Origin of the sequence: Vibrio sp. 1731 (genome assembly GCF_033339955.1) — a bacterium.
Lineage (GTDB): Bacteria > Pseudomonadota > Gammaproteobacteria > Enterobacterales > Vibrionaceae > Vibrio > Vibrio alginolyticus.
This window is the reverse complement of sequence record NZ_JAWOVO010000012.1, coordinates 1-115,343: the sequence shown is the minus strand read 5'-3', so window position 1 is coordinate 115,343 and position 115,343 is coordinate 1. Positions and strand designations below refer to the sequence as shown.

Annotated in this window: 97 protein-coding genes, 3 tRNA genes and 1 pseudogene (1 of these 101 running past the window's edge); 64 read left to right on the top strand and 37 right to left on the bottom strand. The window is 43.1% G+C overall.

The features are described 5' to 3' along the window. From R7035_RS15235 to R7035_RS15225, 3 genes are all read right to left on the bottom strand, one after another. On the bottom strand, window positions 1-653 hold the 5' portion of the coding sequence (locus R7035_RS15235; RefSeq protein ID WP_318146183.1) for a polysaccharide lyase family 7 protein. The gene continues 1,099 nt to the left of window position 1, outside the view; only the first 653 of its 1,752 coding nucleotides appear in the window; it begins with the start codon at window positions 651-653; its stop codon lies off the left edge, out of view. A 321-nt stretch (window positions 654-974) separates the two neighbouring features. Continuing rightward, window positions 975-3,140 carry a heparinase II/III family protein gene (locus tag R7035_RS15230; protein WP_318146182.1) on the bottom strand — a complete coding sequence of 722 codons (2,166 nt, stop codon included), beginning with the start codon at window positions 3,138-3,140 and terminating at the stop codon, window positions 975-977. A 2-nt stretch (window positions 3,141-3,142) separates the two neighbouring features. Beyond that, entirely contained in the window at window positions 3,143-5,323 is a 2,181-nt protein-coding gene (locus R7035_RS15225; protein ID WP_318146181.1) for a heparinase II/III family protein, read from the bottom strand. Window positions 5,324-5,743: 420 nt separating this feature from the next. On the opposite strand from R7035_RS15225, the gene R7035_RS15220 reads away from it, so the two are divergent. The 4 genes from R7035_RS15220 (at window position 5,744) to R7035_RS15205 (ending at window position 9,956) form a co-directional block, all read left to right on the top strand. Continuing rightward, entirely contained in the window at window positions 5,744-6,079 is a 336-nt protein-coding gene (locus tag R7035_RS15220) for a cupin domain-containing protein (RefSeq protein WP_005450851.1), read from the top strand. 34 nt (window positions 6,080-6,113) lie between these two features. After that, window positions 6,114-7,046 (top strand): sugar kinase, encoded by a 933-nt coding sequence (locus R7035_RS15215; RefSeq protein ID WP_005437155.1) that lies wholly within the window; start codon window positions 6,114-6,116, stop codon window positions 7,044-7,046. A 78-nt stretch (window positions 7,047-7,124) separates the two neighbouring features. Continuing rightward, window positions 7,125-7,748 (top strand): bifunctional 4-hydroxy-2-oxoglutarate aldolase/2-dehydro-3-deoxy-phosphogluconate aldolase, encoded by a 624-nt coding sequence (locus R7035_RS15210; protein ID WP_005388506.1) that lies wholly within the window; start codon window positions 7,125-7,127, stop codon window positions 7,746-7,748. Window positions 7,749-8,198: 450 nt separating this feature from the next. Further along, window positions 8,199-9,956 carry a sodium:solute symporter family protein gene (locus tag R7035_RS15205; RefSeq protein WP_005388503.1) on the top strand — a complete coding sequence of 586 codons (1,758 nt, stop codon included), beginning with the start codon at window positions 8,199-8,201 and terminating at the stop codon, window positions 9,954-9,956. 485 nt (window positions 9,957-10,441) lie between these two features. Here R7035_RS15205 and R7035_RS15200 read toward each other — a convergent pair whose 3' ends face one another. From R7035_RS15200 to R7035_RS15185, 4 genes are all read right to left on the bottom strand, one after another. Beyond that, window positions 10,442-11,323, bottom strand: coding sequence for an NAD(P)-dependent oxidoreductase (locus R7035_RS15200; RefSeq protein WP_085568980.1), 882 nt, complete (start codon window positions 11,321-11,323; stop codon window positions 10,442-10,444). Between the two features lie 428 nt (window positions 11,324-11,751). Then, window positions 11,752-12,510 (bottom strand): SDR family NAD(P)-dependent oxidoreductase, encoded by a 759-nt coding sequence (locus R7035_RS15195; protein ID WP_318146180.1) that lies wholly within the window; start codon window positions 12,508-12,510, stop codon window positions 11,752-11,754. 606 nt (window positions 12,511-13,116) lie between these two features. After that, a complete protein-coding gene (locus R7035_RS15190; RefSeq protein ID WP_132936399.1) occupies window positions 13,117-13,590 on the bottom strand; it encodes a copper chaperone PCu(A)C in 474 nt (157 codons plus the stop codon). A gap of 93 nt (window positions 13,591-13,683) precedes the next feature. Beyond that, a complete protein-coding gene (locus R7035_RS15185; protein ID WP_005388493.1) occupies window positions 13,684-14,145 on the bottom strand; it encodes a hypothetical protein in 462 nt (153 codons plus the stop codon). Between the two features lie 439 nt (window positions 14,146-14,584). Between R7035_RS15185 and R7035_RS15180 the strand changes: the two genes are divergently transcribed. After that, window positions 14,585-15,634: a Preprotein translocase subunit SecY gene (locus R7035_RS15180; RefSeq protein WP_318146179.1), complete on the top strand. Its 1,050-nt coding sequence runs from the start codon at window positions 14,585-14,587 to the stop codon at window positions 15,632-15,634. A gap of 99 nt (window positions 15,635-15,733) precedes the next feature. On the opposite strand, the gene R7035_RS15175 is transcribed toward R7035_RS15180, so the two are convergent. After that, entirely contained in the window at window positions 15,734-16,030 is a 297-nt protein-coding gene (locus tag R7035_RS15175; protein ID WP_132936401.1) for a hypothetical protein, read from the bottom strand. Window positions 16,031-16,179: 149 nt separating this feature from the next. After that, a complete protein-coding gene (locus R7035_RS15170) occupies window positions 16,180-17,379 on the bottom strand; it encodes a DUF5666 domain-containing protein (protein ID WP_132936402.1) in 1,200 nt (399 codons plus the stop codon). Window positions 17,380-17,468: 89 nt separating this feature from the next. On the opposite strand from R7035_RS15170, the gene R7035_RS15165 reads away from it, so the two are divergent. The 3 genes from R7035_RS15165 to R7035_RS15155 all read left to right on the top strand — a co-directional run bounded on the left by R7035_RS15165 (window position 17,469) and on the right by R7035_RS15155 (window position 20,417). Next, window positions 17,469-18,137: a response regulator transcription factor gene (locus R7035_RS15165; protein ID WP_025767686.1), complete on the top strand. Its 669-nt coding sequence runs from the start codon at window positions 17,469-17,471 to the stop codon at window positions 18,135-18,137. Further along, window positions 18,109-19,350 (top strand): sensor histidine kinase, encoded by a 1,242-nt coding sequence (locus R7035_RS15160; RefSeq protein ID WP_262579369.1) that lies wholly within the window; start codon window positions 18,109-18,111, stop codon window positions 19,348-19,350. The genes R7035_RS15165 and R7035_RS15160 overlap by 29 nt, the downstream gene beginning before the upstream one ends. Window positions 19,351-19,487: 137 nt before the next feature. Then, a complete protein-coding gene (locus R7035_RS15155; RefSeq protein ID WP_136976422.1) occupies window positions 19,488-20,417 on the top strand; it encodes an SRPBCC family protein in 930 nt (309 codons plus the stop codon). Window positions 20,418-20,563: 146 nt separating this feature from the next. On the opposite strand, the gene R7035_RS15150 is transcribed toward R7035_RS15155, so the two are convergent. From R7035_RS15150 to R7035_RS15130, 5 genes are all read right to left on the bottom strand, one after another. Beyond that, window positions 20,564-21,019, bottom strand: coding sequence for a hypothetical protein (locus tag R7035_RS15150; RefSeq protein ID WP_025767689.1), 456 nt, complete (start codon window positions 21,017-21,019; stop codon window positions 20,564-20,566). Window positions 21,020-21,031: 12 nt separating this feature from the next. After that, window positions 21,032-22,810, bottom strand: coding sequence for a S8 family peptidase (locus tag R7035_RS15145; protein WP_256900973.1), 1,779 nt, complete (start codon window positions 22,808-22,810; stop codon window positions 21,032-21,034). A 248-nt stretch (window positions 22,811-23,058) separates the two neighbouring features. After that, a complete protein-coding gene (locus R7035_RS15140; protein WP_136976420.1) occupies window positions 23,059-23,400 on the bottom strand; it encodes a hypothetical protein in 342 nt (113 codons plus the stop codon). A 10-nt stretch (window positions 23,401-23,410) separates the two neighbouring features. Next, window positions 23,411-25,324 carry a tetratricopeptide repeat-containing diguanylate cyclase gene (locus R7035_RS15135; protein ID WP_318146178.1) on the bottom strand — a complete coding sequence of 638 codons (1,914 nt, stop codon included), beginning with the start codon at window positions 25,322-25,324 and terminating at the stop codon, window positions 23,411-23,413. 610 nt (window positions 25,325-25,934) lie between these two features. Next, window positions 25,935-27,191: an aromatic amino acid transport family protein gene (locus R7035_RS15130; protein ID WP_017820237.1), complete on the bottom strand. Its 1,257-nt coding sequence runs from the start codon at window positions 27,189-27,191 to the stop codon at window positions 25,935-25,937. A 379-nt stretch (window positions 27,192-27,570) separates the two neighbouring features. Between R7035_RS15130 and R7035_RS15125 the strand changes: the two genes are divergently transcribed. The 11 genes and pseudogenes from R7035_RS15125 (at window position 27,571) to nirD (ending at window position 41,021) form a co-directional block, all read left to right on the top strand. Beyond that, window positions 27,571-28,005 (top strand): GNAT family N-acetyltransferase, encoded by a 435-nt coding sequence (locus tag R7035_RS15125; RefSeq protein ID WP_017634213.1) that lies wholly within the window; start codon window positions 27,571-27,573, stop codon window positions 28,003-28,005. A 292-nt stretch (window positions 28,006-28,297) separates the two neighbouring features. Beyond that, complete coding sequence (locus tag R7035_RS15120; RefSeq protein ID WP_186585250.1) at window positions 28,298-30,961, top strand: nitrate reductase; 2,664 nt, start codon at window positions 28,298-28,300, stop codon at window positions 30,959-30,961. Between the two features lie 20 nt (window positions 30,962-30,981). Next, the gene (gene cobA / locus R7035_RS15115; protein ID WP_017634211.1) at window positions 30,982-31,887 is read left to right on the top strand and encodes a uroporphyrinogen-III C-methyltransferase; all 906 of its coding nucleotides are present in this window, start codon (window positions 30,982-30,984) and stop codon (window positions 31,885-31,887) included. Beyond that, window positions 31,884-32,837, top strand: a pseudogene (locus R7035_RS15110) (glycosyl transferase family protein). The gene cobA and the pseudogene R7035_RS15110 overlap by 4 nt, the downstream one beginning before the upstream one ends. A gap of 229 nt (window positions 32,838-33,066) precedes the next feature. After that, on the top strand, window positions 33,067-33,984 hold the full coding sequence (locus R7035_RS15105; RefSeq protein ID WP_009704599.1) for a dienelactone hydrolase family protein: 918 nt from the start codon (window positions 33,067-33,069) through the stop codon (window positions 33,982-33,984). Window positions 33,985-34,057: 73 nt separating this feature from the next. Continuing rightward, window positions 34,058-34,639, top strand: coding sequence for an ANTAR domain-containing response regulator (locus tag R7035_RS15100; RefSeq protein ID WP_012842515.1), 582 nt, complete (start codon window positions 34,058-34,060; stop codon window positions 34,637-34,639). 265 nt (window positions 34,640-34,904) lie between these two features. Next, window positions 34,905-36,269, top strand: a complete 1,365-nt coding sequence (locus R7035_RS15095) for a CmpA/NrtA family ABC transporter substrate-binding protein (protein WP_130545592.1) — start codon at window positions 34,905-34,907, stop codon at window positions 36,267-36,269. Window positions 36,270-36,341: 72 nt separating this feature from the next. Then, on the top strand, window positions 36,342-37,307 hold the full coding sequence (locus R7035_RS15090) for an ABC transporter permease (RefSeq protein ID WP_053303689.1): 966 nt from the start codon (window positions 36,342-36,344) through the stop codon (window positions 37,305-37,307). 11 nt (window positions 37,308-37,318) lie between these two features. Next, window positions 37,319-38,155, top strand: a complete 837-nt coding sequence (locus R7035_RS15085) for an ABC transporter ATP-binding protein (RefSeq protein ID WP_005450080.1) — start codon at window positions 37,319-37,321, stop codon at window positions 38,153-38,155. 10 nt (window positions 38,156-38,165) lie between these two features. After that, complete coding sequence (gene nirB / locus R7035_RS15080) at window positions 38,166-40,685, top strand: nitrite reductase large subunit NirB (protein WP_132936411.1); 2,520 nt, start codon at window positions 38,166-38,168, stop codon at window positions 40,683-40,685. Then, window positions 40,686-41,021 carry a nitrite reductase small subunit NirD gene (gene nirD / locus R7035_RS15075; protein WP_047123394.1) on the top strand — a complete coding sequence of 112 codons (336 nt, stop codon included), beginning with the start codon at window positions 40,686-40,688 and terminating at the stop codon, window positions 41,019-41,021. It abuts the gene before it with no gap. A 98-nt stretch (window positions 41,022-41,119) separates the two neighbouring features. Here nirD and R7035_RS15070 read toward each other — a convergent pair whose 3' ends face one another. Together R7035_RS15070 and R7035_RS15065 are read right to left on the bottom strand one after the other, a co-directional pair. Then, on the bottom strand, window positions 41,120-41,524 hold the full coding sequence (locus R7035_RS15070) for a PPC domain-containing DNA-binding protein (RefSeq protein ID WP_318146177.1): 405 nt from the start codon (window positions 41,522-41,524) through the stop codon (window positions 41,120-41,122). Between the two features lies 1 nt (window position 41,525). Then, on the bottom strand, window positions 41,526-42,101 hold the full coding sequence (locus R7035_RS15065; protein ID WP_005375904.1) for a TetR/AcrR family transcriptional regulator: 576 nt from the start codon (window positions 42,099-42,101) through the stop codon (window positions 41,526-41,528). Window positions 42,102-42,385: 284 nt separating this feature from the next. Between R7035_RS15065 and R7035_RS15060 the strand changes: the two genes are divergently transcribed. The 4 genes from R7035_RS15060 to R7035_RS15045 all read left to right on the top strand — a co-directional run bounded on the left by R7035_RS15060 (window position 42,386) and on the right by R7035_RS15045 (window position 45,182). After that, on the top strand, window positions 42,386-43,000 hold the full coding sequence (locus R7035_RS15060) for a glutathione S-transferase family protein (protein ID WP_005375905.1): 615 nt from the start codon (window positions 42,386-42,388) through the stop codon (window positions 42,998-43,000). A 220-nt stretch (window positions 43,001-43,220) separates the two neighbouring features. Next, entirely contained in the window at window positions 43,221-43,481 is a 261-nt protein-coding gene (locus tag R7035_RS15055) for a hypothetical protein (protein WP_132936413.1), read from the top strand. Between the two features lie 29 nt (window positions 43,482-43,510). Next, window positions 43,511-44,740 carry a PP2C family protein-serine/threonine phosphatase gene (locus R7035_RS15050; protein WP_132936414.1) on the top strand — a complete coding sequence of 410 codons (1,230 nt, stop codon included), beginning with the start codon at window positions 43,511-43,513 and terminating at the stop codon, window positions 44,738-44,740. Window positions 44,741-44,804: 64 nt separating this feature from the next. Further along, on the top strand, window positions 44,805-45,182 hold the full coding sequence (locus tag R7035_RS15045; protein ID WP_240694220.1) for an ATP-binding protein: 378 nt from the start codon (window positions 44,805-44,807) through the stop codon (window positions 45,180-45,182). Between the two features lie 70 nt (window positions 45,183-45,252). Here R7035_RS15045 and R7035_RS15040 read toward each other — a convergent pair whose 3' ends face one another. From R7035_RS15040 to R7035_RS15030, 3 genes are all read right to left on the bottom strand, one after another. Further along, window positions 45,253-45,444: a hypothetical protein gene (locus R7035_RS15040; protein WP_025767706.1), complete on the bottom strand. Its 192-nt coding sequence runs from the start codon at window positions 45,442-45,444 to the stop codon at window positions 45,253-45,255. Between the two features lie 34 nt (window positions 45,445-45,478). Continuing rightward, entirely contained in the window at window positions 45,479-45,814 is a 336-nt protein-coding gene (locus R7035_RS15035) for an Hpt domain-containing protein (protein WP_031781126.1), read from the bottom strand. 446 nt (window positions 45,815-46,260) lie between these two features. Beyond that, window positions 46,261-48,411, bottom strand: a complete 2,151-nt coding sequence (locus R7035_RS15030; protein ID WP_165935321.1) for a serine/threonine-protein kinase — start codon at window positions 48,409-48,411, stop codon at window positions 46,261-46,263. A 312-nt stretch (window positions 48,412-48,723) separates the two neighbouring features. On the opposite strand from R7035_RS15030, the gene tagH reads away from it, so the two are divergent. From tagH to R7035_RS14920, 22 genes are all read left to right on the top strand, one after another. Beyond that, window positions 48,724-49,917, top strand: a complete 1,194-nt coding sequence (gene tagH / locus R7035_RS15025; RefSeq protein ID WP_005375931.1) for a type VI secretion system-associated FHA domain protein TagH — start codon at window positions 48,724-48,726, stop codon at window positions 49,915-49,917. Between the two features lie 11 nt (window positions 49,918-49,928). Further along, complete coding sequence (gene tssJ / locus R7035_RS15020) at window positions 49,929-50,384, top strand: type VI secretion system lipoprotein TssJ (RefSeq protein WP_005375933.1); 456 nt, start codon at window positions 49,929-49,931, stop codon at window positions 50,382-50,384. Between the two features lie 21 nt (window positions 50,385-50,405). Continuing rightward, complete coding sequence (gene tssK / locus R7035_RS15015; RefSeq protein WP_080276943.1) at window positions 50,406-51,731, top strand: type VI secretion system baseplate subunit TssK; 1,326 nt, start codon at window positions 50,406-50,408, stop codon at window positions 51,729-51,731. Window positions 51,732-51,742: 11 nt separating this feature from the next. After that, window positions 51,743-53,035 carry a type VI secretion system protein TssL, long form gene (tssL, locus tag R7035_RS15010; protein WP_005375939.1) on the top strand — a complete coding sequence of 431 codons (1,293 nt, stop codon included), beginning with the start codon at window positions 51,743-51,745 and terminating at the stop codon, window positions 53,033-53,035. A 16-nt stretch (window positions 53,036-53,051) separates the two neighbouring features. Further along, on the top strand, window positions 53,052-56,570 hold the full coding sequence (gene tssM, locus R7035_RS15005) for a type VI secretion system membrane subunit TssM (RefSeq protein ID WP_256900968.1): 3,519 nt from the start codon (window positions 53,052-53,054) through the stop codon (window positions 56,568-56,570). Further along, a complete protein-coding gene (tagF, locus tag R7035_RS15000; RefSeq protein WP_005375944.1) occupies window positions 56,552-57,247 on the top strand; it encodes a type VI secretion system-associated protein TagF in 696 nt (231 codons plus the stop codon). Before tssM ends, tagF begins: the two co-directional genes overlap by 19 nt. A 9-nt stretch (window positions 57,248-57,256) precedes the next feature. Continuing rightward, window positions 57,257-58,051, top strand: coding sequence for a PP2C family protein-serine/threonine phosphatase (locus R7035_RS14995; RefSeq protein ID WP_005375947.1), 795 nt, complete (start codon window positions 57,257-57,259; stop codon window positions 58,049-58,051). Then, on the top strand, window positions 58,044-59,159 hold the full coding sequence (gene tssA / locus R7035_RS14990) for a type VI secretion system protein TssA (RefSeq protein WP_132936418.1): 1,116 nt from the start codon (window positions 58,044-58,046) through the stop codon (window positions 59,157-59,159). The genes R7035_RS14995 and tssA overlap by 8 nt, the downstream gene beginning before the upstream one ends. Before the next feature lie 15 nt (window positions 59,160-59,174). Then, entirely contained in the window at window positions 59,175-59,705 is a 531-nt protein-coding gene (gene tssB / locus R7035_RS14985; RefSeq protein ID WP_005375949.1) for a type VI secretion system contractile sheath small subunit, read from the top strand. Next, window positions 59,705-61,198 (top strand): type VI secretion system contractile sheath large subunit, encoded by a 1,494-nt coding sequence (gene tssC / locus R7035_RS14980; RefSeq protein WP_005375950.1) that lies wholly within the window; start codon window positions 59,705-59,707, stop codon window positions 61,196-61,198. The genes tssB and tssC (R7035_RS14980) overlap by 1 nt, the downstream gene beginning before the upstream one ends. Window positions 61,199-61,250: 52 nt before the next feature. After that, on the top strand, window positions 61,251-62,762 hold the full coding sequence (gene tssC / locus R7035_RS14975) for a type VI secretion system contractile sheath large subunit (protein ID WP_132936420.1): 1,512 nt from the start codon (window positions 61,251-61,253) through the stop codon (window positions 62,760-62,762). 10 nt (window positions 62,763-62,772) lie between these two features. Continuing rightward, on the top strand, window positions 62,773-63,567 hold the full coding sequence (locus R7035_RS14970) for a type VI secretion system accessory protein TagJ (RefSeq protein WP_017820215.1): 795 nt from the start codon (window positions 62,773-62,775) through the stop codon (window positions 63,565-63,567). 7 nt (window positions 63,568-63,574) lie between these two features. Then, on the top strand, window positions 63,575-64,039 hold the full coding sequence (gene tssE, locus R7035_RS14965) for a type VI secretion system baseplate subunit TssE (protein WP_017635621.1): 465 nt from the start codon (window positions 63,575-63,577) through the stop codon (window positions 64,037-64,039). Further along, on the top strand, window positions 64,036-65,859 hold the full coding sequence (tssF, locus tag R7035_RS14960) for a type VI secretion system baseplate subunit TssF (RefSeq protein WP_017820213.1): 1,824 nt from the start codon (window positions 64,036-64,038) through the stop codon (window positions 65,857-65,859). Before tssE ends, tssF begins: the two co-directional genes overlap by 4 nt. Further along, on the top strand, window positions 65,856-66,821 hold the full coding sequence (gene tssG / locus R7035_RS14955; protein ID WP_005375963.1) for a type VI secretion system baseplate subunit TssG: 966 nt from the start codon (window positions 65,856-65,858) through the stop codon (window positions 66,819-66,821). Before tssF ends, tssG begins: the two co-directional genes overlap by 4 nt. 10 nt (window positions 66,822-66,831) lie before the next feature. Next, the gene (gene tssH / locus R7035_RS14950; RefSeq protein ID WP_017820212.1) at window positions 66,832-69,399 is read left to right on the top strand and encodes a type VI secretion system ATPase TssH; all 2,568 of its coding nucleotides are present in this window, start codon (window positions 66,832-66,834) and stop codon (window positions 69,397-69,399) included. A gap of 208 nt (window positions 69,400-69,607) precedes the next feature. After that, window positions 69,608-70,087, top strand: coding sequence for an Hcp family type VI secretion system effector (locus tag R7035_RS14945; protein ID WP_005375967.1), 480 nt, complete (start codon window positions 69,608-69,610; stop codon window positions 70,085-70,087). 49 nt (window positions 70,088-70,136) lie between these two features. Next, window positions 70,137-71,972 carry a type VI secretion system tip protein TssI/VgrG gene (gene tssI, locus R7035_RS14940; RefSeq protein ID WP_225491843.1) on the top strand — a complete coding sequence of 612 codons (1,836 nt, stop codon included), beginning with the start codon at window positions 70,137-70,139 and terminating at the stop codon, window positions 71,970-71,972. Between the two features lie 11 nt (window positions 71,973-71,983). Continuing rightward, complete coding sequence (locus R7035_RS14935) at window positions 71,984-72,274, top strand: PAAR domain-containing protein (protein ID WP_005375969.1); 291 nt, start codon at window positions 71,984-71,986, stop codon at window positions 72,272-72,274. After that, window positions 72,275-73,114 carry a hypothetical protein gene (locus R7035_RS14930; RefSeq protein ID WP_025767716.1) on the top strand — a complete coding sequence of 280 codons (840 nt, stop codon included), beginning with the start codon at window positions 72,275-72,277 and terminating at the stop codon, window positions 73,112-73,114. Between the two features lie 361 nt (window positions 73,115-73,475). Next, window positions 73,476-74,609: an exonuclease SbcCD subunit D gene (locus tag R7035_RS14925; protein WP_005375971.1), complete on the top strand. Its 1,134-nt coding sequence runs from the start codon at window positions 73,476-73,478 to the stop codon at window positions 74,607-74,609. Window positions 74,610-74,618: 9 nt separating this feature from the next. Beyond that, window positions 74,619-77,675 (top strand): AAA family ATPase, encoded by a 3,057-nt coding sequence (locus tag R7035_RS14920; protein WP_132936423.1) that lies wholly within the window; start codon window positions 74,619-74,621, stop codon window positions 77,673-77,675. A gap of 58 nt (window positions 77,676-77,733) precedes the next feature. Here the strand turns inward: R7035_RS14920 and R7035_RS14915 are convergent, their stop codons facing one another. After that, complete coding sequence (locus tag R7035_RS14915) at window positions 77,734-78,114, bottom strand: cystatin domain-containing protein (protein WP_017633640.1); 381 nt, start codon at window positions 78,112-78,114, stop codon at window positions 77,734-77,736. A gap of 307 nt (window positions 78,115-78,421) precedes the next feature. Between R7035_RS14915 and R7035_RS14910 the strand changes: the two genes are divergently transcribed. After that, window positions 78,422-78,955 carry a lipocalin family protein gene (locus R7035_RS14910; RefSeq protein WP_005375974.1) on the top strand — a complete coding sequence of 178 codons (534 nt, stop codon included), beginning with the start codon at window positions 78,422-78,424 and terminating at the stop codon, window positions 78,953-78,955. Between the two features lie 207 nt (window positions 78,956-79,162). Here R7035_RS14910 and R7035_RS14905 read toward each other — a convergent pair whose 3' ends face one another. From R7035_RS14905 to R7035_RS14885, 5 genes are all read right to left on the bottom strand, one after another. Further along, window positions 79,163-80,158: a succinylglutamate desuccinylase/aspartoacylase family protein gene (locus R7035_RS14905; RefSeq protein WP_047101032.1), complete on the bottom strand. Its 996-nt coding sequence runs from the start codon at window positions 80,156-80,158 to the stop codon at window positions 79,163-79,165. Between the two features lie 110 nt (window positions 80,159-80,268). Next, window positions 80,269-81,801: a putative basic amino acid antiporter YfcC gene (gene yfcC / locus R7035_RS14900; protein ID WP_005387492.1), complete on the bottom strand. Its 1,533-nt coding sequence runs from the start codon at window positions 81,799-81,801 to the stop codon at window positions 80,269-80,271. Window positions 81,802-82,012: 211 nt separating this feature from the next. Further along, window positions 82,013-82,333 (bottom strand): c-type cytochrome, encoded by a 321-nt coding sequence (locus R7035_RS14895; RefSeq protein ID WP_005375977.1) that lies wholly within the window; start codon window positions 82,331-82,333, stop codon window positions 82,013-82,015. Window positions 82,334-82,411: 78 nt separating this feature from the next. Continuing rightward, window positions 82,412-83,416, bottom strand: coding sequence for a low-specificity L-threonine aldolase (gene ltaE / locus R7035_RS14890; protein WP_005375978.1), 1,005 nt, complete (start codon window positions 83,414-83,416; stop codon window positions 82,412-82,414). A gap of 22 nt (window positions 83,417-83,438) precedes the next feature. Next, complete coding sequence (locus tag R7035_RS14885; protein WP_186585271.1) at window positions 83,439-83,954, bottom strand: NUDIX hydrolase; 516 nt, start codon at window positions 83,952-83,954, stop codon at window positions 83,439-83,441. Window positions 83,955-84,223: 269 nt separating this feature from the next. On the opposite strand from R7035_RS14885, the gene R7035_RS14880 reads away from it, so the two are divergent. From R7035_RS14880 to dld, 6 genes are all read left to right on the top strand, one after another. After that, on the top strand, window positions 84,224-85,885 hold the full coding sequence (locus R7035_RS14880; RefSeq protein ID WP_053303672.1) for an ATPase RavA domain-containing protein: 1,662 nt from the start codon (window positions 84,224-84,226) through the stop codon (window positions 85,883-85,885). A gap of 9 nt (window positions 85,886-85,894) precedes the next feature. Further along, window positions 85,895-87,349, top strand: coding sequence for an ATPase RavA stimulator ViaA (viaA, locus tag R7035_RS14875; protein ID WP_206952898.1), 1,455 nt, complete (start codon window positions 85,895-85,897; stop codon window positions 87,347-87,349). Window positions 87,350-87,553: 204 nt separating this feature from the next. Next, window positions 87,554-87,627 (top strand) — tRNA-Cys (locus R7035_RS14870). Between the two features lie 37 nt (window positions 87,628-87,664). After that, a tRNA-Gly gene (locus R7035_RS14865) sits at window positions 87,665-87,740 on the top strand. A gap of 239 nt (window positions 87,741-87,979) precedes the next feature. Continuing rightward, window positions 87,980-88,882, top strand: coding sequence for a LysR family transcriptional regulator (locus tag R7035_RS14860; RefSeq protein WP_017633645.1), 903 nt, complete (start codon window positions 87,980-87,982; stop codon window positions 88,880-88,882). 382 nt (window positions 88,883-89,264) lie between these two features. Further along, window positions 89,265-90,971 carry a D-lactate dehydrogenase gene (gene dld, locus R7035_RS14855; RefSeq protein WP_053303669.1) on the top strand — a complete coding sequence of 569 codons (1,707 nt, stop codon included), beginning with the start codon at window positions 89,265-89,267 and terminating at the stop codon, window positions 90,969-90,971. 140 nt (window positions 90,972-91,111) lie between these two features. Here dld and R7035_RS14850 read toward each other — a convergent pair whose 3' ends face one another. The 4 genes from R7035_RS14850 to R7035_RS14835 all read right to left on the bottom strand — a co-directional run bounded on the left by R7035_RS14850 (window position 91,112) and on the right by R7035_RS14835 (window position 95,522). After that, window positions 91,112-91,420: an AzlD family protein gene (locus R7035_RS14850; protein ID WP_017820198.1), complete on the bottom strand. Its 309-nt coding sequence runs from the start codon at window positions 91,418-91,420 to the stop codon at window positions 91,112-91,114. Next, entirely contained in the window at window positions 91,417-92,148 is a 732-nt protein-coding gene (locus R7035_RS14845; RefSeq protein ID WP_054865294.1) for an AzlC family ABC transporter permease, read from the bottom strand. Before R7035_RS14845 ends, R7035_RS14850 begins: the two co-directional genes overlap by 4 nt. Window positions 92,149-92,459: 311 nt before the next feature. After that, window positions 92,460-93,689 (bottom strand): alanine racemase, encoded by a 1,230-nt coding sequence (alr, locus tag R7035_RS14840; protein ID WP_158155191.1) that lies wholly within the window; start codon window positions 93,687-93,689, stop codon window positions 92,460-92,462. A gap of 201 nt (window positions 93,690-93,890) precedes the next feature. Beyond that, window positions 93,891-95,522, bottom strand: coding sequence for a methyl-accepting chemotaxis protein (locus R7035_RS14835; protein ID WP_258483480.1), 1,632 nt, complete (start codon window positions 95,520-95,522; stop codon window positions 93,891-93,893). A gap of 553 nt (window positions 95,523-96,075) precedes the next feature. Between R7035_RS14835 and R7035_RS14830 the strand changes: the two genes are divergently transcribed. From R7035_RS14830 to R7035_RS14790, 9 genes are all read left to right on the top strand, one after another. Continuing rightward, window positions 96,076-96,155 (top strand) — tRNA-Leu (locus R7035_RS14830). Window positions 96,156-96,555: 400 nt separating this feature from the next. Further along, window positions 96,556-97,443 (top strand): HTH domain-containing protein, encoded by an 888-nt coding sequence (locus R7035_RS14825; RefSeq protein ID WP_180769564.1) that lies wholly within the window; start codon window positions 96,556-96,558, stop codon window positions 97,441-97,443. Between the two features lie 4 nt (window positions 97,444-97,447). Further along, on the top strand, window positions 97,448-98,305 hold the full coding sequence (locus R7035_RS14820; protein ID WP_193246494.1) for a hypothetical protein: 858 nt from the start codon (window positions 97,448-97,450) through the stop codon (window positions 98,303-98,305). 1 nt (window position 98,306) lies between these two features. Then, on the top strand, window positions 98,307-99,236 hold the full coding sequence (locus R7035_RS14815) for a hypothetical protein (RefSeq protein WP_258662303.1): 930 nt from the start codon (window positions 98,307-98,309) through the stop codon (window positions 99,234-99,236). Between the two features lie 8 nt (window positions 99,237-99,244). Further along, window positions 99,245-99,796 carry an adenylyltransferase/cytidyltransferase family protein gene (locus R7035_RS14810; protein WP_205460998.1) on the top strand — a complete coding sequence of 184 codons (552 nt, stop codon included), beginning with the start codon at window positions 99,245-99,247 and terminating at the stop codon, window positions 99,794-99,796. A gap of 81 nt (window positions 99,797-99,877) precedes the next feature. Then, window positions 99,878-101,068, top strand: a complete 1,191-nt coding sequence (locus R7035_RS14805) for a site-specific integrase (protein ID WP_140139238.1) — start codon at window positions 99,878-99,880, stop codon at window positions 101,066-101,068. A gap of 79 nt (window positions 101,069-101,147) precedes the next feature. Then, window positions 101,148-101,537 carry a hypothetical protein gene (locus tag R7035_RS14800; RefSeq protein ID WP_318146176.1) on the top strand — a complete coding sequence of 130 codons (390 nt, stop codon included), beginning with the start codon at window positions 101,148-101,150 and terminating at the stop codon, window positions 101,535-101,537. A 29-nt stretch (window positions 101,538-101,566) separates the two neighbouring features. Beyond that, window positions 101,567-102,124, top strand: coding sequence for a hypothetical protein (locus R7035_RS14795; protein ID WP_169644539.1), 558 nt, complete (start codon window positions 101,567-101,569; stop codon window positions 102,122-102,124). A gap of 62 nt (window positions 102,125-102,186) precedes the next feature. Then, on the top strand, window positions 102,187-102,609 hold the full coding sequence (locus tag R7035_RS14790) for a DUF2787 family protein (RefSeq protein ID WP_169644537.1): 423 nt from the start codon (window positions 102,187-102,189) through the stop codon (window positions 102,607-102,609). Window positions 102,610-103,410: 801 nt separating this feature from the next. Here the strand turns inward: R7035_RS14790 and R7035_RS14785 are convergent. After that, window positions 103,411-104,292 (bottom strand): helix-turn-helix transcriptional regulator, encoded by an 882-nt coding sequence (locus R7035_RS14785; protein WP_140139243.1) that lies wholly within the window; start codon window positions 104,290-104,292, stop codon window positions 103,411-103,413. Window positions 104,293-104,559: 267 nt separating this feature from the next. Between R7035_RS14785 and R7035_RS14780 the strand changes: the two genes are divergently transcribed. Then, entirely contained in the window at window positions 104,560-104,817 is a 258-nt protein-coding gene (locus R7035_RS14780) for a hypothetical protein (protein ID WP_169644533.1), read from the top strand. A 296-nt stretch (window positions 104,818-105,113) separates the two neighbouring features. Continuing rightward, window positions 105,114-105,290: a hypothetical protein gene (locus R7035_RS14775; protein WP_019280745.1), complete on the top strand. Its 177-nt coding sequence runs from the start codon at window positions 105,114-105,116 to the stop codon at window positions 105,288-105,290. Between the two features lie 345 nt (window positions 105,291-105,635). Here R7035_RS14775 and R7035_RS14770 read toward each other — a convergent pair whose 3' ends face one another. Both R7035_RS14770 and R7035_RS14765 read right to left on the bottom strand, forming a co-directional pair. After that, on the bottom strand, window positions 105,636-106,310 hold the full coding sequence (locus R7035_RS14770; RefSeq protein ID WP_025607861.1) for a hypothetical protein: 675 nt from the start codon (window positions 106,308-106,310) through the stop codon (window positions 105,636-105,638). Window positions 106,311-106,855: 545 nt separating this feature from the next. Continuing rightward, window positions 106,856-107,338: a DNA polymerase gene (locus R7035_RS14765; RefSeq protein WP_310650399.1), complete on the bottom strand. Its 483-nt coding sequence runs from the start codon at window positions 107,336-107,338 to the stop codon at window positions 106,856-106,858. A 353-nt stretch (window positions 107,339-107,691) separates the two neighbouring features. Between R7035_RS14765 and R7035_RS14760 the strand changes: the two genes are divergently transcribed. Beyond that, window positions 107,692-108,717 carry a hypothetical protein gene (locus R7035_RS14760; protein WP_318146175.1) on the top strand — a complete coding sequence of 342 codons (1,026 nt, stop codon included), beginning with the start codon at window positions 107,692-107,694 and terminating at the stop codon, window positions 108,715-108,717. 60 nt (window positions 108,718-108,777) lie between these two features. Here R7035_RS14760 and R7035_RS14755 read toward each other — a convergent pair whose 3' ends face one another. The 5 genes from R7035_RS14755 to R7035_RS14735 all read right to left on the bottom strand — a co-directional run bounded on the left by R7035_RS14755 (window position 108,778) and on the right by R7035_RS14735 (window position 114,826). Further along, window positions 108,778-110,820: a DNA polymerase gene (locus R7035_RS14755; RefSeq protein ID WP_318146174.1), complete on the bottom strand. Its 2,043-nt coding sequence runs from the start codon at window positions 110,818-110,820 to the stop codon at window positions 108,778-108,780. 66 nt (window positions 110,821-110,886) lie between these two features. Beyond that, window positions 110,887-112,710 (bottom strand): helix-turn-helix transcriptional regulator, encoded by a 1,824-nt coding sequence (locus R7035_RS14750; protein ID WP_169643915.1) that lies wholly within the window; start codon window positions 112,708-112,710, stop codon window positions 110,887-110,889. Between the two features lie 2 nt (window positions 112,711-112,712). Continuing rightward, entirely contained in the window at window positions 112,713-113,369 is a 657-nt protein-coding gene (locus R7035_RS14745; RefSeq protein ID WP_169643909.1) for a hypothetical protein, read from the bottom strand. A 129-nt stretch (window positions 113,370-113,498) separates the two neighbouring features. Further along, on the bottom strand, window positions 113,499-114,119 hold the full coding sequence (locus R7035_RS14740) for a hypothetical protein (protein ID WP_169643911.1): 621 nt from the start codon (window positions 114,117-114,119) through the stop codon (window positions 113,499-113,501). 143 nt (window positions 114,120-114,262) lie between these two features. Further along, window positions 114,263-114,826, bottom strand: a complete 564-nt coding sequence (locus tag R7035_RS14735; protein ID WP_169643913.1) for a hypothetical protein — start codon at window positions 114,824-114,826, stop codon at window positions 114,263-114,265. Window positions 114,827-115,343 lie beyond the last annotated feature (517 nt).

Below are 115,343 nucleotides of genomic sequence, written 5' to 3'. Positions count from 1 at the left end.
AAATCATAACGATCGTATGATGTTGCATAACAATCTGATGCGCTAGAAGGTAGACTGCAATCTATGGCATTGTTCTTTACTACCGCCCAGTAATGACCAGTGATACTGTTTCGTTCTTGTTCCCAAACGATTCGTAACAAAGGGTGTGGGATAGCACCTGTACCAGAAGTATCTGTGCCTTTGTTATGAATTTGCAGGAAAGTGACTTCATCATGGTTTGCAGGGGAGCTAGCCATTGCAAGGTTAATCTCTGGTAATCGAACATCTGCATACAAAGTTCTAAAGACGCCTTGTTCTGAAATGTTGAAGTTTTCTCGCTCACGAACTTCTGAGCGCATTTTGTAGTTCGACATTTTAAAGACAAGGTAATTGGAATCCTTTTCTGCGTAAAAGTGGTCACTCTTATAATCCGAGAATGCTCCATTTTTGACGTCACTGGTTTTATTTCCCTCCTTCCCATCGGGATCTGATACTTGTAAATCTGAATTTCTCAATATGTTTTGAAATTTTGCTATTGAGTATGGTGCTACATGCTCTTGGTGTGGAATATTTGGTTTATCATCTTGTCTTGTAGGGGAGGTATTTCCTCCACATCCTATTAATCCAAGCCCAGAGAAGCTTATTAGAAGCAATTTAGTTGATTTTATAAACACAGTAGTAAGCCTCTTACACTATTTAATATTTGTAATACAATATCATTTTGGTGTTGTTGGGGAGTAGTTTAGTCATAAGTTAAATAGTAAAAGTGTTAATTAAATCTCAGAAGAGTTCTATATCTATAAGTGGTGTCTTTGATAAGGCGTAAGGTTAAGTTATGTCTGTTTTTCTAAGAGTTATTAACGGTTTTACTATGATTAAACGCTAATTGATAAGCTCATGTAGAGTCATGTAAACAATCAAAAAAAGCCGAACATGACGTCCGGCTTTGAATTAGTTCCCGATTTTTACATTAATTTTTAGTGACTAACTAAAGATTAAATTTGTGCGAATGCGCCTTCCCAAGTGTAAGTCACACCGTCGAACTCAACGCGATGTGCCGCGTTCTGTTTGTCTTCGTCTAGATTGCAGATAGCGAAGTGGTAAGCGTTGCCTGTGGTAGTTTGCAGACGAATCACGGTACCCACTTCGTTGTTGCCAACGACGGTTACTGACTCTACTAGACCACGAGCGCCAACCGATGCTTCGATAGACTCGTTGAAGTAACCGTGTGTCTCTAGCACAGAAGCAAACACATGGTTCTGACCAGATTGACGTAAGATCAGTGCTGGTTCGCTCTTCAAGTTGAAGTCTGGATCATTTGCGCCAGTGCGAGTGAAGAACACTTTGCCGCCGTTTGTTGCGCTTGTGATTAGCGAGTAGTAGCTGTTGTCGTGCAACCAGCTTACAAGCGAGCTGCCTTGAACTTGGCCTGAACCCACATTCCATAGATGCTGGTAACCGTTGTCTTCGCCCATTGGACGCAGCGTGCTTTCTACATCGTATTCAAAATCCGTACGGATGATTTGACCAGAGTAGTGTACCGGCAGGTCGTATTGGTGCTCTTGATCTGCTTCGATGCGGTAAACATCAATCACAAGTGGTTTTTCGAATTCTGGCAATTCAGCAAGAATGATGCTGCGCTGCATGTCTACACCGTTGTAGTAACCAGAAATACGACCGCTCATGCCTTGCAGTTTTTCATCGTCCGCTTTGAAGAAGTGTTTAGAACCGAACTTGGTTTCTGCTAGCGCTGTGTCGAAGTTGTTTTGCGTCTTTTGATCAACCGTTACTGTGTTGTGCGCGACTGTCTGCTTACAGTAAGACTTGTTCTCTGGGATGTAACGACCGCCAAATTTAGGCTCAACGTTTACCCAGCGACCAAAGCCGTAATCGTGCAGCACTTCATGACCGCGGTTAAACACGCTCAGGTGCAGACCATCGTAGTGACCGTGGTCTAGCGCTGAGTGGTACTGGTGATCGCTGCCGTGTTGACCAAACCAGATAAGCGCCATTGTGTCGTCGTCTTGCTCGTCACGGTGACGAAGAATGCTTACGCCGCCTTTTTCGCCTTCTGGGCCGTCAGTCACGAATAGGCTACCCCAGTTGAATGGCTTGATGTTGTCTGCGGCTGCAACTGCGTCAGACAATGTTTTACCTGAGATATGAACCCAAACGTCTTGCTGGTGGTCTGCCATGCCAAGTAGCGTTTCAGACTGCTCGTAACGGTGGAAACATACTGACGTAGCCATGATTACGCCTTCATCGTTGATCGAAATCGTCTTCGATGAATCGTTCAGTGCAGGCAAAGTACCATCTGGGAATGCGGTCTTAAATACTGCGTAAGACGTGGTCTTGATTACCGAGTCGTTGAACTCGTAAATACCAAGCTCAGGCTGGCGACGTTCAATCGCTTCTGCAAATAGGTAGATTGGACGCAGCGAGAAACGGTGGTAGTAAGGACCTTCCATGTAGTAGCCGTCTGGCGAGAACAGTTGGTCTAACTGAGCTAGGAAGCCGCCGCTAACTTTATCCAGTTTCAAGCCGTAAAGCGCTTTGTCTACTGCATCTTGATCGTTAATTGCGTAACCACAGATACCTACTGCTGCTACTGCCCACAGACCGTGGTTGTGTACGATGTCGAAGTCGTGACCGTAAGTGACTACAAACAGCTCAATCATTTGTTTGAACAGGTCGTTTTCAATCAGTGTTTTTTGCTCTTCTTCCAACCTGTGGTAAATGCAGCTGTACGCACAAGACGCGTATAGCATCCACATGTTCTCGTTCAGAGTTTGGTGGAAGATCTTACCCGGAGGATTAGAGTCACGGCTGGTGTTGCTTTCTAGCGTCGGGTAAACCTTCGCGTAAGCCGTTAGCATGTCCACGATGTAATCGCGGTATTTCTGTGCGCCAGTGATAAGGAATAGGCGACCCGCTAGATCAATGTGGATGTAGTTTTGCTTGTGGCGGTTGTGCTCGTAACCGCCGCCTTCGCCGTGACCTGGAACTTCAATGCCGACCTCGGCCATGTAAGCGTCAGTTTGTTTGATGTCACGTGCTAGTGCATTTCCTAATAGGCTATCCGTGCCAAGTGCTTTGCTTAGTTCTGCCGCTTCTTCAAAGTTCATTAATAGCGGTTGGTAAGACTGGGTTTGGTAGCTCATTATTATTTCTCCTGCCCGAATGCGTTCACTTCTAGAGAGTAGAAGCCATTCCAGCTGTAGGTTTTACCGTTCATTTCTACTTGGTGTGGGGTTTGGTCGTCAGCGCCTAGCACATTGCTGATCATCACAGTAACTAGTGATTTTTCAGTCGTGATTTCTACGATGCTGCCAACGGCGTTGTAACCCACGACGCGGATATCTTTCACCTGACCACGTGCATTCACAGACTGCTCAAACTCTTCGTTGAAGTAGCCGTGTGTTTCTAGCACAGAAGCAAATAGCGTCGATTCGCTCTTGCTGCGTAGAATGAATGCCGGTTCGCTACGTAGGTTAAAGCTTGGGTCATTGGCGCCAGTGCGAGTGAAGATCACTTCATTGTCTCGCGTGTTCTCATCGACAATAGCTTTCGCGCAGCTGCTTGTGCCTAACCAAGTGTAGTAGGTGTTGTTTTGTAGCCAGCTAACCAGCGCCGTATCTTGCACTTTGCCGCTTGCTACTTTCCAAAGGTGTTGGTAACCGAAGTCATCGCCAAGCGTGCTCAGTTCACCAAAGCTTTGGTAATCAAAGTTAGTGCGTACGATTTGACCATCGTATTGATGAGAGTAGTCGTACTGATGCTCGCCTTCACCTTCGATGCGGTAAAGATCTAGCAGTAGTGGTGCTTCAAGCTCGTCTAGGCTAAGCATGAACACACTGCGCTGCATGTCTGTATTCGGGTAATGGTCGTTCGCAAACGCACTCATACCGTTGATTTCAGTGCCTTCTACTTTGAAGAAGTGAGGCAAACCGTGTACTGAATCAGCGCGGTCTACATCGAAACCATTCTGACATTGCTCATCAATCGTTACCGCGTTGTGCGCGATAGTTTGACGTGCGTACGATTTGTTTTCGTCTAGGTAACGACCGCCGAATTTAGGCTCTACGTTTACCCAGCGACAGAAGCCGTATTCACGGAGCACTTCTTGACCACGGTTAAAGAAAGTAATGCCAAGCGTATCGAAGTTACCATGTCCCATGCCGTGTTGACCGTAGTTCATCACAAGCTGTGACACATCACCGGTTTTATCCTGCATACGGATAAAGCCTTGTGCTCCGTTGTTACCAGTTGGGCCTTCGTTAAGTTCCACGCTTGGCCAGAAAGGCATACCAATTTCACGGTCTGCGATGGCTTTATCGTAGGCTTGAGAAAGCTCAAGACCACAAGGGTGCATCCAAACGGCGTTTTGAATCTTCGCCATACCTAGGATGTTGTCATCCATACCGTAGTGCTTGCTGTAAACGCTCACTGCAACTTGAACACCCATGTCGGTAATGCTCATGGTACGAGATGCATCGTTTAGGGCAGGGAACTCACCATTCGGGTAAGCCGTTGCCAGCATCGCTTGTACTGTGTTGCCAATCACTTTGTCTTTGTAGTTGTAGATGTCTACTTCAGGCATGTGACGGTGTACTACTTCTGCAAATACACAAGTTGGACGAATCGCATAACGATGGTAGTACGGACCTTCCATGTAGTAACCAGAAGGGGCAAACAATTGCGAGATTTGTGCTAGGAAGCCACCGGTATCATCACGGTCTTGACCGTATACCGACATCTCTAGATATTCAGGTTTGCCAATGGCTAGGCCACAAATACCAACAGCAGCAACTGCCCAGATACCGTGGTTGTGAATACGGTCGAAATCGTGCGCGTATTTCACTGTGAACATGTCTAGCATTGGTTCGAAAATGCGCTCAACAACGGCTGTGCGCTCTTCTTCTGTCATCACTGATGCCACGCAAGAGTAAGCAAGGCTAGTAAACATTAACCAACAGTGTTCATTAAGGATCTGGTGGAAAAGACGACCTGTTGGGTTAGTGTTTTTCTGTACGTGGAAATCAAAAGTGAGGTACTTCTCTGCGTAAATAGCGAGAAGATCTTTAACGAACTGCGCGTACTTTTCTTCTTGAGTGATCAAGAACAAACGACCCGCTAAGTTCATGTAGGTATAGTTTTGTTTGTGGCGGTTGTGCTCGTAGCCACCCGCTTCGCCGTGACCTGGTACGTCTAGAGGCAGACGCATGAAGGCTTCAAGTTCCTTGCGATTCGCTTCAATGGATTTGCCCATTAAGCTCGGCTTTCCGACTTCCTTTCTTAGTAGTTCGACTTCTGCTTCAGTCAACAAAATCGGTTGTGTAGTCATTTCTTTACCACCCTCAGATGAAGTGTGTTGTTTTCTTAAACTTTCTATAAAGTAATACAATATTAAGTTTGGGTGTAGTTTTTGTGGCAAAAAGGGAGAGTGAAATCACGCGAATTTAGCTAACCCATTGATTTGTATTGTTGTGATAATCCTTGTTGTGACTGATGTTTCGGCGTTATCAATCGTTAAGTGGAATGCTTTAACGAGCACCGTTTGATGAATATCACATATTTTTAGATATATTGTATGACAATTAAAGAGGATCGGATATGCTCGTTACCAATTCGACAGCAGACCCTTTCGCTTCGCGTTTCACTTTTATCAATACGACGCTTTTTTAAGAGGACCTTTTAATAAAGCATGGTTAAGAATGAAGTGCCGTAGGGTTCGCTTTAATAGAGACTTTTTAGGAGTATGACGATGAATTCTTTCTTTGTATTAGATGAGAACCCGTGGGAAGAGCTAGGCGGCGGTATCAAACGTAAAATTGTTGCTTACACAGATGACCTAATGGCGGTTCACCTATGTTTCGACAAAGGCGCGATTGGCGCTCCGCATACTCACGAAATTCACGATCAAATCGGTTACGTGGTACGTGGCAGCTTTGAAGCAGAAATCGAAGGCGAGAAGAAAGTACTTAAAGAAGGCGATGCATACTTTGCTCGTAAGCACATGATGCACGGTGCGGTTGCACTAGAGCAAGACAGCATTCTTCTAGACATCTTCAACCCAGCTCGTGAAGACTTCTTAAAATAATCTATAGCGCAACCTCAGTTGCTAAGGTGACAACATGAAATCATTAAACATCGCGGTCATTGGCGAATGTATGGTTGAGCTACAGAAAAAGGAAGGTCAGCTAAAGCAGTCATTCGGTGGTGATACGTTGAATACCGCACTGTATTTATCTCGTTTGACCAAAGCTCACGATATTAAAACCAGCTATGTAACGGCTCTGGGTAACGATCCTTTTAGCCAAGAAATGCTATCAGCATGGCAAGAAGAGGGCATCGATACTAGTCTGGTTCTTTCCGTTAAAGAAAAGCAACCAGGTATCTACTACATCGAAACCGATGAAACTGGCGAGCGTTACTTCCACTACTGGCGTAACGAAGCGGCCGCTAAGTTCCTATTCGAACAAAACGAGTCTCCGCTATTAGTTGACAAACTTTACTCGTACGATGCGGTTTACTTGAGCGGTATTACATTAGCGATCCTTACTGAAGAAGGTAAGACACAACTGTTTGGCTTCCTTGAGCGCTTCAAGGCACAAGGTGGTAAGGTTATTTTCGATAACAACTACCGTCCTAAATTGTGGGAAAGCCGCGAGAATGCCATGTCTTGGTACCTTAAGATCCTTAAGCACACAGATATCGCACTGCTCACATTTGAAGATGAGCAAATGCTTTACGGTGACGAGCATCTAGAACAGTGCATCGAGAGAACCTCTGCACTGGGCGTGGATGAAATCATCATCAAACGTGGTAGCAAAGATTGCTTGGTTGTGGCGAATGGCGAAGCGCAATACGTGGCGCCAAACAAAGTCGACAACGTGATTGATACAACAGCGGCTGGTGATTCTTTCAGTGCGGGCTTCTTGGCGAAGCGCTTGACTGGCGGCAATGCAGCGGAATCGGCTTACTCTGGCCACTGTATGGCTGGCGCGGTAATTCAACATAAAGGTGCCATCATTCCACGTGAAGTGATGCCAGATCTTCCTTTGTAATTCTTTTGCGGAGCGTTGAGTAATCGGCGCTCCGCAGTGATTTATTGAACTCAAGTTAACGACGACGAGTACACTCTTATGACGACATTAAACGAACAATTAGCAAACCTAAAAGTAATTCCTGTTATTGCCATCAACAAAGCAGAAGATGCGATCCCTCTAGGCCGCACGTTGGTTGAAAACGGTATGCCTTGCGCAGAAATCACGTTCCGCACAGAGTGTGCTGCAGAAGCGATTCGTGCTATGCGCGCTGAGTTCCCAGAAATGCTGATCGGTGCAGGTACGATCCTAACTAACGAGCAAGTTGACCAAGCGATCGAAGCTGGTGTGGACTTTATCGTAAGCCCTGGCTTTAACCCTCGCACGGTTCAATACTGCCTAGACAAAGGCGTGGCTATCGTACCTGGCGTAAACAACCCAAGCCTAGTTGAGCAAGCGATGGAAATGGGTCTGCGTACACTTAAGTTCTTCCCTGCTGAGCCATCTGGCGGCGTTGGTATGCTTAAAGCACTAACGGCGGTTTACCCAGTGAAATTCATGCCAACAGGTGGCGTGAGCCTAGGTAACGTAGACGAGTACCTGTCTATCCCTTCAGTACTGGCATGTGGCGGCACTTGGATGGTGCCAACAAAACTTATCGATGAAGGTAAGTGGGATGAACTAGGTACACTGGTTCGCGACGCAGTAGCTCACGTAGCATAAGTGTCGTAACACCCCGATAAAACTAGCGAAAGAATGAAAAGCGAGCATCAGTGCTCGCTTTTTTGTGTTTGAAAGTTTGAAAGAGGCGAGAGTTAAGAATCGCATTCATATAAATCCTACTTTCTATCCAATTTTTTCGAAACATCTCATTACGTTTCCTTCAAAGAAATGCCGCGCATTTTTGATCTTCAGACAAAGCGCGAAGAAGAAAAATATTCCATACTCTAATAAATTTCAATTAGACAATTTGTATTACAATATGTTGAGGTGTTCTGAGTGGCAATTATCTCCTAGAAAGCCATTGGTCTAAGAAAGTAAGGGATTTGACGTGTTTTTTTCGTTGAATAACTTATGCTTTAGATCACAATTAAAGCTTATTGTAGTACAAATGGGGTTATGAGAAGAGTAGTCTAGACGTTAGAAAATGATCAAACTTGAAAGGCTGAAAAAATGACTATTGATACTCTTGTTGTTCTTGCCTACTTCTTCTTCTTAGTTGCAATTGGTTGGATGTTCCGTAAGTTCACTACCTCAACCAGTGACTACTTCCGAGGGGGCGGTAAGATGTTATGGTGGATGGTAGGTGCTACCGCCTTCATGACGCAATTTTCAGCATGGACGTTTACAGGTGCCGCAGGACGCGCGTTCAATGACGGTTTCGTTGTTGTAATCCTATTCTTAGCCAACGCATTTGGCTACTTCATGAACTATCTCTACTTTGCTCCAAAGTTCCGTCAGTTACGTGTAGTGACGGCGATTGAAGCAATTCGTCAACGTTTTGGTAAGACTTCAGAGCAGTTCTTCACTTGGGCTGGTATGCCAGACAGCTTGATCTCAGCCGGTATTTGGTTGAATGGTCTTGCGATTTTCGTGGCAGCGGTCTTCAACATTCCTATGGAAGCGACCATCATCGTTACGGGTTTAGTGCTAATGCTAATGGCGGTAACGGGTGGCTCTTGGGCAGTTGTTGCATCTGACTTTATGCAGATGCTGGTTATCATGGCAGTGACGATCACTTGTGCGGTGGCGGCATACTTCCATGGTGGCGGTATTGGCAACATCGTGTCGAACTTCCACGGCGACTTCATGCTGGGTAACAACCTGAACTACTTCAGTATCTTTATCCTTTGGGTTGTCTTCATCTTTGTTAAACAGTTCGGTGTCATGAACAACAGCATCAACGCTTACCGCTACTTATGTGCAAAAGACAGTGAAAACGCACGTAAAGCTGCAGGTCTTGCATGTGTGCTGATGATTGTTGGTCCTATCATCTGGTTCCTACCACCTTGGTACGTTGCGGCATTTATGCCTGATTTCGCAGAGCAATACGGCTCAGTAGGTGGTGATGCAGCATACCTAGCATTCGTACAAAACGTAATGCCAGCAGGTATGGTGGGTCTTCTTATGTCAGCAATGTTTGCGGCGACCATGTCTTCAATGGACTCTGGTCTTAACCGTAACGCGGGCATCTTTGTGATGAACTTCTACAGCCCGATTGTGCGTCCACAAGCGTCGCAAAAAGAACTGGTTATCGTGAGTAAAGCAACGACTATCGTGATGGGCTTCATCATCATTGGTATCGGTCTATTCATTAACTCACTACGTCACTTGAGCCTGTTCGATATCGTACTGAACGTCGGTGCATTAATTGGCTTCCCAATGCTGATTCCTGTACTACTTGGTATGTGGATTCGTAAGACGCCGGATTGGGCTGGTTGGGCAACACTGGTTGTTGGTGGCTTTGTTTCTTACATCTTCGGTATCTCACTACAAGCAGAAGATGTAGAGCGCCTATTCGGTCTAGAGCAAGCGTTTACAGGACGTGAGTGGGCAGACCTAAAAGTTGGCTTGAGCTTAGCGGCACACGTTATCTTCACCGGTGGTTTCTTCTTGCTGACAACGCGCTTCTACAAAGGTCTATCACCTGAACGTGAGAAAGAAGTGGACCAATTGTTCGAGAACTGGAATACGCCACTTGTAGCTGACAGCGAAGAGCAGCAGAACCTAGATACAAAACAGCGCGGCATGCTTGGTAAGCTTATCAGCGTAGCGGGCTTCGGTATCCTAGCTATGGCTCTAATTCCAAATGAACCATCTGGTCGACTACTGTTTATCTTGTGTGGTGCGATTGTTCTCTCGGTGGGTGTTCTATTGGTGAACGCAGCCCGAGGGCCTAAAAGCCCAAAGTTAGCTAACGCGAAAAGCTAACCAAAGTTAAAGACTCTCAATGAAAAATCCCGCGGTGTTAAAGCCGTGGGATTTTTTGATCAAGCTGACTGAGAAAGCGTGGCGCATCGTTTGTTGTTATTCGTTGTATTGGGGAACTCCCAATAAGGTGCGACTATATTCACATTAGAGTCGTCAGCCTAAAGCGAAAAAGCAATCTAACTTTCTTTGCACGCCGTGTTTACACTTTACACCCCAAACCTGATGCTTTGTCTATTTAAATAAATATGTGTGCCTTCTTAGCAAAGAAAAAGCATTAAATCAGACGTAGCTTTAATGAGGCGTACGCCAGAAATAGGAGAGAGGTTTTGAAGTGTGAGTGGAAAATATATAAGAGAATTGGAAGAGGCTGCCCTGCAAAACTTTAAAGGAGTGGCTAGGGTATCAAGGAGTGATGAGCGTCTGGGGAAAAACAAAAAAAGCCCAGCTACATTGGTAGCTGGGCTTTTAGTTACAACTGAGTGTGACTAAGCTTCTAGCTCTGCAAAGTAGTCGAAGATGACTGGAACGTCATTTTGACCAAGGCCTTTATCAACTGCTGCTTGTAGACTCTTAGAAGTGCCCTCTGCAATCAGGGAAGTTGTACCAAGCTCTTCGCATAGAGCAAGGAAGTAACCGAGGTCTTTGTTTGCGTTTGCGACAGAGAAGCCTAGTTTTTCTTCGCCATCTACGGCGTAAAACTTACAGAATTGCATAAATGGTGAGTTTGATGGTCCTGCAGACATGATGTCGAATAATTGTTGACCATCAACACCAGCACGTTTAGCAACAGCAAATGCCTGAGACATTGTTGCTACGGTTGTCATACCCATAAAGTTATTCACAAGCTTAGTTACGTGACCAGAGCCTAGTGTGCCAAGGTGGAATACGTTTTCACCTTGATCGTCCAGCACTGGCTTAACCTTATTGAATGTTTCGACGTCGCCTGCGGCCATGATGTTCAGTAAACCATCTTTTGCGTGGGCAGGTGTACGACCTAGAGGCGCATCAATCATACCAGCCCCTTTCTTAGCAAGGTCAGCGCCAATCTTCTTCGTTGAAGCTGGAATAGATGTACCGAAGTCGATGAGTGTTTTACCTTCTGACATGCCAGCTAGAACACCAATGTCTCCGTAAACAACTTTTTCGACAACTTCAGATGTTGTTAGGCACAGCATCACGATATCACTTTTCTCTGCTAGCTCTTTACCTGAAGAAGCTTCAGAAGCGTTTCCACGAGCTAGTACTGCGTCAACAGCATCTTTATTGAGGTCCATTACAGCAACTTCGTAACCACGTTTCTGTAGGTTTTCAACCATGTTTCCGCCCATCAAGCCTAGGCCGATGAAACCAATGATAGGTTTAGTCATTTTAACTCCAAAAATACTATTGTATGATTATATTGCTTGTTGGTAATCATAATGACTATTGTGGCTTTTGCAATTGAAAATTATGAGCATAGCGGGCTTGGGATGAATTTTTTCTAAAAGTGAGATGTAAGTAAGGTTTGTGGGGGGTATTCATCAGTGTATATAAGAAAAGCGGATTCATCGCGCTTCCATTTTATCGTGAACAAAGCCTTTAGGAGGTTTAAATAACGTAAAAATAAGATTTATTGTAATACAAGTGATTTTGTTTCAGCTAGAGGAATACTGTCCATACCAAAAAATGGGTGAAACGTTACAGATGGGGTGAAAGGCGAGGTGGTATAAGGATAAGCCGCAGTACAAACATACTGCGGCCGTTATCAAATCAGTACTAAAGCGCACTTACTGATAGGTAAAAAGACTTATTGGTACTAAATGCCTAAAGCTTGACCACCACCAATTTGCAGTGTTTCTGCGGTAATGAATGATGCATCTTTACTTACCAGAAAAGAGATAGCAGAGGCGACTTCCTCTGGCTTGCCTAGGCGTCCAAGCATAATACTGTCTGCCCAAGAAGCAAATACTTCAGGCTTGGTTGCTTTGATTTGAGCATGGAATGGTGTATCGATAGTGCCAGGAGATACTGCATTGACACGAATTCCAGCCGGAGCTAACTCTTTAGCTAAAGCGCGAGTTAATGTATGAACGGCGGCTTTTGATGTACCGTAAATACCTGCACCTGGACCACCTGCATTCCAAGCAGCGTTTGAAGTGAAGTTGATAATTGATGCATTATCAGACTTTCTTAGAAATGGAATCGCTGCGCGTGATACGAAGAATGCACTATCGAGGTTTAAAGCCATGACTTTACGGAAAAAATCAGTTTCCATACCTTCAATAGGACTACGACCACCAAGACCACCTGCGTTATTAACGACAACATCGATTTTGCCGTATTTTTCACCAATAGCATTGATGTTTTCATCGACGGCATGTTCATCTGTAACGTCAAAACCGTAGTATTCAGCCTCAATTCCTGCGTTATGTAGTTTGGAGACACACTCCGAACCTTTTTCATCTTCAATGCCGTTTAGAATGACCGTGTATCCATCCTGACCAAGACGCTTTGCTACTTGGAAGCCGATACCGCCAGTAGTAGCACCAGAAATAAATGCAATTTTAGTAGACATAATGGTGTTCTCTCATGTTTGTAGAGTTGGAAAGGATTTTTATTTAACATAGAGTATTATTGTAATACAAATAGTTTTAATAAACAGAGAAACACCAACAATGAGAAGTCGATCACGTACTTTCTTTAGATGCTGACTCATCCAGTGGCATATATCGACTTTTACGGTCGTGCATGATTTGTATCTAGTCAGGATAATCGGGATATATAAACAATTGAGCTTATAGCTGCGGGCTTAGCTCGTTGGGCCGAGGTTTGTTGCAAGTAGAAAGAAAGCCGATTAACCGAGGGTCTTTGTTGCCAAACTTATGATTTCACTTAGGCTTGCCAAGTGATGGTTGGATAACTTTGTCGAGAGGTTGAGTTTTAAGCGGGTAGGGAACCTTTTTAGGATCTTAAGTCTTTCAAGGTCATTCTGAATAGCGAGGAACGAGCGTGATTTAGAATCTCTTGCCCGAGCACGCTGTTATGATATATGACGCCGTTTCGCCAAGCGTTATTTATCACCATTATTCTGAAGAGTCGAGTTAGGACCTATTGGATAATGATTTTGACTAAGCTGAGATAAAAATGCCCGCTAAATCAGCGGGCACTTTTGTTTGCGTCATTAATGATGCATGTGTTTTTCCATGTGGCCTTGTTTCTCAACCGCCATTTCCACTTCAACCTTACCTGCGTTTTTGAAGGTTAATGTCATAGGGAAGCGGTCACCCTCTTTAAGAGTTTGTGTTGGGTTAAAAATCATTAAATGGAAGCTGCCTGGTTTAAACAACACAGACTCATTGGCTGGAACGCGCACTTCGTCAATCTTAATCATTTTCATCACACCATCTTCTTTCTTATGCGTGTGAATTTCGACATGCCCTCCGATAGGGCTTTCTGCTGCGATCAATGTATCTTCACTGTCACCGTGGTTGGTTAGTTGAAAAAAACCACCGATAACAGGTGCGTTTGGTGGCGCTTCTCGGCTCCATGGATGGTCGATATGAATTTTTCCTGCTTCATAATCGTGCGCTAAACTCAGTGGGCTAGCGATGACAGCAATAAGCGCGATAGCGGCGGTTTTAAATGATTTAAGCATGTGTTTTTCCTTTTGAATGAATAGCTTCTCTGAATGGACAACGAACAGAGTCATCGTTATTTTTGAATAAAGTTGTCAATGATTAGATGCCTGTTAGGCAGGAAAAACACTCGGCGGAGAGTGCTTAGGCGCGATGTGTTTGTAAACGAGCTTATCGCATTTTGAAAAGTGATAAGTCGTCAGTGCATACTTTACTCGGCGCAGCCAATGGATGGTTGTCAGGTAAAGCCCAATCGCAACCAAAAGAAAGAATTGAACAGCTTGAAGAAGCGGGCATTCAAACTGAAAGCCGTCGTGTAAGTTAAGATCTTGGATGAGCTTAGAAGAAGATTGAGCGTTAGCCTCAATCAACGTATTGATATCCACCCATTTGAAACCATCTGCGGTACACAGTAAAACCTTTTCACTTTGGACTTTGTTGAGCCAAGTTGTGCTGTGAACTTGTGTAGGGTTAAGAGCGGCTGTGGACGCTAAATACAACTGAAACAACACCGCGATAATAACCGCAATAGCGTGCAAGCGATGGTGTTTGTGCTGTATTAGAGTGTTTTCCATACAATTGAGTGCTTATCTTCTTCGGCGCGGGATACTAACAAATTAACCAAACAATGTAATTATCAGTTTACTAAAAGGTGATGCAAGTGTGCGTTATTTGTTTTATTGTCTATTTTTAACGCTTTAATGTCTTGACTCGGCTGACATTCACAACCTCCAATTCAACTTGTCAGTCTTGCCTAGTCGCTTTTGAAGATACCGAATTAATCTCTCTTATATGTCACTGAAGCTTCGGTTAGTGGGTGTCGTGGTGGTGTTTTTACGTGCTAGATTTGGCTGATATCGATTCAAAATGCCCACCGAATCTTCACTTGTTTTCCATTAACGGAATTATGACAGTAATTTAATAAAGGATACGGTATTCTGCGCTCCTTTGTACATGCCAGAAACGTCCGTCCTACTTAGTAGGAGGGGCGATTAATCTTAAGAAATTTCTCAAATGAAATACGAACAACAGATTGGATATCGATACCCTAAAGGTCGATTTGCCATGGTGAGTGTATACGCATTCACTGGTGCTGCGATTTTAGCATCGACTATTTTTTCTCTATTGCTATTTTTGTCTATCGACGAAAATCCGATGATGCAAACCTTATTTGGTGGTTTAGCGATCATTTTTGAAGCGGGTAAATTTTACGCTTGGTATGAATACGGTGAGCGCCGAGCCCATCGCAACTACACAGGAGCAGCAACCGCTCTCGTGTTTTATTTAGTCTTAGCTGCGATTTCCATTGGCGGTAGTATTGGTGGCATTAATAGTGCAACCAATAGTGCACAAAGTCATATTTCGGTAGAGCAGGCGAAAGTGGAAGCGTTTAATCGTCAGATTGCGGCAATCGATAAGCAGATTGAGCTCAACAATATGGCAGCGCAGAAATACATCGAGATGGAGCGTATCGCGACTGGTGTAACTCGCATTCAGGATCAAAACAAAACCTTACGTGAAGAGCAGCAACGCTTGGCTATGGAGCGTGATAGTTTACCGCCAGTCACGCAAGGATCAGTGATTGGTTTAATTGATAGTCTAGCTAACGCATTTGGTACCACCTCTCAGCAAGCTCAGCTTGGCTTGGTTATATTTCTTTCGATTCTGTTGGACTTCTTTGCTGCATTTTTTGTTGGCTTGATTGGTGAAGAGCAACGGTTCCGATATTTCTTTCGCAGAAATGAGGGCATGATATTGAAAACAGTTCGCGATATAGACCCAGCGCCTGCGGGTTATCTTCCTCATATAAAAGAGGAAGAAGAGCAAGAAATACCAGTAGCGCCGGAGCCAGAAGAACCAAAGGAACCGAAAACCTTGTTAGAGCAAGTTAGCGATGCACTTAAAACGCATCAAATTACGTGCACCAAAAAAGCCGTTGCTAAACAGTTTAGGCTGTCTGCGGAAGAGGTAGACGAGGTATTTGAAGAATTGGCAGAGCTCGGTTTAGTGGGGAAAAAAGCCAACCACCATTATCATTGGATAGGTGAAGCAGAGACCGCATAATTGGTTATCTATTAGAGTTCGGAAAGAGCGTCAATCGGCGCTCTTTTTTTTGGGGGGGGGGGGAATTTTCGCTATTAAAGTTAACTACAAGAAAGCGTATCAATCTTTATTGAGCTTTTTGGTTACGTCTTTCACCGTTTTCTTCTCTTTTTCCGGTGTCATTGCATCAACAGCTTTACCCGCCATCCCTTCATCTGGCAATTTGTCTTTTCCTGCATCAACTGCGGTATCTTTCAGTGCCTCTTTAGGCGTACAGCGACCCCCAACACCAACCACGGCTTTTGTCGCAGCGGCTTTAGCTGCCTTTTCTGCATCGCAGTCAGGATCAATAACGCTAGCTAAGCTCGTGGCTGAACCAAAAAACAAGACTAACAAAATGAGGTTGCGTTTTTTCATAGTCGTCACCAATTTTGTGGAACATAGGTAAAGTGTAACGGAGAGAAAAGGCTTTGGCTGAGAATTTGTTGGTTTGAGCTTGGGAAGCAAAGTAAGGTGAAAAGAAAAAGTGCCACCGAAGTGACACTTTTTCTTAAGCGTAGAAGGGATTAGTTGTCGTAAACGTCTAACTCCACTTCACGGGCAATATTTTGGTCGTTAATGATCACACCTTCGACTTCGACACGAGCACCATTTAGGTTAAGTTCTTCAATGCCTTGGAAGCGTGTTTGTGCATCAATCACAACGGTGGTGTTACTTAGTACTTGATCAGCATCATTCTCACAATGCTCGATTTCAAATGTTCTTGCTTCAGCATCGTAGTTTGATACGTATCCTTCACATTCAAATTCTTTACCTTGCCATTGGTTGTTATCGTCAAAGTCTGGTTGCTCAAACTCAATAACGGTAGCGATGCGTTTGCCATTTTTCACGACAGACGTTACTTCCACTTCTTGGCCTTGTTTTAGGTTCGCTTTGCTGCCATCTTCAAATCGTGTTGCGTTATCGATGAAGAATGCACCTCGGTAGTTTAGTGAGAACTCACTGTAGTCATTTGCAACCCATGTTACGATGCCTTCCACATCGCTGTCATTGCTTATGACGTCGTAGCCTTCAACTTCTACCTCATTTGCCATGAAGATGCCGTTTTGCATTTCACCTTCTACTTCCACCCATTGGCCGATGCTAAGTTGGCTAATGTTGTCGTAAGATACGGTTATATTTGTACCAAGCTCAAACGTGCCAGCATTTTCATCGGTATTAGTAATGCGACCTTCCAGTTCGTAGTAGCTTCCAAGGGCTGGGTAATCGTTATCTACGTCGATTTCGACCACAGACAACACTCGATAACCCGCATCCGCAGTCGGCAAGGATGACACCATCACCCAGTCGTTGATCTCTATATCATCACTTAAACCGTCAAACTGCAGATCTACGCCGTTTACCGTAAATGTTTTCTTCACATAATCAATTGCTGTAACACGTCCAGTAATGGTTGGTTCAAGTGTGACTCGGACGCCATTGTCCGAAGCTTGCCGAATATCTGACCCCACGCGAACCACCATTTTTGGTTTTACATCGGCCAATTGCACTTGTGTGTCGTCATAAACCACCTCAGACACACGATACGTATGTCCATTGACGGTTAACGTGCTTTCTTCAGCGTTGACCGCTTCAACAGAGCCAATCGCTACACTTGGTTTCACTGTTGGTTGAGTTGGTGTGCTATCGCTATTGCTGCCACCACCTGAACCACCACAACCAGACAATGCCAAACCTACTACAGAAATAAGAGCGAGTTTTTTCATTGTATTAACCTCAATTTACGAGCGAGTTTAGGAAATTGCCTGTATCTTATTGGGCATATCGTGAAGAGATCGTGAAGAAATGTGATTTTATGAAAATTTTAATTGTAGATGACAACCATAACGTCTCGGAGACGATTGCAGACTATCTTGAGCTCGAAGGCATGATTATCGATTGTGCGTTTCATGGAGAGGCTGCGATTAAGTTAATCGAGGAAAATCATTACGATGTAATTATCATGGATATCATGATGCCGAAGCTCGATGGCATCAGTACGGTACAGAAGCTTCGACAAGATAAGTTATGTGGAACGCCAATTCTCTTCCTAACGGCAAAAGATACGCTAGATGACAAAATCGCGGCTTTTAAAGCGGGGGGAGATGACTATTTAATGAAGCCATTTGCGATGGAAGAGCTCAGTTTGCGTGTTCATGCTTTGGCTAATCGTGGTCCAAGACAAGATATCGGAACGCTCAAATTTGCAGATATTTGTTTAGATGCGCGTACAGGAAAAGTAACGAGAAAAGACAAAGAAATTAAGCTGAGTCGAATTCAAACTAAAATTTTAAAATTGCTCCTCCAACGTGCTCCAGCAGCGGTCTCGCGCACAGAAGTGATCGATAGTGTGTGGGGAGACGAACCACCTGGAAGTGATGCACTTCGTAGCCATATTTATGGTTTAAGAACCGCACTAGACAAAGGTTTTGAAGAATCACGATTAGAGACTATTCATGGACAAGGTTACCGACTTAAAGCATAACGAATATCCAAGCATTTATCGCAAGATCCGTTGGGGTTTTGGGGTCATGACGTTTGTGATGTTTACTCTTTTTTGGTCGCTGATTTATGTGGCAGAAAACAAACTTGAAGTGCTGAGTTTACATCACTGGCTTGATACTGAAGCGGCGCTTTATAGTGAGAATTTCGAGAAACAGGGCTGGGATGCGCCATTGCCAAACGTATTGGAGTTCAACTCATATTGGAGTGAAGCTCCGACACCGGATTGGTTGCTCTCTTTTACTTCGCCCGGTTTTTACGAATATCTGCTTGGTGAAGAAGACAAACACTTCGTCGTATTGAAACACCCCTCAGGGAAGGGGCTTATGTACATTGTATTTCAAGATGACTCCGATGATTACCTCGACGAATACGAAAGCTCGCTGCATCAGTTTACGCTACTGCTCGGTGGCTTATTTTCATTTGTTATGGTCGGGTATGGCATTTATATGGTGCGAATATTGTCTCGACCACTAGCGCAAATCGAAGAAAAAATTAGCCAAATGTCACCGGATCAACCCGCTTTCCAAGTTGAAACTAAGTTCAGCGAAACACGCCAGATAGAGCAAACTTTGCTGGATAATAAAAACGATATCGCGGGCTATTTCAAACGAGAGCAAGAATTTAGCCGTTTTGCATCGCATGAGTTGAGAACGCCAATCATGGTGATTAAAGGCTCAACAGACATTCTGACGCGTATTCCTGACCAACCTCGAGTTGCGCAAAAAGCCATCACGAGGATGCAGTCAGCTTGTGACGAAATGCGTGTACTGACAGAAGCGTTTCTCTTACTTGGTAAAGAGAAAATAGAGCCTCAGCATTACGGAGAGCATCAGCTTCTCACTTGTTTACAAAAACAGTTGGAAGAGCTAGCGCCTTTATTTGCCAAGCAAGATTCGAATTACGCTTTGCACGAACAACATAGTGGTGTAGTGAAGGCACCAGAGAGTTTTGTGACCATTGTTATCAACAATCTGATTAAAAACGCCTTTAGCTATAGTGTGGGAGATATTGAAATTGAGTTGAAAGGTCATGCGCTTAAGATCCTAAACCGTCACGATGGCAACGAGACGTACAACGCTGGTTATGGTTGTGGGCTTGTTATCGTACAACGAATATGTGAACGGATGGGGTGGGCGTTAGTACTGGACGATGATGGTATTCGATTTAGTGCAAAAGTGGAGTTCTGCTCTTAGCTTTGCGCGTATTGATTCAAGTGAGAATTAACGATCTGGATTTTTCTTGTCGTACGCATCTAACCCGCAGTCAAACAAGAAAAAACTGGAATTTGAATTAGACTGAAGTTAGTGAAGCGGAAACTCGAGGAACCGTTATGCTCTCTTATCAGGTCAGCCGAAATATTGAAATTAATAAGAATCAAAGTGAAATTATTGGCTATCTCAAGAACTTCAATAACTGGCCCAGCTGGTCACCATGGATCATTCTTGAACCAAGCTGCGAGCTGACATTCAGTGATAATCAGGGCCACGTTGGAGCTGGTTATCAATGGAATGGTCAGCGTATTGGGACTGGCGCGATTGTACTGGAAAGTACTCAAGAGCATCGATTAGATATGGAGCTGCATTTCTTTCGCCCAATCAAGAGCCATGGAAAGGTGACTCTAATCGTGACGCCGTCACAAAATGGCTGTTTAGTCGAATGGCAAATGCAATCTCGCGTCCCTTGGTATCTGTTCTTTCTGAAAAGTATGTTTAAGTCGATGATAGAGATGGATTATCAACGTGGGTTACGCATGCTCAAAAGTAAGCTTGAAACCGGAAGAGTGCATTCAGACTTAGTCGAAATAGGTAACCGAACGTTGCCTCAAATTCATTACATTGGGATCAAGGGTGTGGCTAGCTTGCAGGAATTAGGTTCGGTAATTGAGAAGCATGTTCAGCAACTAGAACAGTTAATTAGTGACGAAACCCTATCCGTGAATGGTGAATTGTTTTGTTATTACCAGTCGATGGATATGCAGAAAGGAACATTCGAGTTTATCACTTGCTTTCCTCTTCATAACTCAGTATCAGCGCCTCAAGGGGCGGTTACCGGTACCATTCCTGAGAGTGAAACATTTGTCGTTGAACACCGAGGTGAATATCAGTTTTTGGGAAATGCATGGGCTTTAGCGATGAACTTGGTTCGTCAGAGTGGTATGAAAGTCAAAACCAGTCCTTTAGGAATCGAACGCTATCTGAATAGCCCGAAGGAAACCACGGAAGAAGAGCTAAGAACGGAAATTATTTTGTTTAAGAAATGACAGGCGCAGGCGAGTAGGGTGTTTAGGTATCATACTGGTTATGCGAAATGTTATTAAAGAATAATAGCCTATCTGTTCCTACCCATAAAAATGCCTCAGCAATCGCTGAGGCATGGTTTTACAGGCCAACTTCTCTTGTTAGAGAATTATTGTGCACGGTATTTACCGCTGTTTAGTTCAATTTTAGACGCTTTTACCCGGCTGTCTGCATTTAGGTAGTCGCTAATACTTAGCAGATCTTGATCTTGAGATGCTTTTAACACCGCTGATTCCCCCTCTGCGAAGATAACTTCTAATTTTAACTCTTTGGCGACTGCTTTCGCTTCGTTAGGATTGTTTACGGTGATATAAACCAGCCCTGTGGCTTTGGATACGTTACTAAACGCATTCTTAAACACCTCATCACCCGCTTGAAGTTTTACGTCTTCAGATAGGGTTCTAACAGTGCCAGTTTGCACTTTTCGATAATCTTGGCCATTAATCTCAACCGCTTCTGATGGCACAAACAGTTCTGGTGCAGGTTGTTGAGAGAGCTGTTGCTCAGCGTATACACTCGACGTCATGATAACGAGAGCCAGCATAGAAAATGATTTGTATTTCATGTTATTGACTCCTTAGTGTCCAAATATGCGCATCGACCAGTTCTTAATAACACCGGGCTGAGCGTTGTTTGCCATCGGAACGTCATAGATGGTGGAAGAGTTGAAATATGCAATGTAAGAATAGACTTCATCGCCGTTCGTATCTATTGCTCGCAACGTCCATTCGCCTTTTGCATCTTCGCCATAAAATTGGTTAGACAACATTAATTGATCTTTGTAGCCTGTAATCGTTGGATCAAGAGATTGACCAACAAGACCATTGCGCGGTGTTTGCAAAACGGAACGAGTCCCTGATGGCGAAATGAGCTCGATAGCTAAGTCGGGCAGACGAGCGTGGTCCAGTGTCAATGTCACTTGAACGGATTCGACTGTCAGCTCATCGGCAATGGCGATACTTGAAGAACCACCAACTAGACTTGCATCGGGTACACTTACTTCTGTAGCGTTATTAACCCATGGCGTAATGACTTGAGTTGGCAAAACACGATTCGTCATCCGGGCACGTTGCATCGCTTCATCTAAATCTACAGCGCCGAAGCCATAAAAAGTATGGAAATCTACGCCTGCTGCATTTTTCTGCCAAGGGGCAATGGCCTCGTAGCTAACCTGTTCGCCTTTATGGTTAGTAAATTCAAGCTGTACGCCTGGATGCGCTTTATCCGTTACTTTTGCTGTCTCCGCTAGTAAAGCACGTACATCACGAGCAGAAAGTGCGTGGTTGGTTGACATGATTGCCGCGATGGCACCCGATGTGTTTGGCGCAGCCGATGAGGTTCCGTTCATCGTACTGGTATAGTTACAGTTCGGATCGAGCTCCGTTCCGCCGTGTAACCCATTAATGCCAAGGCCATCACTGGTATTTTGCCCTTCTTCACAACCCATTAAATCAGTGGTGACCATAGCAGGGAAATCTTGCCCATATTCACCTGCTGGTGCTGCAACCCACACGTTCGAACCCACAGATGAGTAACTCGCTCTCGTACCATCCGCTCGCAGTGCACTAGTGACTAAATTGAAGTAATTGGCGTTATCATAAGACTGAGCAGAGTTGTGCATCGGTAAGCCTTGATTGTCTCCACCAGCAAAGAAGTTACTTGGCAATACGAAGAATCGCCCTGCATTGAAATAACGGTAACCATTACCTGCTGACTTTACAAATACAGCACCTCGACCCCAGGCGTTACTCTCGCTGACGTTTTTCATCACGTCCATTTCAAGTTTTAGTTGAGGGTCGCTTTCATCAAAAGTAATCGGGTTTATAGGGCTGAAACCGTAACTTTGGTTAAATACGCGAACATCACGTGTTGCTGGGTCCATGCCATGGGAGATTAACCAACCTTCTAATGTCTGGTTGGCTAACCAGTTAAAACCAATGAGGGAAGAGTGAGAAGCGACACCGCGTCCGCCTTTACCGTTGTTGCCGACGGCGCTAATCAAACCGGCTACAGCAGTGCCATGACCATTAGTATCAACCGGATAACTTGGTGGGAATGAAGAGTCTTCGACGAAGTTTCTGCTACCTGTAACTATATTACCTGCAAGGTCGGGGTGATCGATCTGCACTCCAGAATCAATGACGGCAACTTTCACACCAACACCTGCAATCCCCATTGCCTGAGTGAGCTTAGTGTTTAAGTCGTTCCCAGCAACAGCAGGATTAGCCGCAAACGCAGTTTGCCCCGTGTTGTCTAAGTGCCATTGTTCAGAATAGAGTGGATCAAACGCCGAGACGGCAGGTGCAATGCCTACTGCCAACATAGCAGCAAATAGGCGATTAATGCGTATTTCCATTTTTGACCTCATGTCTTTGTTTGGAATTTTTTAGTTCCTGTTTCATATTCCGCTAACAGGAACAAACAAAGCTAACGACAAAGAATAAGGACGAAAACCATTTACAACTTGTTTACATTAAAAGTTCGATGGACAACATAAGTCTTTGTTAATTTACTGAAACCATGAGGTTTTTATATGTCGCATCGAGCATGCGTGAAAAGTGAAAAGCAGAAAATACGAGTGTACCGTCTGCTTCAAGAGGGGAGTTATTTAGTTGAAGCGGGTTGAATAGTTGCCATTGGTTTCTTAGATTCGGCTTTTTCCTTAGGCAGCACGTTATCAATCCACTTTTTAATGTACAACTTATCGAATTCTTTATCACACCACTTTTTGTTTAATCCACGTCGATTGAACTCAGCACCAATCGCCACTTTGGTTTGGTTGGTTGCACGGTTGTAGTAGAGAGTTTCACATAGTTGAGTGTTACTCATTTGCTGGGCATATACATTGACACTGCTGCTGCGCATTCCCAGTTGAGATGCTTGCTGATTACTACACGCCATAAGAAATAGAGGCGCAAAAGTAATAATGATTAGATTTTTTTTCATGTGTGCTTTTTTATGATGTAGGATGAATGATGAACTGGTTTCTACCAGCTTGCTTCGCATCATACAAAGCTTGGTCTGCCAAGAAAAACCACTGATCCCATTCTTGTTTAATTGTTTGTGCCGACAGTTTGTCCACTGCTCCAAGGGAAATTGTCGCGCTTAATGGTTTAGAGTCAACCACCAATGGCGTGTTTTCAACAGTATATCTCAATCGCTCCAAAAACTTAGTGCAATCTTCGGCTCGCTGTACTTCGAATAATAGGACAAACTCTTCTCCACCCCAACGAATGAGTAGGTCACCAGAGCGGGTGGATTCGTTAAATAGCGTGGCAATATGAGTCAGCATTTTATCGCCAATATCGTGTCCATATTGATCATTAACGGTTTTGAAATGATCGACATCTAAAACGGCTAAGGCAAATGTTCTATCTGGGCTTCTACGAGCCATTTTGTCCAACCAAATGTGAAGATAGCGACGGTTATGCAGTTGAGTTAATGGATCGGTAGTATTTTCTTGAGTGAGTGCTTTATTAATACGTCTAACGCGCAGTACGTAACGAAAACCAACGACTCCAATTGCCGCAATAGCGATAAAGTAGAACATTTCTCGATAGCGCTGTGAACGCAGTTCAGAGGCTTGTAGCGCATTTTTTGTTTCTAGCAATTTGAGTTCTTTCTGGGCTAACTTAGCTTCGAGGTCAAACTTAATGTTAATCATCTCTTCACCATGAATATGATGAGAAAACTCAGCCTCTAGCTCTCTTAATTGGGTTAAATAATGAAAAGCCGCTTCATAGTCATTAAGAATTTGATGAGCGTTTACCAGTACCGAAAGCATATCAATACGCTGACGCAGCTCTAATTCACTGGTTGATTTGGTTTGTTCTAGAACGTTAAGTGCTGTTGTAATAGCTTTATCGTATTGTTTGTTTGCGAGGTAAGCCTCTGCAAATGCCTCGTAACAAGACGTTTTTAGCATTTCTAGATTTTTGGGAATGGGCAGGTCTACGCAACGCTGTGCGACCATTAATGCATCATCAATTTTTCCTACCGAGCTCAACATTTGTGAAAAGCTGGATAAAGAGTGGTGCTTGACTGTGTCCGACCCCGTTTGCATTGAAAGTCGAATGGCTTCATTGAAATAATATTCCGCTTTTTTGTTATCTCCGAGGCTCGAGTGAACGATGCTAAGGTTTGCGTAGATAACCCCCATAAAAAAGCTATTATCGTATTGATATTCGCTCTCTAGGTAAGTGTCGAGAGCTTGCGTTAGGTAACTGTTGGCCCGAGCCCAATCTGATGCATCGATGTAGACCGTCCCAATGTTGTTCAGTGTCATCGCGACTTGTATTTCAAATACTGTTTTTTCTAATAACTCATAGGCATTGCGATAATATTTTAGGCCACTGCGTAGTTGATTTCGAGATACTTCTAGATTGCCTAACCAGCGGTAAGCACGGCCTTCTAATGCTAGATAACCAAGATCACGGGCTGTAGAAACAACGTCATGGAGTAACAATTCTGCGTTCCAGTTATCGTCTTGCTCAATCATTGTTACAGCCTTATTGAGCTGTGCTTCAGCGACGACCCATTCCAAATGGTGCTTTTTACCGAATTCGATTAAATCGGGCATATCTTTCGGTAATGGAACACCTTCGTAACGCTTAAGGTACTTTCGTGCAAAGTAATACAGAGCAAGAGACTCTGCTGATGCATTCTGTGGCGTATTTAACTCATCTTTTTGAATTGATCGCGGCTTACCCATCGAGCGAAAGTAGAGTTTTAACATGGGCTTGCTTTCTGCTGAAATGTGTTCTTCCAGATAAGCTTGCTTTTCGGTACTCGCCAGTACGTTGGTCGGATGCAAGAAAAGTCCAAGTGCAGTACAAAGTGCGCAAGCCAGTTTTTTAATTGAGAAGTGCATGAGCGTATTAATAAAATGTGATCTCTTAACCGAATACCAGTTAAGTCTACCATTTCTTGTTGGTTAAGTGCGGATGGATTCCCAGTAGTAAAGTGTTTTGGGAGTGAGAGACGAGAAGGCTCTCTATAATATTACGATTTATAAAACAAAATCTATTGAAAACTTATGCAATGATTAGACGATGGTATAGACAAGGTAACGATGACAGGTAGGCGAGCATATTGGGTGGACTCAATCTAATGATTTAAACCGCGGATTCATCGCTCAAAATCAGGGCGAAGTGTAAAAAATTACGTTTATGTCATAAATATTTAATGTTTGTATGGGTTGTTAAAAAACTGGATATTAGACATAGTGTTATTAAGCCAATAAAAAATGGCTTTTATAATAAATAGGAGATTAACTATGCATAATGAAATGATTCAACCTTCGCACTTCGGCATTATCGGCCGTACCTGCATCGCTTCAGTACTTATGATTGCGGGTGTTTTCGCTCTTATTTAAGAGTCAAGGGTAACGATGATTACCTTTTAAAGAGTAAGAAAATTCAGGGAATCACCTTAACCTTGTGTAAGGTATTCCCCTGAAAATCCAAGCTAGTCTTTAGTTATTAGCTGAAGAAGCTAAAAATCAATGCACTTACCGCCACAATGCCTGCTGCTAGAACAAAGTAAGTAGAGACATTTCCTCGATATTGTTTCATCGCCTCGATTTTATACACCGCTAACATTGGCATAATAAATAAGATCATTGCAATAACAGGCCCTGACAATGCTTCCATCATACCAAGAATACTTGGGTTCATGATCGCGGCCGCCCAGATTGAGAAGAACAGTGCTGCCACGCTGATACGATCAACACGCTTCTCAGATAGGTTAAAATGCTTGTTAATTAAACCATTTAAGCTTTCACGCGCACCTAAAAAATGCCCAAGGAAAGATGAAGTGATAGCAACAAACGCTACTAAAGGACCAAGTGTTGCAATAAATGGATTATCGGTTGCGTTCGCTAAGTAAGACAATACGGATACGTTTTGTTCTTTTGCTTGAGCCAATTGTTCAGGTGACAGTGTTAGTACACAGGAAAATACAAAAATAAGAACAAAGGCAATCAGCATAATGCTAGTGCGACGAAGAATAACTTCGGATTTGGCATCTGCCTGCTTACCGTAATGGCGACGTTGTACATTTGCAAAGCTTGAAATTGCAGCTGCGTGACTAAACGAGAAAATCACTACAGGAACTGCTAACCACATAGTGCTAGCAAAAGCTGACGCTTCTGGCACATCCATGACAGGCATGGTCCAGTTCGGTATTAAGTAAAATGATAGAAAGGCAAGAATGGCAACAAGTGGGAACACCATGATGGCAAAGGCCCGTAGCATTACTTTTTCACCCGCCATCATAATAGCAATTAGTGCAAACACTAGTACGCCAGAAAGCAAAGGTCTAGGTAAAGAAGCCATATCAGCCTGATTTACCATGAAGCTATCTACTGTGTTTGTTATTCCAACCCCATATATCAACAGGATCGGGAAGATCGAAAGAAAATACAGCAGTGAAATAGAACGACCTGCTTTTGCGCCGAAGTGCTCTTCCACTACATCAGTGAAGTCTGCGTTTTTGATCTTAGAAGATAGTACAAAACGAGCTAAGCCACGGTGCGCAAGATAGGTCATTGGAAAAGCAAGTACTGCCATCGCGACTAAAGGCCAAAAACCACCAATCCCAAGGTTAATTGGCAGAAACAGGATGCCTGCGCCAACGGCTGTTCCAAATAGGCTAAGAACCCAATGTGTATCATGTTTTGACCAAGCTGTGGTTGTGTTTATTTCACTAGGATTTAAGGCATTTCGAGATTCTTTCACTTTAAAACTCGCTTTTATAAAAATAATAATGCTGAAAATGGTAAAGGTTTTAGTGTTTATTATCACACGCGAAGCTTGGTGAATAATGCTGTGAATTTGGGGTGGTTGTAAATTATCCAACTATGAATTTTTCAATAAACCAGAATAAAGTTCTTAAATGTAATGCATTTAATGGTTATATGTATTGAAATTTTCATCTTGTGTGGTTTTTGATTTTGCGGTTAAAACTTAATCACAGATGTATGTTCTAAGTGAGTTAGGCCTAATTTTCAGGAAGAATATTACATTTCTTAAGCACTTAATTGAGATGTTTGTGTCCCGTCATTTAGATGAGATTTAGGTATACTGCTGCCATTCATGTTAAAGAAGGAGTCATTGAATGGACATCTTGTCTGCGCAAAAAGAGGACTTATTTGCCATATATAAGCTCGAAAATACTTTATTTGGAGAACACGCCTATCCTCAATTTTTCTTTCGGCAAGCTTTTGATTGTTGGGGAGAGAGTTTACTGGTAGCAAAAGAGGGAGAGCAGGTCGCAGGGTATATATTGCTAACGACTAGCACAAATGCACATCAATATTGGATCATGTCATTGGCCGTCGATATTCAACATAGAGGTAAAGGTATTGCGCGTTCCCTCCTAGAAAACGTTATTGCGTCGTTGACGTTAGGCTCAAGCGTGAAATTGACTGTCGATCCTAAGAACCAACCTGCATTGTCTTTATACCTCTCCCTTGGCTTTAAAACGTTAGAAGAAGAAGCGCATTATTTTGGTGACGAAGAATCCAGGTTAGTTATGGAATTAGTAAAGTAATACTGCACGATAATGACCGAAATTTGCACACAATCAGTGCGTAGCATTACGTTGCTATAATTGGTTTTAAGCTAACCCTTTGTATGGTAAGGGTTTTTAATCTTGGCACCTCACTTGCTTTACATAAACGTTCATCGATAACTCGATGCGCCGCTCTTAATAGCAGGCGAGAGCGGTATAGGGTATTACTTTTTGAAAATGTACTAACAGCGTTAAAGGCATTGCTGCCTCTCTCGATTCGGGAGAGGCTTTTTTTTGCTAGTAAGTTGGGCTGAATCGCACTGGAGGTGTTATGTCGCAAGGATGCAAAAAAACCACTTGTCCCTATTGTGGTGTTGGATGTGGTGTCGAGGTCAATACGAAAGGAATCGTTGGGGATGTGTGTCATCCTGCAAATGCGGGATCACTGTGCGTGAAGGGTGTCGCGCTGGCAGAGAGCTTGAATATGCCTTCGCGCTTGTTGTATCCAAAGCTTGTCACCAAGCAACGACCTCAAGGGCAAGAGGTGCAATGGCAACAAGCCACGGATCTGATTGCTGAAAAGATTCATCAAGCGAAAGCGGAGTTTGGACCGGATTCCATCGCGATGTACGTGTCAGGGCAGTTGTTAACGGAAGACTATTACGTCGCCAACAAACTCATGAAAGGCTATGTTGGCAGCGCAAACATCGATACGAACTCGCGTTTGTGTATGTCTTCGGCGGTTGCGGCTCATGTACGAGCATTTGGTGAAGATGTCGTTCCCGTCAATTACGACGATATTGATAAGACTGAGCTATTGATCATTTGCGGTGCTAATACCGCTTGGACGCACCCTGTTTTATTCCGACGTATTCAACAAGCGAGAGAAAACAATCCTAACCTCAAGCTGGTGGTCATTGACCCGCGTGAAACGGTCACCGCACAGCAAGCGGATTTGCATCTACCGATTAAAAACGATGGTGATGTGTCACTCTTCAATGGGCTGCTCAAGTTTCTTATTGAACAACAATTGATTGATTCTGAATACATAAATTCTTATACCGACGGATTTAATGCACTTAGAGAAGAAGTTTCTGATTTGCGTTACGATGTCACTAATTTGACGTCTTCCATTGGCATTTCAGAAGAAAAACTCACGACATTCTTCCAATGGTTTGCGCAAAGCCCAACCGCAATTACGTTGTTTTGCCAAGGGGTAAACCAAGCCGAAAATGGCGTCGACAAAGGCAATGCAATCATTAATGCACACTTGGCGACGGGTAAAATTGCCAAGTCAGGTTGTGGGCCGTTTTCTATTACAGGTCAGCCCAATGCGATGGGTGGGCGAGAAGTCGGTGGATTGGCAAACCAGTTAGCGGTTCATCGTGCTTTTGACGCAAAGTCTATAAAGCAAGTGCAGGCGTTTTGGGATTCACCAGAAATTGCCACTCAGCCCGGTTTAAAAGCTGTTGAACTGTTTGAGGCGGTAGAACGTGGTGAGATTAAAGTTCTCTGGATCATGGCAACCAATCCTGTTGTCTCTTTGCCAGATAACCAATTGGTAAAACGTGCACTAGAGATTTGTCCGTTTGTGATTGTTTCCGATATCACAGCGGATTCGGATGTAGCGCATTACGCGGACCTATTGCTACCCGCCGCTGGCTGGGGGGAGAAGCAAGGCATGGTGACCAATTCTGAGCGTCGACTTTCAAGGCAGCGCCAGTTTCAAACGCCTCCCGGTGAAGCAAAATCAGATTGGTGGGCGATAAGCCAAGTTGGGCAAGCTCTGTGTGCATTGGAAAAGACACAAAATGGCTTTGCGTTTACTTCTGAGCGGGCGGTATTCAGGGAATATGCCGCGATGACAGGCATGAATGCAGATTCGCCATTGAAGCTAGATCTTTCTCAATACGCCAACTTAACCGAGCAAGAATACGAAGAGTGGGTGCCGACACAATGGGGAGGAGAGCGCCCTTTTGCTGATGGCGTCTATTCACACCCAGATGGAAAAGCGCGTTTTGTCGTGACCAGTGAATCTCCAACGCGCTTAGAAAGAACAAAAGGCTGGTGGCTCAATACGGGCAGGCAACGTGACCAATGGCATACCATGACGCGCACAGGGCATATCGCCCACCTTGCCGCCTCAGAGTTAGAACCAACCGTGTACATGAACACGCTCTCTGCCACTCAAAATCGCTTAAAAGCAGGACAGCTCACCAAGCTGTTTCAGCCTGCTTCAAACACCGGTATTTATGCCAAAGTTGCCATTGATGAAGGTTTGGGTTTTCAGGAGCTGTTTATGTCAATGCACTGGGCGGGTCGATATGGCGGTGAAAGCAGTGTTAATGCGATAGTAAACAGCGCAAAAGACCCTATTTCAGGGCAGCCTGCATTTAAGTCGTCTTATGTTGAAGTGCAAGACGCCGCGGTCAAAACCTACGGTATGTTCATCGGTACACAGTTTGATTCCGGTAAATTTCTCTACAGCGCATTTCAAGCAGAAAGCAATTTGGGCATTTGGCGCTTTGCACATGATAAGCGACCAAAGAAGCAGAGTTTTTGTCGAACGGAAAAGAGCCGCAGAATTACGATAGATATTGTCCAAGGTTGGCTAGCGGTGGACTATGACCTTGTTGGAGACGTGCGTATCATTCGCTCTGTTTTGGTGGTGTCTAGTGAACCGATTCAAACCGACTACACCAACTTTACCGGCTTGATTGGCAAGCCGATGGAGCTATCGCAACTGCTTACCATCACTCAATCGCAAAGCAGTGCCAAACTGGTTTGTAGTTGTTTCCGCGTTACCGATAAACAAATACATGACGCGATGGAGAAACAAGACTGCACGTCAGTGACCCAACTTCAAAACAAACTCAAATGCGGTACTAACTGTGGCTCGTGCGTCTCTCAAATCAAACAAATGGTCGACAGCCATCAGCATCAAAAGGGCAAACAGCAAGCGAACCAGCAAAGTTTGGCTATTCAAATAAAGTAAGTCATAAAGAGGATAAGCACATGGAAGCGCCTTATCAAAAGTCTTGGTTTAAGAAAGGACAAGCGAGTCAGAAACAAGAACGCTCGTCTCGCTTTTCTAAGCATGATCAAGCAAGCAAACTGAACCAACTTTTAGAAGACCATTCACTAGACCTGGACGCGAACCACAAAGGTTTTGTCTCGATTGTCGGAGCAGGGCCGCACGATCCTGACTTGTTAACGGTAAAGGCTGTGAAAGCGATTATGTCGGCAGAGGTACTGTTGTACGACCGTTTGGTTAACAAAGATATTTTGGAGTTGGCTTCGCCACAAGCCGATTGGATTTACGTGGGCAAAAGATGCGGACAACCTAGTATTGGTCAGGAAGAAATTTGTGACTTGATGGTATCGCTCGCTCAACAAGGAAAGCGAGTTGTACGCTTAAAAGGGGGAGATCCTTTTGTATTTGGCCGTGGAGGTGAAGAGGCGTTAGCACTCGTCAAACACTCAATCGCGTACGAAGTCATTCCCGGCATTACCGCTGCGATTGGATGTTCAGCAAACAGCTTGATTCCGCTGACTCATCGTGGCGTTGCTCGTAGCGTTACCTTTGTGACGGGGCAAGTGGTAACAGGCGCATTTGAAGCGTGGAGCCAACTGATGCAAAGCGGACAAACGTTAGTCTTCTATATGGGGTTAGAAAAATCATCGCAAATACAAACGGGTTTAATAGGCTCTGGTTTGAGAGAAGATTTCCCTGTCGCGATCATCACTCATGGTTGCAGCCCTCAACAACAAGTGCACGTTACACAACTCAATCAGCTCAATGATTTATCGATTACACTTAAAGGCGTGAGCCCAGCATTGATTGTGATGGGAGAAGTTGTCAAACTGCGCGAACAACTAATAGAAACCGTACAGTCAGTGACGGAATACGAGGGAATATGAGCAGCATTTTGGAGTGTATTAGAACAGTCGGTCGTGGCGAACGTGGTAGAAAACCACTGAACTTTGACCAAGCGTTTCGAGTTATGGATGAATACCTAAACGGTGAGTGCGATGATGATCAGATGGCGATGTTATTGATGCTGATCCGCGTACAGAACGAGACTCAACAAGAAATCGCTGGCTTTGTGAAAGCATTCCAATCCCGCATGCCTGCTATTGGTGCAGATATTGATTGGCCATGCTATGCGGGCAAACGTGAAGCGGCAGGTCAGCCTTGGCATCTGTTGGCAGCGAAAATCCTTGCCGATAATGGCCACAAAGTGCTGATGCACGGATATCACGACCGTCAATCTGGTCGTTTACACGCTGAAGACTACCTCGACAAATTTGCTATCGAGAAAGCGGAATCAGCAGAAGAAGCAAAGCGTGTCTTAGAAACACAAAACATCGTGTATCTACCGCTCAGCGCATTTGCTCCACAAGCAGAAACCATGATCGGTTGGAAGAATCGTTATGGGCTTAGAACGCCGATTAATACCGTGGTTCGAGCATTGAATCCGGGGCAAGCAACGGTTGGTATTCGTGGTAGCTTCCATCCTGGTTTCCAACAACTTCATGCAGAAGTCGAATACGAGATCGGTCAAACCGCTCACGCTGTTGTGTCATTCAAAGGACAATCGGGTGAGTCAGAATACAACCCGAAAGTAAGCCAAACAGTATGGTTAAGCTAAACAAGCGGCGTGACATCGCACTACTGGACGGAGCAAATGCTGTCTGAGGTGCCAATGCCTGCGAACTGCCCGTTTGGGACGTCAGAAGATGACATGAACCAAATGGCGAATACGGTTCTCGCTACGATGACAGTGATCTTGTTTGCACAAATGCACGACAGGGAAAAAGCATTCGAACGCGCCTTCTCCTACTGGCAAGCCTATTGTGGCCAGCAATAACGCACTATTGTCAATTAATGTAAAACCAACGACGCAAAGTTGTTGAATCTGAATCCATTATCTATTGTTTGAAGAAGGTAAAAGATCCTAGCTCGCCAATGATGTGTTTCACCACCTTGCTCCGTATCAGAGTGGTGAAACCGCAGTTTTAGCCTCAATCGCGTTCGTTTCTCGCTGCGCTTTTGAGAATGAGAAAATCCCATATGGTAAGACACAGAGGACATGGATAATGGTTCTAAAGCATACCACTCCTAGTGAAAAGGCTTCTCACCCGATCCCGCAAGAAGCCTTCGATTGGTACGACGAATACGCCCACGGAAAAATCTCGCGCCGTGAGTTTCTTAATAGGCTGGGTGGTCTTGCTGTGCTTGGCTTTAGCATGACAGCACTGGTCGACGCGCTAACCCCTAATTACGCACTCGCAGAACAAGTTTCATTTAACGATCCTGACATCAAGGCAACGTACGAAACCTTTCCATCTCCAAATGGACATGGAGAAGGTCGCGGCTATTTGGTGATGCCACAGAAGAAGACTTTAAAATCGCCGACTGTGTTGGTGATTCATGAAAACCGAGGTCTGAACCCTTATATCAAAGATGTCGCAAGACGACTTGCAAAAGATGGCTTTATTGCTTTCGCTCCAGACGCACTTTATCCACTCGGCGGCTATCCGGGGAACGACGATGAAGGTCGCGCCATGCAGAAAGAGATGGACAGAGCCAAGATCGAACAAGACTTTATTGCAGCCGCTAACTTCCTCAAACAATACGAGGGTGGCAACGGTAAATTGGGCGCGGTTGGATTCTGCTTCGGTGGATACATTGTCAATATGCTTGCAGCGGTAATGCCTGAAGAGCTCGATGCAGGTGTGCCTTTTTATGGAACACCAGCTGCGCAAGAGATCCAAAAGCAAGTCAAAGGGCCGTTGATGATTCACTTTGCAGGGCTCGATAAGCGTGTTAACGACACATGGCCTGCTTATGAGCAGCAATTGATCGCAACCGACGCACAGTATCAAGCGTTAATGTATGAGAACGTCAACCACGGCTTCCATAACGACTCAACAGCACGCTACGCACCGGAAGAAGCAGCACTCGCTTGGGAGCGCACACTCGGCTTCTTCAAAGAACATCTCGCCTCTAGTTAAAACGCGTCTATTTTAGTTGGCACATTCCTTGTTATGTCTCTCTTAGTGAGTGAGATATAAACAAGGAATGTGCATGACTCAATCAACGTCAAAAACACCCATCATAGTATGTTGTGATAGCCTCCAAGAGCAGGCTCGATTGTCCGGCTTATTGAGCAAAGATTACGACAACATCATCGGTTGCCAATTGGCACAACTAGAAACGTTAATGCAACGAGAACCGTCAGCAAGCGTTGTGGTTGGATGGCAGCAACCAACCGCGGAACTGCGTTTGATCGTCGATTTCTGCCGCAGAAAATCGGCACCACTTCTTATCGTCTTAAAGCAGTTATCATCTAATGATATCAATCGGTTATCAGAAAAAATGGACTATGTGCTCATGCCGCACGATAGTGAGTTTGCGCTTCAGCCTTGGATTGAACATGCGACACTAGTGAGAGCGAAATTCGAAAGTATGCAATCGGAAATTGAATCGCTGACCCATAAGATTGAAGAGCGCAAGCTGGTGGAAAAAGCCAAAGGTCTGCTGATGAAGATGCACAGCGTTGATGAAGAACAGGCTTATAAAGCACTTAGAAATTCAGCCATGCAATCGAGCCAAACGCTCGCACAAGTTGCCAAGAATTTGATAACTACTTTGGAGGTGCTTGATTAGTTGCTCTACCACTTTGGGGTTGGAGTGCGTTTTCTAACGTGGTGCGTGTTGCACTATCAGCAAGCAATAACAGGGAATAACAAACGGCAAGATATACTAACTTATTGTATTTAATGTGAAAAATAAGTTGGCACAGTAATTGGATTAGTAGAGTTGGGTTTATTGTTGAATCGCTTATCTCAATTATCAACGGCGGTAATTGTAGACTTAGCAACGGCGCTACTGCTCTTCGGAGTAGTGGCGCTTTTTTTATGGGAGCAAACCAATGAAATGGAGTTCGATGCTGAAAGTGTCAGCAATTTCGTTATCGGTATTCACCACGGTCAGCGTAAAGGCAGAGTTGGGTGAGCCAGAAATTGAAGACCTGAAGTTTGGTTTTATTAAGTTAACCGATATGGCACCGCTGGCGGTTGCTTATGAGAAAGGCTTTTTTGAAGACGAAGGCTTGTACGTCACTTTAGAAGCGCAAGCAAACTGGAAGGTGCTTTTAGACCGAGTCATCGACGGTGAGCTTGCTGGCGCGCACATGCTTGCTGGTCAGCCATTGGGCGCGACGATTGGTGTCGGCACAAAAGCAGAAGTGATTACCGCGTTCAGTATGGATTTGAACGGCAACGCAATCACGGTTTCCAATGATACTTGGGAGCAGATGAAGCAATACATTCCAAAACAACCAGATGGCAAACCTGTTCACCCAATCAAAGCGGATGCACTGAAGCCTGTGGTCGACAGCTATCTGGATAAAGGCAAACCGTTCAACATGGGCATGGTGTTCCCGGTATCGACGCACAACTATGAGTTGCGATATTGGTTAGCGGCAGGCGGGATTCATCCAGGCTTTTACGCACCAGAATCAGGCGATAACAGTGGCCAGTTGGATGCTGACGTTCTTTTGAGTGTTACACCGCCACCACAAATGCCAGCCACAATGGAAGCGGGCACAATCAAAGGCTACTGCGTTGGCGAACCATGGAACCAACAAGCTGTGTTCAAGGGCATTGGTACACCAGTCGTGACCGATTACGAGATCTGGAAGAACAACCCAGAGAAAGTATTTGGTGTTTCTAAAGCTTGGGCTGAGAAGTATCCAAACACGCACATTCGCGTAGTGAAAGCCTTGATTCGAGCGGCACATTGGTTAGATGAAAACGACAATGCCAACCGCCAAGAGGCAGTGAAGATGCTATCAAAAAGCGAATACGTCGGAGCCGATGCCGAAGTTATCGCCAACTCAATGACGGGCACATTTGAATATGAGAAAGGCGACAAACGAGACGTGCCAGACTTCAACGTTTTCTTCCGTCATAACGCCACGTATCCGTATTACAGCGATGCGATTTGGTATCTGACTCAAATGCGCCGTTGGGGACAAATCTCAAGCGAGAAATCCGATGATTGGTACATGGATGTGGCGAAAGAGGTTTACCGTCCAGATATCTACAAACAAGCAGCTCAAGCGCTAATTGAAGATGGTGTGTTGAGCAAAAAAGACTTCCCAGATTTTAGTGCTGAAGATGGTTTCCGTGCGCCACAAACACACTTTATCGACAACATCGTTTATGACGGTCGCGAGCCAAATAAATATCTAGAGAAGTTCTCTATCGGGCTTAAAGGAAAAGACAAGGTTTAACCATAACGATAAACGCCACAGGCGAGGGAATTCGCTTGTGGCAACAAGGATGTAAATTTCTTAGGAGTGAGTATGTCTAGTAATGTCATTTCCCTGTTTCCTGCTAAGCAGGTAGTGAACCGAAGTCGGCTGGTGCTTTTGCCCGTCATTGGCTTGCTGATCTTTTTGGCAATGTGGCACTTAGCAGCGAGAGAAGTGCAAACTTCATTAGGTACGCTACCGGGACCTGTGCAAACTTTTCAGCAGTTCAGCAACCTTGTCGATGACCATTGGCAAGAGCGAGAAAAGGAACAAGCGTTTATCGAGCGTCAGGAAAAGCGCAATGCTGCGAAGTTAGCGAAGAATCCAGACGCGGAAGTGAAGATTCGTCCTTACACAGGTAAACCGACGTTCTTCGACCAAATCGTGACTAGCTTAGTGACTGTGACCGCGGGCTTTCTGCTGGCGACGATTATCGCGATTCCGCTTGGCATCGTGCTTGGTCTTAATCAAGGGCTGTATCAAGCGTTCAACCCAATCATTCAACTGCTCAAGCCCGTATCACCTTTAGCTTGGCTACCCATCGTTACCATGGTTGTAAGTGCCACTTATGTGAGTGATGACCCGATGTTTGCTAAGTCGTTCATTAACTCTCTGATCACAGTAGCGCTATGTAGCTTATGGCCGACGCTGATTAATACCGCTGTGGGTGTAACGAGCGTTGATAAAGACTTAATCAACGTGAGCAAAGTGCTCCAACTTTCGTGGTGGCAGCACATTCGCACTATCGTTTTACCTTCTGCCATTCCAATGATCTTCACAGGTTTACGTCTCTCTTTAGGTATCGCTTGGATGGTGTTGATTGCGGCAGAAATGCTCGCTCAGAACCCGGGGTTAGGCAAGTTCGTTTGGGATGAATTCCAGAACGGCAGCTCGGCATCATTGGGGCGCATCATGGTGGCAGTCATCACCATTGGTTTTATCGGTTTGATGCTCGATAGAGGCATGCTGCAACTTCAAAAGTGGCTGTCTTGGAATAAACAACAAGCGTTGAGATAAGGGAAACGATCATGGAAAAAGCATTATTAGATCTAACGCGTTTAGGGATGCGATTCCCAACGCCAGATGGCGAGTTCATCGCGCTTAAGAACGTCGATTTACAAATCAATAAAGGTGAGTTTGTATCCCTAATTGGTCACTCTGGCTGCGGTAAATCAACGGTATTAAACTTAGTCGCAGGGCTACACATGCCAACAGACGGCGGCGTAATAGTCGATGGACGAGAGGTGGCAGGGCCGGGACCCGACCGCGCAGTGGTATTCCAAAACCATTCATTATTGCCTTGGTTAACCGTGTATCAAAACGTTGAGCTTGCAGTAAAACAAATTGCCGGCAAAAAGGGCAAAGCGTGGATTCAGGAACAAGTGAACCACTATTTGGAGTTGATTCAAATGCAGCATGCTGCGCACAAAAAGCCGGATGAAATCTCGGGCGGTATGAAGCAGCGAGTCGGCATTGCGAGAGCACTGGCACTTCAACCAAAGGTTTTGCTGATGGATGAGCCATTTGGTGCGCTGGATGCGTTGACTCGTGCGCACTTACAGGATGCACTGATGAAGATTCAAGCCGAGCTAAACAATACCGTCATCATGATTACCCATGACGTGGATGAAGCGGTGCTGCTATCTGACAAAATCGTGATGATGACTAATGGACCGGCAGCAACCATTGGAGAAGTGTTAGAAGTAAATCTACCTCGCCCTCGTGAGCGTGTAGCACTGGCGGATGATGCGCAGTATCAGAAGTGTCGACAAGCGGTGTTGAAGTTCCTTTACGAGAAGCAATCCAAAGTCGAGATTCCTGCTTCGAAAGAAGACAAACCCAAAACCGCAGCGCAAACGGCATAAGGAGGCAGCGATGAACAGTCCTTTAACGATTCCAGTAAAGAACGCATTGAGCCACATCGTTGTGGTAGGCAACGGTATGGTCGGGCAACACCTTGTCGAGCAATTAGTACAGAAAAACGCGCATTTGGAGCACCGAATTACCGTGATTGGTGCAGAGCGCTTTATCGCGTATGACCGTGTACAGTTGTCCTCTTTGTTTGCGGGTAAGTCTCATGATGATTTGATGCTGAGTAACCAAGAATGGTACGACATGCATGGCATCCAACTCGTACTTGGCAGCCAAGTAACAGGCATCGACAGAGAGCAAAAGCGCATTCTCCTTGATGGTGAAGATGTGCTGGGTTACGACGAACTTGTGCTCGCGACCGGTTCTTACCCATTTGTGCCGCCAATTGAAGGTAAAGACCGCGACAACGTGTTTGTCTACCGCACGCTTGATGATCTTTCACAGATCAAAAAGGCATGTGAAGGTGCAAGAACAGGCGCAGTGATTGGCGGCGGCTTGTTGGGTTTAGAAGCGGCAAACGCACTCAAACTGTTGGGGCTAGAAACTCACGTCATTGAGTTTGCACCTCGCCTGATGCCCGTACAGTTAGATGATGGTGCTGGCTTAGTGCTAAAAGAGAAGATTGAAGCGCTAGGGTTAACCGTACATACCTCGACGGGTACGGAACGAATCTGCGATGGTGAAACGGCTAAGCATCGTATGGTGTTTAAAGACAAAGATCCTCTCGAAGTGGATGTGATTGTCTTTTCCGCAGGTATTCGCCCTCAAGATGAGCTGGCAAAACTGGCTGAGCTGGAAGTAGGCGAACGAGGCGGTATTGTGATTAACAATCAATGCCAAACCAGCGATGAGAATATTTATGCGATTGGCGAATGTGCTCTTTGGGAGCAAAAGATCTTTGGTTTAGTCGCACCCGGTTACACCATGGCAAGAACCACTGCTGATGTCCTGACTGGAATGCCAAGCGAAGGTTTTAAAGGTGCAGACATGAGCACCAAACTCAAGCTGCTTGGGGTGGATGTGGCGTCTATCGGAGATGCACAAATGCAAACCGAAGGCGCACAAGAAATGGTCTTGCAAGATGCGGTAGCAGGCATCTACAAAAAGCTGGTGGTTGATGCGAGCGGCACCCAATTACTTGGTGCGATTCTCGTCGGTGATAACAGCGATTACGATGCGCTCTTACAGTGTTATTTGAACAAAACAGTCTTGCCAGACCACGCCGCGAACCTGTTGTTTGATACCGGAATGCTTGATGGAGAGATGCCAGACAGCGCCATCATCTGTTCTTGTCACAACGTCACAAAAGGTGACTTAGTTGCCGAGATTCAAGCCGGCACTACCAACCTGACGGACCTTAAAGCCAACACCAAAGCCGGTACTGGCTGTGGTGGGTGTAGCAATATGGTGAAGTCGGTATTGGATACTCAACTGGCAGCCATGGGGGTAGAGGTTAACAACCACCTTTGTGAGCACTTTGAGCTTAGTCGCCAAGAGATGTTCCATATTTGCCAAGTGGAACAAATCAAAGACTTCGACACCTTAATCGCACTGCATGGCAAAGGGCATGGGTGTGATATCTGTAAGCCGACAGCGGCATCTGTGTTCGCTTCTTTGTGGAATGAACACATCATGGAGCCTCAACATCAATCTCTGCAAGATTCTAATGATGCCTTTATGGCGAACCTACAAAAAGATGGCTCTTACTCGATTGTGCCTCGTGTTCCGGGTGGCGAAATCACACCAGACAAACTTATCGTACTAGGTGAAGTCGCTCAGCAGTACGATCTGTACACCAAGATCACTGGTGGTCAGCGCGTGGATTTATTTGGTGCGCAGTTAGAACAGCTTCCTGAAATCTGGCAAACCTTAATTGATGCCGGTTTTGAAACAGGGCACGCCTACGGCAAGTCGGTCCGCACCGTGAAATCTTGCGTCGGTTCTACGTGGTGTCGCTATGGTGTTGATGATTCAGTTGGATTAGCCATCGAGTTAGAGAACCGCTACAAAGGATTGCGATCGCCCCATAAGCTTAAGTTTGCCGTATCGGGCTGTACTCGTGAGTGTGCAGAAGCGCAAAGTAAAGACATTGGGGTGATCGCCACCGAAAACGGCTGGAATCTATACGTTTGTGGTAATGGTGGCATGAGACCAAGACACGCTGATTTGTTTGCATCCGACTTATCCAAATCAGAGTTGATCACCATGATTGACCGAGTTTTGATGTTCTACGTCAGCACCGCTGATCGCTTACAGCGCACGTCAGTGTGGATGGAGAACATGGAAGGGGGCCTAGACTACCTTAAACAAGTGATTTTGGATGACTCTCTCAACCTATGTGATTCTTTGGATGAACAAATGGCACGAGTCGTAGATACCTATCAATGTGAGTGGAAGAGTACGTTGGATAATCCTCAAAAATTGCAACGCTTCCGTCCTTTCTTGAACAGCACGTCGGGCAGCAAAGTCTTGCCGTACCAACGTGTGCGCGGTCAGCGTATTCCCGTGAAACAGGAGGTGTAAATGGCAGCTTTAACCAAAGTGAAATTGTGTCAGCTTGATGACTTAATGCCGTTTATCGGTGCCACTGTATTGATTGAAGGCGAGCATGTGGCGTTATTCTACATTCCTGATAACGGTGTTTACGCTGTTCAGGATTGGGACCCAATTGGTAAGGCTTATGTGATGAGTCGAGGGATTGTCGGTGATATTGATGGTGAGATGTGTGTTGCATCACCACTGTATAAACAGCACTTCAGTTTAAAGAGTGGGCAGTGTTTAGAAGACGATGCGCACTGTCTAAAAACATGGCAAGTAACAGTCGACGATAATCAGGTTTGTTACTTAGTCGAAGAATGACCCTCGAAACTAGCTTGCTCGAAATGAGTAAATTCTTAGCGTAAGAGACAAGCGAATAAAGCTCCAGAGACAGCACAGTATGGCTCTGGAGCTTTTAATTATTTGGAAGGGTTCACTTGTAGTTCGGTATAGCCAGTCGAGTCGTCCATCGCTCTAGTGAACTCAAGTTCTGAGTAAGAATGGATGATCAATTCCGCGGTGGTATCTATAACCGTGCCTTCCATTAAATGCCCACCCCAAACTCGTCCTTCACGATCAGACACCGAGATATGAACGTGTTGATGTTCAGGCGTTAGAGTTCCCATCACAGAGACGATTTCAAATGGCTCATGTTTGGTTAACGTACTCTCTGCACCTGCCAAACGAAGGTTGAGGTCAGAGACACAGCCAACGCATGAGGCAATCGAGCCAGCTTTGATACCATGCTGCTTGACCAATTTCGCAAGGCTCGGCTTTAAGTCCATGCCTTTGGTAAGACGTACTGCTATCACTTCAATCGACATGTCACTTCCTAATCAAAACCAGCAAGCAGGAAAGCGCGGTATCCAAGTCGGCATAACGTTTAGCTTTGCCAAGTACACGCATACCTTGCATGTTGTTGAGAACAAAACGAGCAAGCTCTTCTGGTTTAAGCGTTTTTGGCACTAAGGTTTCCTTTTGCGCATTGGTCAGCGCATCCGCAATGATGTCGATAAGATGGTCAAACAAAAAATGCCCTTTGCGCAGTACGTCATCGTCTTCGCCAGCGTGCTCAATCAACGCATTTTGAATAAAACACCCACAGTTCCGTTTGCGTTGCAGCTCAGCAAAAGATTTAAGGAACGATTCCAACTCAGGTAAAGACGCGTCGTCTTTTTCCAAATCATTCAGTGACGGTAGCGAGACTTTTTTTAAGTAAGTATCGAGCGCTTCGTAGTAGAGCTGTTGCTTGTCACCATAGGTGTTATAAAGACTGAACCGGTTGATGTTCAACTCGTCGGTGAGATCCGAGATAGACGTGTTCGCAAAGCCCTTGCGCCAAAACACATCCATAGCCACGAGAAGCTTTTCATCTCGGTCGAAGTTGGCTTTTCTTGCCATAAATTACCTGCCTGGGTCTGCTTATCGGGTAATTAAATTGCTTTGGAGGGATGGTACAGAGAACCTCTAGCGTTCGAACTGAACCAATATGATGAATACCCATCTATTCTTGGGTATCAGCCCCCAAATTCATGTGAACTCACAAACGGCATCAAAAATCTCGCTCAGCAAACAGACCCACAACTGTTTGAAAATTTTTGATAGTGAAGTTCTTGACTGATCGTTTATAAACTGACTACAGTATATCCTAACCAATCGGTTAGAAAAAGATAAAAGGATGTGAAATGAAGCTCTATGAAACCGCAATGACTCCAAGTTGTAAGCGAGTTAGCATTTTTCTAAAGGAAATCGGTGGCGAGGTTGAGCGAATTGCGCTGAACGTTCGTGAGGGCGATAACCTATCTGAACCGTTTAAATCGAAAAGCGTGAACGGCAAAGTGCCTCTACTAGAACTGGATGATGGTACGACGATCTGTGAAAGCGTGGCGATTTGTCGCTACCTAGATGAAGCGTTTGAAAATGATCTGGCGCTGTTTGGTGCTAACCAGCTCGAACGTGCTCAGGTGGAAATGTGGCATCGTGTGGTGGAGTTCCAAGGACTAAATGCGGCATTTCAGGCGTTTCGAAACATGACCGGAGTTTATGGAGACAGAGAACGTTGCGTTGAAGCATGGGGCGAAGAATCAAAACAACGCGTCTACGAATTTCTGCCCGTCTTAGACAAGCGTCTTGAACATAATGATTTTATCGCCGTAGACCATTTTACTATCGTCGATATAACAGGCTTTATTTTGATCAGTTTCGCAATTAAAGGCCTAGAAATTGATGTGCTATCGACGTCGCCAAACATTGCTCGATGGTATAACCAAATTTTAGCTAGACCTGCATTTCAGAGTTAATGTATTGCAGCGAGTGGATGATAGCTCGCTGCTACCACCTTACCGATTCTTAACTCAGCAGGATATTCAAATTTTCTCAGATTTTTCTTATTTTTTCTCCTATCGCCTATAATTGGAAAAACAACCTCAATTTGCTTCGTTGCGTTTTAGAGCCTCGAGCTCTTGGTCCGTAGACGCTCTCTTTCATCATGGAAAGTCTAGTAATAGACAAGGAGAGGTCATGAGTATTCAAGTGAAAACTATCAATAATATTCTAATAGCCCTGTTAATGGTTTCGGTTTTTGGTCTATTCGCACTGTACCTCAATTACATACAGCAGGATGAACAGATTGAAAGGCTGCAAAGTCAGTTAATCGAAAAAGAGCATCAGATACTAATTTCTAATGAAGCGTTGTCTTACACTCGATATCAACACCAATTATTAGCCGAAGACTACAGCCGTTTTAGAAATGAGCAGTCAGTGACTAGTGTTTTGCGTTAGCCAGTATAGCAACTGTATTAAGGAGGAAGATGAAACCCATTCTTTTGGTCGATGACAGTAAAACAGTACTGCTTTACATCAGCAGTGCATTGGAAAAGCAAGGCTATGAAGTGGTTGCAGTTGAAGACGGAAGAGCGGCGCTTGAAGTGCTAACCCACCGCCCTGATATTCAGTTTGTGCTGAGCGATTTAATGATGCCTAGAATTAATGGTATTGAATTGTGTCGCCAATTAAAATCTAAAGTTAGCGAACGTTACATTTTCTTTGTTCTACTGTCTTCTAGAAATGACCAAAGTTCGATCGTGAAAGGCATTGATGCTGGCGCAGATGATTTCGTAGATAAGAAGACGTCTGTAGAGGAACTTCAGGCCAGAATCCGTGCGGGGTTTCGTACTTTAGAACTGCACAACAAACTCGTTGAGAGAAATAAAGAGCTAGATGCGGCCTATCAAACAATTCACCAAGACCTACAGTCTGCTAGTCATCTGATGGAGCAACTACTCCCTGCTGAATCAACTATTCAGAATGTAAATTTTAGCTATGTCTACAAACCATGCTCCCAGATTGGTGGTGATATGTTGGGGTATTTGGAGCTCGATGAACGACATGTTGCGTTTTATGTATTTGATGTTTCTGGTCATGGTATTTCTTCAGCTTTGATGGCTTTTTCTATTCAACAGACGCTATCTCAAAGTCAGGGGCCTGATTCGATCACGATGGAGTTGAGAGATGACGGCTATTGCGTAAGTGAGCCTGCATCTGTGATTGAACGGCTAAATCGGCGTTATCAGCAAACTAGAAACAGTCAACTTTACTTTACTATGGCTTACGCCATTCTTAACACAAAATCAGGGCAACTTAGCTATTGCACGGCTGGCCACCCCAGGATCTTAGTTTGGCGAACGAGTACGAAAACGATGGAACAGATAGGTGACGATAACTTTATCGTTGGTGCAATGCAGCCGATGGAATATATCGGTAACCAAATTAGTCTGGATGAGGGCGATGCATTGTGGCTTTATTCGGATGGTTTGATTGAAGCGAGGCAGGGTGAGGAGATGTTTTCACTACAACGATTGGCATCGAGTATAAAAGCTGTTTGCACGCTGACAGTTGAAGACCAAGTGGGAGACGTCTTTAAAAAAGTACAATCTTGGCATAACGAAGATGAGTTTGATGATGATGCCAGCCTTTTACAGGTAAAATGGCATGGTGAGAGGCTCGATTTTAAGGAAAAGAATGTCAAAGAGCGAATTTAAACGAACTTACGGGAGCTCCCTTACTCACTCACGAAGTGCGAGCAAAGACGTTGTTCGGTTTTTGATGGGTCATCAAATCCCCTTAAATGCAATTCAATCATTGGAGCTTTGTGTCGTTGAACTCATGAATAACGCTTATATTCATTCTTACAGTGAAATAGATGGCCTACCAATTGAAGTGGAGTGTAGGGTTGGGGATGACCAAGTGTCCGGTTTCGTGGAACTGAGAGTCTCTGATTGCGGAGCGCCGATCAATGAAAAGACGTTCATCCAACATAAAAATAAACAGATTGAGGCACCTAACTTAATGGATGACGATAGTTGGTCCTCCTCAGGTCGCGGACTGATGTTAGTCGCTCAATTATCTGACCTGTTTACATTGGAAAAAGGTTTCGAAAACAATACGTTTGTTGTAGTGAAAAGGAATAGGGAGATAAACTAACAACCAAGCAAAGTCGATTTGCTTCACTTGGTCCCTAGCGTTAATCTGACGGTTGCGTTGTATATCATTGTTATTTTGTATTCGTTGTTGGTGCCGGTGATAGTAACGCCTCCAACTCTTCTGGTGTTAGAATATCACTGATGTTTAACATATTACTTTCATCATCTAGCGCCATCTTTGTACGGCTAAGTAAGTACCTTTTTTGAGTTGGTGTTAAGTCTTTGAGAGACTCAATCAACTCCCTGAAATTGCTATTATTCATTGCCATATTTCCCCCAGTTAAGCCTTGAATTTCTTTATTGCATATTCTTCAAGTAAGTGAAGATTTGTTGATTAATTGCAGCTAGCTCTTTAGTAACTATAGCTATATCTGAGCTATCTGGCGCTGTATCGTTTCTGGTTTTTTCTTCTATTCTTTGAAACGCAATGACCGCGGTGTCTTCTCCGAAACTCTCTAGAATGCCCTTTAAACTATGAGCTAATAGATAGAGTTCTGACCAACATTTGCTTGCATATAGCTCATCTATACGCTCTATATCATTCGTGTGATCTTCAAGGTATGTAGAAAAAACAGTGACGATCAGATCTACGTCGTTATCCATGTATGTATTGAGAACATCAAAATTAATCATGTATACCCCTATTAAACGTTGAGGTAGAGGAATGTTTCGGATAATGAAGGCTTAGCCGAAGGTATGAATGGCATAACCAGTATTTGAGCAGAAATAGTTTGCTTGTCGCTTGAGATAAACTTACAAAAAGAAAGTCATTGTTAAAGATATTTTGACTTATATCCAAACGGCAATGGTCGAAATGTAGGGATGAAAAAACTTCAACTCGCGTGTTTTTAACACAAGTAGCAAAGGGGATGTTTCCAAGTAAAACGCCGAGTCGGTAAGTGTCTTGCAGTCCTAGTTTAAGGCTATCGTTACATACGGACGCCAGACGTTCGCCAACTTTGACTATTCCTTCAGTCAAGGCTAACTCTCCTCATTAAGCACAAGTATAAATTAGCAATCTAGTTGCATATTGGCAAGTAATCTACGGCAAAAAAGGGACTCGCGTCCCTTTTGTATTACTAGCTTTGCTTAGAGTCCTGTTCTATTTGCTTCATAAGCTCGTTGGCTTTCTTCATAGCGCGTCTTGCGCTTGAAGTCCTTCGCTTATTAAGCAATATATCGGAGAAGCGTAAGTATTTATCAGCAGTTTTGAATCTTAAATCGTTAACATCCTGAAAACCAATAGGAAAGTTTTTCGAGAACAGATCCACATCCTTCACCAAGTTATCGAGATGAGTTGTCGTCCTTGCCTTTTCTAGGCGAGAATAAAAGTTTTCAAACTCTTCTTGGAACAGGATTCTAGCGGCATCTTCTGGAAACGGTAGAGGGCTGTTGGAATCTAGCGCTGTCTCATATAATTTCATTTCCAGCACTGCATCTTTCATCGCATTACTTATCTGTAAGTTCTCTTGATGCTCTTCTACGTTTGAAAAGAAGGTGTTCCCAACCTTAATAAGAGCAACAAGTGCAGCTGCGTCTTTCTTTTTGAGTGCTTCAGTGAGGTGCTGACCGAAAACATCGCTAGATAACGAACTTGGCGTGAAAGGATAACCTTGATGAATCTGATTTAACTCATCCTTGAGCTCATAGATGGATTTACTGCCGTCTTCTTTACTGTACCGAGACTTTTCAAGTTGACTGTTGATTTGCCTTGCTATCGAAAGTAACGTGGAGTGCTTGCTTGACTGAATATCTAAGGCAAGAACTTCTATTTTATGTGAGTCAGGGTAGTAGGTTTTTGCTTTATCAAGTATGGACTCAATTTCATCATAATTCGGGTAGTTGTTGGCATCAGAATTCAAAACCTGATCAATTTCAGATTCAAACTCGCTGAGAATATAGGTCTTGTGTAAGCGTAATAAGCCAGCCTTAACGACTGGATGTAAGCTTTTTTCACTATCAATCAGTGCCAAACTTTTTTCTGCTGGCGTATCAAGCTGCCACTCTTGTCCGGCAATTTGATCATTTTGCTTGCTAATAACGGTTTCCAAATTGGTGATGGTTTCTTGTTGCTGCTGATAACCAAATACAATGCCGCTAACTAATAATATACTCGCTGCCGCGCCGCTAGCGATAGGCCAATAGCGCATATTCAATTTGCGTTTCAACTGCTCAGGGGTCAGTTCGTTCGGAATAATGCCAGTTGAAAATACGCTTGAAAATATTGGCCACTTAGATGCAGGCATGTTAGTTGGTTTAGAGACCTTGATCTTCTTTTTGAGAGCTTCATTAACTGGAGTTCTTGCGTAAGGGTGTTTGCAACTCAATAGCTCGTAAGCAATACAAAATAGAGCAAACATATCGTCGCTTAAGTTCGGTTCCTTACCGGATAACAGGTTGAGTGATGCATAGTTGGGAGTATAACCAAGCGTTTCAACATTTTCGGATTTACGTTTAGCCGCATATTGATCCTGCTTTAATTGATGTGTTTTAGATACACCAAAATCAAGCAGTTTAACGTTACCCTCAGACGTTAAAATCACATTAGCGGGCTTTAGGTCGGCGTGCACTACACCAAGAGAGTGAGCATATGAGAGTGCATCGAGTACCTGATTTAGGATTGATAAAGTTGCATTAAACTTCAGCCCATGGGGCCTAGAACGCTGTATTAAACTCTCTAATGTTTCTCCGTTAATATACTCCATAACTAAAAAGTATATTTCGCCATCAACACCAAAATCAAAAACCCTAATGATATTAGGGTGGCTTAACCTTTGAGTTTGTTGAGCTTCACGTATTAACATGCGTGCAGTCTCTGGTTGAGAAGCAAACTCTTTCTGTAATATTTTTAACGCAACGTAGGGTGTTTCTGAACCTGAAGATTCAAGAATCCTATCTTTAGCTAAGTAAACATCGCAAAGCCCACCATGCCCAATAACCGACTCAATTTCATACCGATTTTTAACGGACGCTCCTATTAAGCTTTCGTTAATAACATCTTTGTTATTATTTAATGAGTCATCTTTATTGTTTTTTTTCTTATTAACTAACGGAGTGTTTTCTTTTTGAGACAGTTTTGTGTTTGTTTCATTTTTATTTTTAACGGAGGTTTCATTATTAGTGAGTTTGGTTGATTTAATTGCATTGTCTCGTTTTTGAGTCTTTACAATTTTAGTTTTATCTCCGCTTTCTTCGTTATTTATAGAATTGTTTTTATTACTGTCTTCCATCACAAGAACTCCGTATAAATGATGGGGGAATATATACCTTTCTGCTCAATGAAAAGTCATTATGTTAGAATTTCTCGGCCAAACTAACATTCGTTTTTTTATTGATGAAAGTCTAAGTGTCAAAAATTTGAACTTGGTTGGATAATTAAAATTGTTGAACAATACGTGATTGCTTTGATAAAAAAATGATTCATTATTCCGTGCATGATTTTCAATGGCAGTATTAAGATTTTTATTAATCTTACTGTTAATAAGAAAGTAGTTAATAATAAAATTAAAAATAATATCTAGCAGGTCTTTGGCGAGGTTTACATGAAGTTGGTTTTAACCATAACAAGTTTTCACAAATTTACTCCAGAGATTGAGAGTGAGTTCGTGTTTGAATCAAGTGATGAACATGCCAAGGTTACATTTGGTAGGTCTGAACAATGTGATTGGACACTACCAGATCCTGAAAGAGTGGTATCCGGAACCCACGGAGAACTGATTAAGTTTGGTGACAAATACTTGATAAAAGACCTCTCAACTAATGGTACTTTTGTAAATAATGCTGTAACTCCTGTGGGTCAAGGAAATGAAATAGCACTAAGCGATGACGATATGGTTAGCTTAGGGGATTATCAAATTTCAGTTTCTATTCAAACAGATACAGATGTATTCAGTCTTGAGACAAGTAAAAGTCTTTCTAGCGCACCCCCTGAAGTAGTCTCAAGTCCATCGGAAGCAGAATTTGTTGACCTAGGCCTTAGTGCTAGTGAACTCTTAAACGAAAGTGTTCCTTCTGACTTTCAGCTAGATATTGGTTTAGTCGATGATTTTATTGATATCCCAAAGCCCGAAAAACAGAGCACCGTATCTGAAACTTTACCGAAAGTTAACCGACAATCAGAACACCTATCGACTCCCAACTTTGATACCAATGGGGGTGAACTTGCGGCTTTTGTTAGAGGGGTGGGTATAGATCCAATGATGATTCCCAGCGATAACCGAGAGGAATGGTTCGAACAACTGGGGGAGTCATTTTCTTTGATGCTAGTTGGTTTAATGGAAACACTGCATAACAGAGCAGTGTTTAAACAAACAAATCGACTTAGTCATACCGCATTTCGTAAGTCAGAAAATAACCCTTTAAAGTTTTCTGCAAACTTAGAAGATGCGATTCATAACTTATATAACCGTCAAACCGCTAGCTTCTTAAAGCCAAATGCAGCCATTAAAGAAGCATTTAATGACATCGAAAGTCATGAGCAAGCCTTAATGAAAGGTGTTGAAGGTACGGTTTCGAGTGTTATGTCACTTGTTGAACCTACTTCTATATACTCAGATGCTTTAGCGAAAGACACGGTTATTAATAAGGTTATTCCAGCTAGGAAATATGCTCAAAGTTGGAAGAGGTTTGAGGATATTCATGAAAAGCTATCCGATGATATTATCAATAAAGAGTCTCCGTTCTATTTAGAAGACTTCGCTAAGCACTATGAATTAGCATTAAAAAACAAAGGCTAGGAATTAGGGTGATGAAAAAGTTTTACCAATATATTTTGTTATTAATTTCAATAGCTTTATTTGGGTGCTCAGCAGCGAACCTAGTTGTTGATCCATACTCAGATTTAGAAATAGCAGCAAGTCATAACATTAATCCTGATTCAAACGGCAGGCCTTCTCCTGTAGTGGTGTATGTATTTGAATTAACGTCAAATACCATTTTCGAAAGCCAGGACTTTTTTTCTATTTATGAAGAAAGTGAAAAAGTCTTAGGACCTGATTTAGTGAATAAATATGAAGTTTCATTAACTCCAGGTCAGAAAGAAACATATCAAGCAAGTATGTCTCCAAAGACAGAATATTTAGGCATTGTCGTAGCGTTTCGAGATATTGAAAACTCAAATTGGCGACAAGTCATTAAAGTGGATAAGACCGGTTACAACACATATCAAGTATTGTTAGAAGATCTGTCTTTGGTCGTTAAATAACGTTTAGTTGGCTAATTATAAATGACGCAATACTCCAAGACGGCTTGGTGCGAAGGAATGTTTTTACGTCCCCAGCACTTCCAACAACAAGAACGCGCAACCTCTCAAGAATTCAAGGGCTTACATCAGTTAGGTGGGGCTTACAATTGGGGAGTTTGGAAATGTCGAGTAAAAAAACACGCGCTAAAAGATGGTCTTATTGAACTTGAGCATCTTGAAGCTGTTTTGCCAGATATGACGTTGGTTAATACGTTAATATCCAACGATTCAGTTTCGCCTCTACTTATTGATAAAAACACTGAAAATACGTTAGTAAAAATAACTCTCCCTCTTTCAAGTGTTACAGGTAAAAACGTTTCGGATGTAAGCGAATCGATCGTCTCTCGTTATGTACTTCAAGATATCGACGTGATAGATAACCTTACAGGACAAGATGAAGAAACCATCCAAGTTGCAGCCCTTAACCTAGAGTTGAAAGCGAGTAATGACAAATTAGCGGGTTATGTGGAGTTACCTATCTTAAGGATCAAAGAGGTAACTCCTGAAGGGGAAGTTATACTAGACGATGAGTACGTTCCTCCGCTTATCAACCTCCTTAGCGACAAAGTTATGTCAGCTTATCTACGTAACGTTATCGCGATGACAAAGATGCGTGCTGACGTTATTGCACAGCGCTTGATTAAGGGTAAATCTGCATCGGCATCTGCTGTTGATTTCATCATGCTCCAAATGCTGAACCGATATGAGGCGAAGTTAAAGCATTTCAGTGAGTTAGATAGGTTACATCCACTGGAATTAGCGACGACACTTAAAGGTTACATTGGTGAGTTAGCCACTTTTTCTAATAAAACTAAAAGAGTCCCAAGTTTGCTTGCGTATGATCACTTAGATGTATCAAGTGTCTATAGCGAGTTGAATCAGATACTCAGTCAGTACCTCAGTGTTGTCCTTGACCAAACTGCGACCAAACTTCCGTTGGAGCCTCGCCAATACGGTATTCAAGTGACGCCGCTTCCAGATAAACGCTTGCTTGAGTCATGCCAATTTGTGCTAGCAATTAAAGCAGACACCACAACAGATGAAATAAGACGCCTGGTCCCAGCGCAACTCAAGTTTGGCCCGGCAGAACAGATTCGCGATCTAATTAATAATCAGATCAACGGTATAAACGTAGTGCCGTTGAGTGTCGTCCCGAGACAGATTCCTTACCAAACGGGCTATGTTTATTTCGAAGTTGTCAAGAAAGGGCCATTTTGGATGAGGCTAAAAGATAGTGGCGGTATTGCGCTTCACCTATCAGGGCATTTTCCGAACGCTGAACTTGAGCTTTGGAGTATTAATCAATAGGCGCGCTCTGTATGGAACAAACGATAGTAAAACCAACACCGGGTGGAAGAGCACCCGCATCGAAACCACAATCAGAAAAGTCTGTGGATAATACCGTAGTTATCTCAAAAAGTCCTGAATTGGTGAACAATGATTCAGTGGTCGCTTATGGGAATAACTCTCTACTAGCAGAGGCGAATGGCCTGTTATCTATTATCGGTCAAATTCGCTCGACAGCGACTCATTCCGATCCGTTGTTTCTAAAAGAGACATTGGCACAAAAGCTTAGAGATTATGAGAACCGATTACGTCAGCATGACGTTGATTTGGATACCATTGATACAGCTCGTTATTGTTTATGCTGTTCACTAGATGAAGTTGTCCTTAACACCAATTGGGGTGGGAATTCATTCTGGAGTCACGATTCATTACTTAGCTCCTTCTATGCTAGCAGTCAAGGTGGGGAAGCGTTCTTTAAGCATCTTGATAAGTGCATGGCGAAACCAGATGTGAACTTAGATTTGCTTGAACTAATGTATGTGTGCTTATCTCTCGGGTTTCTGGGTCAATACCGTTTAGAAAAAAATGGACTGGAATCGCACCGGAAATTGAGAAGACAGGTTATTGCTACTCTTAAGACTTATGGGAGAGGAGTCCCTCAGGAACTAAGCAATAGTATCGACCAACACATTTTGAATGGCTCAAAGGCTTCTGATAGAGCTCCTCTTTGGGTTGTATGTTCTGTAACGGCGGCACTATTGGTCTGCATATATATGTATTTTAGTTATGAGCTAAATAAGGCATCCAATCGCACCTTTTCTCAATTAGTCAATTTGATTCAACCGCAACAACTTAACCAAGATGCAACGTCAGAATCAAAATCAGCGCCAATTGCAGAAAAGATTTCAATGTATCTAGCAACTGAGATCGGTAAGGGGCTAATCAATGTTGAGCCGCTGCAAGACAGGGTAAGAATTTCGTTAAAGTCTCAAGATCTATTTGAATCAGGTAGTGCTGATGTTGTCGCTTACATCCAACCCGTTATTTCTAAGCTTGCGAGAACATTGGAGTCGACCCAAGGCAAGATCATTGTTACTGGTCACACCGACGATAGGCCTATTTTCACGAGTAAATATCCCTCGAACTGGCACCTATCATTAGCTCGAGCCACTGCTATGTCTGAACAACTGATCTCGAATAGTGCATTAGAAGGGCGAGTGATACCCGAGGGATTGGGGGATGCAAGACCATTAGTTGAAAACAGTAGTGATGAAAACCGAGCTATTAACCGCCGGATTGAAATCGACCTTCTTGTCGCGAATTAATAATAGGTAGATAGAGATGCGTATTAAAGAAATTGGCAGAATATTTACTCAAAGATGGTTTCTCGGTCTTATAGGTGTCGCTGCTTGTTCTATTTTCATTTGGGTTGTTGGTCCACTTATTGCGATAGCGGGATATGAGCCCCTAAAGAGTGACTTTCAACGGCTAGTCACTATTCTAGTGTTGGTGTTGCTTTGGGCGATATTTAACGTTACCAAGCAGCATAAGCAAAAGGTGAGAGAAGACGAAAGTATTCAAACGTTGCTTGAGGTTGATAGCCTATCAGATAAAGAAGCGGCAAGTGAAATTGACTTAATGCGCGAGCGTATTGAGCAAGCTGTCAAAGTAGTGACGAAAACACACAAAGGCAAGAGAAGCTTGTATGACTTACCGTGGTATGTGTTGATTGGCCCTCCTGGAACGGGGAAAACAACTGTATTAAAGCAGTCGGGGTTAGAGTTTCCATTAGGAGACAGCCTTGGCTCTGACTCTATTGCCGGTGTAGGTGGCACTCGCCACTGTGATTGGTGGTTTGCAAATAAAGCAGTTCTTATAGATACGGCTGGCCGGTATACGACACAAGACAGTCAAGAAAAGGTCGACTCTAAAGCGTGGCATGGTTTCTTAGGATTGTTGAAAAAGTATAGAACGCAAAGACCAATTAATGGTGCGATTGTTACGATAAGTTTAGCCAGCGTGATGTCTCAGACTCGAACCGAGCGAAGTCTTCATGCTCGAGCAATTAAGTCGAGACTTCAAGAACTGAAAAACCAGTTAGGCATGCAGTTTCCGATTTACGTATTGCTCACCAAAATGGATTTAGTTGCCGGTTTCAATGAGTTTTTTGCCGATTTAAGTAAGGAAGAGCGAGAGGAATTATTTGGTTTCATGTTCCCTCGTGAAGTGGATGATGAAAGAGGCGTTATTTCTCTATTCAACAAAGAATTTCATGGCATGTTGGAGCGCCTTGATGCCCGTATGCTTAGAATACTTGAAACAGAGGACGATTTAGATAAACGCGCGCTTATCTTTGAATTTCCAAAGCAATTAAGAGTGCTACAAGCTAATCTTGACGAGTTTTTAGCTGAAATTTTTGCACAAAACAGTTTTGAAGAGCCTGCCTTGATTCGTGGTGTGTTTATGTTGAGTTCGGTTCAAGAAGGCTTACCAGTCGATAAGCTGATGAATGAATCAACCAATGGACTTGGGTTAAATCGTTTAGCTCTAGCAAAGAGTCAGACTGGTTCTCATAGTTATTTCGTAAAGAATCTTTTTGACAAGGTTATTTTCAAAGAGCAACTGTTAGGAACAGTTAATCGTCACTATCAAAAGCAGTCAGGTTGGATGCGTCGAGGTGTTTACATTGGATGTACAACGCTACTGCTAGGAGCTTCTGCGCTTTGGTTTATGAGTTATAAGTGGAACTCACAGTTAATTGTCGATACCAATGAACAAGCGAGCCATATTGATGCAATGATTGGCGCTCAAAGTTTAGATTTTGAAGCGGATATTGTTTCAGCTGTAGAAACATTAGATAGGTTGATGACGCTTCCTCTCGGAAAGCAAAGCGACTACGGTGATGCCGACTCTGTAAAGAGGTTTGGTCTCTATCAAGGAGACAAAGTGTCTCAGGCGGCAAACAATGCATATTCTGATGCTTTGACCCAATATTACGCCCCTCTGCTTCTTGATAGCTTGGTGTCAGAAATGGAGAGCAATCAACAGCATCGTGAGTATTTGTACGAAACGTTAAAAACGTATTTGATGTTATTCAATCCAGACAAATATCAACAAGATGAAGTGTTGGCTTGGTTTAACTTTTATTTCGAACGTCAATATCCGGGTGAGCTAAACGCAGACTTAAGAAGACGTTTGCTACAGCACACTCAATATTTATTAGGCAACGATGGACAAGGCTTTACTTACAACACTGCTGCCGTGACGAGTGCTCGAGAAGTGTTGACTCAAATGTCTCTACCTGAACGTGCTTATCAGCGAATGAAAATACAATTTTCTAAGAGTCATGTACCTTCATTTCGCTTGACTGATGTATTGGGACCTAAAGGGCTTGAGCAGTTCGAGCGAGCTAGTGGAAAACCGCTATCACAAGGCATTTCGGGTTTCTACACGTACAATGGTTTTCATAGCATTTTTCAGATTCAGATCAACCGTACAGTAAAAAGCCTAATGGAAGAGAACTGGGTTTATGGTGACGATCTTAAGGCTCATGAAATTGATCAAGATAGTGCCATCCAAGGCGTTCAGTCTCGATACTATCAAGATTATGTTAATGAATGGAAAACGTTGATCGAAGATATTCAATTGAAGCAGGCTCCGAGCCTAGAACTTGCGACAGAGCAAGCGAGGGTTTTATCTGGAGTTGAAAGACCAATCGAATCTTTGTTGAGAGCAATCCAAAAAGAGGTTGCTCTATCAAAAGTATCATTGTCAGAAAATCAAAAAGCCGCTTCTGAAGTTGCTGGTAAAGTTGCCAAAGTTAAGTTTTCAAATACGGCAGATAGACTAGACATGTATTTACCTGAAGAAAACGGCTTCAATGTTGCTCTGCCAGGTAAAGAAGTCGAATCGCATTTTTCAGAGATCTTACGCCTTGGTGAGCAAGACTTTGATGATATTCAACAAGCAATGGTTAACTTGCGTTCGTATTTAAGTGACTTATCAAGCTCTGGTAACAATCAGAAAATTGCCTACAAAAGTATTTTAGATGGAACCGTTACACAAGATGTCGCAGCTTCCTTCGCTCGTGCTAAAGGACTTTTGCCGAGACCATTTAATCAATGGCTAGGTGAGCTTTCTCAAGAGTCGGTTAAGTTTGCGGAGAGCGGTTCGAAGGATCATCTAAATCAACTTTGGGTAACACAGGTGGTCCGCCCTTATCAGCGGACTATTGCTGGCAGATATCCATTCGAGCCCAACGCGAGCAGAGAAGTTAGATTGAAAGACTTTAAGCGATTCTTTGGTTATGGAGGTACGCTTGACGCATTCTTCCAAGAATACCTCGAACCGTTTGTGGATACTTCGAAAAGTCGTTGGCGATTAGAAAAGGAAATTGGAGTTCGTCCAGAAACACTAATGGTCTTTCAAAGAGCGCAACGTATCAGGCAGTCTTTCTTTGAATCTGATAATTCATTACGCGTAGAGTTTGGGATGAAGCCTGTTTATCTAGACCAGCACATTACTCGATTTGTCTTAGAGTTGGGTGGACAAGATTTGGTTTATAAGCATGGACCAGCAAGAGCTAAATCGTTGAGTTGGCCTGCCGGTCAAGATCAGACTCGAATTGTGTTCACACCACCTGAATCTAAACGCGAAATTGCGCATACCTATGAAGGTGAGTGGGGCATATTCAAGCTTTTGGATCAATCACTTAAAGCAAGGCCAGAATCGCGTAAAGACAATATAGTTATGATTGATTTAAAGGGAAATAAGGTGCAGCTAGAGCTTATTCCTTCTAGTGCCATTAATCCGTTTTGGTCAAATGAAATGGAGAGGTTCAGATGTCCACGAACCTTATAACATCAGGCTGGGGCTATATCGGTAAAATGCCTGCAAAAGGGGACTTTGTGAAAGATGGTTTATCACAAGATTTCTCGGAGCGTTGGCATGATTGGCAACAGGCGGTTATTGCAGTCAGCAGGGAACAACTGGGTGAAAGCTGGAATGAGCACTTTTTAACGGCTCCTGTGTGGCACTTTGCTTTGGATATTAGCTATTTAGAAGACTCAACCTACATTGGTAGCATGATTCCTAGTGTTGATGCATGCGGTAGATACTTTTTCTTTACTATAGCTCGTGCCGTAAAAGGTGAAGCTGCGCAATATTGGGGTGACAGAGCTTGGACCGAGGACAGTGCCGCTCTTGCTCTTTCAGTACTTGAGGACGACTTTGTCTTTGATGTTTGGCATAAGAGTACTCAAGAAAAAAATGACCTCGTTGCGAATGTAACAAGTGAAGTGAAGCCTCTAGAGTTTCTTTATCAAAGCCAAATATCTACAGTTTTTCATGATCACGGCAATACTGATCAAAACACGCTTTTGAATTACCTCATTAAAGAAAAATTGAGTAAACCATGTTTTTGGTGGACTGAAGGTTCAACGAAGGTTGAACCATGCATGTTCATTACTAGTGGATTTCCTTCAATTGGTCAGTTTTCAGCCATGCTTGATGGCGGCTGGAAAAAGTGGAATTGGTAGGATAGAAGAATGAATTGGAACTATTTTACCTTTGCTAAATCGCACGCAGGAAAAGTACGCCCTTATAACGAGGATGCTCTGTTGGATATGACAGAACAGCATATTTGGGTGGTTGCCGATGGAATGGGTGGACACAGTGCTGGCGATATAGCAAGCCAGATGCTAGTGGATAGAGTCGCGCGCCACATGCAGGATGTCTCCAATACTAATATCGATGATATCCGAAGAGTGGTTCAAGAAGCGAACTTAGAAATTTACCAATACGCACAAAATCACTTAGACGGTAAAACGATGGGAACAACACTTGTTTTGTTGTTTATTCAGGATGGGTATTACCACTGTCTTTGGGTGGGTGATAGCCGAATTTACCAGCTTAGAAGTGGTAATTTTGTCCAAAAAACACGTGATCATAGTCAAGTCATGGACTTAGTGGATCAGGGCTTATTGGCATTTGAAGATGCCGAATCGCACCCTCTTGCAAATGTTATTACCAGAGCTGTTGGGGTCGACGAAAGTGTCACTATTGATCAAGTTTCAGGGCAGTTGGCTGACGGCGATCAGTTTCTACTCTGTAGCGATGGACTCTCTAAGGAACTTACGAGTGATGAAATTCATCGGACATTGTATGCAGACTCAGTCAACCAAGCTGGATTAGCTCTCATGCATTCGGCTTTGGTTCGGGGCGCAAGTGATAACGTAACTTGTGCTTTGATCAAAGTTCGCCAAGCGCAAACGGAGTGCGAAACAGTAACTAGAGAAGACGCGACGATACCTGTCTTTCTAAGAGGGAGAGCTTATGAGTAATGAAATGTTTGATTGGTATGAACAAGCGTTGGCTCCTATATCTCAAGAAAATCCTACAGGTATTGATCCTAGAGAGGATGTATCACCACAGTCTGCTTACTATCGGTTGAAAGATCAGCGTATGGCCGCCCGCAACGCTGAACGTAATGCTCTTATAGAAGAAGAAAGTATCTATACCCACAGTAATTTATGGCGAGTATTTATTGAAGATGTCCCAGAAATACTCACGAATCAGTCTAAAGATTTGGAATTTGTTGCCTGGCTTATAGAAGCCCTAACTCGATTGTATGGTTTTCGTGGTATGGGCGTTGGCTACAAACTCGCAACCAGTTTAATTGAGAACTTTTGGGATGATCTGTACCCAATGCCTGATGAAGATGGTATTGAGACAAGAATATCGGCGATTATTGGCCTCAATGGTATCGATAGTGAAGGAACACTTATTTTTCCAATTGCTTGTATACCATTGACTGACTTAGGCGTGGAGCAAGCTTATGCCTATTGGGAATATCAGCAAGCTATAGAGCTTGAGCGCTTAGACGAAGATAAGCGCCGAAATCGAGTCGAGCTTGGGGCTGTTGAGCTACCTGAAATTATAACTACGGTTAAGTCGACTTCTGATACGTTTTATCAAGAATTAATCACGGATTTGGAGTTCGCTACAGAATCATTTAATGAATTCAGTCAGCGATTAGACGAAGCGGTCGGTGATGTGACTCCTAGCTCTTATATATCAAAAAGACTCGAATCAATACACTCGGCATTAAAGCACCTTCTAGGAGATCGTTTCAATCAACCACAAGCCGTGTTTGAAGAGCTAGAGGATCTTGATGAATCTTCTTCTGAACAACCGTTAAGTTCACAAAGTTGTGATGCATTATTAGCGACAAACATGAAATCACGAGAGCAGGCAATTAGACAATTGCAGCAAGTAGCTGATTTCTTCCGAGAGAGTGAACCTCACTCACCAGTTTCTTACTCCATCGAACAGATTATTCGTTGGTGTGGGATGCCTCTGCCGGAGTTACTGGCGGAACTTATCTCCGACGGGGATGCAAAGAAAAGCTACTTCCGTTTGGTTGGCATAGCAGAACAAAATGAAAATTAATAAAGGGAGAATGGTATGACGAGTATCCACTCGAAACTATCACGAGTACGGAAGCCTCGTGTCCACATTACCTATGATGTTGAAACTGAAGGTACGACTCTTAAGAAAGAACTGCCTTTTGTTGTAGGTGTAATGGGTGACTTCGCTGGTCAAAACACAGAAGCGTTGAAGCCATTAAAAGACCGCCGTTTTATTCAGATCGATCGAGATAACTTTGACGATGTACTCAAAAAAATGAATCCATCGGTGAAGTTTAAAGTTGCGAATAAGCTTGCGAATGACGATTCACAGTTTGAGGTCGATTTAAACTTTAAATCAATGCAAGACTTTGAGCCTGCTGCGATCGTAAATCAAGTTGATCCACTACGCCAATTGATGGAAACGCGTAATAAACTGCGTGATTTGATGACAAAAGTTGACCGCTCAGAAGAGCTTGAAAATATCCTAGAGGATGTTTTGAACAATACAGACAATCTGGCAAGACTTGCAGGCGAGTTAGATCTTGGCAAGAAAGCGAAGTCAGACAGTACTGAAGGAGCGGAATAATGACGACTGAAGCTGAAAAACAGTTAGATCCAACTGTTAATGAACAGACAACTTCATTCTTAGATCAAGCTATTGGTGCGACTAAGCAGACCGAAGCTTCTCGTGCTGAGGAGCTGATTAAAACGCTCGCTGAAGAAGCAATGAAAGGGACAGTTACTTGGAACAAAAACCTAACAGTAACTTTTCGTGAAGCGATTAATTTGCTCGATAGGCAGATTTCTGATCAGTTGTCTGAAGTAATGCATCACCCAGAATTACAGAAACTCGAAGGTTCTTGGCGCGGCTTAAATTATCTAGTGATGAATTCAGAGACCAGCTCTACTCTGAAAGTTCGCATGATGAGCATGACCAAGAAAGAGCTACATAAAGACTTGAGCAAAGCTGTTGAGTTTGATCAAAGCCAGATCTTTAAAAAGGTTTACGAGTCTGAGTTTGGTAGTGCTGGTGGTGAACCGTATGGTGCATTGATTGGAGACTATGAGTTTACCAACCACCCAGAAGATATTGAGTCGTTACGCCTAATGTCAAATGTAGCGGCTTCTGGCTTCTCTCCATTCTTGTCCGCGGCTTCACCAGCACTATTCGGCTTTGATGAGTGGACTGAGTTGTCAAAACCACGCGACCTAGATAAGGTATTTGAATCACTAGAATACGCCCAATGGCGTTCGTTCCGCGAGAGTGCCGATTCGCGCTTCGTTAGTCTGACGATGCCAAAAGTCCTTGCTCGTTTGCCATACGGACAAGCTACCGCTCCAGTCGAAGAGTTTGGGTTTGAAGAGTTCGAAGTAGATCCTGTTTCAGGTATTGCTGTTAACGCTGAACATAACGACTACTGTTGGATGAACTCTTCGTATGTTCTTGGTGTTAAGTTAACCGACGCATTTTCAAAATATGGATTTTGTACTGCCATCCGTGGTGCAGAAGGCGGCGGTCGAGTGGATAACTTGCCAACGCATTTCTTCATGAGTGATGATGGCGACCCTGATATGAAGTGCCCAACAGAGATTGGTATTACCGACAGACGTGAGGCGGAGCTTGGTAAGCTTGGTTTCTTACCGCTTTGTCACTACAAAAACACCAACTATGCAGTGTTCTTTGGTGCGCAAACCTGTCAAAAACCAGCGAACCATGAATCCCCTGAAGCAACGGCCAATGCGGCCATTTCTGCCCGCCTACCTTATATGATGGCAACATCTCGTTTTGCGCATTATTTGAAAGTAATGGCTCGAGATAAAATTGGTAGCTTTATGGAAGCAGAAGACGTTGAGTCTTGGCTGAACCGCTGGATCCTAGGTTACGTCAATGCTTCTGAAGGCGGTGGTCAAGAGATCAGAGCGAAATACCCTCTAGCAGACGCTCGTGTTCAGGTTAAGGAAATTCCTGGCGCACCTGGTTCTTACAATGCCGTAGCATGGCTGAAGCCTTGGTTACAAATGGAAGAACTGACCACATCTTTGCGACTTGTGGCAAAGATCCCTCAGTCAGGTGGATAAGAAATGAATTGGCTGGTCGAAAGGCCAGCCATGACCAATCTTTATGTTCTAGATGGAATTAGCAGTGTCACTTAACTTTCGCGACCCTAGCAAGCTAAAACATGAGTTCAGTACCGGAGGCTATGCTGAACTTGATAGCCCGTGGTTGACTCGATTCAATGAATCTTCTGATCTTGTATCGTCAGCTCGAATTTGGCTAGAAGGTACACGTTCAAGAGATTTGGACAGCTTTCGTCATAGTGTGATGAACACAATTAACCGCATTGATGAGCTATTAGAATCTCAACTAAATGAAATATTACATCATCCTGAGTTTCAACAGCTCGAAAGGGGGTGGGTTGGAGTTAGGTATTTATGTGAACAGGTTGATTCTCGTTCATCGGACTCTGTAAAAGTTAAGGTTTTAACGGCGACATGGAATGAAATCAGTAAAGATGCTTTAAAAGCCATCGAGTTTGACCAATCAGCACTATTTAAGTTGCTCTATCAAAATGAATATGGCATGGCAGGGGGAGAACCCTTTGGTGTGGTGGTTGGAGATTATCAGCTTCGCTGTGATCCTAGTAAAAATTATTTTGATAGAGATCTGTCTGTGTTGAGTAAGATCTCTCAGTCTGCAGCTGCAGCATTCAGCCCATTTATCATGTCTGCATCGCCAGAGATGTTTGGTGTTGATAGTTTCGCTCAACTCTCTGCGATAAGAGATATAGCAGCCCAATTTGAACAGGAAGATTATGCAAAGTGGCGTAGTTTGAGAGATAACGATGACGCTAAATTTATTGGTTTGACTGCACCTAACGTCTTGTTCCGTCAGCCATACAAAAGTGATGGCTCGCGGAATGATAAATTCAATTTTCAAGAACACATCTACGACTCCAACCGAGATTTGCTATGGGGGAGTAGTGCGTACTGTTTTGCTGCTGTATCAATTAGAGCATTTCAGGAACATGGTTGGTTCACGCATATGCGAGGGATTAAACAAGGCGATTACAGTCAGGGTATTATCGTCGCTCCTACAAGGAGCACGATGCGTGTTAATGGCAAGAATGATCGTGAAAGATGTCCGTTAAACTTGAAAATCACTGAGAGAAAAGAACAAGAATTGTCTGAGTGCGGTTTTATTTCTATTTCTCCAATACCTGAGACTGATATGGTAGGGATGACCTCGAATGTATCTCTCTACAAGCCCAAACAATACGCAGAAAAGCATATTTCAACGAATGCAAAACTGACATCGATGTTGCAATACACATTGTGTGTATCGCGAGTCGCACATTATCTCAAGGTTATGGGGCGTGACAAAATTGGTGGGTATCAAGACGCAGAAAGCCTAGAGCGTGACTTTCAACGCTGGTTACACCAGTACACTACCGCATCAGATGAAGCGTCTGATGAGCTTCGAGCTAAATACCCCCTAAATGAAGCGAAAATTACAGTTCGAGAGAAAAGAGAAACTCCTGGACATTATTACTCAGTTATCCATTTGCGACCGCATTTTCAACTCGATCAAATGGTATCTAGCATTAAATTAATTACCGAATTATCACCAGAGCACATGGTGTAAGGAAATAACAATGACTCAATGGAAAAATGCTTTGTCCCAAGGCCTATTGCAACACGCTCTAGAGCAATTAATTGATGAAATTAAAGCCACCCCTAAAGATGCGAGCTTGAGAAGTTCCTTCATTGAGCTTCTTTGCATTGATGGGGACTTCGAGCGTGCGGACGCTCAGCTCATGCAATCGATTAAATTGTTTCCTGAGTATCTGCCTGGTGCAAGTCAGCTACGACATTTAGTGAAAGCAGCTCAAGCTAGAAAGGATTTTATCAATGGTGCGGCTAGTGCCAAAGTATTAGGTGATGAGGAATTAACTAAAGAGCTTGTTCGATTTAATCTTGCTCTCGGAAATCAAGAGTACGAAGAAGCGTCACGTCTATCGCATCGCATTGAAGAGCGTCGTACTATTAAAGGGTTTAACGTAAACGGCACAAACTACGAAGATGCTAGAGATATTGATGATCGTTTAGGTGGTTACATTGAACTGTTTTCTACAGCAGGTAACTATTTTCTTGTACCCATATCGAGCATCCATACGCTAGAAGTTAAAGCACCTACTTCTTTGTTAGAAAGTATTTGGCGACCTGTCGAGTTTGATATCGATGGACTTGGTGAAGGCGAAGGCCATATGCCTTTGACGTATGTCGACTCAGAGACCGATGCACAAAAGTTAGGCCGAGAAACGGATTGGAAGCAGATTGGTGAGCAAGAATCTTTTGTTGGCTTGGGTCAAAAATGTTGGTTAGTCGGTGACTCAGCGCTTCCAATCTGTGATTTGACTACATTATTAGAACAGAAACAAATAGCGTAGAAATATCATGTCGTTAACCGTTTCTCTGCTCGACAAATTGATAGATAGTGATCCTCTCACTCGAGATGAGAAAGACTTCCCTGCAAGCCAGCAACAGATGTTGAGCAGCTTACTTAGAGATCTAGAGTCGATGCTGAATAGTCGTATTGGATGGAAAAATATTCCTGATGATCTTCTAGAGGTTCGTTATTCAATATTGAACTATGGGCTGCCAGATTTTTCCTCAATGCCCTATAGCAGCCAAGAAGGGCAGAATCAGCTTTGCGACATCGTTCATGATGCAATTAAAGAGTTTGAGCCGAGGTTAAGGAACCCTCATGTCCAGATTTCGGACGAGAAAAACGCTATTGATAGGGTATTGAGGTTACAGATAAATGCCACTTGCTTAATTGATAACAGTATTCATGAAGTGCGATTCAATTCTGAAGTAGAGCCGGTAAATTTAGGTATGAAACTGAGTAGAGCAAAATGAGTGAAGAGTTTCTCAAGTACTATAATCGCGAGTTAGCTTATTTGCGTCACAAAGGGCAAGAGTTTGGTGAGCAGTATCCCAAGATTGCCGCGAGACTTCGTATTAGTGAGGAACAGGTTGACGATCCACACGTAGAAAGATTGTTAGAAGGCTGCGCATTTCTAACAGCAAGGATTAGACAAAGCTTAGACAATAGTTACCCTCAGTTTACAGAGTCTTTGATGGGACAGTTATATCCGGATTTTCACGCCCCAATCCCGTCAATGTCAGTCATTAAAATGAGCTGTTCTAACTCCACTTCCTCTTATTTTGATGTAGAAGAAGGCGAGCGAGTTGTTATCGGTGCTACTGGATATCATGAATGCGAGTTTAGAACTTGTTATCCGGTCAGAATGTATCCTGTTGATGTGACCTCTGGCGTTTTTAAAAATGCGCCTTTCAAGCCAGTTGGCTCACGATGGGAAAGCAATGCTCATTCAGTTTTGAAAGTACAGCTCACGGCTCAAGATGAAGAGACTCCTCTTGGTGAAATGGGGATAGAACGGCTGCGCTTCTATTTAAACGGTCAATCTCAATTGACTTTTAAGCTCTACCAAATGCTGTTTCAAAACCTAATTGGTTTATCTGTTGTTGTGGATGGCAAAGAAGTTCGTCCTTTAACCAAAAGACATCTTTCTGAAGTAGGATTTTCAGAAGATGAGAAAGTTGTGCCATACAGTAAAAGAAGCTTTTCAGGAGCAAGATTACTTGTTGAGTATTTGCACTTTCCTGAGAAGTTTATGTTCTTTGATATCACCGAACTTGGATTATCTGAGCTAGATCTTGGAGAGCAAGTCGAACTGTATTTTTACTTTGATACCAACGATGACTGGCTTCCAAAGCAAGTGGACGAAGAAAGCTTAATGGTAGGTTGTGTGCCTGTAATCAACTTATTTAAAAGTATTATGGAGCCTAAGCGTATTCTACCAACTGAATACGATTACCACTTGTCTCCACAATACCAAGAATCTGAAAGTAATGAGGTTGTCTCAATTTCTGACGTAACGTTGAGAAACTGGAACAAAACGTACCACAATTTGCCATGTTATCACGCTGGTGAGCACACGCATTATACAAACACTAGTGAGATTTATTGGTTGATGAGACGTGAGGATAAGAACTGGGCTGGTGGGTATGATGAGCCAGGTAGAGAAACTTACATTTCTTTTGTTGATAAAAAACATCAATTGTTCAGCCCGGATAGCCGGGAAAACTGGTTAATGTACGTGGAAGCTGAGTGCTGTAACCGCAACTTAGCGCAGAAACTTCCATTTGGAGGTGGGCTGCCGCAAGTATCTTTACCGGAGGTAAATGACAATTTCGAATCTGTTCGTTGTTTAGTTTCTTTATCAGAAACTATTCGGCCAGAAATGGATGAAAGCACACGATGGCAGTTAACTAAGCTTTTAACTTTAAACCATTTTACCGAGGAAGATGGTTTAGCAACTTTGAAGCAGACCCTTAATCTCTATGCATTTTCTGGGACAGCAGAAACGAAAGCGGTAATCGATGCTTTAACTAAGTTAGAGTTTGAGCCTACTACAGGAAGAATTAGTCAGAAAGGCAAAGTTGGATTTGCGCACGGTATAAAAATTATTTTGACGGTTTCTGATCAAATTTTACCTAAAGAGCAGATCTTTCTCTTAGGTAGTGTTTTATCTGTTTACTTCTCGCAATATGCTGAAATTAACATTTTTACGCAGTTAGAAATAAGAATTAAGTCCACGGGAAAGTCTTTCCACCTATGGCCCGCATTAACTGGCGATAAGGTGTTGCTATGAGCGCGGAACAATTTTATCGAGAATTAAAGCAACATCCATTGTTTGAAGCGATTCATCTTATTGAACACGAAGTTCTGCAAGCAGAGGCGCAAATAGGAACAGATGCGTTACCGAAGCATGAAAAGCTAAACTTAAAGGTTAATCCATCATTAGGTTTTGAAAATGCTCAGCTTTGTGAACTGAAAAATATAGATGACAGCAAGTTAGAGATTGAGACCAATTTAATAGGCCTAACGGGTGAGCAAGGTGTGCTTCCCCAGCACTATAGTGAATTAGCTTTACATCGCCAAAAAGAAGGCGATACGGCTATGGTGGACTTCTACGATATTTTCAATCATCGCTTATTATCTCTTTATTATCGATGTTGGCAACTGAGTCAGCTGACTGTTCAGTCTCGTGCGCATGCGCAGGGCGCGCGTTCGCCGTTAGAAAGCTGTAAATCGGCATTAACTGGGAAAGGGAGTTCACTGTCCCGGCACTATGGTGGTGTGTTTGCTTCACCAGTGAGAAGTAAAGGTGGACTGAAAAGTATTCTTGAATGTTTATCTGGATGCCAAGTAAAAGTTCATGAATTTCAAGGACAATGGTTACACCTTACGAAAGAAGAGCAAACACGCCTTGCATCCCGAACTATGCCTGAAGGGCAGTTTGCTCAACTTGGTTTAGGAGCGTCTTTGGGTTCGAAAGCATGGAACATCAACGCGGGGACAACAATAGAATTTCTGCCAAAAGATAAACAGCTAGTTAGTAAATTGCTTCCTAACCAACCCAATATAGCAATCATTAAGAACGCTGCTTATGAGTTGATTGGAAAACATAAACAACTGAAGTGGCAGCTCACCACCAAACATAGTTTGCTACCACAAGCTTGTTTATCGAAACAGCAGGGGCAGTTAGGTATTGGTTCTGTGCTTAAAAAACACGAACGTACAAAAGATCGAACTATAACAATTACTATTTAAAGGAAATGTAATGGCTTCACTCTCACTTTCAGCGTTGGTCGAAAGATTGTCTCCTCAGGCTAAGGAAACACTTGAACAGGCAGCTGCGATGGCAAGCTCCCGAACTCATCACAGTATTGAAATGTCTCACTGGTTAATGATGATTATCCGCCATCCTGACGATATTTACTCTGAAGTTTTTGACGAATTTGATGTCGATAAAATCAAGGTTGAAACCGATATTCAAAAGGCATTAGAAAAATACAAAACAGGATGCCAGTCGGTGCCTGGGCTATCAGCTCATACGGTGACTGTTATGCAAAATGCCTTGTTGTCTGCAACCATTGAATTCAATCAAGAACAGTTGGGGTGCATCCATCTTTTATTTGCCTACTTGTCTGATGATACGTTAGTCAACATGGCTGGTTCGATTAGTCCTGAACTAAACAAGATAGAACCATCTCGCTTATTGAACTTTAAAGAAAGTAATGCGCCTCAATCAAGATCGAATGACTTAGCGCAGTCAAACGCGAATTCCGCCTTGAATCAATTTACAACAGACCTTACTGAGCAAGCTAGGGAAGGTAAAATAGATCCGGTGATTGGTAGAGATAATGAAATTCGCCTAATGATCGATATTTTATTAAGACGCCGACAAAACAACCCGATTCTTACGGGAGAAGCTGGTGTTGGAAAAACAGCCGTTGTTGAAGGTTTGGCGCAAAAGATCATTGATGGCGATGTACCTCCCGCTCTGCAAAATGTGGCAATTAAGTCTCTGGATTTGGCGTTACTGCAAGCCGGCGCAGGCATGAAAGGTGAGTTTGAAAACAGGCTTAAGAACCTTGTTAAGGAAGTAAACGACGCTCCACAGCCTATTATATTGTTCATTGATGAAGCTCATGGCCTAATTGGCGGTGGTGGGCAAGCGGGCCAAGGTGATGCGGCGAATATTCTGAAGCCAGCATTAGCGAGAGGTGAACTCAGAACGATCGCAGCAACAACGTGGGCAGAGTATAAAAAGTATTTTGAAAAAGATGCAGCTTTAACTAGGCGTTTTCAAGTCGTAAAGGTTGATGAGCCTGCCCCTGAACTCGCGATCGAAATGTTACGAGGCTTACTTGATGTAATGGCACAACACCACGATGTTCATATCACTAACCAAGCTCTCAATGCAGCGGTCCAACTGTCAGCTCGATACATTAATGGTCGTCAACTGCCAGATAAAGCGGTTTCTGTTTTGGATACGGCCTGTTCTCGAGTTGCGTTAAGTCAGTCATCTACACCGGGAGGCCTAGATGCGAAAAGAAACAAACTTAAAGCAAAGCAAGCTGAGTATGAGCATCTTAGCCAAGAGAGTCGGCTAGGAGCATCTCTTGATGTGCAGCTGCAAGGTGTCCGAAAAGAGATTGATGCGCTATCTAATGACATTATTGAATTAGAAGTACTTTGGGAAAAAGAAAAAGAATGGGTAAATGAAGCTAAGTCACTTAGAACCCAAATAATCCAGGAGGGTTCTGAAACTGCTAGAGACAAGTTACAAGAGCTTGAAAATAACCTTTCCGCTAACTCACAGCCCTTAGTTTTTTCGCATGTAAATGAAGCGCTAATCGCAGAAGTTATTTCGGATTGGACCGGTATACCGCTAGGTAAACTTCAGGATGATGAAATCCAAGCAGTATTGGGTTTGAAAGAAAGTTTGTGTAAGCGAGTTGTCGGGCAGGATCACGCTTTAGAGCTCATGTCTGAAGTGATAAAAACCGCGAGTGCGCAGCTCACGGATGAGACACGACCAAATGGTGTATTTCTCCTAACCGGACCAAGCGGAGTGGGTAAAACCGAATCGGCTTTGGCGATTGCAGAGAAAGTCTATGGTAGTGAAGAAAATGTCACGACTATCAATATGTCGGAATTTAAGGAAGAGCATAAAGTCTCATTGCTATTAGGTTCTCCTCCTGGTTATGTCGGTTATGGAGAAGGAGGTGTACTGACTGAAGCTGTTAGACGTAAACCTTATAGTGTAATTCTCCTCGATGAAATGGAAAAAGCGCACCCTGGTGTTCAAGATATTTTTTATCAGGTGTTTGATAAAGGCTCAATTAAAGACGGTGAAGGTCGAGATATAGACTTTAAAAACACTATTATTATTATGACCGCGAACACAGGGACCGAAACGACGATGTCTTTGTATTCTGATCCTGATTTATCTCCTGAGCCGTCAGCACTAAAAGATGCTTTACGCGATGATTTGTTGGTCGACTTTAAACCTGCATTTTTAGGGCGTGTGAACGTATTACCTTATTTGCCTCTATCAAGAAAAGTATTGATAGAAATAACAAAATTAAAGTTGGATAAAATTACGACTCGTATTCGTAAGCACTATAACGCTGACCTGTTTTTTGATGAGGAACTAATTAATGATATTGTAGACAATAGCAATGAGTCTGGCAGTGGTGCGCGTGTGGTACAAACAACCATAGAAAATACACTGCTTCCGAAGATTTCTCATGAAATATTGCATGCAATTCTTAATGATAAGACGTTTGATGAAATTATTGTTAAAGGTACAACTAGTGGACTTGATGTCTCAATAGTTTAACATCCTTTACACTCTCAATAATAATTGGGAGTTGGTTCATATTAACTATTATTTTTTATAAAAAACGCTTAAATTAAATCTTATTTAAAGATATAACAGGGCGTATTTAAAATGAAGTTTTTGATACATTAATCACTAATTATCACCAAACGTCAGATAATTAAATTACTACGATATATGTCAATTAATAATGCTATAGGAGATTAGCATGCAGTCTAATACGTATCTTAAATACGCAGATATTAAGGGTGAGGCAACAGCCGAGCAATACAAAGATTTGATTACACTACTATCTGTAGATTGGAGTGTAGGTCGTGAGATCTCATCATACACTGGTACAGCGATGGACCGTGAAGCGAGCGCTACTCGTCTATATGATTTGACTATCACTAAACTTCAAGACCGTTCTTCTCCTGACTTATTTAAAGAAGCGACGATTGGTAAAGGTAAACCAGCGGTTTTCCATATTACTAAGCAGGGTGAGAAGGTTGAAGAGATCATGAAGATCGAACTGACTGATGCGATGATTTCTAACTACTCAGTTTCTATCCAAGACGATCGTCCAGTTGAAACTATCACAATTTCTTACACAGAAATGATGATGACAGTGACTCCTACTGACGATAAGAACAACACTTCTGCTCCATTGGTATACGGCTACAGCGGTGTTAAAGGTCAACAAATGTAATTTTCATGCGGGGGAGTATTCCTCCGCATTTTTTTGAAAGAAGTATTTAATGAAAAGAGCAACTCAAGATAACAATTTCATCCGAATTTCTTCCCCATTCGGTAAAGATGCCATCATACTAAACTCGTTTGAGTATAAAGAAGAGATCTCAGAACTTTTTTCATTGCGTGCTAAAGCTTACTTTAATGATCAACGAAGTGAGTTAAACGAAATTATTGGTAAGGAAGTTACCATTACCCTTGAAAATAATGAGGATGTTTCTTCAAATCCTCGTTATATGCATGGTTACGTTTCTGCTGCAAGATTAGAAGGGAAAAGGGTTTCTAATACACATAAAGGCGAAAATTATAAAAACATAGAATTATTAATAGAGCCTAAATTACGTTTCGCTGAATATCGAAAAAATTGCAGAATATTTCAGCATAAAGATATAAAGGAAATTATCTCTGAAGTACTATCGGAGCATAGTGTTGCCTTTAGTTTTGAGCTAACCAAGTCCTATCCTAAATACACGTACAAAGTACAATATGAAGAATCAGATCTTGAATTTGTTCGACGTCTGTTATCGGAAGAGGGGCTATCATTTTTTTTTACACATACTAAGTCTGCCCATACGCTCAATATTTTTGATGACATCAGTTTTTATAAGCCGGGTACTGAGTTTTTAGTCGATTTTGATACAGGTACGGCGAAATCTAGCCACATTTCTTCTTGGCATGAAACGCAAATTCTGACTACTAAAGCGAGTCAAAAGTCAGGCTATAACATGCTCAAGCCTTCTTCGAATCCTAAAAATACTGCAAAGGGTGAAAGTGATTTTTTTACAGTACCTGGAAGCGAGTATTTTGAATACATGGGTGAAATGGAGAGCAATGATCAATACGCACTGAGAAACACGCATGCAATAGAAGCACTACAGCAAAATGCATATTTGTGTCGTGGCGAGGCTACGTGCAGAACATTCAGTGTGGGCAAGTGCTTCAAGTTTAAAAAGCATGAAGATAAATCTCGAGTCGGCAAAGAATATGTACTGTCTTCTGTTTTTTTGTCTGCTGCTGTTTATAACCAGACTGGTCAAGGTGGGACCGGTGCGCAAGGTGTCAAAGTCTCGTTTAGTTGTGTTGACTCAAAGACAATCCTGCGTCCTTCAGTTAACTACCCGAAACCTCAGATGAAAGGTTTGCAAACCGCAGTAGTTACGGGGAACAAAGATGGTGAAATTTACATAGACAAACATGGCCGTATCAAAGTTCAGTTTCACTGGGACCGTGTTGGTAAATACGATGTAAATAGTTCATGTTGGATTCGTGTTGCGCAAAATATTGCAGGTAACGGATGGGGGTCGGTGTTTCACCCTAGAGTCGGACAAGAGGTCATCGTCGAGTTTGTTAACGGAGACCCTGATCAACCAATCGTTACGGGGTCACTATATAACGGTAGTCAACTCCCTCCTTACGCTTTACCAGAGCAAAGTTCTCAGAGTGGTTATAAATCACGCTCTGTACAAAAAGGTACATCCAATTTTAATGAGTTGCGCTTCGATGATAAGCCTGGTGAAGAGCACATTTATCTTCATGCTGAAAAACTGTTCCAAATGCTAGTTGAAGACTGTGTTGATATCGCCGTTGAAAACAGTAAAACCGAAAAAGTGACCAATGATGTTAATCAAGAGGTTGGTCAGAACGCGAGCTTGAAAGTAGGTAAAAACTTTTCGAATGAAACGGGTGAAGTACTGTCTTTTAATGCAGGAAAGAGCGTCGAGATCAAAGTAGGTGGTGCTTCTATTCAGATGTCTAGCTCTGGAGAAATCAATATCAAAGGTAATAAAATATCCATTAACGGCTCAGCTATTGCTCTTAAAGCTGGGCAAATTTCATTGAACTAAGGTGATTTAAAGTGGGTAAACCAGCCGCAATTTTGGGCAGCTTTCATCTTTGCCCTAAAAAAACAGGAAAGATACCGCATGTCGGTGGTCCCGTCGTTGTTGGTTCACCAAACGTAACGATTGGCGGGATACCTGCGGCAAGACAAGGCGACAAGCTTATTTGTATCGGTCCTCCGGATAGTATCTCAGCAGGTTCTTCTAGCGTAACAATCAACGGTAAACCAGCCGCGAGAGTCGGCGATTCAACGTCTCATGGTGGCAAAATTCTATCTGGTATGCCTACGGTTTTAATCGGAGGCTAGATGCCACTCGCATTTCAAACGCATCTTCTATCCTTTAATGGCCGTTCACACACCGTTCGCGAGATAGCTGATGATTCTTTTAGATTGTCCGAGGAAATCCGACCCCCTGACTTTGCTCAATCAATAGATGAGCATATATTAAGCCTCGTGCGCTCTGAGCGCGAGAGTCTTGAGCAAGCTGATATCAAGGGGAATCTCTGTGTTCTTTTACCATCTTCGGTGGACAAAAGTTTGCTTAAAGCATTGATAAGCGAGCTTTCTATTTTCGTTGACCAAACTGTCAATACTGAAATTTACTTTTATCCTTATGGCCAAGCTGCATTTTTGATGGCACTAAATCGGATAAATCGTGAAGTTAATGAAACGCAAGCGACTTGGATACTGGCTATAGAGGTTACGAGTGATGTAGAAGGGCATGTCAAACCTCAAAGCTCTATCATTTTAACCAAGTGTTTTTTTCGACATTCAGGTCTTGTGCCTGATGTTGTTCGAATTGATTTAGATGCCAAACAACAACGCATCGCCGTGGACAAGGTGTTTAAGCAATTAGGAGTAAGTTGTGAACATCCACTCAGTCAATTGTATTTATCCGTTAATAAGGAAGAACCGCAATGGTTAAACTCAATGCAATTCTTGTCTCCGTGGGTGACCGATCAAACTCAGTATCAATTTGTTGATATCAAACTTGGCGGATTGGGTGCATGTGGCGGCGTTTTAAAAGCGTTAGTGATTGATGAGCTTCAAAGAAGCAGCCCCTGCCCAGACTTTCACGTGTTGCAAGCGGACATCGAGTCAGATGGCTATGCAGTAGGAGTAATATACAATTGGCGTAGTGAATAGGTCTGGCTATTGCTTTTCCTTCTAGTAGTAGCTGAGGTTTTAGTGATGCAAATGTTATGGGGGATTGACTCGAAACTGGCCCTTTAATGATGTTTGGACAATGACTAGGCGCAGCTTGCTTTTCAAAATAGCTTTGCTCACCGCGTTTTTACAGTGTTCTTCTCGCTTTCTGATTAAATAGCCAGCCATAGAACACAAACCACATGAAAAGCTGTTCGACTCAAGATATCCTTACCGAAATAAAATAACTTGAGTTTTGGCTTGTTCGAGATCCCACCCGTGACGCATTCCTTTTTATAAACGGTACATTGACTCTGACAGAAGCAAGCCTACTCATAGAATTGGCGGAAAGTGAATTCGAATGAAGTTTATCCACACCTCAGATTGGCATCTTGGTCGACAATTCCACAACGTATCACTACTCGAAGATCAACAAGCAGTACTCGAACAACTGATTAACTATATTGAACGCAACCCCGTCGATGCAGTTGTAGTGGCGGGAGATATCTATGACCGTTCGGTGCCACCAACGGTTGCAATAGAACTGTTAAATCGAGTCGTGAAACGCATTTGTACCGAGTTAGAAACACCAATGATATTGATATCTGGCAACCATGATGGTGCAGAAAGGTTAGGTTTCGGCTCAGAGCAAATGAAAAATGCAGGTCTCCATATTGTTAGCAACTTTGAAGAGATGCTCACTCCCATCATCATAAAAACGGACTCTGCGGACGAGGTCGCGTTTTATGGTATGCCTTATAACGACCCTGAACAGGTCAGGTTTGCCTACAAAGCCTCGGTATCCACTCATGATGAGGCTCATCAATTGCTTGTTGAGCAAATTAAAGAGCGCTTTATCTCTAAGCAAAAGCGCGTGCTCGTGAGTCACTGTTTTGTTGATGGGGCTATCGAGTCAGACTCTGAACGACCATTATCTATTGGTGGTTCTGATCGCGTGAGTCATGAACACTTCTTAGATTTTGACTACGTCGCACTTGGTCATTTGCATCAGCCTCAAAAGAAAGGCGCAGAGCATATCCGTTACTCTGGCTCTCTCATGAAGTATAGCTTTGGTGAACAGAACCAGAGAAAAGGTTTCACGTTAGTTGAACTGGACAAGAAAGGATTCGTTTCTGCAAAGCATATTGATCTTACGGCTCCTCATGAAATGCGTATTGTAGAGGGCGAGCTGGATAAAGTTATTGAGCAAGGGAAAACAGACCCCAAGAATGAAGATTATTTGTTAGTTCGTTTGATGGATAAACATGCGATTTTAAACCCAATGGAAAAACTTCGTTCAGTGTATCCAAACGTTTTACACCTTGAGAAACCTGGCATGTTAATTGGGGTAGAGCAGGAAATGGCGCAAGCAAAGTTGGCGCGAAGCGAAATTGATATGTTCCGAGATTTTTTTATTGAGGCGCAAGATAGCCAGTTGTCTAAAGAGCAAGAGCAAGCTGTTACTGACATTATTAAGCAATTATCACAGCAATAGGGACCAAAGATGAAACCAATTAAACTAACCATGCAAGCCTTTGGTCCGTTTGCAAAAACTGAAATCATTCATTTTGAGAAGCTTGGCAGTAACCCTCTATTTTTGATTAATGGTCCTACAGGTTCCGGTAAAACGTCGATCTTAGATGCCATTTGCTTCGCCCTTTATGGTGAAACCACAGGTAATGAGCGACAAGGTATTCAGATGCGGTGTGACTTATCCGCGCAAGACTTACCAACCGAAGTAGTTCTCGAATTTTCGTTACACGGCAAACAATACCGAGTTGTTCGATCCCCTGAGCAGGAAGCGCCCAAGGCCCGTGGTGAAGGGATGACGATTAAAAAGCACACTGCGGCTCTTTATGAACTCGGTGAGACTGAAACGCTTATCACCAGCAAGACGACTCAGGTTAAAACTGAAGTTAGCAATATTATTGGCTTGAATGAAACTCAATTTCGTCAAGTTATGGTGTTGCCTCAAGGAAAATTCCGAGAACTGTTGCTTGCTAGCTCTAAAGAGCGTGAAGAAATTTTTGGCCAGCTCTTTCAAACTGACATATATAAAAAAATTGAGTACGCGCTCAAAGATAAAGCGAGTGCAATTAGTAAAGCGAAAGGCGAATTTGATAATCAAATTCGAGGTGCTTTACAAGTTGCAGAAGCGAGTTCTGAACAAGAACTATTACAACAACTGGAACAAGTAACTAAGCAATTAGAGTCTGATAAAAAGAATGAGCAAGCAGCGTTAGATAAGCTCAATACTGCTAAATCTGAATTGCAAAAAGCGGAAACCTTGAATGGAGAGTTTTCGAAACGAGAGCAAGCAGAAAGCGCACTCAAGCTGCATCTAGAACACTCAGATTCGATAAAAGCTCGTCAACAGCAATTAGAAAACGCTAAAAATGCCAATAAGATAGAGTTGCCCTACATCTCATTACAAAATGCAAAAGCTCAAACGCAAGAGCTTAGGCAAAAAATCGTAGCTTTGGAAGAGAGTCTCGAAAAAGCTAATGTCGTTGCGAGAGAACAAGAAAACTTGCAGCAAAGTGCAAAAGAGGCAGCGGCAAAGGTCCCGCAGTTAACGCAACTGCAGTATCAACTTGAAAGTATGAAAAACAAGTTGGTCGAGAAAGACAATTTGGAAAGTAAAATAACGGCGGGTTATCAACAAAAACAACAATTTGAAGCAACGTTAAAACAGTACATAGAACTAAAAGATAAGTTAACGTTACAGGCCCAGCAGGGACAGAAGGAGCTAGAGAAAGCACGAGTTGATGTTGCGCTTATTGGCAGCATCGATGCGGAAATAAAACAAAAACAACGGCTGTTACAGGATCTACAAAAGCTGCATGATCTTACTTTAGAGCTCTCTAAACTCAATGCGCTAACTGTAGGCAAGCAGCAGTCACTACACGAAGCCAGTCAGCGCTATATGCAGCGTCAACAAGCCGCTGATACGATAGAGCTTAAGTGGCACAACGCTCAAGCGGCAGTATTAGCGCAGCGACTAAAAGCAGGTGAAGCATGCCCGGTGTGTGGTAGCGAAACGCATCCTAACCCCGCAACGTTTGTTGAAGAAGCCGTTACAAAAGAGCAAGTTCAGGCGGCTAGAGCTAAAGAGCGAGAAGCTCAAACCTTGTTGAACCAACTAAGCAATCAGCTAGAACAACATAACGTTGTCATTAGTCAGTATCAGAATCAGTGTAACCAGTTGAAAGAGGAGTTGGGTGAGTATGCTACATCTGAGATCTCGACGGTTCAAAATGATTTGCAAGCGATCAATGCTCAACTCCTACGTCTACAAGCTATTGATATTGAAAAGCTAGAAAAGAACGTTGAACAGCTTAATCAACGCTGCGTCGTGGGTGAAAATAAAATTCATGAGCTGCAGAATAAAATGGCGGCAAATGAATCAACCGTTAAAGCGAACCAAGAACAATTGGCTCAATTACAAGCTTCTATTGACCCAAAATACAGTTCCGCTGACTTGCTTGAACGTGAAATTTTGCTGACAAAAGAGCAAATTCTGAGTTTGAACACAGGCTTAGAAAAGGCGCAAACCGCTTTGCAGCAAGCGATATTGGAGAAATCAAATGCGGAAAGTCACTTAGCGACGAACAAGCAGTGGTTATCTGAGTCAGAGCAAAAACTTAGCCAAGCAGAATTAGCGTGGAATGAGGCACTACAGGCGAGTAAATTTGAGGATGAAAGCCATTATCTAAGTAGTCGAGTGGGAGATGATGAACTTCAAGCCTGGCAGCAAGAAATAGACAGCTTCAAACAGGCACAAACCAAGCTTGAGCAAACACTACATGATTTAAATCATGCATTGAAAGATCTTGAAAGGCCTAATTTAGAGTTGTTTAATGACAGGTTAACCACTCTGCAGGCGCAATATATTGAAGTAAGGAATCAACTTGATACCACACGCTCAATATTTGAACGTCTTGAAAAGGTTCGTAAAGATATTGCCGTGTTGCATGAGAAAAATAGTAAGTTAGAAGAAGAATACAAAGTCTTTGGTACGTTGTACGACGTTGCTAGTGGTAAAACAGGCAGCAGGGTTAGCCTACATCGCTTTGTTCTTGGTGTACTGTTGGATGATGTGCTGATTCAGGCCTCCCAACGTTTAAGCCTTATGAGTAAAGGGCGCTATATTCTTGCTCGAAAAACAGAGGGCTTCAAAGGTGCTGCGGGTCGCGGCTTAGATTTAATGGTTGAAGATGGCTACACAGGAAAAACGCGTGATGTTGCGACACTTTCCGGCGGTGAATCATTTATGGCAGCGCTTGCTCTGGCACTTGGTTTGTCGGATGTTGTGCAATCCTATAGTGGCGGTATTCGTTTAGACACTTTATTTATTGATGAGGGCTTCGGTAGTTTAGACCCAGAGTCTTTAGATCTTGCTATTCAAACGCTAGTGGACCTGCAACAGACTGGGCGCATGATCGGTGTTATTTCTCACGTTTCTGAGTTGAAAGAACAAATGGCGCAGAGGATTGATGTAGAACCATCAAGACTTGGTTCAACGGTGTCGATTAAATCTCAATGTCGCTTCGCTGTCTAATTCAGTGACTACTGTTAGATCAAAAAGCCCCCAATGTTGGGGCTTTCTGACTAAGTCGCTACTGTTCGCAAAAGTGGCCTTCTTTTGGCGATTGGGTAATCGCATATTCGCCATCGAGGTTGCGATAAACAATCGTGTTCCAAACAGAGCCATCATCCAATTCAAACTCAATAGCATAGTTGACGCCGCTAACGATTTGCGCGTGAACATTCAGTATTTGTTTAAACGACGCTATTGTGTCCATTTTCTTTAAAACAAAGGCCATTGCCTTTTGTGCATCAGGGGTCGCGTTAAACTCATTCCACCCACCTGGCATGTTTCCTTGTGCATTACATACATCTGCCGAGGTCGTTAATTGTGTCGTTGCGCTCGGCTTTTCCTGCTGACAACCTGCAAGTAACACCAAAAGTGCACAAACTGACACTGTTTTTAATTTCATAACAATAACCTCTGTCTATAACGCAACGTATTATAGGAGGGTGATATGCCTACGAATGTCTATGTTGTGCAAAGTTTCTATATGCATAGGGTTAAATGCTGACAAAATGTACAAGCATGGTCAGCTTGTAAGTCAAAAATAGAGCAATCTTGTTATCGATTTGCTGAGATGACGAGGTTTCGGTGTTCAGCGCGCTATTGATGATGAAGAATTGTGATGTGTACCTATTAGGGCGATGGTGCGGCTTAGTGATCGATTTGTTATCTTCTAGAGTAAAATCAATCACTAATTAAAATTTAGGTGTTGTATGAAATCGATAAAAATATTTTTACTTTTGTCACTTGCAACTTTATTTGGTTGTACCTCGAAGCCGGATGGGGTGGAACCCGTCAATAATTTCGATTTAGAGCCATATCTAGGTAAGTGGTACGAAATTGCACGCCTAGACCATTCATTTGAGCGAGGCTTATCCAACGTTACCGCTGAGTATCAGGTTCGCGAGGATGGTGGGGTTAAGGTGATAAACCGTGGATATTCCGAAGAAGAGCGACAGTGGTCAGAAGCTGAAGGCAAAGCTTATTTTGTTGAAGATAAAACGGTTGGACACTTAAAGGTTTCCTTTTTTGGGCCAATATACTCTTCTTACATTGTTTTTGAGCTAGGTGAAAACTATAACTATGCGTTTGTTTCCGGTTACAACCACGACTATTTGTGGCTATTGTCTAGAACGCCTAACGTTGATGAGAAAGTAGTGGAGCGCTTTAAGTACGTAGCTAAAGAGAAAGGTTTCGCTATAGACGAGCTCATTTTTGTTGAACAAGAGAAACAAAGACAGCTTTAAGTTCATCAGCGTGGCTGAAAAAGCGGACAGAGGGGAAGCTTCCTAATTAAGAGCTCAGTTTGTCATTTCGCTTAACAGTAATTTGTTACTGCGTAACTTAATGTGGTCAAAATGGATATAGCCCCATCATTTGTGATTACTCGTGATGGGGCTTATATAAATTTGAGTGAGCGTCGAAAGGTTGATCTATCAACAAACGGTTATGGTTTACTTAATCAAACGAACGATCAGGGAGCCTGGTGCTCGAATAGATTCAACATTGTGGCTAAGTACTGTGCCGCTTGTTGGGGCGGTGTAGCGTTTAATCTCAGCGCCAAAGCTGTCGTATTGAATCGCAAGAAGTTGACCTTGCTCGACAAAATCCATCAAACTAACATGAGGCAGTACAAAGCCGCCGTGTGTCGCTTTCACACTGATGATTTCGTTTCCTTCCAAGCATGACGTAATAGTGTCCACATCACCTTCAGCAATGTTATGCTCTTTCAGCACATTAAAAATGCCTGTTACAGTTCGACTGATGAGCTCTTGCTCGGTGTATCGCCCCATACCTACTTCAACTGTAATGCTTGGGACACCGTGGTTATTCCAAACCGTTTCAAGGACGCCAGCATCTCCAGGATCATTTAAAATCGCATCAGGATTAATGAGACGAGCCATTTCTAATGATTGCTCGATTCGGAAATCTGCAAACACGTAAAGCGGATAGGCCGCACCACTGGTTTGAGTGTGAAGGTCAATGGCTAAATCAGCATTTGGTTTGAGCAAATCATTCCACAATGCATATAAGTAGCGTTGGGCTTCATTGCCGTTTTGGTCACCAGGAAAAAAGCGGTTTAAGTTTGCAGGAGACGCATCAGGGTCTGCGGAATAGAAATCACGGCTGTGGTTTAGCATACCTGGCATGTTAACGGTTGGAACAATAGTGACAGTACCAGCGACTTCAGTGCCGATGAGCTCTCGAGCAGTTTGCTGCGCTGCTAACACACCATTGTACTCATCACCATGAACCCCTGCGGTAATCATGATTTTCTTGCCAGGTTTTTCACCTTTGAACACTAGCACAGGTAGGTGTTGCCACTGAGAGAGAGCATTCGTTGCGATGCGAAACCAAAACTTATGCTCGCCCGAATTTAGGTCTGCTACATTGAGAGATTGAATCACTTGATGACCTTGAATCACGTCATCGAGAAATTGTGTTGCCATTAAAGTTACCACTCCAAAACCATGAGCTAATCTAAAACCTTAGCGTCGTCATACCATGAATATTAATAAGGCGAGAACATGTCTCGCCTTAATTACCAATTGGCTTCGTTTTACGCAAAACCCATAATATGAGCTGCGATAACGACGATACTTGATAGGGTAAAGAGTAATAGAATAAATCGCCAGCAGAATTTTGCCCAGTCACCCCAGTCGATACGGCAGACACCAAGCGTTGCCATGAGAGATGCCGAAGTAGGGACGATAACGTTAGTAAAGCCATCGCCAAGTTGGAATGACAAAACTGCCACTTGGCGCGTAACTCCTGCAATGTCTGCCAGAGGGGCCAGTAGAGGCATCGTTAGTGCCGCTTGTCCGGATCCTGAAGTGACGAAGAAGTTGAAGATAGATTGGAATACATACATTAACCATGCCGCAGCCACGTCAGGAAGCCCGCTAATCACGCCGCCAGCACTGTTTAGAATTGAATTCAGTACACTCGCTTCATCAGTTGTACCACCACCAAGTATAAGCAATACACCTTTCGCACAACCCACTAATAGGGCAGGTGCAAGCATAATAGCTGCACCTTCTTTAAATGCATCAGCTGCGCAGTTTAGCGTCATACCGTTCAGGCGGAAAATCGTACCGATGATCGCGACAACAAAGCCCATAGTGAAAAATTGAGAAGCGATTTCTGGGATGTACCATGCGTTAGCGACTACGCCCCAAACGACCCACACCGTGGTCGCAATAACCGTAAGGATAACGAGTGTGTCACCTAGGTTCCAACGAGAATCTTGATTGCCAAGCTCTTGCTGACGGAAATACTGGTCTGTGCGGTGGCTGTAAGAAAGTTTAGGATTTGACTTCACACGAGCGGCGTAGATCATTGTGAAAGCGATACCGATTAACGTAAAGCCAGCCCATAACCCCATGCGCACTGTCATGCCAGATAAAACAGGTACACCCGCAATGCCTTGCGCAATAGCGACGGAGAAAGGGTTCATCCAAGAAGTAGCAAAGCCAATTTGAGTCGCAACATAGGTAACCATTACCGTAGTGATACCATCATAACCAAGGCGAACCATAAGCGGCGCGATAATAATCGCAAATGCTACGGCTTCTTCACCCATACCAAATACCGCACCGCCTAGCGAGAACAGCAAAAATAGCACTGGAATGAATAGCGCTTCGTTACCTTTGGTCTTATCGATAAGGCGCAGGATACCGTTATCGATTGTGCCTGTGCGCATTACAACGCCGAAAGCACCGCCGATAACCAACATGAACATAATCACGCCGATTGCGCTGCCCCATTTAGAGCCAGAAACTAGCCCTTCGAAAGGGAAGTTCATCAGACCAATGCCACCACCAGAAGCAAACAGGCCAACCTTGTTGTAAACCAATTCACCGTTTTCGTCGGTTGCATAAGAGAAAGAAGAAGGATCGATAACTGTGCGAGTTTTTTCTGCACCGTCGACCATGTAGGTCACCTGTTGGCTATCAAAATGACCAGCAGGAATTAAGTAGGTAAGAATCGCAGCAAGAATACCAACAATGAAGATCAAAATGAGGGTATCTGGCATCTGCCACGACTTAGGGGTAGCAACCGAGTCTGCTGGTTGCGCATGTGTGTGAGACATAACTTACTTCACGTCAAATTCAATAAAGCATGAAATATCGATAAAATAGAATAAAAAGTCAATATTAATGCTTATGTTGAACTATAAATTCTTCAAATATTTGAAGTGAAGTTAATTTGATTGTTTTGTGGTCAAATGTTGGGTTAATGTTTCAATATGCGTTGAGTTTGGATGATTCACGAGCTTTCATAGTCATCTACAGGTGATCTAATTACTTGATTTCTGTCTGTTCTGCATAAAAAGCAGCGACATCACGAAGGTCTTCATCATTTAACATTTTTAACTGTGCTGCCATCATTTCTGCAAGCGGCCCTTTACGCTCACCGGCTTGATAAGATTTCATTGCATTGTAAAGGTACTGAGAATTTTGACCAGCAAGGCTTGGATAGGTGTTGTTCGTTGCGATGCCTTTAACACCGTGACAATAGACACAGCTAGGTGATTTGATTTTACCTTTATCAGCATCACCAAACGGCTCGGCATGGATAGCGGAAGAGAAAATAAAAGAGATTAGAAGTACAAACCTGAGCATGGAGGTTATCTATTCGCTAAAAATCATGGCGATACAATAAAGCTTCCCCTTAGGGGAAGCTCAATGATCAAAATCAAATTAAAGTAGAGATTTTATACTTGATAAGAAAGTGTCGATGTCTTTCGCTGAAATATCTTTATGAGTTACAAAACGAATTGGATTTCCAGGGGTTATCGTGATGTTTTGTTCCTTTAGTTTCGCAGCGATACTTACTATGTCCACTTGAGGATCAAGCTTCGCGAACACGATGTTCGTTTGAACAAATTCAGGGTTGACTGAAAAACCAGGCAGTTCTGCTAAACCTTCCGCTAAGGTTTTTGCGTTGATGTGGTCTTGTTTTAGCTGTTCCACTTGTTCGGTAAGGGCAAGTTTGCCTGCTGCGGCAAGAATACCCGCTTGACGCATACCACCGCCGACCATCTTTCTTAAGCGACGTGCTTTTGCGATGTAGTCTTTGCTACCAAGTAGTAGCGAGCCAACAGGGGCAGCCAGACCTTTCGACAGACAGATCGTCATTGAATCAAAGTACTGACCGATCTCTTTTACCGGAACATCAAGTGCAACGGCTGCGTTAAAAACGCGAGCGCCATCTAGATGCATCTGCAAGTTATGTTTATTCACGAAGTCACGTGCTTCTGCTAAGTAAGACAGAGGTAGTACTTTACCATTAATTGTGTTTTCTAAGCTGAGAAGCTTAGTGCGAGCAAAGTGACAATCATCTGGTTTAATCGCAGCAGCCAGTTTATCAAATGGTAGCGTGCCATCTGGGTTATTTTCGACTGGTTGAGGTTGAATTGATCCCAAAACCGCCGCGCCACCAGCTTCGTATTTGTAGTTATGTGCTTGTTGCCCACATAGATATTCATCTCCCCGCTCGCAATGCGCCATTAAACCGAGCAGATTGGCTTGAGTGCCTGAAGTGGTAAACAAAGCTGCTTCGAAACCAGCAAGCTGCGCAGCAAATTTTTCAAGCTCATTGACCGTAGGGTCATCACCATAAACATCATCCCCAACGGGGGCCTTAAACATGGCTTCTCGCATGGCTTGGGTGGGCTGTGTAACGGTATCTGATCGAAAATCCATGAATGTCTCCTTGGTCAAAGTCCTAAATATATCCGCAAAGGCGCGCTTTGCTTAAGCAAGCGATCGTTTTGGCATCGGTGATCGTGCCATCGACTATCTTTTCTTCGAGTTGCTTGATTGACAAGGTGACGACCTCAATCACTTCGTCTTCATCGCACTCGTAACGGTTTGTTTTGTTGAGCTTTTCGGCAACAAATAGATACTGTATCTCATCACAAAATCCGGCAAGAGGGGTGACTTGGCCGAGAGACGTGAATTTCTCTGCACTAAACCCAGTTTCTTCCTCTAACTCTCTTTTGGCGCAGCAGAGCGGCTCTTCGTTGCCTTCCCTGGTACCAGCAGGAAGTTCCAATAGCCATTTATTAAGTGAAGGCCGAAATTGGTGGACAAGGACAACCTCACCCTCCGCTGTAATAGGGAGAATCACTGCAGCGCCCGGATGATGGATTGTAGTGTGCGTAATTGCCTGTCCTGTAGGAAGCATAACGTCTTCTTCAATCAGAGAAATTTGCTTCCATTTATGAATTATCTTGCTCATGCAGTTATGAACCCTAGCTGTTACCGCATTTTTGACGTTTTTCGACATTAACCACAAATGGTGGGAAACAAAAGCAAAAAATACTGCAACACGACGAAAGCGTTTGCACTTTAAGTGAGCAATGTCTCATAAATGGAAACTTTGATTGCTTCGTCAAGAAGGGGAAAAGCATCTGCTATAAGGGGAATTCGACAAAATACATTTGTAACAAAGTTATAACAAGTGTATAAAAATGTTAACGCAATACCACTTCAGCAGCCGGAGAACGTATGACACAAACCTTATTTGCCTCAAATGCCGAAAAAGCGCTTCTCTCAGAACGCATCAATAAATTGGCGAAAGCGTTAACGGATGGCGTTTATGAGCGTGAACATACGATCAAGCTCTGCCTTCTTGCTGCACTTGCTGGTGAAAGTGTTTTTCTTTTAGGTCCGCCTGGTATTGCAAAAAGCTTAATTGCCAAACGACTCATCCAAGCGTTCGATAACAGCAGTTACTTCGAATACCTGATGACGCGCTTCTCAACCCCTGAAGAGGTGTTTGGGCCACTGAGTATCCAAGAGCTAAAAGACAACGGCCGTTATGTTCGCTTAACTAAAGGGTATTTGCCAACTGCACAAGTCGTATTTTTGGATGAAATCTGGAAGGCGGGCCCTGCAATTCTTAATACATTGCTGACAGTGGTTAATGAGAAAACATTCAAAAATGGCAGCGATATCGAGCGTGTGCCAATGCGCTTGTTGGTATCGGCTTCCAATGAATTACCCGATGAAGATAGTGGATTGGATGCGCTCTACGACCGCATGTTGGTGCGTGTGTTTGTGAATCGAATTCAGAATAAACAAAACTTTAAGTCGATGTTGACTGTGGGCACATCGCAAGAGGCACAAGTACCAGAAGGCCTAGCGATAACTGATGAAGAATATCATCAATGGCAACAACAGCTCGACAAATTGACGTTAACCGACAATGCATTCGAAAAGCTTTTCCAGCTTAAAACGATGTTAGAAAGCAAAGTTGAAGCTCAGTTTGGTGATGTGGCCAATACCGATATGTATGTCTCTGACCGCCGCTGGAAGAAAGCCGTGAAGTTGTTAAAAGCGAGCGCGTTTTTTAATGGTCGCGATGAAATAAATCCGCTTGACCTTTTACTGCTGCAAGATTGTTTATGGAACAGTCCTGAATCGCGAGATGTGGTACGTGAAGTGGTTCAAGAGTTCGCCTTAAAACATGCATTTGATCAACAAGACGCGGAGCAGGAAATCGAGTACTGCCGTGAGTCTTTGGTTGATGTCCAACATGAACTAGAAGATGCCTACCGCATGACGTTAACGTCTGAAGCGGCCACGGGTATTTTGCGTAAAGAAACCATGCGCTTTGATACCTCTAAAGCCAAGATGTACAAAGTTGGCGCAGCCGTTAACTTAGTTAAATTGGTTGTCTTGCAAAGCAACATGTCGGTTTCAGAATCAGAAAAAGGTGATAGCCGCTGGGTTTATGTACCCAAAGATGAGTTAGATCGAGTCATTAAAGAGGGAAGCGGTGATGTGTATGGTTACGTCAATCAAAACACCAACATGTGCCGTTTACGATTTGATGTTGACGCGGCGAATAACCTAGTTATCCGTGATATCGCGAACCGAGGCATTTTGGTTAGCCTAGTGACTCAAGAGGGCTTGGATGTAGAGCTTTACCAAAAGTGGTTAACGCAGAGCGAAAAAGCCGTAAATCAGCTTAGTGAGGCAGAACACCATATGCGCAAGGTGAAAGCGAACTTTCATGATGCGCTTCCGCATAGCTTTGTTGATCCTGAACTACCCCGCCTTATGGAGTCGAGTCTGCAACAGGTCAGTCAGAGACTTGAATCAATCCAAGCAGAAAGTGAAAAAGTTATCCAACGCTTTAAAAACTTACATCAGTTTTTCTCATAAGGAGACGACATGCTAGGTGCAGACGGACTTAACCTCGCGCTGATGGTGGCCGACTCCGGCATCATCGATAGCGCAGTTAATGATTTGATGGCTCGTTCACAAGTCATGATGATGGCAGAAAACCGAGGTGTTAAATCTTCGGTCAAAGGTCACTTGTTAAAGTGGCGAGGCAGCGTCAAAAAACGGATCACCAAGGTATGTGAGACAGAGCGTTTCCAACAAGAGCTGTCTTTATATCAAGAGGTTATTCATTGGGATGAAGAGGCGTTTTTTGAAAACATCGAAGATGTGATTAAAAAGCTGGAATGGCACTCTGCGTTTTACATGCAAGCTCGCCGAATGATGGAAAAGAACAAAGGGATGAATAACCCTATGTTCCCTCATTACTTTTGTGATCAATGGTACAAAAGCCTCACCGATGCAATAAAACAAGCGCAAGTAAGCGAGCTTGAAGCCAATAAAGAAAAGGTGCTGAAAGACCTGTATCAACGTATGGAAACCATGCGTAATATGGATAAAGTCACGGAGTCGGGTGATGCTGAAAGTGTAGGGCGCCTGTGGGATATGGCATCTGCCAAGTTGAGTAAAACAGACTTAACGGTGATGAAACGCCATGCTGAGTTTCTGAAGAAGCACCAAGGCTTGCAAGAAATTGCGGAGCAACTCGGTCGTATGGCGGGGCAAGTAAATGATCCTGAACTAAATCGTGCGCCCACTGAAGAACTTCAATTGGTCGAAGAGAAAAGTGATGAGGCGACGGATGATATTGTTGGTATTCACGAAAGCGATGATCTAAATAAGCTACTTCCCAACGAAACGATGTTTTTGGCGTATCCTGAACTTGAAGTTGTGTTCTATAAACACTTAGTTGATAAACGGCTCATGAACTATCGTACACAAGGCAAATCGCGCACGTTACGTAAAGTTAAAGCTCACCGACCTGACCATAAAGCGGTAGATATCGAAAAAGGCCCCTTCATTGTTTGTGTGGACGCGTCCGGTTCCATGAGTGGCTTTCCTGAGCAATGCGCCAAAGCCATGGCTTATGCTCTGATGCAAATCGCACTAGCGGAGCAACGTGATTGCTATGTCATTATTTTTTCTACGGAACACATTACCTACGAACTAACCAAACAAGATGGTCTGCGCGAGGCGGCGGACTTTCTAACTTATAGCTTCCATGGTGGTACAGACTTAGAGCCAACTTTGATTAAATCTATCGACTTGATGAGCGGTGATAAATATAAAAACGCAGACATGGTAGTCATTTCCGACTTTATCGCGCCAAAACAACAAGACGAGTTACTGGCCAAAGTGGATGCGCTCAAAGCGAAGAAAAACCGTTTTCACGCGATTAGCTTATCGAAATACGGAAATCCTGCATTAATGTCGATGTTTGATCACACTTGGTCTTATCACCCTAATGTTGTGGGAAGATTGCTAAAAAGGGTCAGCAACTATTAAACGCTTTAATGTTTCATGGGACAAAACGAACTGAAAGCGAGATTTATATTGCTTCGTTTTAAGCCAATAAGATCGAACTTTGGTCGAATTGACTTAAAAGAAATCAAACGAACAGAAAATGAAATGTTTTTGTTTGACTATCTTCTCTCAATCCGTAAAGTAGCCACCAACGCAACGGGGTAGAGCCCTGAAGCGTAATAAAAAGGCGCCTTGGCAGAGTGGCTATGCAGCGGATTGCAAATCCGTGGACCTCGGTTCGACTCCGGGAGGCGCCTCCATTATTCTTTTGAGAGCGAATGGCTTTCGAGAATAAATGCGACACTAGCTCAGTTGGTAGAGCGCAACCTTGCCAAGGTTGAGGTCACGAGTTCGAACCTCGTGTGTCGCTCCAAATTATTCAGATATGGCCATGGCGGTATCTCGATGCCAAGTGCATCAACTTAAAACCAGCGAAAGCTGGTTTTTTTGTATCTGAAGACTGATAAATTCACACCATCTCTTTTTCATTACCTGTGAGCTTAGCAACCCCATCTCTGTCACGAGTTTCTGATATTAAGTGTGACCCGATGTTTCGCACCTCAGCCAATTTCAGTTTACAATACGGGCTTCCAAAGGATTTGACGAAGACGCATGAGAAATACCGACGATTACATCATTTTTTATCACTTGATCGAGCAAGGTTCATTCAGTGCTGCCGCGAGACATATGTCACTGACCAAATCGGTCGTCAGTAAACGGATTGCCAAGCTTGAACAAGAGCTTGGTGTACAGCTTCTCTACCGAACAACGCGAACGCTAACGTTGACTGAAGCAGGACGAGCGTTTTTTACTCATGCAAAAGCGGTTTATCAAGCGGTGGCAACGGCGGAAGAATCCATTGTGGGTTTAGGTAAAAACTTATCTGGAAACATTAAAATTTCGGTGCCTACTATCTCTGGTGAATTAATTCTTCCTCAAGTGATTAATGAATTTAATCAGAAATACCCAGACATCAATATCGATATGGATCTAGATAATCGTTTCGTCGATATCGTGAATGAACGTTTTGATTTGGCAATTAGAACGGGTGTGTTGCCAGATTCTAGTCTGATTGCAAGAAAGCTGGTGGATGCAAATTGGATCATTTGCGCGTCACCCCAATACCTAGCTAAACATGGCATACCTAAACAACCTCAAGCCTTGGCTAAACACAATTGTTTAGTCTATTCCTACCAAGAAACCGGAGCGCATGAGTGGGCGTTTAAAGATGGAGACGAGGTATATCAAATCACCGTCGACGGTAACCTCTGTACTAACAATTCTTCTGTATTGAGAAATGTGGCGCTGTTAGGGCAGGGAATCATCTATGTGCCGCGTGTATTGGTTTATGAAGACTTAAAGCAAGGCAGTCTGATTCAGTTATTTAAAGACGAAACAGCCAAATGTTTGGGTATTTATGCGGTGTACCCTTACACTCGTCAGCAACCAGAAAAAATTAAGATCTTTATCGATCATCTATACACAAGCTTTCAAAGTCAAAACCATCGATTTTAAGCCAATAACTCAACACCGATCGTTATGTTGGTGTTGAGCTTATGTTTCCATCTTCATTTCTAAGAGTCCTCTTAAATTTAGGAGCTTACGCTTCTCCTCGTTTTCTTCACTAATATTGATAACAAGATACCCCGCACAACTGTTAACAAATGGTTTTGCTATTGTTTCTTTTAAGAAACGGTCTGTTTCTTACGTTAAATTTCTCAAATGTGAAAGATAAGTAACAGAAAAATAAAGAATTATTTTGTTTGTTGTTTATTGATCACGTATTGTTCGTCCGCCTGACATAGACGCAGAGAAATGGACTGCTTATAGTGGCTCAAACGCCATGCCTGCCGCTAAGCGGTGTTGTGAGCGAAGTACAATAACTAGAGATACGGATATGAAACAAAAGCAGCTGATTGAAGAATTTAAAACCATCGTGGGGGAAGAAAATGTTCTAACCGACGAGGTTAAAACGAAATATTACCGCTCGGGGTTTCGTTCGGGTAGTGGTAATGCGCTTGCTATCGTGTTTCCTAACACTCTTCTAGAACAATGGAAGATTATTAAACAGTGTGTTGAAGCAAACTGCATCATTATCATGCAGGCGGCTAAAACAGGTTTAACAGAGGGCTCGGCTCCGAGTGGTAATGATTATGATCGCGATGTGGTTGTGGTCAATATTACCAAAATCAAGAAGATTCACTTATTAGATGGTGGTAAGCAGGCGGTTTGCTTGCCTGGTGCGAGCTTACACTCTTTGGAGAAAGAGTTGAAGGCAGTGAACCGAGCACCGCATTCTATCATCGGCTCTTCATCGCTAGGTGCCACTGTGGTCGGTGGTATCGCCAATAACTCAGGCGGTGCGCTAGTTAAGCGTGGTCCTGCTTATACGGAACTGGCGATCTACGCGCAGGTCGATAAGCAAGGCCAGTTACATTTGGTGAACCACCTTGGTATTGAAGGATTAGGTGAAACGCCAGAAGAAATTCTAACAAACCTGCAAGAAGGGAACTTTGACCCAGCGAAGATCATTCATGATGAGCGAATGGCGTCAGACAAAGAATACGATGAACGTGTTCGAGACGTGACTTCTGACATTCCTTCTCGCTTTAATGCCGATGAACGCCGATTATTTGAAGCCAGTGGCTGCGCTGGTAAGTTGGGAGTTTTTGCCGTTCGGGTTGACAGCTACCCAGTACCCGAAAAAGAGCAGGTTTTTTACCTCGGCACCAATGACCCTGCGAAACTAACCAAGCTGCGAAAAGACTTCTTATCTACGTTTGATAACTTGCCTGAGATGGGAGAATACTTGCATCGAGATATCTTCAACATGGCAGAGAAGTACGGCAAGGATGTGTTCTTATCCATCGACTTGTTAGGCACAGATAAGCTGCCAAAAATGTTCGCACTTAAAGCTAAGGTAGAAAACTTCTTAGAGCGCATCCCGTTTGTCAGTAAATATCTGCCAGACACCATTTTGTACTACGCGAGCAAGTTGTTCCCACAACATTTACCAGAGCGAATGCTGGATTTCCGTGACAAGTATGAGCATCACCTGGTATTGAAAATGAGTGATGGTGGTATTGCTGAAGCACAAAAATACCTCAAAGAAGTTTGGGCTGTTGAAGACGACTGTGATTTCTTCGAGTGTACGCCGGAAGAAGGTAAAAAAGCTTATTTACATCGCTTTGCAGCCGCTGGTGCAGCAATTCGGTACGAGACGATTCATCGAAAAGACGTAGAAGACATCGTTGCACTTGATATCGCATTGCGACGCAATGATGAAGAGTGGCTAGAAACTTTGCCTGAAGAGGTGAGTAAGAACCTTGTTCAAGCGCTCTATTATGGTCACTTTATGTGTTACGTCTTCCATCAAGATTACATTTTCAAAAAAGGGACTGACACGAAGTTGATGAAAAAACTGATGCTAGAGCACCTCAATAGCCGTGGTGCCAAATACCCAGCAGAACATAATGTGGGTCACTTGTATGAAGCCGAAAACTCGTTGCAGAAGTTTTACCACGAATTAGACCCAACCAATACCTTTAACCCTGGTATTGGTAAAATGGACAAATATAAGCGCAATTGTAACTGCTGTGCGTAATGTGCTGTCTCACTATGATTAATAATCGTTGTTCATCGTTCAAATGATGAGCATAAGATAAGCCCTGATGACACTTGTGACATCAGGGCTTTGTGTTTTGGGTCTTTTATTGATGACTGGTATCGGCGTTGAAACAGCGACTAAAGAGCACGTACCGCGGCGGCGGCGATGATGCCTGCTGCAATTGCTGGTAGAGGCTTTTTCACGATGAACATGACAACAGCAGTAGAAAACAGTGCTGCTCTAGCACCATTATCACCCTCTACTGCTAGCGGAGCTAAAAGGGCAACCAGTACGGAGCCTGACATCGCAGTAATGAAACGTTGAACCCGTTCGCTAATTGGAATGAATGACATAACATACACTCCGCCCCAGCGGGTTATGAGCGTGACTAACGCCATAGCGATAATGATAAGCAGTGTGCCACCTAAGGTTGTTTCGATGTTCATGCTTTCTTCTCCTTCCAACAAGCACCCAAGACTCCGCCAGTAATGGCGCCAACCACTACGTGGCTATTCTCTGGCAAATACCAATACGCCAACATAGAAGAGGCTGCTGCTATGGCCCAAATTGCAAAGATTCTTAAGTCTTTCGGCCCAGCCACCACCATAGACAGCAGGAAGCATCCCATAACCATATCGAGCCCTAGGCCCACCGGATCTTTGATTGCGCTACCAAAATAAATGCCGATCCAGGTTCCCACAATCCAAAAAGACCACATCGCTAAGCCGCCACCAACAAGCAAGCCAAAGCCTGGTTCTTTTCTACCAAATGCATTGAGTGCCATTGCCCAGTTAGCGTCTGATGCTACCAGCATTACACCGTAACGTTTTGTTGGTGGGAGTTGTCGTAACCATGGATAAAGTGTGGCTCCCATCAAGAGGTGACGAGCATTAATAGCAAATACAGTAATAAGAACTGGAATGAGAGGGACTTCTGCTCCCCACATTTCTAACGTGGCAAATTGTGAAGCTCCGGCGAAGACCAGTGTGCTCATCAACATAGTGGGAAATACATCTAGTCCAGTCTGTACCGCAGCAACACCGAAAGCGAGGCCAAATATGACCACGAACATAGAGAGGGGTAAAAGTTGGGTGAATCCGTTCCAGACGTCAAGCCGATTAAATTCGTGCAACTCAGCGGAGGAGCGTTGAAGATGTTGAGTATTTTCTGTCATAGAGATACCTAGCTAGCAGGCAAAGGGGCAGTGCCATACGAGTGTGTTTGTTATTCTTTTGTAAACTTCATGTTTAACATCAATTAGAAGGGCTTTCAAACACTAAGTGCTATATAAAATTGAGCCATCCAAGCGGCTTTAAGAAACAGAGTGTAGAGAGTCGCACTTGGTAGTGCTAAAGGAGAGTAAAACAACAGAAATAGTAAGCTCTGTTTAATTGATAGAATCACGAGCTAGTACAAATTAGTAGATAAGAAAGAAAGCGAGCACCAGGCTCGCTTTTTCGCTCTGTTACGAATAACTGAATAGGTTTATTTTACGTAGACACGAGGGTTCGCGCTTCCCCAAACCGTGTATAGTTCAGGGAAGATGACTTCTGCGTGTTTTTCCATCTCAGCAGCTGAAATCGTTTTGCCTTGTTGGGAGCCAAACAAAACAACTTCAGAACCAGGCTCAACATCTTTGATACCTGTAACATCTACCATTGTAGTGTTCATTGAAGCAACGCCCGCAACTTTTGCACGTTGGCCATTGATCAGAACTTCTGCCGCATTCCCCATTTTTCGTGGGTAACCATCAGAGTAACCAACAGGAATGTTCGCCATTAAGCTTTCTTTGCTTGTTGTGTAGCTACTGTCGTAACCGACTGTGCTATTTTTTGGCAGGTGGTGAACGGATGCCACGCGTGTTTTGAAAGACACGATAGAAGGGTACTCAGGGTTAGTCGGTAGGTCTCCGTATAAAACGCCACCAGGGCGAACCATATCAAGCTGCGCCTCAGGAACATTAAGCGCGGTGTAAGAGTTAGCTACGTGCAGTAAAATGTTGTCGCGTTTTAGATTCGCTTCTTTAATCAGCCATGCAGAACTGTCTTTGAATGAAGCTAACTTTTGGCGCACGTCGTCTGCATTGTAGTTAGGGAAATGAGTCATGATACCAACAATACTAACGCCAGCTTGTTGAGCGATTTCTAGCGCTTCTTTCTTGCCCGCTTCTGTCGTCATATCAACACCATTACGCCCCATACCACCGTCGTTCAGAGCAAGGTGAACTTTGATTTCTTTACCAGATTTCTCGGCTAGTTTAGACAGTGCTTTAGCTTGCTCTGCTGTGCCTATCAACTCTTCGACATTTAGGTCGATTGCGGCTTCAATCTCGCCAATATCCGCTGAGCGTACACGCATAAGTTGGCCTTTAAAGCCACTGTCGCGAACAGTTTGTGCTTCGGCGTTACTTGCAACGGCAACGCAAGGAATTTGTTGCTCGATAATAGTCGGCATCAGGCCTGCGATACCATTGCCGTATGCGTCGGCTTTCATCACGGCGCAGATTTTCGTTTTGCCATCCATGTGCGATTTAAACTGCTCAATATTATCACGGAACTGACCTAAGTTTATTTCTAGCCAAGCGTTAGCACCTTGAACTTGCTCTGCTTTTGCTGCTGTATTGCTAATTTGAAGAGGAGCAGCAGTAGCTTGCATTACAGGAACCGCGATTGCAGCAGCGATAGTCAGTGATAGTAAGGTTTTATTTAAGCGCATAAAGTCTCCGTACGCGTTTTTTGTATTGGTTATGTTATTGAGTACTTGGGGAAAGTACCTGACGAAGTAAAACGCTCCAAGTGGTGCTTTGGAGCGTTTATTAAGATAGTGATTTAATATATACCTAAATATACCTCAGTGATGACATTCAATTTAAGCAAATCGGGATTGATTTGATATCTACTAAGGTACCCACTGAGTTTAACTCAGTTTAAAGCGGCCCATTACATCTTTAAGAGAAATGGATAGCTGGCTTAGTTCGCGGCACGCCTGTGCGGTTTGCTCCGAACCTTGCGAGACCTCTTGAGATGCCAAATGTATGTTTTCAATGCTGCGGTTAAGCTCTTCTGCAACAGAGTCTTGCTGGTTACAAGCCGTGGCGATTTGGGTACCCATGTCTGAGATGTCCGAAATCGAATGCTCAATGTCGCTCATCAGCTGTTTTGATTGAATGCCTTGTTCTGCACATTCTGAAATACTGGTTCTAGAAAGTTCAGTGGCTGATTTTGCGTCTTTTGCAAGTGATTGTAGCTGCTCAATGATCGAAGTGATTTCACTCGTTGAATCTTGCGTACGGCCGGCAAGAGTTCGAACTTCGTCTGCAACGACGGCAAAGCCACGACCAGACTCACCAGCACGCGCCGCTTCAATGGCTGCATTAAGTGCAAGTAGGTTGGTTTGATCGGCGATGTCGCGGATAACATCCACGATCACGTTAATTTTATTCGATTGCTGTTCAAGCTCTGCTACGGTATCGCCTGCAGCGCCAATTACGTTTGAAACTTCTTGAATCGCGTCAACCATACCTTGGGTTTCACGAACACCGTGTTGTGTGCGGCGGTTTGCTTCGTTAGCTTGGTTCGCTGAGTCTTCAGTGTTACGAGCAACATCGGCTACGGCCGCTTTCATTTCTGTCATTGCTGTTGCGATGTGCGTAATTTGCAGCTGTTGATCTTTCATACCAGACGCAGAAATATCGGAGATTTGGTTCATCTCTTCGACAGCGCTGCTTAACTGAGTAACTGCAGCAATCACATTATCGATAACTTGGCGTAAGTCGTCTTGCATCTTAGTGGTCGCGTCTGCCAGTTCACCAAGCTCGTCATTGCCGATTGCTTTACGGTCAATGTCACTTGATAGATCACCTGTCGCGATGGCATTTGCTTGCTCAACAACAAGTTTAAGTGGGCCACAAATTAGGCGAGTCAGCACGTATGTCATGCCTACCATGATCAGTAGAATAATCACGTTACTTGCAATTGAAGAATTACTCAATCCATTTACAGAGGACAGGATATGAGTTTTGTTGCTATCCATAGCTTCTTTAAGGAGACGGATTAGTTCGCCTAACTCTGAGTCAACCGCTTCGAAAGCAGACAAAGAGTTCGCCAAAATAGGGTGGGCCTTGCTTTTGTCGTTAGCTAGCATCGCTTCATTGTACTGGTCCATAGTAACCAAGTACTTTTTCCACTGACGCATAAGACGCTGGTAAGTTTGCTGCTCTTCGCCAGGCCAGATAGTTTCACCGTAAGCGTTGAGCTCTCTAGTGATCTTTTCGCGTTCTCTAATATTGTTAGAAATTTTAGTTTTGACTTGGTCTGCGTCTTCATAAGTGTACGCAGCAAATTGAGCTCGGCGCCAGCGAGACAAGTGATCTCGAATCGAATCGACCCTTTCCATTGCAGGAAGCGTATCGTCGGTATAGTTTAAAAGCTCAGATTTGATGCTTTTGAGCTCTGTAGATAAAAATACGCCAAATGCAATGTTGACGATGGCAATGAGTAAAAACGATAGCGATATCTTTTTCGCTATAGAAAGATTCTTGATAGACATTAGTGATATACCTTGTTTTTCTTATGTTGTGTCGCCAAAGTAAACCACATCCTTATATGTGATATATGTCCATTAAATTACTGCAACTCGTGTAACGTACCATTATTTATTGATATTTTCGATAATGAATTGAGCTTTGTTTGAAAATAAAAAAAGTCAATGATTTTATAAAGGTACGACCACATTCGATATAAAGTTATCGGTAACAAAATATGATGTTCTGTACGCAGTCGTGCCAAGAGTAGGGAATCAAATTGTTACAGATGTTACAGCGGTGAAAAGATCAGCGTTCATAGCTGATAGTCGCGTGTTTACCTCGAAGCAGTTTCGGGCACTAGTATGCGTATGACTTTATAGCTAATGAAAGGGAACGGGTGCTTATTGGTCTAATTGAATGCCAAATATACTAGGCAGATCGCTTTTTAAGCACTTAAATCAAAAAGATAAAATTTATTGTTGACCAGATAAATTAATCCGTTAAAGTACGCCTCGTTCTCACGGCAAAGGTCGCTGAGACAGATGGTGTCTAACCCATCGCATGATTGCGTTGCCCTGGTGGTGGAATTGGTAGACACAAGGGATTTAAAATCCCTCGGCGTTCGCGCTGTGCCGGTTCAAGTCCGGATTTATCAAGCCAGCTTAATGCTGGTTTTTTTGTGCCTGAAATTCAGATAAACCTCTCCTCAGAATCTTTTCTCCTGTCTATCTCCTGTTCCCTGTGCAGATTTCCTGCGCAAGTTAAGTGCCAAGAATCTCCTGTGCTGATGAGCTGTGCGTGAATTCCGTGCCAGCATACTCAAGGCTAAATTCCCGTGTTTCTCTTGTCTTAGTCCGGTCTGGTGGGGCGTGATGAAGCGGACGCGAAACCTAGTAAAAGTTTTTATGTAAGGGTTAGTGTCCACTGCCGGAATTTACTTTGGTCACGGACAATGCAAAAAGTATGATATCAACGATCTTTCAGTACTTTTGTTCGGCCTGATCTTGTCTGATGTGTTATGAATATAGTTGCTATAAAGAAAACAAGGACAAAAGTATGACGCTTCTTGAAAATATTTATGAGGTATTGGAGTCCGCTGACGTAGCCTTAACGGATAAACAAATAGAGGCGAAGTTGCGTGAACAAGAAGAATATAGGTCAAAGTCATCAAATTTGGTAACCCAGATAAGGGCCCGTTTGTATACGGATATCAAAGAAAAGCCCGTTAGTAAATTTGCTGTGCTTGCCCCGAATACATTTGGCTTAAGCTCTTGGCTAGATAGAAAGAACTATGAGCAATACGAGCCTAGGGAAAAGGAAATACACAAATCCCACCTAGATGAAGTCATTGCCGTCTTTGAGAGGAGTTTATTAAGTGAGTTGTTGCCTGGCAATGGACTAAGAACGATGGAACCTCCATTAGCTTGGTTTGCTTCAAACTGTCAGCCAATGTTACGAAGAGATGCAGAGCAATCTACTGAATATATTCAATTAGTAAGTTCATTTGTTATCACCAGTGGTTCGTCTATGTTCACTCACGTTAGATCTGGCCGAGCTCCAGAATCAAGGTTGAAGGGAGAAAAATCAATATTACTAGGGGGACATATTGAGTATGACGAAGTGATGCAGTTAAGTAGCGATATAAATTTCGATCTCTTTGAGCAAGCAAAATTATTTACAAGAGAATTAGAAGAAGAAGTAGAGCTAAAAACTAATAGCAATATGAAATTTATAGGTTGTATGTATGACGATAGCCGAACAGTAAGCTCTCAGCATTTATCTTTGTTACACCACGTCGAATTAAAAAGTCAAGATGTGATTGTTAAAGAAAAAGGATATCACATAAATCCAGAATGGATACCAATTGAAGAACTGAAAATAAAACGTGATGAGTTTGAAAACTGGTCTTCAGTTGTCATAAAAACAATATTTGATGTGGAATGAAAATATGATTGAAAGTATATTAAATATCAGAATTAGTATTAATAAATGGACGAGAGATAACCCTGTAGATTGGTATATCATTACGCTGTTATCTGCAGGTTTAATTTATTTTTTTAAAGATAGTGATTTTTCTATATCAATTAAATATTCTGATGTTGATTACAATGTTGAAAAATGGATTTTGATAACATTGTTAATTGTGGTTGTGTTTTTATTGTTTATAATTTTTAAAACTATCAATAATAGGTTTGTGAAAAAGTATAAAGATACACTTTGCGAAAAGGAAGGAATAATTAAAGATTTTCAAGAGGTTGGGTTGGTTAAAGCAGATCAGAGCATAGAGACTGGTATGGATGCTAAAACAATGCTTTCTAACGTCAATAGTAATTTTATGTTTTTAGGGACAGGTGCTAATAAGCTTACTTCACATCCCGAGCAGTTTAATGAACTTCTAAAGTGTGGGAGTGTGAAGTTTTTGGTTTGTGATCCAGAAAGTAAAGCGCTTGAGAAAATAAGCTCCAGAGCTAAAACTGATTATATAAACACTGTAAAAGCATCAGTGGAACGATTAAAGGAGTATGTTGATGATGGCCACGATTTGGAACTTAGACTTTATAAAGCTGATTTAATCGAACAAATGCCTATTTTTAGATTGGCTTTTTTTAATAAGAATCAATGCTTGTGTTCCTACAATTTCTTTAGTCCAGATACTAAAGATGGGACACAACTTCCACAATTGCATATTGTTCATCCTGAAAATTCAAAAAATCCAGAAAGCTTTTACTTCGCGTTTAATAAGTATTTTGAACGACTTTGGGAGCTAAATGAATGTAATACTTATACAGGTAAAAATAAAGAATAATATGTTAGACTATGATTTTACTTACTTAGGTTGTGGTAATAAAATTTCCGCTAAAAATCTTATAAATTTAGGTTTTATAGAAAATTACTCTAAACTTGAAAATGATTCTGAGTTTGCAAGATTATATGATAAAGATGTGGCTGTTTCGGTTGATACTGTTATGCCAATATCAAATTCTATTAAGTTGTATGTAGAATCGACATTTTATCATTGCGCAAATGATTTGTATTCACATGGAGTTATTCCTAAATATTGTACAATATCATTTGGATTTTATTTTGGTTTATCGGATTTAGAAAAGAAAGACATCGTCGAAGAGATGAATAAAGTTTTACGACTAGAGTCAGTTAGATGTGTTAATTTTCATTCTTATTTGTCAGATCAAACGTCTATTACTATGACTATTTTTGGAGAAAAAGACCTTGATGTTTTAGATTGCTCTAAGATAAATTCTGGAATGAAAATAATTTTAACAAAGCCAATACTTGATTATGGACTGGATCATGACTCTAGCGATAGTTGGGTACTAAGTACCTCCAATAAAATAGTTGTAGAATTGAAAAAAAGATATAATGTTATTTGTAAAGATGTTTCAGGTTTTGGACTTATTGGAAGTATTTTCCCCTTTCTATACGATAGCTCTTGTGGAGTAAAATTATATAAACATTCTGAATTTTATATTGGAGACAATAAAGAAGAACATTGTTCCTTTAGGCGAAATATTGAGTCTTTCTCTGATTATGTTTCAAGTGAAATTAGAGATGACTTTATGTTTAATAAAATGTTTATTGGTCAAACTAACGGTCCTGTGGTTATTTTTACTAATGACTGTGAACAAGTTCTTTCCTATCTATCTTTACATGACCTATGCCCAATCTTGATAGGGGAGGTAGTAACTAGTGGCAGTGATATCAAGATTGATTTTAAGTGAGGATTAAAATGGATTTTGCGTGTATTCATGGCAGGTTTCAACCCTTTCATAATGAACATCTTGAATATTTAATGATGGCTAAGTCTAAATGTGAACATATTATCATTGGAATAACTCAGCCTGATATAACTTCATTAAGTTCAATTTATGGGATTAGAAAGAGAGTATCTTCTATTGATAATCCGTTAACTTATAATCAGAGGGTTGAAATGATTACTAGAGTATTGGATTATTTTAAAGTTGAGAAAAACTCGTATAGTTTTATTATGTTTGATATTGATGACCCAGAAAAAATAAAAGAAAATTTGAATCTTAGTTGTAAATGCTATACAACGATTCGAGAAGAATGGAACAATAAAAAGATACAGACATTAATGTCTTTGGGGTATCAGGTTGAAGTGTTGAAAGAAGATTATTCACCAACTAGAATTACGTCGACTAATATCAGGGAAAAAGTTTTGAATGGAGATGAAAGTTGGAAGGATGATGTTCCTAAAGGATGTTCTGACTACTTGGAAGAAATCGATTTCGTTTCAGTTTTGAATAAAAATCTTTCATAGAATTAAATGAACAAAATCCGTATTGAATGCAATCTATAACATATATTAATATTATAAGTTATATTGTAAATGGTATGCAGTATGGATAAAAGGTTTAAATTCACTACGGCTAAGATCACTAGCTTACCTTCCAATGACCTTAATTCTCGGTCCACTGAAGCAGAGTATTCCTGTTCCGAATTATCGGGCTTCAAGGTTCTGGTTGGTAAAAATGGGCGAAAGAAGTGGTTGGTTCGATATACCTTAAATGGTAAAAAAGGCTCTTTATCTCTTGGTACGTTTCCAGAAGTTTCCTTGGCGGATGCAAGGAAGAAGGCGCAACGTATTAAGCTAATGGTTGCTGAAGGAATAGATCCAAAAAACTCAACCGTCAAACCAGACATACCTACTGTATCTGAATACTTCAACAATCACTTCATTAAAATTTCTAAGTCACGCAAGAAAAGCTGGCGACATGATATAGCAAGATTTAACCACTGTGTTGATATTTGGGATATCAGTTATGACCAGCTTAAAGTTTCACACATACAGTCCATGGTCGCAGGATTGATGGATAAGGTTCATTTACGTGGTAAGAAGCTAAGTCGTTCAACAATTAACCGTGTGTTATGTTTGCTCAAGCTAATGGGACGCATGATAGAAGAAGAGTACTCCATTCCCAACGTTGCGGCTCGTGTTAAGTTGTTTCCAGAAACAGGAGCTAGGGAGCGATGGCTATCGCCTCAGGAGATAAAACGGATTTTCGAAGAGCTAAGAAAACCGGATTATTGTCCTATTCGTAGCCGGTTTATTATTCTGCTTTTCATGCTGGGATGCAGAGAACGCAGTCTCAGGGCTGCTCGTTGGCCAAATATTGACCTTGAAAATGGTGTGATGCGTATACCAAGGGAAGACTCAAAGAATGGGTTTCAACACCAGATCCAGCTTACGCCCCAGGCGATTCAAGAGTTTCGGTTTTTGCTAAGGCTCAAGAAGAAGGGGAACCCATATGTATTTCCAGGGCAAAAAGAAAAGTCACACATCAGCCAACCTCGACATTTATTCAACAAGATCAAAAAAGAATTGATGCTTAAGGAACCCGATCAGATCGTTTTTCATACAGCACGTCACTCTTATGCATCATCACTTATATCTGCAGGCGTTGATGTTGGTGTGCTAAAGCAACTTCTCGGCCATAAATCCATTAGTAGCACAATGCGTTATGCGAGAGCTGGGAATGAGTCTCTTCGTCAATCTTCGCAAGTTCTAATCCAATTAATCGACGAAGCCTAATCGCTTCGATATTAAATCAACATATCAAGCCCGAACCCAACGAATGAGTTCGGGCTTTCTTATATATGGAGTTTTGAAAATGAAAATAATCACACAATTCAATGAGCTTGATTCTCTACCGTTATCGGAAGAGACAATAGCAGCTTTACGACACCACATGACTGAACCATTCGAATTTGATGATGTAATTACTGCTGAATTCTGGCAAGAGGTTAGCACTAGCCTGATATTAATCGAAGAGTCAGATACGGATGAATCCATTAATCAGCAACCAGAGAGTGTTCAGCATCTTATTCGTTTTGTACAAAACTACCCCGAAACGGTTTACCTTATTAACAGTACTGACACGGATTTTATCATTGCCCTTGCCATCATCACATCAGCAGGGGGCGGCGTTTATTTAGTTAGTCCGACATCAAATACGTCTCACCCTGTACAGGTTTTGTTACCGCACGCAGAGTCGCTATAACTCAAGCCAAACAATAAGGATAAATATCTATGTCCCGCAAAACCGCCAGTAATAAAAATAAAGCCGATAGCGAGGTAGAAGTTATGGAAGAAAACTTACAGACAGGAATGGAACCGGAGAAAGTACAAGAGACACAAGACCAAGGTAATCAGGAAGCAATAGAGTGTGAGAATACTGCCACTTTGCTATCAGGGAAAGCTAAAAAGCTTAGTCCAAAGAGCGAGAGTTACATTTATTTCGACTTGGTCAAAACAATAGAAGATGAAGAACTGCATCTAAAGCTAACGGGCAATGATAGTGGGGGCTTATTTACCAAAGAACTCATTTCAATAAGAAAATTGATAAATATTCTTAAGGAGTACAAAGATAAATCATTTAAAAGTACAGTGTTAAAACCAGCAATAATCGGCGGAAGTGCTAATAATCCCTCGTTTACAGCTAGTGCACTGAGATCTGATACGATTGGACTAATAAAGGCTGCGCCGAATAGTCTGTTTCTTCACGTTCTGTCGACAAATTTTGATGAACGTCGTGATCAACTGCTCGCATTAGTTGACGCTGACACCTCCACCGAAACTACCGCATAAACCCCTTTCATACTGCGCACTAATCAAGAGCGCAATCCTCGAAAAATCAAAGAGAAATTATTATGAAACTGACCTATGGCGAAAAGCTAGGGCTACCTGTGTCTGATGCTTTTAAACAACTAATTAATGAAGAAGTCAGTAAACATCAAATCAACAATGACGTTACCGCAATTACGCTTAATTACCGTGATAGTTTATATACACCCGAAGATGGAGGATTTCACCCAGTAGAGCTACGTTTTGAGAAAAAAGATAACTGCTGGCATCTGGCTTACCTGACTGACTTTTCCTATGCTGGCCTTTACTCTGAACTTGAGAAAGAAATTGATTTCGATGTGACTCACGATGTCGCTTTCATCCGGTTCATGGGCGAAGTACCACTAAGCAGGCCAGATGTGCAGGACTTCTTTAAAACTTACCAGGCTAACTTTATCAGCTATGTAGCAATGGAAGCTTACGATGACGTTAAGCTAACTGTGGACTGAAGGAACGACCAGACCGGGACAAGAAATGAACAGGAGAAATTTTCACGTTGCTCTGGTCTGTACATTGGACAAGCCATCATGCCAGTGAAAACAAGGTGCGATGGCTTTTGCCTTTTCATTACTGGTCACCGAGCCAAGGGATTAGAAAATCCTTGAACTTCAAAGCCAAAGGAGGAGATCTGAATGACCTTGTGTCAAATCAGTAGTTGGAACTGTCAGGGAAAATTCCCGAGAAAGTTAGCGTTCGACTCATGGCTACATGTAAAAGCAAGGGCTGAAAACAGGTGCGTTGTGTTTGTGGAAGGTCAAAGCGGCCACGGAGCCTAAATCACATTGTTATAAGGTGAACTGGCCGGTTGATGGGGGACGGATTAGTAATCGGCTATTCCGGCCCCATTACTATTACTGGCAATGAGGAAGGGTAATGGATCGCCAAACGGACAATTTTCGTTAAACGTGATGCACTCTAACGATAGCCAGAGGTGATTGAATCTGTAATTTCAATAGCTATATATTATTAACAATTCGGCCCCTAGCGGGTTATTTATTAGTTTATTAGGATGTACTAAAAAATAGCAACGTTTTAAGTTTTCCCTTATTCGGTATCAGTCTACGATTCCATCAAGTCAAGGGCTTTGTATGCGGAGCATGGAAAGACAAGAAAATGGCTCATACTGGAATGTTCAAGGCTAGGGCCGAGGCGTTGGGTAACTCGCGGCTTGATTATGTAGCGGGGTGTCTACGACGGAGATGCCAGCCAACACCAAGATTTAGACGGTGATTGACTAGGAACTGTGGCTTTTACATGACGGTGTTCAGGTAGATCTGAAGTTCTTGCTTCAACTGGTACCGTAACCAGTCGGGTGACAATACCTCTGCATCAGGAAGCCACGCCTTTAGCTGACGAAGCAAGTGTGGAATGTTATTGGTTTGGTTACAGGCTAATACGTCTCCGGAATCCAGTACTTTCAACACTCGAAAATCATGGTCGGTGCTTTCATTGAAGAAGGCATCGGCAATGCGTCCCCGAATCTGTATAACCACGTCAACAGGAGTTATTAACTCAACATCTGATCGCCAACCAGTGATGATCTGCTCGACGTTAGTATCGGGAGAGTATTTGTCCTCATATCGGACTAACTCGGAAATTCTGGCAACTCTGAGTAAATCTAGGCGGTTTCTGTGTGCTCCGGCGAGATACCAGAGTCCTCTATCGTTCACCAACCGGTATGGGTGGAACTGATCATAGGCCTGTCCATCGCAGACAAAGCTGATTACGTGCCGTAGTTGAACCGATTCGATAAGTTTCTGGAACATAGAAGCGTTTTCGCTGATGTCTTCAATCCGTGGGTTCTTGAATAGAAACGGCGGCGTCGATTTGTTGTTAAGCACTCCGTTACTCAGGTAGTGCTTGCCTGAAAACAGGGTGTCGAGTCCCATGTTGGCAAGTAATGTTGATATTTCGTGGCTAGTCTGCTTACCCAAGACTTTTGGATCAAGAAAATAACATGCACCTTCGCGTTGAATAGGGAGGTAATTTAATCGCTCATTGAAATCCCGCTGCAGGGTTCTTTCACTCACACCGAACTCTCGCCTCAATTCTTCCAGACATAGCCGTTCTCCCGTATTCAAACGGGTCAAAATAATACCAAGTCTTTTCGCTAGGGTGTCGTGTTCTTTCATGCTACGCATTTTAGATAGACCACTCGTCAGGGCATGTCGTGCTTTGAGAGAATCCGATTATTTCTAGCGAAACTTCATAAGGTTACTGATATTGCTATAGCTTTTATTGGTCGCCACAGCGTATGTCTGACAAGGCATATATAACTTGAGTGAAATTGATTCACTCGTCTCGACACTACCTGTCGATCACCCTCTTTAAACTATTAACCATTCTCGCTTTCGGTGCCTTTACCGATGGCGTCATGACGTATTCAAGGAAACAACACAATGAAAAAATCAATCATCCTGCTAGGTCTAACGTGTCTATTCGCTACCACATCATCATTCGCTGGCGGTACGCTCGGCGGTAATCCGGCTGACATTTCGAAGATAGAAAAATCCTGGAATGGGAAAGCAGGTAAACAAGTTTACTCTCAGTCTGGCCCACGTATTGAGTGGTATGCCGATGCCTGTGGAACCATGAATGGCAAAGTCATGGATGTGGCGAAATGCGGTCTAGATACCCCTAAAGGTAAAGCACAATAAGTTTCGTTGCGGAGCTTGGCTCAAGGTACATCGGTTTCGAATTGGACTCTCTAGGCCGAGGTATCAATGAGCTTCGCAACACCCCATTACTTCATCCAATAAACAATAAGGAGTCTTTATATGACGATTAAATCAATCACAACCCTAGTAACAACCTGTCCGGCATGCGGTGAGCGTGCTTATGATGATGGTAGCTGTCAGGTGTGTGGTCACTCTCACTAAGCAGTGTTACAAAAAATTAGAGGACCATGTTCTTTACTGAGCATGGTCCTTTTTCATATATAAAAGAGGCAAACATGCAAAGCAGAACCTTTTCACAATCGTCATCCCAATCCAAAAAGAACACAGGTATTCGTGCAGCGAAAATAGGTGCAGCTCTCGGAGCTAGGTACTATGGGGCCTACGGTGCTTTAGCTGGTGGAGTTGCTGGGTTTTTGATCGGTATTGTCGCCGACGAGGTTATAGATGATTGACTGAGCGCCAGAAGAGCAGGGGAGAACCCTCTGCTTTTTTTTGTTAAGGGGCAATGAGGCTCACAAAAGTGGACGTGTTTCCTTAGTAAATGACTCATTAAGGAATGTCGTCCACTTTCGTTCACGCAGTGATTACACTTGATTTTTGAGTTCTGAGTGTCTCCAAATTATTTTTGGACAGAAGTTACTTAGAGTTTCTACTTAAAGTAGCAAAACACGAATAACTTCAAGTATGGAAAATTCACTTAAGTTCAGTGTCCACTCTGACTGGAGCAGATCAAATTGAAGATATATCTGAGTCTGTACAACCATTCCCAAAAACTATACCTCTTCGTGGGCTAATATTTAGTTTGGAAAGTTTCTGATAAGCCGATATGTAATTTTGGTATTGTCGGCTTCCAAAACATCAATCACAGCGCCCTTATAACCAATTTGATTCGACTCACTTAGGTCATACTCTGCTTCATTATTAAAAGCTGGTCTTGCCATGTCATTGGAAAACTCACGGTAACTAATATTGATTTTATTTCCTACCTTACCGCTGTATATCAAAGTCTGTTGGAAACTGTCTTGGAACTGGGACATTTTCTTAGTGATAGTAAACTTACCATAAGCATCATCTACACAAGACTTCGCACCAAAGATGGTTACAAAACAAACTTCATTTTGTTGATTATTTTCTACGGCAATGCCCTGTATAGGGTCCGCTAATGCCGCTTTAATAACGCCAACAGGAGAGAAAAACTGTTGCTTGTTATCGTATCCGAGTTGATTGTAGTCACCCTGAGGTATGTCATACGCCAAACTTTTAATCATGCTTGATACGCGTAATACGCTCATTTCAGCCATTGTGCCTTTGCTAACCAAATGGTCTCCGACATAAGCTGTTTTAACTTCACCAACAGATGGATAGTCAACTTTAGTGACCGAGTTCGCTGGCGAACCATTGTATTGAACAGATGTACAGCCACCCAACGCAGCTAACGACAACCCTACTAAAAGTAATTTATTATTAAACATATAGTTCCTTTATTTTTAGCCCCATTGAACGGCATATAGTATACACACTTGATTGCATTTTAAAATAAACGTTATTCTTGAGGATAAAGTTAATCGCGGTATAACTTTTTGTATGGTGATACAAATATTCTGCTTTATTTCTCTGAAACTCGAACATTATTTCTCCACTATAGAATGCTTTTAACTCTTTTAGCAGCTTTTCATACTCCTATCATGCAGCCTTTCCAATCATAGTTCATTTGATAATCAATAGGTTAACGAGAGTTGTTGGATCTTAGATTACAAAATGACGCATAATTTTTAAATTGCTTACTTCGACGCGCCCTCGGAAAACTTTGGGTAAGGGGAACTTTCATCCAAGAGAAATTAATTAGCTTCAGTGATAACAAGAAAAGGGGGCATAAGTGTGCTAGGGAATTGGTACCACTAAGAGAGCTATCCAATCAACTAAGTATCGATTTGCCCACTAATCACTATTTGAGAAACAGAAAAAGTGGACACAAAACCTTAATACTAAATCCATTAGGCCTTGCGTCCAGTTCTGGTCATTTAGCTAGCCACACATCAAGTGTGTTCGGATCACCATCTTTGGTCCAACAATCTGGTTGGCTTATGTTGATATCGGCTCTTATCTTCAACTGAGGGTACATCTCCTGCACTACTTGGGTCATGATCTGTGCAGTTAACTCGCTGACTGCGCTTAGGTGTTTTTTCGGTGCTTCGAAAACAAAGGCATCGTGCATCGCAACGATCAATTTGGCGTCGTAACCTTTATACAATTGATGAAGTCGATTTCCGGCTGCTTTGAACAGTGCCGCAGCTGTACCTTGCACTGGCATGTTCACCATCCAGTTTTTCTCAGTATGGCCGCGCTTAGCATCCAATTGGCGGTATCGGTGCAATCCCGTTGCAGTGCTTACATGGCCTCGTAGAGCGCCATACTGGGGCGTTTTATCAATTGCTTTTTGCAGTTCGGGGAACATCGATAGAAATTTATCCATCAGTTCCGTGGCATTGTTGACCCTGATATTGAGTTTTTTTTCGCTATTCCAAAGCTGGTGATACCGTAAATTAGGCCAAGTGTGAATTACTTCATGACCGCTCGTTTCTCTGGATATTTTTCTTTGAAGGCCGACGAATCGCAGCTGCGGTATTCTGATTCTAACTCATTACAAAAAGAACTCTTGCGCCATGGCTGTGTAAAGATCGCCTTGGTTATACATCTTGACTAAGTTTGAGTCACCATACACGCCAGCAGCAATCGCCACGGAGCCGGAGAGACCACGTGGTTAAGAGTCTTTTAAAGCATGTAATAGGATTGGTGGCCACCTTCAATTGCTGTACTATGCGCCTTTGATTTGGCTGGAAAAAGAGAGAGGCGATGGGTTACAAAATCAGTAGCAGCGATCCAGATATTATTACTATGAAAAAGTTGTACGGAGATGAGCTGGACGTATTCCATCCAAAACATAAAAGAACACATTTACCTGGAACAGAAACGTACGGCTGGTCTCAGTTAGATCTGTTTTATGGACCCTTGATGAAGCTTTATCTTCGCCACTGTACTGAGCATTGCAAATTTTTGCTGAATGTGAGTGAGAAAAACTTCTCGATCGTGATGAATGTTCTTCCGAGACTTGTTGAGCATAGCCAGCAAGATGAGCAGCTGTATGAGCTGATAGGCAAAGCGTTGCGAAGCATCGATGACTTAATATCAGATATAGTATCGAGTATTGAGTTTTCAGAAATACTGGCGCTTATTGACGAAGATGAACCGACAAAGCCATTTGTGCCGCCATATGAGCTTGCTTTAGAGAGAAGTAAAGAAAGTTGGTTTGAATTGACGCAGTACTGTGTTGATAAAGGGGCCGTATCGGAGGTGACCAAAGATCTTACGTCTGGTACGAAAATCCGAGAACACCATGTTTTGGCAGTACTGGCGCTCAACTTAACTCAATTACTAAAAGAACATGAATCGTTATGGACCTTAAATCAAGCTAAGCGCTTGCTCCCCCTGATTTACTCTTTGATAGAGAAAGCTGAAGAAGAGCAAGTGCAGGAAAGATCAACGAAGAAGAAAAGACAGGTAAAGTGTCCCGATCTTTTCTTAGCTAACCAGCTTGGTAAGGCTGGGCGTAAAAAGAAGGCAGAGAGCACGACAGACAAACAAGACATGGAAAAAGTCTACCTGTCTCAGGAAACAGTTAAGCTGGTGTTCTTAAAAGGCTGGCTCTACCACATGACCAACGATGAAAAAGAGTATGCGCAAACACAGTTAGTGTATGAAATCATCGATAAATTTAATTTGTCAGATGGTCAGGGTGATAAATCAAAATCGGTAAATCGTTGGCTCAGCAAGATCAAAAAGCCAGGTGAATTACTAAAATATTACGCGGGTTCTGAATAGTCGTAATCAGATGCTAAAGGCTGATTGTGGGGGTAGCATTGCTAACCCCTCCATATACTGTTAACGCTCTGCAATCCAACGTTCAACACTGCCTGCATCCCCATCTTTAGTCCAGCAATGAGTGGCAGAGTCATTCAGGTCGATGCGTGGCTTGAGTTCAGGGAAGAATTCAACCACAGTCTGAATCATCACGTCGATTGTCAATCGTCCAACCTCTGGCATCTTGTCTAATGGGGCTTCGAAGATAAAGGCATCATGCATAGCCAAGATCAGCTTAGCACCATAGGGCTTGTAAAGTTGGTAGAGTCGATTCCCCGCGATCTTAAACAGAGCGGCAGCTGTTCCTTGAACAGGCATATTCACCATCCAGTTTGTCTCGTGGCGGCTTAGTGCACCGCTATTAGAACGGTGGCGATGTAATCCGGTACTGGTGCTCACACAACCCCGATATGCTGCTTGTTGTGGCGCGGTTTCCATCATGTGTTTCAGGGTAGGAAACATAGCTAGGAACCGATTCATCAACTGTTTGGCTTCGAGTTCTGATATCTCAAGACGGCTACCCAGTCCGAAGGGGGATAGGCCGTACAGAATACCGAGTACACATGTTTTCATGATATCCCGCTTGTCTTTGTGCTTATGCTTGAAAGTGCCGGAATCGCATTGCCGATCTTCGTCATCCAGTTCGTTGGCATAGAACTCCTGAGCCATGACTGTGTAGATATCCCCCGCGTTGAACTTAGCAATCAGGTTTTTATCGCTGTAGACCGCAGCTGTGATGGCGACTTCAATCTGGGAATAGTCCGCTTCACCGATGCCATTTCCTTTCTTCGGGATGATGAGTGGGCGCATTGCGCCAGGTAGTCCGAGCAGGTTCGGGCTGGCACAAGATTGTCTCCCGGTTACGACTTCCAGCTGTTTGTGCTCTGGGTGCACGCGACTATCGGAACCGATAATAGTAGGCCGAAGCAGTATATCTCTCTCAATGGCTTGAACCTTGCTAAATTCAGCCAGTAGGCCGATGGCAGGGTGGATATGGGCCAGATCTTTCAATAGTTGCAACTTGAAGCTGTACTTGCCGCCCTTGTTAAAATGATCGAGTAAGTTGAGTTTACGGAAAAACGTTTCTTTTTGTTGGTGACTATTGGGATTGTCTAACCCCATTTGTGCCAGCTGACTTCTGAGCGCTTTCAGCTTAGGCGTACTGGCATTGAGCACAGCGTTGCATTTTTCCCGATCAACACTCACCCCATGCCACTCCATGGCTGCATTGGTGATGGTCCAGGGCATCTCCACCGTGATAAGGTGGTGGTAACTTCCCTGGAGGGTCAACTGCTGCATCTGAGACAGGTAAAGCTTTGCTGCAACAATAGCGTCTTCAGCTGCATAGTGGATCTGCTCGCGGGTAAATTCTCCACTGTCATAGTCAATAAAGGAGTGCTGCAAGTCTGATTTCACCAAATTGAATCGGTGGTGAATATCATAGCGGCTCGCCACGGTATTTAGTGCATAACGGATCCGATTGTTTTCAGCGTGCTCTGCTCTGGCGCAAATCTCTGCGTTCTCTGAATCAAATACCTGATCATTGTCTAACACATGCAGGCCCAGATATCGTGCTCTCTCGGCGATACAGGTGTCCCAGATATTGCGAGGCTCAGTCAGACCCAATTGCCAGAGACAATGTAACTCGGCTTTGGCATGGTGGGCGATATAGGTCGTGGGCAGGTCAAGCAATGGCTGAAGAAGTTTCGGTTCTTTGAATTTAGTTAAATCAATAACATAATTGTGAAGATGCAACTGATTGCCTGTGTTGGTCATCAAAGTAACAGCCATCAATAGGGGTTGAATACTTCGGATATCCTGTTTTTGCTTGTTACCTCGAAGTGGGATTGCGAGGCGGCTGAACTTAAACTCAAAGTCTAGTGACACGCCGGTCAATGGCAACTGATGAGCTAGATGTATCAGATCTTCCAAGTCTTCTTGGGTTCCAATGTACGTCACCGCCGCTGAATCTAGTGGTGGCAGCATTGGCAATATAATAGCACTTTTCTTTGGCTCGAATTCGGCTTCGTTAAATCGTTTTGCTAGTGCGGGCAATAAATTCATAATCAATATTCTCTCTTGGAAACGTAGGGCCTCCGGGTGGCCAGCAACCCTATAAAAATGGTTTTATTAGGACTTTTGGCCACTCCAGTAGCGACGGACGGTGCGAACGCCTATACCCAACTGCTCAGCAACTTGCTTTTGTGTTAAGCTTTGTTGTTTAAGTTGCTGTATTTCTTGCTTTTTAGTACCAGTTGTTCGTGCGCGCTGACTATCAATGCCGAAGTGCTCGCGTATTTCTGCCAGATTGTTGAACTCAGCATCGTACTGATAGTTAGGGTGCGGATTGTTCTGGAAAGTAATAACCTCACATGGCGATGTGAAAGGACGCACTCGGCCTACAGCCTGTATCACGGTGCCCATTTCTAGGGTCTGCAACATCGGGTCAGTCAGTTGAGCTACATCGGTATATCGGTACTTATTGTCAGCAATGCGGGCATGACGGCGGCGAGGGTTCGGCAGTACTTTGATTTCCATTTCCAGCTGCTCATCACTGGCTCGCATGTCTTGTAGGGCATTCGCTAATATGGTTTTGGTAACGTAGTAGCTATTCAGACAGTAAGCACAGTCGAATTGCTCGAACTGGTTAATGCCAATTACACCGTAGTGGATGACTGGTATCTGAGTGATGGTGCCATTGGAATCGTATTCTTCGCCATCGACGATTTGAACATCATCTATACTACGGACGGTTAGCATCTCATTCAGCGTATCAATGCAATATTGCTTATGCTTTTTCTTTGAGATCAGCAGCACTCGTTTACCTTCCCGGATGCGCTTGAGAGTTAACTCAAGAAAAAAGTCCAATATCTGTGGGGAGTTCTTCAGGAAATGACCAGATGTACCCAGAGAAGAGGCAATATTCAGCCACTGAGTACCATCGCCTTTAAAGGCTGTGTCCTGATAGAAATTGTGAAAATTAAGCCCCAGCTTATGGTTCAGCAATGTTTCATGAGTCGTGCCGCTGTAGAGTAGAACATCGCAGTCCGCCGCAAGTGGTGTTGCAGAAAAGCGTATATCACCGAACTCGGTTTTCTCGCGTGAATCTAAAGGCGAATTCATCAGTGCTTGCAGGTCAAAGTGAATGTTGCGGAATTCTCCCGGCCAGTGGCGCTCCCCAATAGTAACCAGCTCTCGGATTTCCGTCGGATAGATCGAGGGCATAGACCATACGTCAGGCTCTCTCAGGTCATCTGTTGCTGCATTGAGTAGGCTTTGCAAGGCAAACACGCTGGCGGCCTTGCGCTTCTGAGAGATGTCTGATTCGCACAAACAGAAGATTAGGTTCGCTATTTCTTCTTGCGTGATAGTGCGGCTATATGGTGTTAGCGATACCGTCGCTTCATCAAAAATAACCAGTACATTCTGAGCTTCACACTTAGCTTTCATTCGAGCAATAAAATTCAAGTCATTTGTCAAATGGGCTTGGGTAGCGAAGAGCACTTGGGTGCCGCGCAAAACATCACCAAATTGATCTTTCCAGTGGCATTTCTCTTGATTAGGACATAAGGCGCAAATAGTGCGTTTACCAAGTATAGAAAGGCCACGCTGTTCATAGTCCGCCCAGTCAGCATTGCGCTGCTTACCGCACAGCTCTTTAGGACGCGGGCGGAGATTAGTGATTTTGATATTTTCAGGCGGGAACTGGATATAGTCGCGCTCATTGATGATAGCGCGAGTGGGGGCCAGCACGATGATCAAATCATACTGACCTGATTCTATGCCATATTCTATCACTTGATCCATATTGGTAGATTTACCCACACCTACCGCCCAGTTAATCAGCAGGTGAGGGTGCTTCTTAAGAAGTGACAGGACATAGAGACCATTATTTTCTTTTCTGAAACCAGCAAGCGCCATAGCGCTGCTGATTTGATTCAGAGACGAGTTCATTGTTAAGCCGCCGTGTAGCCATAACATTGAAGCATCACTTGGATACTCGGTATTGCTGCCAGCTCTTCGCTAGAACACTTCTGGAACACGTCGCTCAGTTTAAACTCCCCGTTAGCGTAGGCATTATTAAAAACTTCGATCTCTGACTGGCCCAGATCGATGTTCTCAGGTATCGGTTTTAAATCCACGGTATAGCTGTTACGGTGACGACTCATGAGTATCATCATTGGCTCTACAGCATCAAAAACTGGCAGGATTTGCGGCAGAGCTGCTTTGGGATGGGTAGCATCGGTGATTGCCAGAATCTCAACTTGACGAGAGCTGAAGTTAAATACAGGTAGCAGTAGGCGGTTGTATGCTTTGTTGCCAGCACGACATAGCGGGCAACCATTACCGTTACACAGGATGTAGCCTTTCTTCTCTGGCGTATCAATCCAGTGAATATTCACATCTTCATGCTCAACGGAAAAAGCCATGAAGGGAGTTGCGCTTTCGCCCACTCTTGCTTGTTCAAGTACGGTTTGGCTTGGCACGGTATTAGCGGCGGCACGATCTTTAAGTGTCTGGAGTTTCTTTTGTGTATCGTTTAATGATGCTTCCGGAGAAAGGGCACCAGATACGACAGTTGTGACAGCATTAGTTTGGATATTAGTGTTCATATTGAATCCTTCTAAACATAAAAATTTGTTGAATGGGGGCCTCTCTGGGGCCACCCGTAGAATGTAAATGGAATTGTGATTTCGTCCTATCAGAGTGTGTCTCACCCATTCCCACTGAGTGCTAATTCATTAAGCTTCAGCTGGTTGTGTAATCTTTGAGTGGTGTTGCTGACTGTAGTCGAGGTCATGTCGTACAGCGGTTACAATGTCAAAATGCAGTCCAAGGAGACGAGAAACCTCGGTTTGTTGGAGCTCTTCTTCATCCATGAACTCACCCCAGTAAGGCACGGTGATTTGATGTAATAGGCTTCCAAAGATGGCAAGCGTGCCTTCGACGGAATAGGACTTGCTTTCAATCAAATGTGAGAGAAAGTCGTATAGGAACTGCGGATATCCAGGCATTTGATAATCATAAGATGACCAGAACTCTTTATCTTCAAAGTGGATGCCTGCAAACTCTGAGTGCGCGTCGAGTTCTTCTGGAACTTCGAAATAGATGAGAAACTCACTGTCGATGAAATGATTTATGCGACGAGCGTTTTCTTCCTGATCATTCGTGAAAACATCTGAATTGTGACAAATACTAAAGGCACCTGGACCAATATTTTCTGCCCCGATAGATATTCGGTTTTTATTTGGGTTAATGCCCAGGTCTTCATTCGAGTAGAACGGGTCGGTGATAAGACCTAAATATGCCTCAACATAGGCTGTCAGTGGCTTCGGAATAATAGCTTGTACTGAATTGTTCATAATAAATCTCCGTGTTGTATTGGCCGCTTAATAACTTAAGCGGTGATTTCAGGGTGCAAGAGGCCGTCACCGATATTTCACGGCTAGTTGCTTAATTAATATGTGTTTATTTTTCGTGCGGTCTGAATAAACAGACTTAAGTGTTAGTCGCTTTGGTGTTGAAGTCTTACATCGTGGGCAATAGCTCTTTCGACATCAAAGTGGTCGCCCATCGTTCCGGCTAGTCCGGTATGAAATAACTCCTCTTGGTGGAATGTGATTGCACTGGTAATCGCACCAAATATTTCCAGCATAATGTCCAACGGAAGCGAAAGGTTGGAGCGAAGGTACTCATAAGCTTGGTACATCTGCAGAGGCAGTCCTTTGTTATTGTCAAAGTCGTACACGGCTTCAAATTCCGCAGGTTCTACACCCTCGAAGGTTACTTTAGTTGTCAGTATGTGGGTATTACCTACTAGATGTTCAGATTCTGTTCTGAAGTGATCGGTCAGTCTTAAGAAACGTTCGTGGTCATACTCTCCGTTAGTACAGATCAGCGACTCAGAGTTGTTAAAGGCCATGATCAGGCCGCCAAATTCAGAGTCTCCGTATGCGACCAGTTCTACAGTTTCATCTTGCTCGTTAACCAGAGAGTTTTCGTTACCAACCAGTAGGTTAGTCAGAATCTTAATATCTTTTTGGATGGAAGCTGGGATTCTGTTTTCCATGGTTTAGTCCTTATCAAATGTTTCAATATGTGAGCGAACTGCTCAGTCAGGAAGGATTATGTAGTCAGAGCCCAAAATAGGACAGGAAATAGAATCTCACGGATTCCCATAGAGTGGGTCTTGGGGCTATCTGGTTGATTTGTAATGTTATTTACGTAGCGTTTATGTCAGGTGGCGGGGACGTAAATACAGTAAAGTGGCCACGAAGCCTTTAAAAATAATATGTTAAAGGGTTGGTGGCCACTTGGTGAGTTCGAGGTCTGTGATCTGGCCTAGAAATCTGTTGTTGAATATGCGCTATGTTGTATTTATATCAAAATAACAAGCAATCAATAGGCTGGGTAAATGGAACAAATCTCAATAATTCACGTGGCTATCGCTGGTGCTGTCATCGTGGTGATACTTGCGCTTGTCAGTAGCAGAAAAGTAACACGAGGCTTTGTTGCTTAATTCGATGAGAAGACATGGTAGCCCCATGTTGTTCAGTTCTTAAACAACATACTGAGTTTCAGGCATA

What these genes read in the sequence shown, in the direction of transcription:
- R7035_RS15045 (WP_240694220.1), top strand. Translation starts at nt 44,805, where the DNA reads ATGGGTCATCAAATCCCCTTAAATGCAATTCAATCATTGGAGCTTTGT.
- tssA (WP_132936418.1), top strand. Translation starts at nt 58,044, where the DNA reads ATGAGTAATGAAATGTTTGATTGGTATGAACAAGCGTTGGCTCCTATA.
- R7035_RS14835 (WP_258483480.1), bottom strand. Translation starts at nt 95,522, where the DNA reads ATGTCTATCAAGAATCTTTCTATAGCGAAAAAGATATCGCTATCGTTT.
- R7035_RS14795 (WP_169644539.1), top strand. Translation starts at nt 101,567, where the DNA reads ATGTCCCGCAAAACCGCCAGTAATAAAAATAAAGCCGATAGCGAGGTA.
- R7035_RS14775 (WP_019280745.1), top strand. Translation starts at nt 105,114, where the DNA reads ATGCAAAGCAGAACCTTTTCACAATCGTCATCCCAATCCAAAAAGAAC.
- R7035_RS15065 (WP_005375904.1), bottom strand. Translation starts at nt 42,101, where the DNA reads ATGGCAAGAAAAGCCAACTTCGACCGAGATGAAAAGCTTCTCGTGGCT.
- R7035_RS15035 (WP_031781126.1), bottom strand. Translation starts at nt 45,814, where the DNA reads ATGATTAATTTTGATGTTCTCAATACATACATGGATAACGACGTAGAT.
- R7035_RS14815 (WP_258662303.1), top strand. Translation starts at nt 98,307, where the DNA reads ATGTTAGACTATGATTTTACTTACTTAGGTTGTGGTAATAAAATTTCC.
- R7035_RS15050 (WP_132936414.1), top strand. Translation starts at nt 43,511, where the DNA reads ATGAAACCCATTCTTTTGGTCGATGACAGTAAAACAGTACTGCTTTAC.
- R7035_RS14740 (WP_169643911.1), bottom strand. Translation starts at nt 114,119, where the DNA reads ATGAACAATTCAGTACAAGCTATTATTCCGAAGCCACTGACAGCCTAT.
- tssM (WP_256900968.1), top strand. Translation starts at nt 53,052, where the DNA reads ATGCGTATTAAAGAAATTGGCAGAATATTTACTCAAAGATGGTTTCTC.
- R7035_RS15100 (WP_012842515.1), top strand. Translation starts at nt 34,058, where the DNA reads ATGACTCAATCAACGTCAAAAACACCCATCATAGTATGTTGTGATAGC.
- R7035_RS15205 (WP_005388503.1), top strand. Translation starts at nt 8,199, where the DNA reads ATGACTATTGATACTCTTGTTGTTCTTGCCTACTTCTTCTTCTTAGTT.
- nirB (WP_132936411.1), top strand. Translation starts at nt 38,166, where the DNA reads ATGAACAGTCCTTTAACGATTCCAGTAAAGAACGCATTGAGCCACATC.
- R7035_RS15215 (WP_005437155.1), top strand. Translation starts at nt 6,114, where the DNA reads ATGAAATCATTAAACATCGCGGTCATTGGCGAATGTATGGTTGAGCTA.
- viaA (WP_206952898.1), top strand. Translation starts at nt 85,895, where the DNA reads ATGCTAGGTGCAGACGGACTTAACCTCGCGCTGATGGTGGCCGACTCC.
- R7035_RS15190 (WP_132936399.1), bottom strand. Translation starts at nt 13,590, where the DNA reads ATGCTTAAATCATTTAAAACCGCCGCTATCGCGCTTATTGCTGTCATC.
- R7035_RS14805 (WP_140139238.1), top strand. Translation starts at nt 99,878, where the DNA reads ATGGATAAAAGGTTTAAATTCACTACGGCTAAGATCACTAGCTTACCT.
- R7035_RS15195 (WP_318146180.1), bottom strand. Translation starts at nt 12,510, where the DNA reads ATGTCTACTAAAATTGCATTTATTTCTGGTGCTACTACTGGCGGTATC.
- R7035_RS15160 (WP_262579369.1), top strand. Translation starts at nt 18,109, where the DNA reads ATGGACAAGGTTACCGACTTAAAGCATAACGAATATCCAAGCATTTAT.
- R7035_RS14785 (WP_140139243.1), bottom strand. Translation starts at nt 104,292, where the DNA reads ATGAAAGAACACGACACCCTAGCGAAAAGACTTGGTATTATTTTGACC.
- tssK (WP_080276943.1), top strand. Translation starts at nt 50,406, where the DNA reads ATGACGCAATACTCCAAGACGGCTTGGTGCGAAGGAATGTTTTTACGT.
- yfcC (WP_005387492.1), bottom strand. Translation starts at nt 81,801, where the DNA reads ATGTCTCACACACATGCGCAACCAGCAGACTCGGTTGCTACCCCTAAG.
- R7035_RS15175 (WP_132936401.1), bottom strand. Translation starts at nt 16,030, where the DNA reads ATGAAAAAACGCAACCTCATTTTGTTAGTCTTGTTTTTTGGTTCAGCC.
- R7035_RS14885 (WP_186585271.1), bottom strand. Translation starts at nt 83,954, where the DNA reads ATGAGCAAGATAATTCATAAATGGAAGCAAATTTCTCTGATTGAAGAA.
- R7035_RS14895 (WP_005375977.1), bottom strand. Translation starts at nt 82,333, where the DNA reads ATGCTCAGGTTTGTACTTCTAATCTCTTTTATTTTCTCTTCCGCTATC.
- R7035_RS15230 (WP_318146182.1), bottom strand. Translation starts at nt 3,140, where the DNA reads ATGAGCTACCAAACCCAGTCTTACCAACCGCTATTAATGAACTTTGAA.
- R7035_RS15055 (WP_132936413.1), top strand. Translation starts at nt 43,221, where the DNA reads ATGAGTATTCAAGTGAAAACTATCAATAATATTCTAATAGCCCTGTTA.
- R7035_RS15060 (WP_005375905.1), top strand. Translation starts at nt 42,386, where the DNA reads ATGAAGCTCTATGAAACCGCAATGACTCCAAGTTGTAAGCGAGTTAGC.
- R7035_RS14810 (WP_205460998.1), top strand. Translation starts at nt 99,245, where the DNA reads ATGGATTTTGCGTGTATTCATGGCAGGTTTCAACCCTTTCATAATGAA.
- R7035_RS14760 (WP_318146175.1), top strand. Translation starts at nt 107,692, where the DNA reads ATGGGTTACAAAATCAGTAGCAGCGATCCAGATATTATTACTATGAAA.
- R7035_RS14755 (WP_318146174.1), bottom strand. Translation starts at nt 110,820, where the DNA reads ATGAATTTATTGCCCGCACTAGCAAAACGATTTAACGAAGCCGAATTC.
- R7035_RS15070 (WP_318146177.1), bottom strand. Translation starts at nt 41,524, where the DNA reads ATGTCGATTGAAGTGATAGCAGTACGTCTTACCAAAGGCATGGACTTA.
- nirD (WP_047123394.1), top strand. Translation starts at nt 40,686, where the DNA reads ATGGCAGCTTTAACCAAAGTGAAATTGTGTCAGCTTGATGACTTAATG.
- tssG (WP_005375963.1), top strand. Translation starts at nt 65,856, where the DNA reads ATGAGCGCGGAACAATTTTATCGAGAATTAAAGCAACATCCATTGTTT.
- R7035_RS15135 (WP_318146178.1), bottom strand. Translation starts at nt 25,324, where the DNA reads ATGCACTTCTCAATTAAAAAACTGGCTTGCGCACTTTGTACTGCACTT.
- R7035_RS15180 (WP_318146179.1), top strand. Translation starts at nt 14,585, where the DNA reads ATGAAATACGAACAACAGATTGGATATCGATACCCTAAAGGTCGATTT.
- R7035_RS14880 (WP_053303672.1), top strand. Translation starts at nt 84,224, where the DNA reads ATGACACAAACCTTATTTGCCTCAAATGCCGAAAAAGCGCTTCTCTCA.
- R7035_RS14735 (WP_169643913.1), bottom strand. Translation starts at nt 114,826, where the DNA reads ATGGAAAACAGAATCCCAGCTTCCATCCAAAAAGATATTAAGATTCTG.
- tssL (WP_005375939.1), top strand. Translation starts at nt 51,743, where the DNA reads ATGGAACAAACGATAGTAAAACCAACACCGGGTGGAAGAGCACCCGCA.
- R7035_RS15120 (WP_186585250.1), top strand. Translation starts at nt 28,298, where the DNA reads ATGTCGCAAGGATGCAAAAAAACCACTTGTCCCTATTGTGGTGTTGGA.
- tagH (WP_005375931.1), top strand. Translation starts at nt 48,724, where the DNA reads ATGAAGTTGGTTTTAACCATAACAAGTTTTCACAAATTTACTCCAGAG.
- ltaE (WP_005375978.1), bottom strand. Translation starts at nt 83,416, where the DNA reads ATGGATTTTCGATCAGATACCGTTACACAGCCCACCCAAGCCATGCGA.
- R7035_RS15040 (WP_025767706.1), bottom strand. Translation starts at nt 45,444, where the DNA reads ATGAATAATAGCAATTTCAGGGAGTTGATTGAGTCTCTCAAAGACTTA.
- R7035_RS14745 (WP_169643909.1), bottom strand. Translation starts at nt 113,369, where the DNA reads ATGAACACTAATATCCAAACTAATGCTGTCACAACTGTCGTATCTGGT.
- R7035_RS15220 (WP_005450851.1), top strand. Translation starts at nt 5,744, where the DNA reads ATGAATTCTTTCTTTGTATTAGATGAGAACCCGTGGGAAGAGCTAGGC.
- tssC (WP_132936420.1), top strand. Translation starts at nt 61,251, where the DNA reads ATGGAATTAGCAGTGTCACTTAACTTTCGCGACCCTAGCAAGCTAAAA.
- R7035_RS15085 (WP_005450080.1), top strand. Translation starts at nt 37,319, where the DNA reads ATGGAAAAAGCATTATTAGATCTAACGCGTTTAGGGATGCGATTCCCA.
- R7035_RS15210 (WP_005388506.1), top strand. Translation starts at nt 7,125, where the DNA reads ATGACGACATTAAACGAACAATTAGCAAACCTAAAAGTAATTCCTGTT.
- R7035_RS15090 (WP_053303689.1), top strand. Translation starts at nt 36,342, where the DNA reads ATGTCTAGTAATGTCATTTCCCTGTTTCCTGCTAAGCAGGTAGTGAAC.
- R7035_RS14970 (WP_017820215.1), top strand. Translation starts at nt 62,773, where the DNA reads ATGACTCAATGGAAAAATGCTTTGTCCCAAGGCCTATTGCAACACGCT.
- R7035_RS14770 (WP_025607861.1), bottom strand. Translation starts at nt 106,310, where the DNA reads ATGTTTAATAATAAATTACTTTTAGTAGGGTTGTCGTTAGCTGCGTTG.
- alr (WP_158155191.1), bottom strand. Translation starts at nt 93,689, where the DNA reads ATGCGCTTAAATAAAACCTTACTATCACTGACTATCGCTGCTGCAATC.
- R7035_RS14825 (WP_180769564.1), top strand. Translation starts at nt 96,556, where the DNA reads ATGACGCTTCTTGAAAATATTTATGAGGTATTGGAGTCCGCTGACGTA.
- R7035_RS15145 (WP_256900973.1), bottom strand. Translation starts at nt 22,810, where the DNA reads ATGGAAATACGCATTAATCGCCTATTTGCTGCTATGTTGGCAGTAGGC.
- tssC (WP_005375950.1), top strand. Translation starts at nt 59,705, where the DNA reads ATGACGACTGAAGCTGAAAAACAGTTAGATCCAACTGTTAATGAACAG.
- R7035_RS14800 (WP_318146176.1), top strand. Translation starts at nt 101,148, where the DNA reads ATGAAAATAATCACACAATTCAATGAGCTTGATTCTCTACCGTTATCG.
- R7035_RS15140 (WP_136976420.1), bottom strand. Translation starts at nt 23,400, where the DNA reads ATGAAAAAAAATCTAATCATTATTACTTTTGCGCCTCTATTTCTTATG.
- R7035_RS14780 (WP_169644533.1), top strand. Translation starts at nt 104,560, where the DNA reads ATGAAAAAATCAATCATCCTGCTAGGTCTAACGTGTCTATTCGCTACC.
- dld (WP_053303669.1), top strand. Translation starts at nt 89,265, where the DNA reads ATGAAACAAAAGCAGCTGATTGAAGAATTTAAAACCATCGTGGGGGAA.
- R7035_RS14910 (WP_005375974.1), top strand. Translation starts at nt 78,422, where the DNA reads ATGAAATCGATAAAAATATTTTTACTTTTGTCACTTGCAACTTTATTT.
- R7035_RS15185 (WP_005388493.1), bottom strand. Translation starts at nt 14,145, where the DNA reads ATGGAAAACACTCTAATACAGCACAAACACCATCGCTTGCACGCTATT.
- tssJ (WP_005375933.1), top strand. Translation starts at nt 49,929, where the DNA reads ATGAAAAAGTTTTACCAATATATTTTGTTATTAATTTCAATAGCTTTA.
- R7035_RS14820 (WP_193246494.1), top strand. Translation starts at nt 97,448, where the DNA reads ATGATTGAAAGTATATTAAATATCAGAATTAGTATTAATAAATGGACG.
- R7035_RS15030 (WP_165935321.1), bottom strand. Translation starts at nt 48,411, where the DNA reads ATGGAAGACAGTAATAAAAACAATTCTATAAATAACGAAGAAAGCGGA.
- tssE (WP_017635621.1), top strand. Translation starts at nt 63,575, where the DNA reads ATGTCGTTAACCGTTTCTCTGCTCGACAAATTGATAGATAGTGATCCT.
- R7035_RS14995 (WP_005375947.1), top strand. Translation starts at nt 57,257, where the DNA reads ATGAATTGGAACTATTTTACCTTTGCTAAATCGCACGCAGGAAAAGTA.
- R7035_RS15125 (WP_017634213.1), top strand. Translation starts at nt 27,571, where the DNA reads ATGGACATCTTGTCTGCGCAAAAAGAGGACTTATTTGCCATATATAAG.
- R7035_RS14920 (WP_132936423.1), top strand. Translation starts at nt 74,619, where the DNA reads ATGAAACCAATTAAACTAACCATGCAAGCCTTTGGTCCGTTTGCAAAA.
- tssF (WP_017820213.1), top strand. Translation starts at nt 64,036, where the DNA reads ATGAGTGAAGAGTTTCTCAAGTACTATAATCGCGAGTTAGCTTATTTG.
- R7035_RS15150 (WP_025767689.1), bottom strand. Translation starts at nt 21,019, where the DNA reads ATGAAATACAAATCATTTTCTATGCTGGCTCTCGTTATCATGACGTCG.
- R7035_RS14860 (WP_017633645.1), top strand. Translation starts at nt 87,980, where the DNA reads ATGAGAAATACCGACGATTACATCATTTTTTATCACTTGATCGAGCAA.
- R7035_RS15200 (WP_085568980.1), bottom strand. Translation starts at nt 11,323, where the DNA reads ATGACTAAACCTATCATTGGTTTCATCGGCCTAGGCTTGATGGGCGGA.
- R7035_RS14845 (WP_054865294.1), bottom strand. Translation starts at nt 92,148, where the DNA reads ATGACAGAAAATACTCAACATCTTCAACGCTCCTCCGCTGAGTTGCAC.
- R7035_RS14915 (WP_017633640.1), bottom strand. Translation starts at nt 78,114, where the DNA reads ATGAAATTAAAAACAGTGTCAGTTTGTGCACTTTTGGTGTTACTTGCA.
- R7035_RS14750 (WP_169643915.1), bottom strand. Translation starts at nt 112,710, where the DNA reads ATGAACTCGTCTCTGAATCAAATCAGCAGCGCTATGGCGCTTGCTGGT.
- R7035_RS15095 (WP_130545592.1), top strand. Translation starts at nt 34,905, where the DNA reads ATGAAATGGAGTTCGATGCTGAAAGTGTCAGCAATTTCGTTATCGGTA.
- R7035_RS15105 (WP_009704599.1), top strand. Translation starts at nt 33,067, where the DNA reads ATGGTTCTAAAGCATACCACTCCTAGTGAAAAGGCTTCTCACCCGATC.
- R7035_RS14945 (WP_005375967.1), top strand. Translation starts at nt 69,608, where the DNA reads ATGCAGTCTAATACGTATCTTAAATACGCAGATATTAAGGGTGAGGCA.
- tssI (WP_225491843.1), top strand. Translation starts at nt 70,137, where the DNA reads ATGAAAAGAGCAACTCAAGATAACAATTTCATCCGAATTTCTTCCCCA.
- R7035_RS15170 (WP_132936402.1), bottom strand. Translation starts at nt 17,379, where the DNA reads ATGAAAAAACTCGCTCTTATTTCTGTAGTAGGTTTGGCATTGTCTGGT.
- cobA (WP_017634211.1), top strand. Translation starts at nt 30,982, where the DNA reads ATGGAAGCGCCTTATCAAAAGTCTTGGTTTAAGAAAGGACAAGCGAGT.
- R7035_RS15225 (WP_318146181.1), bottom strand. Translation starts at nt 5,323, where the DNA reads ATGACTACACAACCGATTTTGTTGACTGAAGCAGAAGTCGAACTACTA.
- R7035_RS14925 (WP_005375971.1), top strand. Translation starts at nt 73,476, where the DNA reads ATGAAGTTTATCCACACCTCAGATTGGCATCTTGGTCGACAATTCCAC.
- R7035_RS14905 (WP_047101032.1), bottom strand. Translation starts at nt 80,158, where the DNA reads ATGGCAACACAATTTCTCGATGACGTGATTCAAGGTCATCAAGTGATT.
- R7035_RS14850 (WP_017820198.1), bottom strand. Translation starts at nt 91,420, where the DNA reads ATGAACATCGAAACAACCTTAGGTGGCACACTGCTTATCATTATCGCT.
- R7035_RS15165 (WP_025767686.1), top strand. Translation starts at nt 17,469, where the DNA reads ATGAAAATTTTAATTGTAGATGACAACCATAACGTCTCGGAGACGATT.
- tssB (WP_005375949.1), top strand. Translation starts at nt 59,175, where the DNA reads ATGACGAGTATCCACTCGAAACTATCACGAGTACGGAAGCCTCGTGTC.
- R7035_RS14930 (WP_025767716.1), top strand. Translation starts at nt 72,275, where the DNA reads ATGCCACTCGCATTTCAAACGCATCTTCTATCCTTTAATGGCCGTTCA.
- R7035_RS15155 (WP_136976422.1), top strand. Translation starts at nt 19,488, where the DNA reads ATGCTCTCTTATCAGGTCAGCCGAAATATTGAAATTAATAAGAATCAA.
- tssH (WP_017820212.1), top strand. Translation starts at nt 66,832, where the DNA reads ATGGCTTCACTCTCACTTTCAGCGTTGGTCGAAAGATTGTCTCCTCAG.
- R7035_RS14790 (WP_169644537.1), top strand. Translation starts at nt 102,187, where the DNA reads ATGAAACTGACCTATGGCGAAAAGCTAGGGCTACCTGTGTCTGATGCT.
- tagF (WP_005375944.1), top strand. Translation starts at nt 56,552, where the DNA reads ATGTCCACGAACCTTATAACATCAGGCTGGGGCTATATCGGTAAAATG.